This is a genomic window from Gordonia sp. 34D, assembly GCF_056682775.1.
The window spans coordinates 2,020,815-2,127,500 of record NZ_CM155293.1 but is presented as its reverse complement, the minus strand read 5'-3'; the positions used below and the strand labels follow the sequence as shown (position 1 = coordinate 2,127,500).

99 protein-coding genes, 2 rRNA genes and 1 pseudogene (1 of these 102 cut by a window edge) are annotated in these 106,686 nt (G+C 62.1%); 47 read left to right on the top strand and 55 right to left on the bottom strand.

From position 1 onward, the window contains the following. Together AC1L34_RS09880 and rrf are read left to right on the top strand one after the other, a co-directional pair. A 23S ribosomal RNA gene (locus AC1L34_RS09880) occupies nucleotides 1–2,498 on the top strand (it extends 640 nt beyond the left edge of the window). Between the two features lie 149 nt (nucleotides 2,499–2,647). After that, nucleotides 2,648–2,764, top strand: a 5S ribosomal RNA gene (gene rrf, locus AC1L34_RS09875). Between the two features lie 64 nt (nucleotides 2,765–2,828). On the opposite strand, the gene AC1L34_RS09870 is transcribed toward rrf, so the two are convergent. The 3 genes from AC1L34_RS09870 to AC1L34_RS09860 all read right to left on the bottom strand — a co-directional run bounded on the left by AC1L34_RS09870 (nucleotide 2,829) and on the right by AC1L34_RS09860 (nucleotide 6,296). Then, on the bottom strand, nucleotides 2,829–4,301 hold the full coding sequence (locus AC1L34_RS09870) for a class I adenylate-forming enzyme family protein (RefSeq protein WP_424322583.1): 1,473 nt from the start codon (nucleotides 4,299–4,301) through the stop codon (nucleotides 2,829–2,831). Then, nucleotides 4,298–5,425, bottom strand: a complete 1,128-nt coding sequence (locus AC1L34_RS09865) for a DUF5938 domain-containing protein (RefSeq protein ID WP_424322584.1) — start codon at nucleotides 5,423–5,425, stop codon at nucleotides 4,298–4,300. Before AC1L34_RS09865 ends, AC1L34_RS09870 begins: the two co-directional genes overlap by 4 nt. Nucleotides 5,426–5,501: 76 nt before the next feature. After that, the gene (locus tag AC1L34_RS09860; RefSeq protein ID WP_424293916.1) at nucleotides 5,502–6,296 is read right to left on the bottom strand and encodes an SDR family NAD(P)-dependent oxidoreductase; all 795 of its coding nucleotides are present in this window, start codon (nucleotides 6,294–6,296) and stop codon (nucleotides 5,502–5,504) included. A gap of 195 nt (nucleotides 6,297–6,491) precedes the next feature. Between AC1L34_RS09860 and AC1L34_RS09855 the strand changes: the two genes are divergently transcribed. Further along, complete coding sequence (locus AC1L34_RS09855; protein ID WP_424322585.1) at nucleotides 6,492–7,148, top strand: TetR/AcrR family transcriptional regulator; 657 nt, start codon at nucleotides 6,492–6,494, stop codon at nucleotides 7,146–7,148. A 57-nt stretch (nucleotides 7,149–7,205) separates the two neighbouring features. Next, nucleotides 7,206–7,928, top strand: a complete 723-nt coding sequence (locus AC1L34_RS09850; RefSeq protein WP_424293914.1) for a TetR/AcrR family transcriptional regulator — start codon at nucleotides 7,206–7,208, stop codon at nucleotides 7,926–7,928. Here the strand turns inward: AC1L34_RS09850 and AC1L34_RS09845 are convergent. After that, nucleotides 7,885–9,273 carry an amino acid permease gene (locus AC1L34_RS09845; RefSeq protein WP_424293913.1) on the bottom strand — a complete coding sequence of 463 codons (1,389 nt, stop codon included), beginning with the start codon at nucleotides 9,271–9,273 and terminating at the stop codon, nucleotides 7,885–7,887. The genes AC1L34_RS09850 and AC1L34_RS09845 overlap by 44 nt on opposite strands. A gap of 42 nt (nucleotides 9,274–9,315) precedes the next feature. Here AC1L34_RS09845 and AC1L34_RS09840 point away from each other — a divergent pair, with 42 nt between their 5' ends. The 5 genes from AC1L34_RS09840 to mfd all read left to right on the top strand — a co-directional run bounded on the left by AC1L34_RS09840 (nucleotide 9,316) and on the right by mfd (nucleotide 15,922). Next, the gene (locus AC1L34_RS09840; protein ID WP_424293912.1) at nucleotides 9,316–9,831 is read left to right on the top strand and encodes a GNAT family N-acetyltransferase; all 516 of its coding nucleotides are present in this window, start codon (nucleotides 9,316–9,318) and stop codon (nucleotides 9,829–9,831) included. 34 nt (nucleotides 9,832–9,865) lie between these two features. Next, entirely contained in the window at nucleotides 9,866–10,441 is a 576-nt protein-coding gene (locus AC1L34_RS09835; protein WP_424293911.1) for a hypothetical protein, read from the top strand. A 71-nt stretch (nucleotides 10,442–10,512) separates the two neighbouring features. Continuing rightward, nucleotides 10,513–11,043, top strand: a complete 531-nt coding sequence (locus AC1L34_RS09830; protein WP_424322588.1) for a copper chaperone PCu(A)C — start codon at nucleotides 10,513–10,515, stop codon at nucleotides 11,041–11,043. Continuing rightward, nucleotides 11,040–12,290: a Dyp-type peroxidase gene (locus AC1L34_RS09825; RefSeq protein ID WP_424324202.1), complete on the top strand. Its 1,251-nt coding sequence runs from the start codon at nucleotides 11,040–11,042 to the stop codon at nucleotides 12,288–12,290. The genes AC1L34_RS09830 and AC1L34_RS09825 overlap by 4 nt, the downstream gene beginning before the upstream one ends. Nucleotides 12,291–12,319: 29 nt before the next feature. Beyond that, complete coding sequence (gene mfd / locus AC1L34_RS09820; protein ID WP_424325616.1) at nucleotides 12,320–15,922, top strand: transcription-repair coupling factor; 3,603 nt, start codon at nucleotides 12,320–12,322, stop codon at nucleotides 15,920–15,922. Between the two features lie 6 nt (nucleotides 15,923–15,928). On the opposite strand, the gene AC1L34_RS09815 is transcribed toward mfd, so the two are convergent. Next, on the bottom strand, nucleotides 15,929–16,501 hold the full coding sequence (locus AC1L34_RS09815; RefSeq protein ID WP_424322591.1) for a TIGR03086 family metal-binding protein: 573 nt from the start codon (nucleotides 16,499–16,501) through the stop codon (nucleotides 15,929–15,931). Between the two features lie 261 nt (nucleotides 16,502–16,762). Next, nucleotides 16,763–17,239: an Hsp20/alpha crystallin family protein gene (locus AC1L34_RS09810; RefSeq protein ID WP_424295562.1), complete on the bottom strand. Its 477-nt coding sequence runs from the start codon at nucleotides 17,237–17,239 to the stop codon at nucleotides 16,763–16,765. Nucleotides 17,240–17,638: 399 nt separating this feature from the next. On the opposite strand from AC1L34_RS09810, the gene AC1L34_RS09805 reads away from it, so the two are divergent. Continuing rightward, the gene (locus AC1L34_RS09805; protein ID WP_424295561.1) at nucleotides 17,639–18,565 is read left to right on the top strand and encodes a helix-turn-helix domain-containing protein; all 927 of its coding nucleotides are present in this window, start codon (nucleotides 17,639–17,641) and stop codon (nucleotides 18,563–18,565) included. Here the strand turns inward: AC1L34_RS09805 and dapA are convergent. Beyond that, entirely contained in the window at nucleotides 18,551–19,468 is a 918-nt protein-coding gene (dapA, locus tag AC1L34_RS09800) for a 4-hydroxy-tetrahydrodipicolinate synthase (RefSeq protein WP_424295559.1), read from the bottom strand. The genes AC1L34_RS09805 and dapA overlap by 15 nt on opposite strands. 74 nt (nucleotides 19,469–19,542) lie before the next feature. Between dapA and AC1L34_RS09795 the strand changes: the two genes are divergently transcribed. Next, the gene (locus AC1L34_RS09795; RefSeq protein WP_424295558.1) at nucleotides 19,543–20,433 is read left to right on the top strand and encodes a LysR family transcriptional regulator; all 891 of its coding nucleotides are present in this window, start codon (nucleotides 19,543–19,545) and stop codon (nucleotides 20,431–20,433) included. Here the strand turns inward: AC1L34_RS09795 and acs are convergent. After that, a complete protein-coding gene (gene acs, locus AC1L34_RS09790) occupies nucleotides 20,430–22,379 on the bottom strand; it encodes an acetate--CoA ligase (protein ID WP_424325617.1) in 1,950 nt (649 codons plus the stop codon). The genes AC1L34_RS09795 and acs overlap by 4 nt on opposite strands. A 296-nt stretch (nucleotides 22,380–22,675) precedes the next feature. On the opposite strand from acs, the gene AC1L34_RS09785 reads away from it, so the two are divergent. Then, nucleotides 22,676–23,851 (top strand): nucleoside triphosphate pyrophosphohydrolase, encoded by a 1,176-nt coding sequence (locus AC1L34_RS09785; protein ID WP_424322596.1) that lies wholly within the window; start codon nucleotides 22,676–22,678, stop codon nucleotides 23,849–23,851. Nucleotides 23,852–23,892: 41 nt separating this feature from the next. Here AC1L34_RS09785 and AC1L34_RS09780 read toward each other — a convergent pair whose 3' ends face one another. Both AC1L34_RS09780 and AC1L34_RS09775 read right to left on the bottom strand, forming a co-directional pair. Next, the gene (locus tag AC1L34_RS09780; protein ID WP_424322597.1) at nucleotides 23,893–26,850 is read right to left on the bottom strand and encodes a DEAD/DEAH box helicase; all 2,958 of its coding nucleotides are present in this window, start codon (nucleotides 26,848–26,850) and stop codon (nucleotides 23,893–23,895) included. Further along, a complete protein-coding gene (locus AC1L34_RS09775; protein ID WP_424322598.1) occupies nucleotides 26,847–27,272 on the bottom strand; it encodes a (deoxy)nucleoside triphosphate pyrophosphohydrolase in 426 nt (141 codons plus the stop codon). Before AC1L34_RS09775 ends, AC1L34_RS09780 begins: the two co-directional genes overlap by 4 nt. Before the next feature lie 112 nt (nucleotides 27,273–27,384). On the opposite strand from AC1L34_RS09775, the gene AC1L34_RS09770 reads away from it, so the two are divergent. Beyond that, nucleotides 27,385–27,591 (top strand): hypothetical protein, encoded by a 207-nt coding sequence (locus AC1L34_RS09770; protein ID WP_424322599.1) that lies wholly within the window; start codon nucleotides 27,385–27,387, stop codon nucleotides 27,589–27,591. 48 nt (nucleotides 27,592–27,639) lie between these two features. On the opposite strand, the gene AC1L34_RS09765 is transcribed toward AC1L34_RS09770, so the two are convergent. Next, nucleotides 27,640–28,239 (bottom strand): hypothetical protein, encoded by a 600-nt coding sequence (locus tag AC1L34_RS09765; protein ID WP_424322600.1) that lies wholly within the window; start codon nucleotides 28,237–28,239, stop codon nucleotides 27,640–27,642. Nucleotides 28,240–28,271: 32 nt separating this feature from the next. Continuing rightward, nucleotides 28,272–29,543 carry a hypothetical protein gene (locus AC1L34_RS09760; RefSeq protein ID WP_424322601.1) on the bottom strand — a complete coding sequence of 424 codons (1,272 nt, stop codon included), beginning with the start codon at nucleotides 29,541–29,543 and terminating at the stop codon, nucleotides 28,272–28,274. 173 nt (nucleotides 29,544–29,716) lie between these two features. Here AC1L34_RS09760 and AC1L34_RS09755 point away from each other — a divergent pair, with 173 nt between their 5' ends. After that, complete coding sequence (locus AC1L34_RS09755) at nucleotides 29,717–31,336, top strand: HNH endonuclease signature motif containing protein (RefSeq protein ID WP_424322602.1); 1,620 nt, start codon at nucleotides 29,717–29,719, stop codon at nucleotides 31,334–31,336. 144 nt (nucleotides 31,337–31,480) lie between these two features. Here the strand turns inward: AC1L34_RS09755 and AC1L34_RS09750 are convergent, their stop codons facing one another. Further along, nucleotides 31,481–31,900, bottom strand: coding sequence for a TIGR02611 family protein (locus AC1L34_RS09750; RefSeq protein WP_424296801.1), 420 nt, complete (start codon nucleotides 31,898–31,900; stop codon nucleotides 31,481–31,483). Nucleotides 31,901–32,003: 103 nt separating this feature from the next. On the opposite strand from AC1L34_RS09750, the gene AC1L34_RS09745 reads away from it, so the two are divergent. Then, complete coding sequence (locus AC1L34_RS09745) at nucleotides 32,004–32,333, top strand: Dabb family protein (protein ID WP_424296803.1); 330 nt, start codon at nucleotides 32,004–32,006, stop codon at nucleotides 32,331–32,333. An 18-nt stretch (nucleotides 32,334–32,351) separates the two neighbouring features. On the opposite strand, the gene efeB is transcribed toward AC1L34_RS09745, so the two are convergent. The 3 genes from efeB to efeU form a co-directional block, all read right to left on the bottom strand. Further along, on the bottom strand, nucleotides 32,352–33,668 hold the full coding sequence (gene efeB, locus AC1L34_RS09740; protein ID WP_424296805.1) for an iron uptake transporter deferrochelatase/peroxidase subunit: 1,317 nt from the start codon (nucleotides 33,666–33,668) through the stop codon (nucleotides 32,352–32,354). A gap of 4 nt (nucleotides 33,669–33,672) precedes the next feature. Beyond that, complete coding sequence (gene efeO, locus AC1L34_RS09735; protein ID WP_424296807.1) at nucleotides 33,673–34,890, bottom strand: iron uptake system protein EfeO; 1,218 nt, start codon at nucleotides 34,888–34,890, stop codon at nucleotides 33,673–33,675. 83 nt (nucleotides 34,891–34,973) lie between these two features. Further along, nucleotides 34,974–35,879: an iron uptake transporter permease EfeU gene (efeU, locus tag AC1L34_RS09730; protein ID WP_480034729.1), complete on the bottom strand. Its 906-nt coding sequence runs from the start codon at nucleotides 35,877–35,879 to the stop codon at nucleotides 34,974–34,976. Nucleotides 35,880–36,159: 280 nt separating this feature from the next. On the opposite strand from efeU, the gene AC1L34_RS09725 reads away from it, so the two are divergent. From AC1L34_RS09725 to AC1L34_RS09705, 5 genes are all read left to right on the top strand, one after another. Then, on the top strand, nucleotides 36,160–36,867 hold the full coding sequence (locus AC1L34_RS09725; protein WP_424322605.1) for a lytic transglycosylase domain-containing protein: 708 nt from the start codon (nucleotides 36,160–36,162) through the stop codon (nucleotides 36,865–36,867). A gap of 75 nt (nucleotides 36,868–36,942) precedes the next feature. After that, nucleotides 36,943–38,226 carry a phosphopyruvate hydratase gene (gene eno, locus AC1L34_RS09720; protein ID WP_424294233.1) on the top strand — a complete coding sequence of 428 codons (1,284 nt, stop codon included), beginning with the start codon at nucleotides 36,943–36,945 and terminating at the stop codon, nucleotides 38,224–38,226. A gap of 187 nt (nucleotides 38,227–38,413) precedes the next feature. After that, on the top strand, nucleotides 38,414–38,926 hold the full coding sequence (locus AC1L34_RS09715) for an FtsB family cell division protein (RefSeq protein ID WP_480034728.1): 513 nt from the start codon (nucleotides 38,414–38,416) through the stop codon (nucleotides 38,924–38,926). A gap of 5 nt (nucleotides 38,927–38,931) precedes the next feature. After that, the gene (locus AC1L34_RS09710; RefSeq protein WP_480034727.1) at nucleotides 38,932–39,486 is read left to right on the top strand and encodes a DUF501 domain-containing protein; all 555 of its coding nucleotides are present in this window, start codon (nucleotides 38,932–38,934) and stop codon (nucleotides 39,484–39,486) included. After that, nucleotides 39,483–40,439 carry a Ppx/GppA phosphatase family protein gene (locus AC1L34_RS09705; protein WP_424322606.1) on the top strand — a complete coding sequence of 319 codons (957 nt, stop codon included), beginning with the start codon at nucleotides 39,483–39,485 and terminating at the stop codon, nucleotides 40,437–40,439. The genes AC1L34_RS09710 and AC1L34_RS09705 overlap by 4 nt, the downstream gene beginning before the upstream one ends. Nucleotides 40,440–40,453: 14 nt before the next feature. Here the strand turns inward: AC1L34_RS09705 and AC1L34_RS09700 are convergent, their stop codons facing one another. Then, the gene (locus AC1L34_RS09700) at nucleotides 40,454–40,954 is read right to left on the bottom strand and encodes a DUF4395 domain-containing protein (RefSeq protein WP_424294239.1); all 501 of its coding nucleotides are present in this window, start codon (nucleotides 40,952–40,954) and stop codon (nucleotides 40,454–40,456) included. 206 nt (nucleotides 40,955–41,160) lie between these two features. Between AC1L34_RS09700 and AC1L34_RS09695 the strand changes: the two genes are divergently transcribed. Beyond that, entirely contained in the window at nucleotides 41,161–42,162 is a 1,002-nt protein-coding gene (locus AC1L34_RS09695; protein WP_480034726.1) for an endonuclease domain-containing protein, read from the top strand. Here the strand turns inward: AC1L34_RS09695 and recQ are convergent. The 4 genes from recQ to AC1L34_RS09675 form a co-directional block, all read right to left on the bottom strand. Next, entirely contained in the window at nucleotides 42,083–43,915 is a 1,833-nt protein-coding gene (recQ, locus tag AC1L34_RS09690; RefSeq protein ID WP_424322608.1) for a DNA helicase RecQ, read from the bottom strand. The genes AC1L34_RS09695 and recQ overlap by 80 nt on opposite strands. Before the next feature lie 8 nt (nucleotides 43,916–43,923). Then, on the bottom strand, nucleotides 43,924–44,208 hold the full coding sequence (locus AC1L34_RS09685) for a hypothetical protein (protein WP_424322609.1): 285 nt from the start codon (nucleotides 44,206–44,208) through the stop codon (nucleotides 43,924–43,926). Between the two features lie 83 nt (nucleotides 44,209–44,291). Then, nucleotides 44,292–45,488: a fatty acid desaturase family protein gene (locus AC1L34_RS09680; RefSeq protein ID WP_480034725.1), complete on the bottom strand. Its 1,197-nt coding sequence runs from the start codon at nucleotides 45,486–45,488 to the stop codon at nucleotides 44,292–44,294. Nucleotides 45,489–45,493: 5 nt separating this feature from the next. Next, entirely contained in the window at nucleotides 45,494–46,570 is a 1,077-nt protein-coding gene (locus AC1L34_RS09675) for a ferredoxin reductase (RefSeq protein WP_424322611.1), read from the bottom strand. Between the two features lie 168 nt (nucleotides 46,571–46,738). Here AC1L34_RS09675 and AC1L34_RS09670 point away from each other — a divergent pair, with 168 nt between their 5' ends. Together AC1L34_RS09670 and AC1L34_RS09665 are read left to right on the top strand one after the other, a co-directional pair. Beyond that, nucleotides 46,739–47,431: a TetR family transcriptional regulator gene (locus AC1L34_RS09670; protein ID WP_424293430.1), complete on the top strand. Its 693-nt coding sequence runs from the start codon at nucleotides 46,739–46,741 to the stop codon at nucleotides 47,429–47,431. A gap of 106 nt (nucleotides 47,432–47,537) precedes the next feature. After that, on the top strand, nucleotides 47,538–49,040 hold the full coding sequence (locus AC1L34_RS09665) for a serine/threonine-protein kinase (RefSeq protein ID WP_424322612.1): 1,503 nt from the start codon (nucleotides 47,538–47,540) through the stop codon (nucleotides 49,038–49,040). On the opposite strand, the gene AC1L34_RS09660 is transcribed toward AC1L34_RS09665, so the two are convergent. Next, the gene (locus tag AC1L34_RS09660) at nucleotides 49,037–49,357 is read right to left on the bottom strand and encodes a hypothetical protein (protein ID WP_424322613.1); all 321 of its coding nucleotides are present in this window, start codon (nucleotides 49,355–49,357) and stop codon (nucleotides 49,037–49,039) included. The genes AC1L34_RS09665 and AC1L34_RS09660 overlap by 4 nt on opposite strands. Before the next feature lies 1 nt (nucleotide 49,358). Between AC1L34_RS09660 and AC1L34_RS09655 the strand changes: the two genes are divergently transcribed. Together AC1L34_RS09655 and AC1L34_RS09650 are read left to right on the top strand one after the other, a co-directional pair. Further along, complete coding sequence (locus AC1L34_RS09655; RefSeq protein WP_424322614.1) at nucleotides 49,359–49,985, top strand: serine hydrolase; 627 nt, start codon at nucleotides 49,359–49,361, stop codon at nucleotides 49,983–49,985. Nucleotides 49,986–50,080: 95 nt separating this feature from the next. After that, nucleotides 50,081–51,013 carry a serine hydrolase gene (locus AC1L34_RS09650; RefSeq protein WP_424293427.1) on the top strand — a complete coding sequence of 311 codons (933 nt, stop codon included), beginning with the start codon at nucleotides 50,081–50,083 and terminating at the stop codon, nucleotides 51,011–51,013. A gap of 6 nt (nucleotides 51,014–51,019) precedes the next feature. On the opposite strand, the gene AC1L34_RS09645 is transcribed toward AC1L34_RS09650, so the two are convergent. From AC1L34_RS09645 to AC1L34_RS09630, 4 genes are read right to left on the bottom strand one after another with little or no spacing between them, the layout of a single operon-like run. Continuing rightward, a complete protein-coding gene (locus AC1L34_RS09645) occupies nucleotides 51,020–52,390 on the bottom strand; it encodes a dipeptidase (protein ID WP_424322615.1) in 1,371 nt (456 codons plus the stop codon). Nucleotides 52,391–52,424: 34 nt separating this feature from the next. After that, nucleotides 52,425–53,216, bottom strand: coding sequence for a pirin family protein (locus AC1L34_RS09640; protein ID WP_424322616.1), 792 nt, complete (start codon nucleotides 53,214–53,216; stop codon nucleotides 52,425–52,427). Continuing rightward, nucleotides 53,213–53,665, bottom strand: coding sequence for a MarR family winged helix-turn-helix transcriptional regulator (locus tag AC1L34_RS09635; protein WP_424297192.1), 453 nt, complete (start codon nucleotides 53,663–53,665; stop codon nucleotides 53,213–53,215). Before AC1L34_RS09635 ends, AC1L34_RS09640 begins: the two co-directional genes overlap by 4 nt. Next, nucleotides 53,662–54,636 carry a pirin family protein gene (locus AC1L34_RS09630; RefSeq protein WP_424322617.1) on the bottom strand — a complete coding sequence of 325 codons (975 nt, stop codon included), beginning with the start codon at nucleotides 54,634–54,636 and terminating at the stop codon, nucleotides 53,662–53,664. Before AC1L34_RS09630 ends, AC1L34_RS09635 begins: the two co-directional genes overlap by 4 nt. A gap of 117 nt (nucleotides 54,637–54,753) precedes the next feature. Between AC1L34_RS09630 and AC1L34_RS09625 the strand changes: the two genes are divergently transcribed. The 3 genes from AC1L34_RS09625 to AC1L34_RS09615 are packed head-to-tail and all read left to right on the top strand — an operon-like array spanning nucleotide 54,754 to nucleotide 56,861. Further along, the gene (locus AC1L34_RS09625) at nucleotides 54,754–55,167 is read left to right on the top strand and encodes a hypothetical protein (protein WP_424297196.1); all 414 of its coding nucleotides are present in this window, start codon (nucleotides 54,754–54,756) and stop codon (nucleotides 55,165–55,167) included. Between the two features lie 53 nt (nucleotides 55,168–55,220). Next, nucleotides 55,221–55,997 carry an aquaporin Z gene (gene aqpZ / locus AC1L34_RS09620; RefSeq protein WP_424297197.1) on the top strand — a complete coding sequence of 259 codons (777 nt, stop codon included), beginning with the start codon at nucleotides 55,221–55,223 and terminating at the stop codon, nucleotides 55,995–55,997. Nucleotides 55,998–56,024: 27 nt separating this feature from the next. Then, complete coding sequence (locus AC1L34_RS09615; RefSeq protein ID WP_424322618.1) at nucleotides 56,025–56,861, top strand: alpha/beta hydrolase; 837 nt, start codon at nucleotides 56,025–56,027, stop codon at nucleotides 56,859–56,861. A gap of 5 nt (nucleotides 56,862–56,866) precedes the next feature. Here AC1L34_RS09615 and AC1L34_RS09610 read toward each other — a convergent pair whose 3' ends face one another. The 9 genes from AC1L34_RS09610 to AC1L34_RS09570 all read right to left on the bottom strand — a co-directional run bounded on the left by AC1L34_RS09610 (nucleotide 56,867) and on the right by AC1L34_RS09570 (nucleotide 67,144). Next, nucleotides 56,867–58,663, bottom strand: a complete 1,797-nt coding sequence (locus tag AC1L34_RS09610) for an acyl-CoA dehydrogenase (RefSeq protein ID WP_424322619.1) — start codon at nucleotides 58,661–58,663, stop codon at nucleotides 56,867–56,869. A 15-nt stretch (nucleotides 58,664–58,678) separates the two neighbouring features. Further along, nucleotides 58,679–59,533 (bottom strand): SDR family NAD(P)-dependent oxidoreductase, encoded by an 855-nt coding sequence (locus tag AC1L34_RS09605; protein WP_424322620.1) that lies wholly within the window; start codon nucleotides 59,531–59,533, stop codon nucleotides 58,679–58,681. Further along, nucleotides 59,533–59,694: a hypothetical protein gene (locus AC1L34_RS09600; protein WP_424297557.1), complete on the bottom strand. Its 162-nt coding sequence runs from the start codon at nucleotides 59,692–59,694 to the stop codon at nucleotides 59,533–59,535. Before AC1L34_RS09600 ends, AC1L34_RS09605 begins: the two co-directional genes overlap by 1 nt. A gap of 212 nt (nucleotides 59,695–59,906) precedes the next feature. Next, entirely contained in the window at nucleotides 59,907–61,445 is a 1,539-nt protein-coding gene (locus tag AC1L34_RS09595) for a protein kinase domain-containing protein (protein WP_424325482.1), read from the bottom strand. 12 nt (nucleotides 61,446–61,457) lie between these two features. Beyond that, a complete protein-coding gene (locus AC1L34_RS09590) occupies nucleotides 61,458–62,177 on the bottom strand; it encodes a hypothetical protein (protein WP_424297561.1) in 720 nt (239 codons plus the stop codon). A gap of 39 nt (nucleotides 62,178–62,216) precedes the next feature. Next, entirely contained in the window at nucleotides 62,217–62,837 is a 621-nt protein-coding gene (locus tag AC1L34_RS09585; protein ID WP_480034724.1) for a TetR family transcriptional regulator, read from the bottom strand. A 10-nt stretch (nucleotides 62,838–62,847) separates the two neighbouring features. After that, the gene (locus AC1L34_RS09580) at nucleotides 62,848–65,121 is read right to left on the bottom strand and encodes an MMPL family transporter (RefSeq protein WP_424325481.1); all 2,274 of its coding nucleotides are present in this window, start codon (nucleotides 65,119–65,121) and stop codon (nucleotides 62,848–62,850) included. Between the two features lie 166 nt (nucleotides 65,122–65,287). Then, a complete protein-coding gene (locus AC1L34_RS09575) occupies nucleotides 65,288–66,445 on the bottom strand; it encodes an acyl-CoA dehydrogenase family protein (protein ID WP_424293175.1) in 1,158 nt (385 codons plus the stop codon). Between the two features lie 57 nt (nucleotides 66,446–66,502). After that, the gene (locus AC1L34_RS09570) at nucleotides 66,503–67,144 is read right to left on the bottom strand and encodes a TetR-type transcription factor C-terminal domain-containing protein (protein WP_424293176.1); all 642 of its coding nucleotides are present in this window, start codon (nucleotides 67,142–67,144) and stop codon (nucleotides 66,503–66,505) included. Nucleotides 67,145–67,246: 102 nt separating this feature from the next. Between AC1L34_RS09570 and AC1L34_RS09565 the strand changes: the two genes are divergently transcribed. Further along, nucleotides 67,247–67,864 carry a phosphoribosylanthranilate isomerase gene (locus tag AC1L34_RS09565; protein ID WP_424293177.1) on the top strand — a complete coding sequence of 206 codons (618 nt, stop codon included), beginning with the start codon at nucleotides 67,247–67,249 and terminating at the stop codon, nucleotides 67,862–67,864. Here the strand turns inward: AC1L34_RS09565 and nagE are convergent. Next, on the bottom strand, nucleotides 67,861–69,915 hold the full coding sequence (nagE, locus tag AC1L34_RS09560; protein ID WP_424325480.1) for an N-acetylglucosamine-specific PTS transporter subunit IIBC: 2,055 nt from the start codon (nucleotides 69,913–69,915) through the stop codon (nucleotides 67,861–67,863). The two genes, AC1L34_RS09565 and nagE, sit on opposite strands and share 4 nt — an antisense overlap. 151 nt (nucleotides 69,916–70,066) lie before the next feature. Between nagE and AC1L34_RS09555 the strand changes: the two genes are divergently transcribed. After that, the gene (locus AC1L34_RS09555; protein WP_424322626.1) at nucleotides 70,067–71,473 is read left to right on the top strand and encodes a class II fumarate hydratase; all 1,407 of its coding nucleotides are present in this window, start codon (nucleotides 70,067–70,069) and stop codon (nucleotides 71,471–71,473) included. 173 nt (nucleotides 71,474–71,646) lie between these two features. Beyond that, complete coding sequence (locus tag AC1L34_RS09550; protein ID WP_424293180.1) at nucleotides 71,647–72,288, top strand: hypothetical protein; 642 nt, start codon at nucleotides 71,647–71,649, stop codon at nucleotides 72,286–72,288. A 7-nt stretch (nucleotides 72,289–72,295) separates the two neighbouring features. Here the strand turns inward: AC1L34_RS09550 and AC1L34_RS09545 are convergent, their stop codons facing one another. From AC1L34_RS09545 to AC1L34_RS09535, 3 genes are all read right to left on the bottom strand, one after another. Next, nucleotides 72,296–73,996, bottom strand: coding sequence for a fumarate hydratase (locus AC1L34_RS09545; RefSeq protein ID WP_424322627.1), 1,701 nt, complete (start codon nucleotides 73,994–73,996; stop codon nucleotides 72,296–72,298). 93 nt (nucleotides 73,997–74,089) lie between these two features. After that, the gene (locus tag AC1L34_RS09540; protein ID WP_424294492.1) at nucleotides 74,090–74,491 is read right to left on the bottom strand and encodes a hypothetical protein; all 402 of its coding nucleotides are present in this window, start codon (nucleotides 74,489–74,491) and stop codon (nucleotides 74,090–74,092) included. A 46-nt stretch (nucleotides 74,492–74,537) separates the two neighbouring features. Next, a complete protein-coding gene (locus AC1L34_RS09535) occupies nucleotides 74,538–75,059 on the bottom strand; it encodes a DUF2231 domain-containing protein (RefSeq protein WP_424294493.1) in 522 nt (173 codons plus the stop codon). A gap of 79 nt (nucleotides 75,060–75,138) precedes the next feature. Between AC1L34_RS09535 and AC1L34_RS09530 the strand changes: the two genes are divergently transcribed. Beyond that, entirely contained in the window at nucleotides 75,139–75,828 is a 690-nt protein-coding gene (locus AC1L34_RS09530; protein WP_424294494.1) for a helix-turn-helix transcriptional regulator, read from the top strand. A 19-nt stretch (nucleotides 75,829–75,847) separates the two neighbouring features. On the opposite strand, the gene AC1L34_RS09525 is transcribed toward AC1L34_RS09530, so the two are convergent. Both AC1L34_RS09525 and AC1L34_RS09520 read right to left on the bottom strand, forming a co-directional pair. Continuing rightward, nucleotides 75,848–76,699 (bottom strand): patatin-like phospholipase family protein, encoded by an 852-nt coding sequence (locus tag AC1L34_RS09525; protein WP_424294495.1) that lies wholly within the window; start codon nucleotides 76,697–76,699, stop codon nucleotides 75,848–75,850. Nucleotides 76,700–76,794: 95 nt separating this feature from the next. Beyond that, entirely contained in the window at nucleotides 76,795–77,325 is a 531-nt protein-coding gene (locus AC1L34_RS09520) for a methyltransferase type 12 (protein WP_424294496.1), read from the bottom strand. A 311-nt stretch (nucleotides 77,326–77,636) separates the two neighbouring features. On the opposite strand from AC1L34_RS09520, the gene AC1L34_RS09515 reads away from it, so the two are divergent. Continuing rightward, a complete protein-coding gene (locus AC1L34_RS09515) occupies nucleotides 77,637–78,905 on the top strand; it encodes a competence/damage-inducible protein A (RefSeq protein ID WP_480034723.1) in 1,269 nt (422 codons plus the stop codon). Here AC1L34_RS09515 and AC1L34_RS09510 read toward each other — a convergent pair. From AC1L34_RS09510 to AC1L34_RS09460, 11 genes are all read right to left on the bottom strand, one after another. Beyond that, entirely contained in the window at nucleotides 78,902–79,720 is an 819-nt protein-coding gene (locus tag AC1L34_RS09510) for a tyrosine-protein phosphatase (protein WP_424322634.1), read from the bottom strand. The genes AC1L34_RS09515 and AC1L34_RS09510 overlap by 4 nt on opposite strands. A 185-nt stretch (nucleotides 79,721–79,905) precedes the next feature. Then, on the bottom strand, nucleotides 79,906–80,205 hold the full coding sequence (locus tag AC1L34_RS09505) for a hypothetical protein (RefSeq protein ID WP_480034722.1): 300 nt from the start codon (nucleotides 80,203–80,205) through the stop codon (nucleotides 79,906–79,908). Between the two features lie 87 nt (nucleotides 80,206–80,292). Next, nucleotides 80,293–80,928 (bottom strand): Cap15 family cyclic dinucleotide receptor domain-containing protein, encoded by a 636-nt coding sequence (locus AC1L34_RS09500; protein ID WP_480034721.1) that lies wholly within the window; start codon nucleotides 80,926–80,928, stop codon nucleotides 80,293–80,295. After that, on the bottom strand, nucleotides 80,925–81,818 hold the full coding sequence (locus AC1L34_RS09495; protein ID WP_480034720.1) for a nucleotidyltransferase domain-containing protein: 894 nt from the start codon (nucleotides 81,816–81,818) through the stop codon (nucleotides 80,925–80,927). Before AC1L34_RS09495 ends, AC1L34_RS09500 begins: the two co-directional genes overlap by 4 nt. Beyond that, nucleotides 81,815–82,138: a M48 family metallopeptidase gene (locus AC1L34_RS09490; protein ID WP_480034719.1), complete on the bottom strand. Its 324-nt coding sequence runs from the start codon at nucleotides 82,136–82,138 to the stop codon at nucleotides 81,815–81,817. Before AC1L34_RS09490 ends, AC1L34_RS09495 begins: the two co-directional genes overlap by 4 nt. Continuing rightward, the gene (locus tag AC1L34_RS09485) at nucleotides 82,135–83,298 is read right to left on the bottom strand and encodes an AAA family ATPase (protein WP_480034718.1); all 1,164 of its coding nucleotides are present in this window, start codon (nucleotides 83,296–83,298) and stop codon (nucleotides 82,135–82,137) included. Before AC1L34_RS09485 ends, AC1L34_RS09490 begins: the two co-directional genes overlap by 4 nt. Then, nucleotides 83,288–84,055, bottom strand: a complete 768-nt coding sequence (locus AC1L34_RS09480) for a DUF6414 family protein (protein WP_480034717.1) — start codon at nucleotides 84,053–84,055, stop codon at nucleotides 83,288–83,290. The genes AC1L34_RS09485 and AC1L34_RS09480 overlap by 11 nt, the downstream gene beginning before the upstream one ends. Next, nucleotides 84,052–87,015, bottom strand: a complete 2,964-nt coding sequence (locus AC1L34_RS09475; protein ID WP_480034716.1) for a restriction endonuclease — start codon at nucleotides 87,013–87,015, stop codon at nucleotides 84,052–84,054. Before AC1L34_RS09475 ends, AC1L34_RS09480 begins: the two co-directional genes overlap by 4 nt. Further along, the gene (locus AC1L34_RS09470; RefSeq protein WP_480034715.1) at nucleotides 87,015–88,883 is read right to left on the bottom strand and encodes a site-specific DNA-methyltransferase; all 1,869 of its coding nucleotides are present in this window, start codon (nucleotides 88,881–88,883) and stop codon (nucleotides 87,015–87,017) included. The genes AC1L34_RS09475 and AC1L34_RS09470 overlap by 1 nt, the downstream gene beginning before the upstream one ends. 70 nt (nucleotides 88,884–88,953) lie before the next feature. After that, a complete protein-coding gene (locus AC1L34_RS09465) occupies nucleotides 88,954–91,818 on the bottom strand; it encodes an SNF2-related protein (protein WP_480034714.1) in 2,865 nt (954 codons plus the stop codon). A 327-nt stretch (nucleotides 91,819–92,145) separates the two neighbouring features. Continuing rightward, entirely contained in the window at nucleotides 92,146–93,081 is a 936-nt protein-coding gene (locus tag AC1L34_RS09460; protein ID WP_480034713.1) for a hypothetical protein, read from the bottom strand. A gap of 148 nt (nucleotides 93,082–93,229) precedes the next feature. Between AC1L34_RS09460 and AC1L34_RS09455 the strand changes: the two genes are divergently transcribed. The 4 genes from AC1L34_RS09455 to AC1L34_RS09440 all read left to right on the top strand — a co-directional run bounded on the left by AC1L34_RS09455 (nucleotide 93,230) and on the right by AC1L34_RS09440 (nucleotide 94,634). Continuing rightward, complete coding sequence (locus AC1L34_RS09455; RefSeq protein WP_005208774.1) at nucleotides 93,230–93,580, top strand: hypothetical protein; 351 nt, start codon at nucleotides 93,230–93,232, stop codon at nucleotides 93,578–93,580. Beyond that, nucleotides 93,577–93,807, top strand: a complete 231-nt coding sequence (locus AC1L34_RS09450) for a hypothetical protein (RefSeq protein ID WP_480034712.1) — start codon at nucleotides 93,577–93,579, stop codon at nucleotides 93,805–93,807. The genes AC1L34_RS09455 and AC1L34_RS09450 overlap by 4 nt, the downstream gene beginning before the upstream one ends. Nucleotides 93,808–93,909: 102 nt before the next feature. Then, on the top strand, nucleotides 93,910–94,440 hold the full coding sequence (locus tag AC1L34_RS09445; RefSeq protein WP_480034711.1) for a hypothetical protein: 531 nt from the start codon (nucleotides 93,910–93,912) through the stop codon (nucleotides 94,438–94,440). Then, nucleotides 94,437–94,634, top strand: coding sequence for a hypothetical protein (locus AC1L34_RS09440; protein WP_480034710.1), 198 nt, complete (start codon nucleotides 94,437–94,439; stop codon nucleotides 94,632–94,634). Before AC1L34_RS09445 ends, AC1L34_RS09440 begins: the two co-directional genes overlap by 4 nt. A 355-nt stretch (nucleotides 94,635–94,989) precedes the next feature. Here AC1L34_RS09440 and AC1L34_RS09435 read toward each other — a convergent pair whose 3' ends face one another. Beyond that, nucleotides 94,990–96,303, bottom strand: coding sequence for an ISL3 family transposase (locus tag AC1L34_RS09435; protein ID WP_480034709.1), 1,314 nt, complete (start codon nucleotides 96,301–96,303; stop codon nucleotides 94,990–94,992). A 212-nt stretch (nucleotides 96,304–96,515) separates the two neighbouring features. Here AC1L34_RS09435 and AC1L34_RS09430 point away from each other — a divergent pair, with 212 nt between their 5' ends. From AC1L34_RS09430 to AC1L34_RS09400, 7 genes are all read left to right on the top strand, one after another. Further along, nucleotides 96,516–98,627, top strand: a complete 2,112-nt coding sequence (locus tag AC1L34_RS09430; RefSeq protein ID WP_480034708.1) for a type IV secretion system DNA-binding domain-containing protein — start codon at nucleotides 96,516–96,518, stop codon at nucleotides 98,625–98,627. Next, entirely contained in the window at nucleotides 98,624–99,598 is a 975-nt protein-coding gene (locus AC1L34_RS09425) for a replication-relaxation family protein (RefSeq protein WP_480034707.1), read from the top strand. Before AC1L34_RS09430 ends, AC1L34_RS09425 begins: the two co-directional genes overlap by 4 nt. After that, nucleotides 99,595–100,620, top strand: a complete 1,026-nt coding sequence (locus tag AC1L34_RS09420; protein WP_480034706.1) for a DNA-methyltransferase — start codon at nucleotides 99,595–99,597, stop codon at nucleotides 100,618–100,620. The genes AC1L34_RS09425 and AC1L34_RS09420 overlap by 4 nt, the downstream gene beginning before the upstream one ends. Then, nucleotides 100,613–101,197 carry an antirestriction protein ArdA gene (locus tag AC1L34_RS09415; protein WP_480034705.1) on the top strand — a complete coding sequence of 195 codons (585 nt, stop codon included), beginning with the start codon at nucleotides 100,613–100,615 and terminating at the stop codon, nucleotides 101,195–101,197. Before AC1L34_RS09420 ends, AC1L34_RS09415 begins: the two co-directional genes overlap by 8 nt. 143 nt (nucleotides 101,198–101,340) lie before the next feature. After that, nucleotides 101,341–101,619: a DNA-binding protein gene (locus AC1L34_RS09410; protein ID WP_005208753.1), complete on the top strand. Its 279-nt coding sequence runs from the start codon at nucleotides 101,341–101,343 to the stop codon at nucleotides 101,617–101,619. A 185-nt stretch (nucleotides 101,620–101,804) separates the two neighbouring features. After that, nucleotides 101,805–102,215: a helix-turn-helix domain-containing protein gene (locus AC1L34_RS09405; RefSeq protein ID WP_480034704.1), complete on the top strand. Its 411-nt coding sequence runs from the start codon at nucleotides 101,805–101,807 to the stop codon at nucleotides 102,213–102,215. A gap of 31 nt (nucleotides 102,216–102,246) precedes the next feature. Beyond that, nucleotides 102,247–104,004 (top strand): recombinase family protein, encoded by a 1,758-nt coding sequence (locus AC1L34_RS09400; RefSeq protein ID WP_480034703.1) that lies wholly within the window; start codon nucleotides 102,247–102,249, stop codon nucleotides 104,002–104,004. A gap of 944 nt (nucleotides 104,005–104,948) precedes the next feature. Here AC1L34_RS09400 and AC1L34_RS09395 read toward each other — a convergent pair. After that, the gene (locus tag AC1L34_RS09395) at nucleotides 104,949–105,596 is read right to left on the bottom strand and encodes a hypothetical protein (protein WP_480034702.1); all 648 of its coding nucleotides are present in this window, start codon (nucleotides 105,594–105,596) and stop codon (nucleotides 104,949–104,951) included. A gap of 12 nt (nucleotides 105,597–105,608) precedes the next feature. Next, nucleotides 105,609–105,824: a hypothetical protein gene (locus AC1L34_RS09390; protein WP_480034701.1), complete on the bottom strand. Its 216-nt coding sequence runs from the start codon at nucleotides 105,822–105,824 to the stop codon at nucleotides 105,609–105,611. Between the two features lie 14 nt (nucleotides 105,825–105,838). On the opposite strand from AC1L34_RS09390, the gene AC1L34_RS09385 reads away from it, so the two are divergent. The 3 genes and pseudogenes from AC1L34_RS09385 to AC1L34_RS09375 all read left to right on the top strand — a co-directional run bounded on the left by AC1L34_RS09385 (nucleotide 105,839) and on the right by AC1L34_RS09375 (nucleotide 106,607). After that, nucleotides 105,839–106,051 carry a recombinase family protein gene (locus AC1L34_RS09385; protein ID WP_480034700.1) on the top strand — a complete coding sequence of 71 codons (213 nt, stop codon included), beginning with the start codon at nucleotides 105,839–105,841 and terminating at the stop codon, nucleotides 106,049–106,051. A 16-nt stretch (nucleotides 106,052–106,067) separates the two neighbouring features. Further along, nucleotides 106,068–106,262: pseudogene (locus tag AC1L34_RS09380) on the top strand (recombinase family protein); the annotation flags it as partial. A 6-nt stretch (nucleotides 106,263–106,268) separates the two neighbouring features. Then, nucleotides 106,269–106,607, top strand: a complete 339-nt coding sequence (locus AC1L34_RS09375) for a recombinase family protein (protein WP_480035328.1) — start codon at nucleotides 106,269–106,271, stop codon at nucleotides 106,605–106,607. Nucleotides 106,608–106,686: the final 79 nt, after the last annotated feature.

Below are 106,686 nucleotides of genomic sequence, written 5' to 3'. Positions count from 1 at the left end.
GTGTGGGGGTGATGGCGTGCCTTTTGAAGAATGAGCCTGCGAGTTAGTGCTCAGTGGCAAGGTTAACCCGTGTGGGGTAGCCGTAGCGAAAGCGAGTCTGAATAGGGCGTTTGAGTCGCTGGGTCTAGACCCGAAGCGGAGTGATCTACCCATGGCCAGGGTGAAGCAGAGGTAAGACTTTGTGGAGGCCCGAACCCACTTCAGTTGAAAATGGAGGGGATGAGTTGTGGGTAGGGGTGAAAGGCCAATCAAACTCCGTGATAGCTGGTTCTCCCCGAAATGCATTTAGGTGCAGCGTTGCGTGTTTCTTACTGGAGGTAGAGCTACTGGATGGCCGATGGGCCCTACTAGGTTACTGACGTCAGCCAAACTCCGAATGCCAGTAAGTGAGAGCGTGGCAGTGAGACTGCGGGGGATAAGCTTCGTAGTCGAGAGGGAAACAGCCCAGATCGCCGGCTAAGGCCCCTAAGCGTGTACTAAGTGGAAAAGGATGTGGGATCGCTGAGACAACCAGGAGGTTGGCTTAGAAGCAGCCACCCTTGAAAGAGTGCGTAATAGCTCACTGGTCAAGTGATTCTGCGCCGACAATTTAGCGGGGCTCAAGTACACCGCCGAAGCCGCGGCACTCACATATTACATCGGCTTGTTCCTGCGGGAGCTTGTCTAGTGGTGTGGGTGGGTAGGGGAGCGTCCTGCATCCATGGAAGCAGCGGAGTGATCTAGCTGTGGAGGGTGTGGGAGTGAGAATGCAGGCATGAGTAGCGAAAGACAAGTGAGAAACTTGTCCGCCGGATGACCAAGGGTTCCTGGGCCAGGTTAATCCGCCCAGGGTGAGTCGGGACCTAAGGCGAGGCCGACAGGCGTAGTCGATGGACAACGGGTTGATATTCCCGTACCCGTGTATCCGCGCCCAATGATGAATCATCTGTACTAACCATCCAAAAGTCTTCTTTGATTTCTTCGGATTTCTCTGGGGATGGCTGCATGGGACCTTGGGTGTAGTAGTCAAGCGATGGGGTGACGCAGGAAGGTAGCTGGGCCAACTGATGGAATAGTTGGTGTAAGCCTGTAGGGAAAGGCATAGGCAAATCCGTGTCTTATATATCCTGAGAGGTGATGCGTAGCCGTTGAGGCGAATTCAGTGATCCTATGCTGTCGAGAAAAGCCTCTAGTGAGTTGGTACACGGCCCGTACCCCAAACCGACACAGGTGGTCAGGTAGAGAATACTAAGGCGATCGAGTGAACTGTGGTTAAGGAACTCGGCAAATTACCCCCGTAACTTCGGGAGAAGGGGGACCACGATTGGTGAAGGACTTGACGTCTGGAGCTGGTGGTGGTCGCAGAGACCAGAGAGAAGCGACTGTTTACTAAAAACACAGGTCCGTGCGAAGTCGTAAGACGATGTATACGGACTGACGCCTGCCCGGTGCTGGAAGGTTAAGAGGACCGGTTAATCAACTTTGTTGGTGAAGCTGAGAATTTAAGCCCCAGTAAACGGCGGTGGTAACTATAACCATCCTAAGGTAGCGAAATTCCTTGTCGGGTAAGTTCCGACCTGCACGAATGGCGTAACGACTTCTCTGCTGTCTCAACCACAGGCTCGGCGAAATTGCAGTACGAGTAAAGATGCTCGTTACGCGCGGCAGGACGAAAAGACCCCGGGACCTTCACTATAGCTTGGTATTGGTGTTCGGTGCGGTTTGTGTAGGATAGGTGGGAGACTGTGAAGCTGGCACGCTAGTGTTGGTGGAGTCGTTGTTGAAATACCACTCTGATCGTATTGGGCTTCTAACCTCGGACCATGATCTGGTTCAGGGACAGTGCCTGGTGGGTAGTTTAACTGGGGCGGTTGCCTCCTAAAATGTAACGGAGGCGCCCAAAGGTTCCCTCAGCCTGGATGGCAATCAGGTGTTGAGTGTAAGTGCACAAGGGAGCTTGACTGTGAGACGTACATGTCGAGCAGGGACGAAAGTCGGGACTAGTGATCCGGCACCGGCAAGTGGAAGCGGTGTCGCTCAACGGATAAAAGGTACCCCGGGGATAACAGGCTGATCTTCCCCAAGAGTCCATATCGACGGGATGGTTTGGCACCTCGATGTCGGCTCGTCGCATCCTGGGGCTGGAGTAGGTCCCAAGGGTTGGGCTGTTCGCCCATTAAAGCGGCACGCGAGCTGGGTTTAGAACGTCGTGAGACAGTTCGGTCTCTATCCGCCGCGCGCGTCTAGAAACTTGAGGAAACCTGTCCCTAGTACGAGAGGACCGGGACGGACGAACCTCTGGTGTGCCAGTTGTTCCGCCAGGAGCACTGCTGGTTAGCTACGTTCGGAAGGGATAACCGCTGAAAGCATCTAAGCGGGAAGCCTGTTCCAAGATGAGGTTTCTCACCCACCTTCGGGTGGGGTAAGGCCCCCTACAGACTATGGGGTTGATAGGCCAGAACTGTAAGCACAGCAATGTGTTCAGGTGACTGGTACTAATCGGCCGAGGACTTACCAACAACACTCACCATTTTAAATGTGTGTGAGTCGAAAGTTGAAGACACACGTGATACGCGTATCCACTATGCACCTCTGAAACAACACACCAACCCGTGTGTAGACCGCGTGAGCGGTCAAAGCTGGGGTTGGTCGGACAGTTTCATAGAGTTACGGCGGCTATAGCGGTGGGGAAACGCCCGGTCCCATTCCGAACCCGGAAGCTAAGCCCACCTGCGCCGATGGTACTGCACTGTAATGGGTGTGGGAGAGTAGGTCACCGCCGAACACAATTTAAGCCAAGCCCCCGAACCAGCAATGGTTCGGGGGCTTGACTCATTTGCGGGTCTGTTTCAGGCCTTCCGTTTGCTCTTGTCTGAGCGTCTCAACGTTGGCTTATCGATCTTCCCAACCGGGTTCTTTGGGATTTCGTCGAGGAACAGTATTTCAACGGGCAACTTCACAGGCGCGAGATTGATGCGTAGATCCTCGAGGAGAGATTCCGCAGTTGATGAGCCTCCGGGTCGCAGTGAAACGTACGCGACGGGGACTTCTCCGAGGATCTCGTGGGGCCGGCCGATCACAGCGGCTTCAAAAACATCGTCGACCCGGTAAAGCTGTTCTTCTATCTCCTTCGGATAGATGTTTTCGCCGCCTCGAATCACCATGTCCTTGACGCGGTCAACGAGGCGCAAATAGCCGTCATCGTCGAATCGGCCAACATCACCGGTACGAAGCCAACCGTCGACGATTGTCTCAGCGGTAGCCTCCGGCCGATTCAGATAGCCAGCCATCACGACATCTCCAGCAATTAGCACCTCCCCGGTCTGCCCCACAGGGACATCAGTCATCGAAGCATCGACGATACGGATCCGTTGGCCAGGTAGCGGTGGTCCCACAGTCCCGGGCTTTCGGGGTCCGTCGAGGGGATTTATCGCGGATGCGGTGGTCGTCTCAGATAGCCCATAGCCTTCTACGATCGGCACGTGGAATCGCGATTCGAATCTTTCGATGAGTTCCGCAGGCATCGGAGCGGCGCCACAGATTCCAAACCGCAAAGAAGATGTATCAGGCACGACCTCCGCTGGTAACGCCGTCAGCATTGCGTAGATGGCTGGCACCGCAGAAAAGTACGTGGGTCGGTACTTTTCGACGGCGGGAAAGAATTCTTCCGTTCGAAAGCGACCGACGATGCTCGCACGACCACCAGCGCGCAAGGGACTGAGGGTGCCGAGCACTACGCCGTTGGCATGAAAGAGAGGCAGCACCAGCAGGCTGTGATCGTGTTCGGTGAAGGCGAAGTGCGTGACGAACGTAGAGGTCATGGCATCGATGTTGCCGTGGGTGATCATGACGCCCTTCGGCGTTCCCGTGGTGCCGGCGGTATAGATGAGGAGTGCAAGGTCTGCTGGCTGCACGACTACCGGCGTCGGTGCGGTGCCGTCAGCTTTCAGCAGGTCATCGCAGGCGACGGTGGTGATATCCGGGACTGGCTGGCCGGATTCGACGACGAGCACCCGGCAACCTGCGTCGTGGGCCTGAAAATCGATTTCGGGTGGTGCGAGAGCAGGGTTGATCGGCGTAACTGCGGCTCCAACTTGCCAGGCAGCGAAGATCGCTACGACGAGTTCGACTCTATTCGGCAGGAGTAGCCCCACCACATCACCAGACCCGACACCAGCCGCGTGCAGGCGGCTGGCGGCGGCGTCCACCGTCGTGGCGAAGGTGGAGTTGTTCAGTTCGAGCCTGTCGTCTGCGAGAGCTGGGGCATCGGGAGCGGCGTCGGCACGAGTGCGCGGTAGCGCGGGGATAGGCAGGCCACTCATGCGTGCACCGTCACGATCGGTGGCGCTATGAATCCGAAGGACCGCAGCACCCCTTCGAGTTCTCGGTGACCGAAGGCTTGGCAGGCCGAAGCGAGTCCGACCCGACGTGGGGCCTGTTGTAGAAGCGAGTAGGCGGCGTAGGCCTGCAGCAGACCTGTCTGCTGATAGTTGTTATTGCCGTGAATCACCACGTGCGCGCGACCGAGCGGTCCGGATGCGTGGACTGAATCGAGGGATTTGTTGATGCGCGCATTCTCTCGAGGCGGCATCGTGTTCATTACCTGCGCGGCTACCGCGTCGAGAGCGGCGTCGCGGTCTTCGGGAGTCATGTCTTTCGTGGCCTCGAGCGCATCGGCCACGATGACGGGAACACCGTTCATCAGCGCGGCGTTGAAGACGCCGCCCTGCGCCTTGCAGTTCGCGACTCGCGGATCATTCTTGAACCAGACCGGGTGCGACGTACCGCCCCAGGGGAGAGACTGCGCGAGTTCGTGCTGGCCCGGAACTACGAGCGGCACCAATCCTTGACCGGGATCGAAGGGTACGTACTGGTTTTGCTCCAAGTAGTACGCGGCGCCTCCGGCGGCGTTCACCAGAATGGTCCGAGTCGAGGCGATCGTCGGACTTCCACCCCAGAAGACGGCTATGTCGAGAGTGTCGACGCCGGGTGTCTCGAGCGCGATCTGTGCGGCGATCTCACCTGTCGTATACATCTGAGCAATGCCGGGAGCCAGGAGTAGGCCGGCGGCTGCGAAGTCGGAACTGAACTGCTCCTCGCAGTGAATGAGCCAGTCTTGTTCGCCGGTGGTGTCGGTGTAGTGCGCACCGGCGGCAAGGGCGGCCTGCACAACTGCGTCGCCGTGTTTAATGAACGGTCCGACGGTGTTGAGAACCACCGAGCTGCCGCGGAAGAGGTCGGTGAGCGCGTCGACCGAGTGCTCGACGGCGACGACCTCGTAGTCGGCGGTTTCGATACCGGGAACGTGGGAGGTCATCGATTCTTGAAGTCGGTCCTCGTCGCGCCCGGCGGCGGTGAACGAGATGTTGTAGTGGCGGAGGAATTCGCAGATGAGACGGCCGGTGTACCCGGATGCGCCGTAGACGATGACGTGCTTGCTACTCATGGGTTGCTCCTATGCAGAGTTTCGAGTGCATGGTTGCTGGTGTGTCTGGAAGGTGAAGGGATGCGCGTGGGGACTGTTACATGCCCATTCCGCCGTCGACGGGAAGGCCGACGCCGTTGACGAAGCGGGCGGCGTCGGAGGCGAGGAATGTCACGGCGTCGGCGATGTCGCGCACTTCGCCGAGGCGTCCACTGGGAGTGAGGCTGACGACGGTTTCGACAGCTTCTTCGGCAGATCCGAACAGGCCGAGTTCGGCCATGTCGGTGGCGAGGCCGGTGCCCATCTCAGTTGGTACGAGTCCGGGGTATACGCAGTTGACGCGAACCCCGTAGCCGAGCTTGCCCGCTTCCATCGCGGCGACCCTCGTCATGCGGTCGATAGCGGACTTGGTGGCGGAGTAGATGCCGATGCCGGGGAAAGCGATGGTGGCAGCGACGGAGGCGACGTTGATGATGACGCCGCCCTGGCCAGCGGCGCCGCCGGGTCGCATCGCGCGCAACCCGTGCTTGATACCGAGCGCAGTACCGAGCACATTGACATCCAGCTGGGCGCGAATTGCGGCGACCGAGATTTCGGTCATCAGTTCGCTGATCTCGACGCCAGCATTGTTGACGACGATGTCGAGCCCTCCGAGTTGGGTGCGCGCGCCGTCGATCGCGGCAGTCCAGCTGTCTTCGTCGGTGACATCCAGATGGACTGCACCGTGACCGTCGCCGAGGGACGCGGCAACAGTTGCTGCGGTGTCGGTTTGCAGATCGGCGATGACAACGGAGGCCCCCGCAGTCGCGAGTGCACGTGCCATCCCCTCCCCGAGGCCCTGCGCGCCTCCGGTCACAAGTGCGCGGTGGCCGGTCAGATCGAAAACACTCATGGAGTTCTCCTTCGGTGAGGGCTGATGCCCAGTTCCATTTCAAGTGGTGGGCATCACACTAGTCATTTCTGGACGATCGTCAAGAGAAAAGTTTGACAACTGTCAAGAAAGTTTGAGGTCGTTTGCGCTCGACGCGAGATCTGCGGGCTATGCTGGGGCGAATGGCCCCCGACACGACCGCAGAGGAGGTGCGCCGTGACGACCAACGTGGTTGATCCCCGGGGAGAATCAGTCGCGCCCGCAGCCCGCGGTGCTGCACGACGCGCCGACAAAGTCGCGACTAAGCGAGACGAACTCGCTAGAGCTGCGCTGTCTGCGCTGTCCGAACGCGGCTACGCGGCGACCGGGTTGCGAGAAATCGCGGCCAATTCGGAGTACAGCCACGGCGTTCTGCACTACTACTTCAGCGACAAACTCGACCTCATCACCCACTGCGTCAACCTCTACAAGCGTGAATGCATCGCCTCCTACGACGACGTGCTCGACGGTGCCGGTGATGCCGAATCGCTTCGTCTGCGATTTGCTCAGCGGTTGACTGCCACGATGGAAGCCGATCTCTCGACCCACAAGCTCTGGTACGACCTCCGGATGCAGGCGGTGTTTGAGGTCTCGCTTCGCGAGGACGTGCGAGCGATCGACGACGAATTAGAAGCAATGGTCTGGCGCATCGTCCGGGAGTACGCGGCACTGGCCGGGGGACAACCGCTCCTGGATTCTGCGGGTACCTATGCCAGCCTCGACGGGCTGTTTGAGCGCGCAGTGCGGCGTCGAAGCTCCGGTGACGTCGATGCCGCCAAGGAGTTGACCGAGCAGTTGTATGCGCTGGTCGGGGCACTCGTCGTCGTGAACTAGCCGACGGTTCGCGCTCGCGCTTCCCGGTCGGGGGCCAGCTAACACTACGATGGCGTCATGGCGATCAGCAGGCCCGCGGACGGCACGGAAGAAGTTCGGAAGGCACCGCGTGCACGAATGACGGGAGCGCAGCGTCGGCTGCAACTTATTGAAGTTGCCCGCGGGCTATTCGCCGAGCGCGGATACGAAGGCACCTCGATCGAGGAGATCGCGCAGCGTGCTGGCGTTTCGAAACCCATCGTTTACGAGCACTTCGGAGGGAAAGAAGGGCTGTACGCGGTCATCGTCGACCGCGAGATGGAAACCCTTCTGGAGATGGTGACGAGTTCACTCACGAAGAACCGGTCACTGTATCGCATCCAGCAGGTCGCGCTCGCTTTGCTGACCTACATGGAGGAGCGGACCGACGGTTTCCGGATCTTGGTTCGTGGCGAATCGGCGATCGTCGATGAAGACACCCGCTACTCGAGCCTGCTGAATGACGCGATCAGCCAGGTGGAGCACCTGCTCGCCAGTGATTTTGAACGTCGCGGCTTCGATCCGGGCCTCGCGCCGCTTTACGCCCAAGCTCTCGTTGGCATGGTTTCAGTGACGGCCCAATGGTGGCTTGACGTGCGAGAACCACCGAAGGAAGTGGTTGCTGCGCATTTGGTAAACCTGTGCTGGAACGGACTGACCCGGTTGGATCCGGACCCGATCCTGGTCGACGCCGAGTACAAAGAACCGACTCCGCCGACTATGCACCGGCGGGCTTCGGAGCCTTCCGACGACGGTCAATGACCGTCCCGATTACCCAGAGAACGACAACGAGTGCGCCTGTCGACAGGATCTGATTGCGGACCGAGTCGGTAGTGAGGCCTAGTACAACAATCGCGACGAGGGCGGCCAGCGTCAACCACGACAGGACCGGAAATCCCCACATTTTCATCGGTAGGTGGGTGCCTGCGGCGTCGGCGCGACGGCGCAGCACGATCTGCGCAGAGGTAATCGCCAGCCACGTCACCAACAGCGTGGAACCGACCATCGACAGGAGTCGCGTTAGGACGAGGTCGCCCCACAGGTAGACGGCGGGAACCACCAGGAATCCGACGACGATGCTGGCGAGCACGGCGGCGACCGGTACACCGTTGGTGGCAGTTTTGGATGCGACCTTGGGGGCCATGTTGCGCACCGACAGGGAGAACAACATGCGCGAGGCGCCGTAGAGGTTCACGTTCATCGACGACAGCAGTGCCACCACGATGATGACGCCCATGGTGGTCGCGACGGCGGGCAAGCCAACTTTGTCGAGGACTCCGACGAACGGTGATTCGAGCATTTGGGGGTCATCTGCGGGTAGGACCAGCAGGATAACGGCCACGGAGCCAACGTAAAAGACCAGGATTCGCCACACGATGGTGCGGATTGATTTCGACACGCTGGGCCCCGGATCGTGCGTCTCCGCAGCGGCGACCGCGATGATTTCGATGCCACCGAAGGCAAACGCAATAACCAGCAGTGCCGCGGTGAGACCGCCGAAACCATGAGGCAAGAACTCGCCGGCGTTGCTCAGTCCCGGCGACGGTTCAGCAGTCCACCCGAACAGATACGCGGCACCGAGAACCAGAAATAGGACGATGAAAACGATCTTGGTGAGTGATAGCCAGAATTCGAGTTCGCCGAAATTTGAGACGCCGGTGAGGTTGAGGATGGTGAAGACGATCATGAATGTCAGCGCCCACGCCCACACCGGTAAGACGCCGATAAGGCTGTTGAGCGTTTCGGCCGCGGCGAGCGACTCGGCGGCGACGACGAGCGTCATTTGGATCCACCACAGCCAACCCATCATGAATCCGGCACCGGGGCCCAATGACTTGCCGACGTAGTACGAGAACGCGCCCGGATTGGGGTCGGCGGCGGCGAGTTCGCCGAGCATTCGCATCACCGAAACGATGATGAGGCCGATGATCGCGTAGGCGAGGAGCGCCGCTGGACCGGCGAGCGCAATGCCTTGACCGGACCCGACGAACAGGCCGGCACCAATCGCTGAACCGAGGCTCATCATGATCAGATGCCGAGGCTTCAAGCCACCTTGGAGCCTGCCTTCATCGGCAACTTTGAGGGGCTCTCTCCCGGAACTGGCCACTGCACGAGCGTAGTCGTCTTGGCGATGCGGCAAAATCAGCCCATGCTGAGCATTCGTCCCGCTACCATCGCTGACCTGCCCGAGGTCGCTGAGATCTATCGGCATTACGTGATCAACTCGACGGCGACGTTCGATTTGGAACCGCTGTCGGTTGACGGTTGGGAACGCAAACTGCAGTCGATCGTCGACGGTGGAAGGCCCTTCTTAGTGCTGGTGGATGAGGCCGAAGGGGTCCGCGAGATTCTCGGCTATGCCTATCTGGGAGTGTTCCGTGGCCGAGCGGGCTGGGCGTTCACTGCCGAGGACAGCATCTACCTGCGCCCGGATGCTGGCGGTCGTGGGCTGGGCACGCGACTGCTGTCGGCGCTGCTGGACGCCGTCGATCCGTCAGTGACGCGCAACATCATGGCCATGGTGTCCGACGAAGTGCCCGAGTCGGTAGCGCTGCACCAGAATTTGGGGTTTGTGGAGGTTGGTCGGTCGGCGGGCGTAGGCCGCAAGTTCGACCGATGGGTCGGCTGCGTATACCTGCAGTTTGTGGTGCCGGTAACGAAATAGGGGCGCAACGACAGTCGGTAGTAGTCTGGAGGCCGTGTTGATTGCTCCGACGTCGGGTGGTGCGCAGGTCTCGTCGACCGCGCACGGCCTGCTGGCGGCAATCGTCTCCCTGGTCCTGGGTATCGCTGCACACTCGCTGGGTGGCGGTCACATCCCGTCGTCCACACAACTCGTTGTTCTGGTCGGTCTCGCGCTCTGCGTTGGACTGGTTCGCGCCGGGCAAGTTCGCTCGGTGGAACGCGCGCGGGTCGCAGGCCGGATCAAGGTCTCGGTGGTGGGCGTGTTGGCTGCGTTGACCGCTGGCCAGGCCGCCGCACACGTCGTCCTGAGTGTCATTGACGGCCATCACGGAACAGCCATGGTGCCCGGATCGCTGATGCTTACCTGGCACCTCTTGGCCGTGCCCGCCGCCGCGGGCGTCCTGTTCGTTGCGGAACGACTCAGCCGGGCTTGCGGTGACAATATCGCCCACCTGTGGCGACTCCTCAGCCTCGGAGTGTCGTCGCAGGTCGAAGCTGTTACCTCCCAGGTCGACCGGCAGGTTGCCACCCTTACACCCGCGCCGATGCGGGCCGCTGCGGGAGTCCGCGGACCACCCGTGCACGTCTGATTCCGTTTCCACACCCGGCTGTTGTTCTGACAGCCGGGACATCAGATGCATGCACGAAAGTTGATACAACCATGGCACAACGCCGCACTCTCATCCGTTCCCTGACCATGCTCGCCGCGGCAGCACTGACCTCGGTGACGCTCGTCGCCTGCGGCAGTAGCGATTCTTCGGGGACCGAAGCCGATTCGGTGACCATCACCGACCAGTGGGTCAAGGCCGCACCGTCCGGAATGACGGCTGCGTTCGGGACCCTGCACAATTCGTCCGACTCCGACATCCGGATCGTGTCCGCGCACACCGCGGCGGCCACGACCACCGAGATGCACGAGGTGGTCGATAACGGTTCCGGCGGCACCACGATGCGCCAGAAAGACGGCGGTTTTGTGATCCCGGCCAAGGGTTCCGTCACGTTGAAGCCGGGCGGCGAGCACCTCATGCTCATGGGTATCCCGGCGCCCATCACAACTGGTAAGTCCGTCGCTTTCAGCCTGCGGTATGCCGACGGTTCGACTACGACCTTCGACGCGCTGGCCCGCGACTTTGACGGCAACCAGGAGAACTACACGCCGGGCGAGCCGGAGCACTCCGGCTCGCATAAGTGACAACTGAGCCGACTGGGACACCCGAACCGAACGGGACGACTAGGCCAGCTGCAAGGCTGTCGCGCCGAACCCTGCTGACCGGCGGTGCCGGTTTGGCGGGGCTCGGCGTGGGTGCCGCTGCGGTGGGGTTGGGGCGAGGAGTCATCTCGCCCGACCCCGCCGCGGGAGTTGGCACCGTGCCGTTCTACGGCGAGCACCAGTCGGGGATCACCACGCATGCGCCCGCGCACGCGCAATATGTTGGACTCGATCTGGTGGATCCGTCCGATGTTTCGACCTTCGCGGGTGTCCTAGCCCTGTGGACGCAGGATGCAGCGCGATTGACGCAAGGTGAGCCGAGCTTGTCGGACACCGAACCGGAGTTGGCGCGGATACCGTCGAACCTAACGGTGACCGTTGGTGTTGGCGACCGAGCTTTCCGGGCCAAGCAGTTGGCGCCGCACCGGCCGTCGTGGCTGAAACCGTTGCCGCCGTTCAGTATCGACCGGTTGGACCCCCGGTGGGGTCAGACTGATCTGCTTTTGCAACTCTGCGCGGACGATCCGGTGACGCTGGCGCACGCTACGCGGATGCTGACCGCCTCGGTGCGGCGCAGTGCTCGCGTCCGCTGGGTGCAGCGCGGCTTCCGGAACAGCCCCGGCATGGCTACCGGGACCATGCGTAACTTGTTCGGCCAGGTTGATGGCACCGTACAACCGCCCTCCGACAGTTTCGACAAGCTGCTCTGGAACGACGGCCGCGAACAATCGTGGATGGCGGGCGGCACGAGCTTGGTCCTGCGTCGGATTGCGATGAACATGGATACGTGGGAGGGGATCGACCGCCGCGGACGGGAGTTGTCGACGGGCCGGACCCTCGACAATGGTGCGCCGCTGACCGGCAGTGACGAGTTCGACCAGCCGAACTTTGCGGCCACGCGCGGCGGGATCCCGGTGATACCGGCGTCGTCGCACATCGCGCGAGCGCATCGTCGAAGTGAAGCCGAGCAGTTCCTGCGGCGCGCCTACAACTACGATGATCCGCCGGAACCGGGGTCGTCGGATACGTCCAATAGCGGCCTGATTTTTGCCGCCTACCAGGCTGATCCGGTAACCCAGTATGTGCCGGTCCAGCAGCGCTTGGCCGACCACGACGACCTCAACGTGTGGACGACACCGATTGGTTCGGCCGTGTACGCGGTGTTGCCGGGTGCGACTGAATCACATCCGCTGGGCGCTACGCTCTGGAATGTCGCTGGCAATTCCTAGATGATTGGGGCGTTGCCTAGTATTTAGGGGTGTCCACGCCTGCGGTGTCGCGCCCATCCCTGTCCGGCCTTGTCCCCGTCGCGTTTCGTGACGCAGCTTTCGGGCTGCTTCGCGATCGTGCGGATCAGGCGCAATTGGCCATCACGGCACCGGATGCGGCTCGCCCTTTCGTCGTCGCGCAGTTGGCGAGCGGCGGGGACAGTGAGGCCGAGCGGCCGGTGCTGGTGGTGGCGGCCAACGGTCGTGAGGCTGACGATCTGACGGCAGAGCTCACGGAACTGTTGCCAACCGGCCCCCACGGGACGCCGGTGGTTGCTCAGTTCCCGTCGTGGGAAACCCTGCCGCACGAACGGCTTTCGCCGTCGGCCGATACCGTCGGGCAGCGTCTCGCGGTGCTGTCGCGGCTCGCCGATCCGACTGTCGCACCGTTGCGCGTCGTGATCGCGACGGTGCGGTCGCTGGTGCAGCCGATGGCGCCGGGGCTGGGTGCCATGCGTGCGATAACCCTCACCGAAGGCGCCGACATCGACTTCGACGGCCTCATCGAGCAACTCGTCGAGATGGCGTACGAGCGCGTCGACATGGTCGGTACTCGCGGTGAGTTCGCGGTCCGCGGCGGCATTCTCGACGTCTTCCCGACCACTGCCGACTATCCGGTGCGCGTGGAGTTTTGGGGCGACGAAGTCACCGACATTCGGGCGTTCTCGGTCGCCGACCAGCGCACCCAACCCGAGATCGACACTTCCGTCGTCCACCTTCATCCGTGCCGCGAACTAGTACTGACGCAGGCGGTCCGGGCACGCGCCGGCGAACTGGCGGAGACAACGGCCGACGAATCTTTGCGCGAGATGCTGACGAAGCTCGTCGAGGGAATCCCCGTCGACGGCATGGAGGCGCTGATCCCGGCGCTCGTCGACGGCCAGATGCAAATGCTCACCGAGGCGATGCCGGAGGGCACCCGCGTCCTGGTGCTCGACCCGGAGAAGGTTCGCACCCGCGCCGTCGACCTGGCGCGCACGGGTGCCGAGTTCTTGGAAGCATCGTGGAACGCGGCAGCGCTCGGTGCGATGGCCCCGGTCGCAGCGGGTGAACCATCGATCGACCTGTCGGCCAGTGCGTACCGTGGCGTCGACGAAGTGCAGGCCGCCACCCTCGCCGCAGGGCAGTCGTGGTGGACCATGAGCCCGCTGTCGACGGGGTCGGGGGACGAACTCGAACTTGACCTGCAACCCGGTCCGGCACCGCATGGCAATCCCGCGGAACTCGCCGACCTGATGACCGCGTTCCGCGCGCAGATTGCTTCTGGCGGTCGTGCGGCGTTGGTAGCAGCGGGTCGCGGCACTGCGGCACGCTTCGTTGATCGACTTGGCGAAGCCGAAGTGCCAGCCAAGCTCATGGAACCAGGCGAGGAACCGCCGAACGACGCCGTGGGCATCTATCACGGCACCCTGCGGCGCGGTCTCGTGTGCCCGTCGGCGGGGCTGGTGATTGCCAGTGAGGCTGACGTCACCGGTGCGCGCGTGGTCGGTGCCAAGGACGGTCGGCGGATGCCCGCCAAGCGACGCAATCAAGTCGATCCGTTGGCTTTGACGGCCGGCGATCTCGTCGTCCACGACCAGCACGGCATCGGCAAGTTCGTGGAGATGATCGAACGCGTGATTTCCGGGGCCCGCCGCGAATATCTCGTCATCGAGTACGCCCCCGGCAAGCGCGGCCAACCGGGGGACCGACTGTTTGTCCCCATGGATTCGCTCGACCAACTCTCGCGCTACGTCGGCGGCGAGCAGCCCGGCCTGAGCAAGCTCGGCGGTTCCGACTGGGCCAACACCAAGAAGAAGGCGCGCAAGGCGGTCCGCGAGATTGCCGGTGAACTGGTGCAGTTGTACGCCGCACGCCATGCCGCCCCCGGGTTCGCGTTCAGCCCGGACAGCCCGTGGCAGCGCGAAATGGAAGACGCCTTCGACTACACCGAAACCATCGATCAGATGACGGTGATCGGCGAAGTCAAGGCCGATATGGAACGACCCATCCCGATGGACCGCGTCGTCGTCGGTGACGTCGGCTACGGCAAAACGGAGATCGCCGTGCGCGCCGCGTTCAAAGCCGTGCAAGACGGCAAGCAGGTGGCGGTGCTGGTTCCGACGACCATCCTCGCTGGCCAGCACCTGCAAACGTTCACCGAACGCATGGATGGTTTCCCAGTGAAGGTGCGCGGACTGTCGCGCTTCACTACGCCCGCCGAGTCGAAAGAGATTCTGGCGCAGATGGCGTCCGGTGAGGTCGACATCGTGATCGGTACGCACCGACTGCTGCAGACCGGTGTCCGCTGGAAGGACCTGGGCCTCGTGATCGTCGACGAGGAGCAGCGTTTCGGCGTCGAACACAAGGAACACATCAAGGCGCTCCGAACCCATGTTGACGTGTTGACCATGTCGGCGACGCCGATCCCACGAACCCTGGAAATGTCGATGGCGGGCATCCGCGAGATGTCGACGATCCTGACTCCGCCGGAAGAACGCCACCCGGTCCTCACTTATGTCGGTGCCTACTCCGACAAGCAGGTGGCGGCCGCGATCCGTCGTGAACTGCTGCGCGACGGTCAGGTGTTCTATGTGCACAACAGGGTCTCGACCATCGACAAGACGGCCAAGCACATCGCGAACATGGTGCCCGAGGCGCGGGTTGTTGTCGCGCACGGGCAGATGGGCGAGGAACAACTCGAGCGCACCGTGCAGGGATTCTGGGATCGGGAGTACGACATCCTTGTCTGTACCACCATCATCGAAACCGGCCTCGACATTTCCAATGCCAACACGTTGATTCTCGATCGCGCCGAGAACTTCGGTTTGTCGCAGCTGCATCAGTTGCGTGGCCGCGTTGGTCGTAGTCGTGAACGAGGGTATGCGTACCTGCTGTACAGCCCGGACAAGCCCCTGACCGAAACGGCCTACGACCGTCTCGCGACGATCGCGCAAAACAACGAACTCGGTGCCGGTATGGCCGTGGCGCTGAAGGACTTGGAACTGCGCGGCGCAGGCAATGTGCTCGGTGCCGAGCAGTCCGGGCACGTGGCAGGCGTCGGATTCGATCTGTACGTGCGGTTGGTTGGTGAGGCCGTTGAGGCGTATCGCGCGGCGGCCGACGGCAAGACGATCGAAACTGAGGAGACCGGCGAGGTCCGCATTGACTTGCCCGTCGACGCGCACATTCCGGTGGAGTATGTGGAAGCCGATCGCCTGCGTTTGGAGGCGTACCGCAAGTTGGCGTCGGCCACCAGCGACGACGATGTTGACGAAGTGATGAGTGAACTCGTCGACCGCTATGGCGAGCCGCCCGTTGAAACGCAACGCCTGGCGGCGATCGCCCGGCTGCGGATCCGTTGCCGTGAACGCGGCGTCACCGAAGTAGGTGTGGCGGGGCAGTCGATCCGGATTTCGCCGATGCTTTTGCTCGACAGCCAGCAGGTTCGACTGTCGCGGATGTACTCGTCGGCGTCGTACCGTGCGGCCACGCAGGTCATCACGGTTCCGATCCCACGGACCGGTGGCGTCGGTTCGGCCCGTCTCCGCGATACCGAACTCATCGACTACATCGTGACGTTCCTGCAGACCATCGCGCCGCTGGAGACATAGCGCCGGTTACCCAACCGAAGTGAGTGGTGCCCGCCCGGACATCCCGGCCAGCCGATCCATCGCGGAAGCGTCGTCGGCCACTTTGACGGCCGGTGCAAAAATCTTGCCCTCGCCTTGGAAATCGGGGGTCAACATGTTCGGGGCGAAGGCGATCGATGCTTCGAGACCATCGCTGTCGGGTGCCCACGGCAGCCCTGCGGCTTGTGCCAAGTCCCAGCCGTGGACTTGGTACTCCCACAAAATCATCGACGCGGCCATGTCTCCGGGCATTGCCGATTCGCCGATGAACAGCGGATCGGCGAGCGCAGCTGGCAGGGCTTCGGCGAGGCGGGCACGGTTGCTACGGACTTGATCTGCGCCGCTCCCCACGACGGTGACGGCGTCGGGGTCGCTGCAGCGGTGATCGGCGCTGGTGTAGCCGTCGGTGAAGGCAGTGAGCCAGCCGACCACGTGGCTGCGGAGGGTCTGGAAGTCGAACTCGGTGCACGGTGTCGGGGCGGTCGGAGGGGTGTCGGCTGCGGCGTCGAGCAGATCTGCGAGTTGGTCGAGGAGGCGAAGGAGGGTTGCTGAAGTGTCCATGCTTCGACGTTATGCTCGTCGGCCCGGCTGGTATTGAAGATTCGCGACACGGCACGGCAGTCAGCATCGCGTGGCTCGATGAGTGGCAGCGCCCAAACGGACGCAACGCCTGGCGGCCTTCGGGGAGAAGGCCGCCAGGCGCTGCGAGACGGAAGGAACATACTCTGAATGAATTCGCTTGATTCGCACCTCCTCAATTCCGACATCGGTCAGTCAGGAAAGTGGCGGTTAGGCACGGTGACCGTGCCACGGCACCCCCAGTTACGAAGCCGTCGACTCTAACGAGTTCGTGTCCGAGTTGGGTCCCGTAGCGATTGCGCGCGGTTTGTCCGCTTGCTGGACGTCGATACGCCGCGGCCGGGCCTTCTCGGCGACCGGGATCGTGACGGTGAGTACACCGTTGTCGTACTGTGCACTGATGGCGGCGGTGTCGATGCCCTCGCCGAGTGTCACCTGTCGTCGATACGTGCCAGCGAAGCGCTCACTCGTGAGCCATTTGACGCTGTCGTCGGACGCGAGGGAGCGTTGTGCGGAGAGGGTAAGTACGCCGTTGTCAACGCTGACGTCGATCGATCCCGGGTCGACGCCCGGGAGGTCTGCGGTCAAGACGTATTGGTGATCGATTTTGAACAGATCCATGGGCATGAACCGCGGAGTTCGCGAAGTGCCACTCTGCTGACCGGCGAGAAGGCCGCGGGTGAGAGCGTCGAGATCATTGAATGGGTCGAATCCAAGCACAGCAACACACCTCCTAAATCCCTGTCCACCGACCCCGGCGGTCGGTGAATCCGATCACTGTGCGACACCGATATTAGCACTCTCGGTGGGAGAGTGCCAGATATCTGGCATCCCGATTCTCGGCGTGTCAGGTCCGCATGGGCGCGGCGTATTCCGCCGTCCCGAGTTCCTCCACCTCAACCGATTCGGGGTCTGGAAATTGAACGCGGTGCACGGTGTCGGGGCGGTCGGAGACGTGTCGGCTGCGGCGACGAGCAGATCGGCGAGTTGGTCGACGCTACGAGTAGATCTGCTGAAGTGTCCATGCTTTCGACGGTCCGAGGTGGCGGGCGGGACCGCGTGAAGATTCGCGACAGTTGGGGGCGCGTGGGGTGGGATTCTTGCGACTAACCTCAAGGCGTGCCGCAAAAGCCGGAATCATTTGTGGGGGCCGCAGACCACACACGCGGGATCTTGTCACCGGGCCGAATGCTGACGGTCGTCGACTTCCAGCGCTATCCCGCGCCGCCGGAATTAGAGGGACTGATTGAGTGGTTCTGGTCGGTGCGATGGGATCTGCCTGCAAACCGACGACATCGGCAGCCGGTGTTGGCGACGCCTGCGGTCAACGTCAGCGTCGGGGTGGCGCCGCCACCGGGCGACACTCCGCCACCCGGTCCGTACGGCCTCCAAACCCGGCTTAATGGTGTCACCACCGAGGTAACGGTTCGTGAGTTGACGGGCCGCGGCTGGAACTTCGCAGCCAAGACCACCACTGGCGGCTTCGGTGCGTGGGTCGACGACGTTCACGCGCTCAACGATGCGCACGTGCCGATTTCGACCGTGCTGGAACTTGACGATCGGGATCTCGCTGAGCGCGTGGCGAATATCGAGCCGGGTGCGAGACGCGCGGCACCGATCGCCGACGCGCTGGTGAGACTCCTGGAGATCCGACCGTCAGCTCGCGTGAACCGTGCCCGCGAGGTTGCCGCGATCGCGTCGGCTGCGGAGGGCGACCGGACGATTCGGACGGTCGATCAGCTTGCGCAACTCGGTGGAATCACCGCCCGGACGCTGCAGCGGATGTTTACCTCGTGTGCCGGGGTGTCGCCGACCTGGGTGATCCGCCGATTCCGGCTGATCGACGCGGCCGAGCGTGTCCGCGACGGCAGTTTGGCCGATTGGGCAGCCCTCGCCGCGGAACTCGGCTACTCCGACCAAGCCCACCTGACGAGAGACTTCACGGCGACGATCGGAATGTCGCCGGGTGCCTATTCAGCCGGGAACCGAGTGACACCTAACGCAACAGATCTGCCGTCACACGGCACCACGTCAGGCGTTGAGTAGCTGCCCGTCGGCGACCAATGCCGCCCGCACGACGCTGGTCTCGGCTTCGGTTGCAGGCAACAGTGGGGCACGCACAGAAGTGTGCGCGATGACGCCGGTCTCGTGCAGCGCCGCCTTTGCCGTGACGACGCCGGGAGCAGTGCGCATCAGTGCGGCGGTCAGGGGGCGGACGGCGTCGTTGATAGCGCGCGCGGCGGTGAGGTCGCTGGCGTCGATCGCGTTGATCAGTGCGCGGTTGCGGTCCGCACCCACCACACCCATCACGCTCACCACGCCAGCGGCGCCGGCGGCGAGGTATGGCAAGTTCAGTTCGTCGAGCCCGCAGTAGTACTGCAAACCGGTTTCGGCCAGCAACGACATCATCTCGAAGAGGTCGCCCTTCGCATCCTTGACCGCGAGAATACGGGGATGCTCTGACAATTCGACCAGGGTCTCGCGGGTGAGGGCGAGGCCGGTGCGGCCGGGAATGTCGTAGAGCATGACGGGCAGTTCGGTGGCGTCGGCGATTGCCGTGATGTGTGCGATCACGCCAGCTTGCGACGGCTTGGAGTAGTACGGAGTCACGACGAGCAGCGCGTCGGCGCCCGCAGCGGCGACCTCGCGAGCCGTCGCGACACTCTTCGCGGTGTGGTTGGTGCCGACACCGACGACCAACCTGGTGTCGGGGCCAGCGCTGGCCCGGACGAGTTCCAGCACGCGGAGGAGTTCGACGTTGTCGAGCGTCGGAGCTTCGCCGGTCGTGCCAGCGACGACGATGCCGTCGCAGCCGCCGTCGACCAGATGCTTGGCGACCGCGCTGATGCCAGCTTCGTCGAGGGAGCCGTCGGGGTTCATCGGCGTCGGCATGGCGACGAGGTTGGATCCGAAGGTGGCGCGCGCAGAAAGCATGGAACTCAAGGTCATGGTCTCTATGGTCACGTGTCCGAACCGTTCAGCACAAGCGAGGGGTTATCGTGAGTAATCGTTAGGAGTTCTTCATGATTGATGTGGCCGCGCTGCGTGCGCTGCGGGCGATCGCCGACCTTGGCACCATGGCGCGTGCCGCCGCTGAGCTTGGCTTTACGCCGTCGGCCATTTCGCAGCAGGTAAAACGACTGGAATCGCAGGTCGGAGTGCGTCTGGTGGCACCCGCTGGCCGTCGGGTGGTGCTGACACCGGCTGGGCATGCGCTGGTGGAGAACGCCGCGGAAGTGCTCAACGCGCTCGAGAAGTCGGTGGCCGCGGCGCGCTCGGTGGACGCTGGACTGCCGCGCGGTGTGGTGAGAATCGCAGCCTTTTCGACGGGCGTCCGCGGGCTTGTCGCCCCGGCGCTGAAGACTATTCGAAGCCAGTACCCCGATGTACGGGTGCAAGTGGTGGAGCTCGACCCGGTTCCCGCCGTCTACGCGGTGGAGTCGGGCAACGCGGAATTGGCGATGGTGCACGATGCCGACGGCGTGACCGTCGCCGTTCCAGCCGGACTGGAACGGGCGCATCTGCATACCGATATCGGTGACCTGGCGATCCCTGTCGACCATCCCCTCGCCAAGGTCGACCGGCCCATCCGACGGTCGGACCTCCACGACTGCGAGTGGGTTACCAGCCCGAGCGGCACCGTCTGCCATCGATGGTTCGAGCGGCTGTTTGCCGATTCCGAACACCAACCCGACGTGGTGCACTCCGTCGATGACTTCGGAACGCAGATGGCGTTGGTGGCGGCGGGCGACGTGGTCGCGCTGATTCCACGTCTGGCACGACCGCACGTTCCGGACGGCGTGGTGCTGCGGGAGTTGCACGACGCCCCGCGCCGCGAGGTGCATACGGTGTGGCGCCGCAGCGGCGAGGCTGATCCGGCGTTGCGGGCGGTCTTGGCCGCGCTCGCGCCTTAGCTGCCGGAGACTTCCTTGCGGATTCGGTCGACGACGGACGAGTCGGCGAGGGTCGTCGAATCGCCGGGCTCCCGGTTTTCGGCGATGTCGCGGAGTAGGCGTCGCATGATTTTGCCGGATCGGGTTTTGGGGAGTTCTTCGACAATCATGATCGACCGTGGGCTCGCGATGGCGCCGATCTCGGTGCGTACGTGCTTGCGGAGTTCGTCGACGATGTCCTGGCGGCCGCCACCGGAGCTTTCGCGCAGGATGACGAACGCTTCGATGGACTGTCCGGTGGTCGCATCGGCCGCACCCACCACCGCCGCCTCGGCAACCGCCTCGTGCGAGACGAGGGCGGATTCGATTTCGGTGGTCGAGAGGCGGTGGCCGGAGACATTCATGACGTCGTCGACGCGACCGATCACCCAAATGTCGCCGTCTTGGTCGCGTTTGGCGCCGTCGCCTGCGAAGTACACGCCGGGGAAGCGGTCCCAGTAGGTGCGTTGGAAACGGTCATCGTCGCCCCACAGGGTTCGGAGCATGGCGGGCCACGGCTTCTTGATGACGAGGTAACCACCCTCGCCGTTGCCGACGGGTTGGCCTTCTTCGTTGTAGACGTCGGCCTCGATACCGGGCAGAGCTCGCATGGCCGCACCGGGTTTGGTGTGTGTGACGCCGGGGAGCGGGCTGATCAGTATCTGCCCGTTCTCGGTTTGCCACCACGTGTCGACGACGGGAGTTTTGTTGCCGCCGATGTGTTCGCGGTACCACATCCATGCCTCGGGGTTAATGGGTTCGCCGACCGATCCGATGAGGCGCAGCGACGTGAGGTCGTACTTCGCGGGGATTTGGCGTCCCCATTTCATGAACGTGCGGATCGCCGTGGGGGCGCAGTACAGGATGGTGGCCTTGTACTTTTCGATGATTTCCCACCATCGTCCCTGGTGTGGGGTGTCGGGGGTGCCTTCGTACATGATCGACGTGGTCGCGTTGGCTAGCGGTCCGTACACGATGTACGAGTGGCCGGTGACCCAGCCGATGTCGGCGGCGGTCCAGTACACGTCGGTGTCGGGTTTGATGTCGAACACCGCCCAGTGCGTGTACGACGTGCCGACGAGGTAGCCGCCTGTCGTGTGGAGGATGCCTTTCGGTTTGCCGGTGGTTCCCGACGAGTACATGACGTACAGCGGATGTTCGGCGTCGAAGGCTTCGGGAGTGTGCTGCGCGGACTGACGGTCGACGACATCGGACCACCACAGGTCGCGACCTTCGGTCCAGTCGACGTCCTGGCCGGTGCGCTTGACGACCAATACTGTCCGCACTTCGGGGCACAGTGTCATGGCTTCGTCGACCACGGCCTTCAGTGCTGAGGGCTTGCCGCGCCGGAAGCCACCGTCGGCGGTGATGACGACTTGGACGCCACAGTCTTGGACACGATCGGCAATCGCGCGGGCCGAGAAGCCGCCGAAAATCACGGTGTGCGGTGCGCCGATACGTGCGCAGGCCAGCATCGCGAACACCGTTTCGGGGATCATCGGCATGTAGATGGCGATGCGGTCGCCGGTCTGAACACCTAGTTCGATGAGGGCGTTCGCGGCCTTGCTGACCTCGTCTTGGAGGTCTTGGTAGGTGATGGTTCGGGTGTCGCCGGCTTCGCCTTCGAAGTGGTAGGCGACGCGGCCGCCAAGGCCGTTCTCGACGTGGCGGTCGATGCAGTTGTAGGCGGCGTTGAGTTTGCCACCGACGAACCACTTGGAGTGTGGGGCCCGCGACCAGTCGAGGACCTCGGTGTAAGGCTCAGCCCAGGTGATGCGTTCGGCGGCCTCGCCCCAAAAGGCGAGGTTGTCGTCGGCGGCGCGCTGGTAGGCCTCCGCGGTCACGTTGGCATTGTCGGCAAAGGCGGGCGGCGGTGCAAAGGTGCGGGTTTCCTGGCTCAATGCCTGGATTGTTTGGTCTTGCGTCATGGCACGAATCTCCTCTGCACCTTAGAAAGAACTGGGCTCGGCGTCGTCTCGCGTGGGACGGCTGATTCCAAACCTATCGAGGCAGTTGGGGTGTCGGCTATGCATTGGCGAAACGGTGTCCGCGGGGGCATCGCGTCGTCGCGGACACCTTGCGGAAGCACCGACCCTAGTTACCGGCGAGTTACTTAGCGGCGAGTAATGCGCGACACGTTCAGTTCCCGCGCGTGCGACCGAGATCAAGCCGATCTACACGTTAATGTCGAGGTAGACACTGATTTGTCGGAGAGGGGACTTCCATGGCCGTGGTCTTGCTAGACGCGTCACGTCCCGACATGATTCCGGCCGGCGCGGTTGCCTTGCTTGCTGAGACGGTCGCGGTCACCGAGGAAGTGCATCCATCACTGCTGTGGCAGTTGCCGTCGTACGAGTTGGTTGGGCTCGTCGAGGACGACGGGTCAAAGACCCTGGTCAGCTCCAACCGCGACCATCCCGCGGTGCTCGAGCGGCTCAAGTGTGGTGAGTCTGTCATCGAGGGCAGCACCCTCCCCGGCGGCAAGCTGTTGCGCGCCGTCGAACTGATGGACCGACTGCGGCGCACCGGCCCTTGGGAACAATTGCAGACGCACGATTCGTTGCGGCAGTACCTCCTCGAAGAGGTTTACGAGCTTCTCGACTCAATCGATCACGGGACGGCCGACGAGCTGCGGTCGGAGCTCGGGGACCTGCTCCTTCAAGTGCTGTTCCACGCGCGGATCGCTGCCGATTCGGCGGTCGATTCGTTCGACATCGACGATGTTGCCCAAAGCTTTATCGACAAGGTCTCAAGTCGGACGCCCGGTGTTTTGAACGGCGAGCACGCGAATCTCGATCAGCAGATCGATGATTGGGATACCGCCAAAGCCGCCGAGCGCGCCAACACCAGCCTGCTCGACGGCATTGTCACCACACAGCCAGCCCTGGTGTTAGTGCAGAAGATCTTTGAACGGCTTGCCCGCGTCGACTTTCCGATCGCCGCGGTCAGTCCGTCGCTGTACCGAGTCGACATCCCATTCCGCAAGCACGCGGTCGGCAGCGTCGAAGACGACCTACGCCGCCGCGCGATCGTCCTGATGAACCAGGTTCGCGCCGCCGAAGAAGCCGCTGCCGAAGATGGGGTAGCGGTGCGCGACGCCAACACGTGGCGCAAGTACCTCGGGATGGCGTACGAGGAAGAAGTTGAGGAGGCGGAGGCCGAAGAGACTGCGGCCGACGAGACTGCGGCCGATGAGACTGCGGTTGAAGACGCGCCCGCCGTCGACAACGCCGCCTCCGAAGAGATCGACGACCTCGACAACCTCGGCGTCGAAGAACTCTTCAGCGAAGACCCCATCGCCCTCAACAAAAAGGGCAAGACCAAAAAAGCCAAGGACGTCAAGGTTCCTGAAGTGCCAGGGATGGTCGTGCGCGAAAAGTGGAGCGCTGAAGGGGAGTAGGGGTGGCGCCCCCCCATGAGCGGGGCTGCCGAAGGTGCGACCTATTCGCTGGTGCCGTTTGATCCAGTAACCAAATAACGGAAGAGGCTCGTATCCATCGGGGTCATTAGATCGAGTTTCATTGTCACGACATCAAGCATCTTGCCGGAACCACCGGGCATCTGTTCTTGGACGGGTTCGCGTGACTTCGCGAGTCCGAGGTATGTGAAGTCGAGGCCTTCTGCGTCATCCTTCTTGGCAAACAAGTGCAGCGGAAACTCGTTCTCAACGATTGACTGAACCTCGCTACTTTGAAGTGTTCGCCTGCTTCGAGTGAACCATTTGAGCGTTGAGGCATCGAGGAACTCGTCCTCGTATTGTGTGCTCTCGGAGACTTCGTCCGATTTGTGGTACGTGACAAATATGGGGCAACTCCGGGATGCGGCATCTACTTTGTAACCGTAGATAGTGCTGTATTCATTTGACTTCCAGTTGAGGAGTCGACACACGTCCTTTCTCGAGTACAATTTGCCGATCTGAAGCTCTCCGGTCCAGCCATTTTGATGGCGCGCAAGGTAGAGTCCTGTTTCAACAAGATCTTCTATGTGCGCGCGAAGCTTGTTAGACGAGGAAAGCATCAGTCCCATTCTGGGGGAGAAGGAGTACCCGGATGAGGCGACGATTATTGGGGCCTGATCTCCGTATTTCTCTCGTTCGGAAGCCGTGAAGAACTCAAGCGAGAGCACTCGCTCAACTGACTCAATGGTCGCGGCATCTGTTTCTAGTCCCTGCTCAGTGAGCAACTGGCCGAAGCGTTCCTTGCTGAGCGACCGGCCCGCCAAAAGTTCGTTAAGCAGCAGTAGTTCATGAGGTCTCTTGGCGGGCAGGAGTTCACCGGATACGAAGTTCAGTATCTGGGTGACTTCGTTAGGGGGTTCTTCTTCCTCGCGCTTTAGTTTTTGAAGGAGAGCCCAGTAGTTCTTTTTCTTTGTCGCGATGACAACGGGATCCACAGTTTCAAATCGTGCGAAGTCTATCAGTTTCGGGATCTTGCCCAGGCGTTGTTCAAGTTGAAGATAGGCTGCCTTGATGTTCTTCATGCTGTCGAGGGAGATGCTTGATAGGGACTGTAGGACCCGATCTCGCGAAATTTGATCGAAGTTGATACTGGATAGTCCAGAGATCACCCCTGCGTTGTCGGCATCGATCAACTTCCTTCGGATAACGTCCTTATTGAGTGAGCTGTCCCCAAGAAGGGCGATCGGTATCAGGTAATTGTTGGCGTAGTTCCCGATGAAGTCGATCACTCGGAGGTGATCTTTGTCGGGAGCCTTTCTTAGCCCGCGGCCCAGTTGCTGGGTAAAAACGATAGATGACTGAGTTTGGCGCAGCATGACAACCTGGTTTACTGCCGGGATGTCAATGCCTTCGTTGAAGATATCAACCGTCAGGATGTAGTCTAATTCTCCGCATTCGAGTTGTCGGACGACTTCACGCCGGGTCTCGGGTGAATCGGAACCCATCAGCGCGCGGGTTCTAAGGGGTGATCCGTGAACAACTCTTTGGTTGAGGAGCTGCGAGAGTTCGATAGCTTCGTTTCGCCTCGCGCAAAAGATTAGTCCGCGAGTCGCTTCGGTGTGCCCGTACCTGTGAAGCATCTGAACTAGATAATCCACGCGTTCTTCGGCGATCAGTTGCGACAGTTTGGAGGCGTCATCGATGGTGGTGCCGTCTGAATCGACGAAATCGGTAACACCATAGTAGTGAAACGGTGCGAGCATGTCTGCTTCGAGGGCCGCCTGCAACCGGATTTCGTAAGGCACATTGAAGTCGAACATTTCGAAGACGTTGAAACCGTCAGTTCGCTCCGGGGTAGCTGTTAGTCCCAGTAGGAACGCTGGTTCTATTCGATCGATAAGCCGCTTGTAACTATCAGCCCCAGCACGATGGACTTCGTCGATGAGGACGTAATCGAAGTGTGCGGAGTCCAACTTGGCTAGGTTCTCCGGTCGTGACAGCGACTGGATGGTCGCGAACACATATTTATGGTCCAGGTCTTTCTGCCGCCCAACGAACTTCCCAAATTCGTTGGCTGGAGCTTCAAGAACCTGTTGGTAGGCGGTGATTGCTGCGTCGAGAATCTGCTCTCGGTGGACCACGAAAAGCATGCGATTGGGGTTGAATGCGCGGACGTCCAGGGCGGAAAGGATCGTCTTACCGGTTCCTGTCGCTGATATCACCACGGCTCGGCGTTCGCCTGACCTGCGGACCTGGTCGATGGCTTCAAGCGCTTCGACCTGCATTGTGTTTGGCATGATTGAACTGCGGGAAAAGTCCGAGTCATACAGCGACCCGCTGTCGAGGGCATCTTCAGTGTGTGGATCCGATTGAAATTGGCTTTCTGACGACGGATGCCGTGTCAACTGGGCGTAGTGGTGTTCGTATTTGGCGACCCAGCTAGCAGTAAGCCGCGACGAACCGCTTACCTGCCTATCGATCGCATCACGAAGTTGGTCGACAATATCACCGCCAGGCAAAGCCGAGAAGCGAAGGTTCCACTCCTCGTTTGTCAGCAGAGCTGTGGAAGTGAGATTGGAACTACCGATGATGGCGGTCGTGGATTCATCTCGTTCAAACAAGTAGCCCTTTGCATGGAAACCGCGCTCAACATCAGGGTGGACCAGTACCTCAACGCCCTCCAGCGTGAGTAACTCGCGGAACGCCGCTGGCTCGTTGAAATTTAGATAGGTCGACGTGACGATGGTTCCCTCGCCGTTAAAGTCAACCAGGGCCTGTTTCAGAAGGGCTAACGCGCCCGTGGTTACGAATGCGACAGAGAATACGAATCGGTTCGAGCGATGTAGTTCATGCCGGATCGCTCGCAACATCGTGTTGTCGTCACAGTTGGAGATGAGTTGAGGATGAAAGACTTGCTCGGAAGGGGCGGACGCGTCAAGGAATCCGAATGTCGTATCGGCGCGTACTAGGCGATTTTCGGAAGTTTTTAGTTTTGGGTTCATTCGGCAAACGTGGCACGAAGCTTGTCAACGGCGGGAATATCTGCCGGCGCCCAATCCAACGTTCCAAGATCTGCCGCCGGCAGCCACGAGATCTCAGAGTGTTCAGTCAGTTGTGGATCGCCATCGATGAGGGTGCAGAAGTACGTGGTCAGGATGACTACACCGAAATCGTACTCGTGCTCGGTTGTTTCAAGGAGCTCACCGATCTCAGCGTTGACCAGTAACTCCTCAGCGAGTTCTCGTCGGAGTGCTGCCTGGGGGCTCTCTCCCGGCTCAATCTTGCCCCCGGGAAACTCCCACATGCCTGGTAGTGACATCAAGTTGCTCCGGCGGGCGGCCAGGATCTTGCCGTCTCGCACGAGGACCGCTCCAACAACATGGATTCGGCGCTTCGTAGCTGAAGTATTGCGTGTGTCTTCCATCGAATCGAACTCTACCCATTAGAGACCGTCGATGCCGAGGAGGGCGAAACCTAGACGGGGATTGTCAGCATCCTATGCTTTCCTCGAGTGTGAAGAGGAGAAGGAGGGCGGATTGCCGGTCTATCGCGTCCTGATCGCCGAGACTGTTGAGCGGGTTGCCTACATCGCAGTGTCTGACGAGTTTGATTCGGACGCTATGTCCGTCGAGCTTGGAGATTTCGCCGAGAACGTCGCCGTCGAGACCGGCATCGGCGAGCGGCATGTCAGTATCTCGCGAGCGCGAAACGACGTCGATGTGGATGCGGATTTTGAACAGTAAAGGTCCACGCGTCCCGACGATTCAACCTGACGGGACACCCTCAAGCGCTCAGTAAAATTGAATGGTTCCCTTGGAGAATGCCCAGAACGGTGTGTTGTACGAAGCACTCAGACGCTGGCCGGGCGCAATCTGGAATTGCTGGTCAGCGTTGCCGATCGCCCAGAGGTATCGGGTGTGGATGTGGATCGTGTGCACGCCGGGACCGAGTTCGATGACTTGGTCGCCCCAGTTTCGTCCAACCTCGATGCCGTCGATCACGATCAGCGGCCCGGTCAAGAAGAGGATCCAGGCCAGAGGGAAGAACCCCGTATGGATGCTCAGGAACGCGCCAGTGCCAAGTGGTGACGGCGCGTACTGGCCTGGCTGCGGAGGCCCCGGCTGCTGAAAGTGCGCGGGTTGCTGCTGCCTCTGCTGCGCCGGAGGGTGCGGCTGGTACTGCTGACCCGGTACCGGCTGGCCGTAGTGAGGCTGCTGCCCAGGGAACTGCTGTGGCACCTGCGGCTGCTGCCATTGAGCCGGTGCATGCGGCGCCTGCTGATACTGCGGGCCCTGCTGATACTGCGGCGCCTGCGGGGGCGGGGTTGCCCACTGCTGCTGAGGCTGGTGTGGCCCAGATGGGTGGGAACCTGGTTGCTGCGGGTACGTCACACGAAAAGACTACGCCCGGCACTATGACGCGATCATTCGGATAGTGGAGTAGCCGATGCCTCGGTAGCGGGAGGGTCTGCGGCTGGCCGTCGAAGCAACTCAACTGCGATCCCTAGAACAACCAGTCCGACAATGAGCCAGCCGATCGCGCTGAACGTGACTGGCCTCGACGCCATCAGCGCGAAGGTCCCCAGAATCGCGGCGATCCACCAGATCACCGCGCGGTAATGGTCGACGAATGCGCCGAACCGACCAGTGTCGCCGCCGTTCCGGTCGAGTGCCGACCGCAACGAACTGAATCCGGAATTCGCTACCGACCGAACAGCCACCGCCGGCCGGGCGGGTCCGCCGAACCACACCACTACGGCAATCAGGAGACCGAGAACGGCGATGGCTCGGATCGTGGACGTCATAGCAGCGGTGACCTCGCCAAACACGGCGTCGGCAACGGAGCTCGGCATGGGATCCGGGCTCACGGAGTACGTGAAAATGTTGCCGCCAACCCAAATTCCCAACGACAACAACACAAACACAATGACCACCCCGATCGACGCGAACAGCAAGGCTCGACGTCGGCGGTTCGCCACCAAAATCCCAGCAACCAATAGCGCCAGAGCTACCCACGGCAGCCAGAACCCAGCGATCACCGCCACCTGATACGTCGCGCGAGCTAGTGCGAGCGAATCAGCATGCGCGATGGTGATCGTCCGATTCTTCGGCTCGATCCGGTCGGCAAACGTCAATCCGCGCTGCACCAACCGCGTCTTCACGGCATCGAAGAGGGGCTCGAGTTGGACGCTCAAGGTGCCGTCCTTCGACAGGTCCAACACGGTTCCGGGTTGATCCTTGAGGACAGCTATCGCCTGCTGATGGCTGAGCCGCAGACTCGACTCCCACAACTGCGCAAACTGATCCGACGCCACCAGACGTTGAACAGTCGATGCCACGATTGACTGGATACCCGCCACCGCAGGACCGCGGAGGGCTGCGATGGCTGCCGTTGGTCGCGGAGGGAGATTCGCCGCAGCGAGCTCATCGAAGAGTTGGCCGACGGCTTGGTCGAAATTAACCTGCTTGTCAATCTCGTCAGTGATCTGTCCCGCGACGAAATCCTGGACGGCCGGATCCTCGGCCAAGGGAGCAAAGGTCGAGACAAAACTATCGCCGTCGACCAACTCAACCCGAGCCCAAGTTCCGATCGCGGCAATGGGGGCGAGAAGCAGCGCGATGGTGATCAGCAAGAAGCTGACGGCCATGCGAACGTACGAGGTGGGCCGAGGGGTGTCGGACGTCGAAGTATCCACCTATTGATGGTGTCACCAGCGGTGTCTCAGTATCGGGGATGCGAAAACTCGGCTTCCGAAATGTTTGTCGGCCGGGATCTTGGTGGACCAGTCAGGGTTGGCCTTCAAAAATTGTCAGACCCTCGGATTAACATCGAACGTAAGTTCGAGCTGATGATTCGAAGGGGAAGCCGATGACCACTCAAACCACTACCCGCCCACCCGCGTCCACGGTGAAGGTCGCCGACGATGAGATCGTTATCCGCATTTCTCGCCCGGCCCCGGCCGACGGTGGGGGTTCGGCGGCCGCCTCGGGTGTGGTGCGCGATAGCCGTGCGGATCGGTTGGCTTTTGCTGCGCGGGTGGATTCTTTTGCCGGGGTGGTGATGTGGCATCGCTACGCCGAGATCTACTCGCTGCTGCAAGAGCAGTGTGCCGTGGCCGAGGCGGATCCGGCTTCGGATGTGTTTGGTCGGGTTTACGATCCGCTGTGCAAGGTCGCGGCCTCGTACGCGGTGGCTGCCGGGGTGCGCCAGTGCACCGCTGAGCGGTTTGTGGAGCGCGCAGTGGCGTGTGCTGAGCGGATTCCGGCCGTGGGTGGTTTGCTGCGCGATGGGCTGATCCCGGATGCGTGGTTCGCTCGTGCTGTGGAGCAGACCTCGCTGGTCGACGATCTTGCTCTGCTTGCGCTGATTGATGCCGAGATCGCCTACCGGTTGCAGCATTTGGGTGGCCTGTCGGCGGCGCGGGTGGAGGCCGTGGTCGCTGCGGTGGTCGCCGAGCATGATCCCGATGCGGTCACCCTCACTCGTGAGCAGATCCGCGACTACAAGAAGGTGATGGTCAACCCGCTCACCGAAGGCATGTCGGAGTTGGTCATCACTGCTTCTGCCGAGGATGTGCGGTTGGCGAAAGAAACCCTGGATGCAGTGATTGCTGGGGTGTGCCCGAAAGATCCTCGCACCAAGCAGGTTCGTCGCTCCGATGCGGCAATGGCGCGGTTGAACGGCACCGCGTTCACCTGCCAGTGCGGCAGTGATGATTGCATCGCCGAACTTTCCCAAGAGCAGATCGATGCCCGGTGTGCTCGGGTGGTGCTGCACGTGGTGGTGCGGGAAGAAACCCTCGACGGCACCGCCGACACCCCGGCCGTCCTCGACGGATTCGGCCCGATCTCGGCCGAGCACGTTCGCGAAATCGCCGACCGCCCCGACACCGTCGCCCGTGATCTGGATTTGGGCGATCTGCTCGATCACCAGGCCCAGCCGGGCAACCAGTACCGCCCCACGGCCACGCTCGACACGGTTCTGCGTGCCCTGTTTGGGATCTGCACCTGGCCCGGCTGCACCGAACCGGCTTTTGCTACCGATCTGGACCATGTGTGCGAATACAACCACGACGATCCGGCCGCTGGCGGCCCGACGTGCTTGTGCAACCTCAACCCCAAGTGCCGTTTTCATCACGGGTTGAAGACCTGCGCCGAAGGCTGGATCGATGACCAGATCGTCGACGCCAACGGCGTCATCTGGACCGAAGTGACGACCCCGGAAGGATTCACTGTGCGTCAGCAAGCACTCAACACGTGGCTGCTGCCCGAGGTCGGGTTGATTCCTTGCCAGCACGCCCCGGTTGGGGCCGGCGTCGTTGGGGCGCCGCGCCCGGAATCCCGACACGCCGAGAACGGCCCTCGGCGCGCGCAGTCCCGCACCGAGGCCAAGCACGCCTACCGCATGGCCCGCCGGGCAGCGAACCGCCGAATCCGCGAGGAAGAGGAAGCTCGGGCGTTGGCCGAGGAAGGGGTGCCGCCGTTCTGATCGGACACGCCGAACAGGCGACACGCCGTGGTTAGCCCGAATCTCGGTGATTGTTGCGGGCTCCTCGATAAGGGGTGCGCATCGCTACGCTCCGCGGGCCCAACTCGGAGAGCGGAAAAGGAAGCGGGAGCGAGGCTCGTGAACTTAACCGGCGAGTGGGGAGCGTAGCCACGCCCAGTCGAGCCCGAACCAGCCGCCGAACAGGGCGAGGCCGCCCGTTAACCACAACGTCAAGAACACAATTGCGCACGTGCCGATCGCCAAGACCGCCTGCATCAGGCGGTTGCCATCGATGTAGTTCGAATAGAAACGGTTGAGGAGTCCCATGATCTTCTTGCGTAACCGCGCGGCCCACTCCAACTCCTGAGACAGGATAAGCAGGCCGAGAAAGACTGTGGCCCAACCGGGGCCCGGGTACGGAATCGTCAGCACGCCAACTGCAGTGACCAATGCTCCGACCACAATTGTCACGTAACGCAGTGCCCCGCCATACCGGTGATTGTGGCGGATGTGGTGGTACTTCGCACCAAGCGACTTAAAGTGATCGACTACTACGGACACCATCGGGACGCTATCACCGCAACACCGACTCGGCCCGGCCACATAATGTTGTGTCCATCTCGATCAATCGCACAACTAATCGCACGACAATTGGAGAATCCAACCCATGACCAGCGCACCCAACGTAACGAAGAGCGGAATCTGCCACCTGGTGGTCCTGAAGTTCGAGAACGGCGTGCGCGACGACGTCGTCGCACGACTGTCACCCGCTCTCGACGCACTCATCCCTCAACTCGACGGACTTATCTCGTACCGACACGGCGACGACCTTGGCATCAACAACGGCAACGCCGACTACGGTATCGCCGCCGTCTTCGAAACCGAAGAGCATTGGCGCGCCTACTCGGTGCTGCCCGCGCACCGCAAAGTGATCGACGAAATCATCGCACCCAACGTCAAAGAGCGGACCGCAGTCCAATTCGCGGTCACACCCTAGAACCGAGCCCGCGCAGAACTAACCTTCGAACAGGTGCTGGCCCCAGTACTCGCCGGGCTTCAAGCCCGGCGGCACGGCGAACACAGCGGAACCATTCGGAATCAAGTACTCGGTCATCGCGTCCTTGCGTGACAACTGATGCTGCATCGGCACAAACTGCTTGAACGTATCCCGATTGAAGGCGATGAAGAACAAGCCGGCGTCGAGATGCCCGAAGCCGTCTGAGCCATCGGTGAAGTTGTAGCCACGCCGCAAGATCTGCGCGCCGTTGTTGGCGTCGGGGTGAGCTAGGCGCACGTGCGCCGTGGCGGGAATGATTGGCGCACCATACGACGTGATCTGGAAATCCGGATCGTCGAACTCGCCTTCCTTGCCGAGCGGCGCACCGGAACCCTTCAACCGTCCGACGATGTTCTCCTGCTCCAGCAGATTGGCCCGATCCCACGGCTCGATGTCCATGCGAATCCGTCGTGCGACCAAGTAGGTTCCACCAGTCATCCACTGCGCGGCGGGAGGATTGTCGCTATCGGCAACCCATACCCACTTGTCGAGTGTGTCGGTGTCCTCGGCGCGAATGTTGGCGGTGCCGTCCTTGAACCCGAACATATTGCGCGGCGTGTCCTGCCCCCGCGTGGTGGCAGACGTACGACCGAACCCCAACTGCGACCAACGCACCGACACCACGCCGACGCCGATCCGCGCCAAGTTGCGGATTGCATGTACTGCGACCTGCGGGTCGTCGGCGCACGCCTGAATGCAGATGTCCCCGTACGACCGTCCCGGTTCGATCTTTTCCTTCGCGAAGATCGGCAAATCGGCCAGCGCCGCCGGTTTGCGATTGGCAATGCCGAACCGATCCTTGCGCGCCGGATCGACCATGCTGGGCCCAAAGAGTCCCGGACCGAAACCAATCGTCAACGTCAGGTGCGCGGGCTTCAGACCGAGCGCCTCGCCGGTGTCGGTGGGTGGGTGGTAATCACCCAACTCCAGCGCACCGCCGTCTTCGGTTTCTTCGCCGCGAGTGAAGCGTTCAGCCGCGACCGTCCACTTTTTCAGCATGTCGACGAGCGCTTCACGCGAATCGGTGATGACGTCGAACGCCGCAAAGTGCAGGCGGTCCTGCGCTTCGGTGACGATGCCTGCCTGGCGGTCGCCACGGAATCCGACGATCTGGTCGGATGACGCACCGCCGTCGCCCCGGCCCGATACGGTCGCGCCGAGCGCCGCACCGCCAGCAATTCCGGCGGCAATGCCGACACCCGCCGCGCCGAGCACCGTTCTGCGGGAAACGCCGGGCTTGGTGCTGATCTCAGTTGGTTCTTCGCTCACGGCCATTCACTCACTCCGCCATAACAATGCCGGGCACCTGCGAAAGGGTGGCCGACAGCGCATCAATCTTGTCCGACAGTTCCCTGCGCTGCTCCGGCGTCACGGTCGTGTACGACGCGTAGCCCTCGCCCTCACGGAACTGCTCGAGGAACGTTTTGACATCACCGAACTGGGCGGTGATCTTGTCCATCAGTCCCTTGTTGCGCGATGTGATGATCGGTGCCAACTCGGCGATCAGGGTTTCCGAACCCTCGATGTTGGCGGCGATATCCCACAGGTCGGTGTGGCTGTATCGATCTTCCTCGCCGCTGACCTTGGTCTTGGCGATCTCGTCGATCAGTGCCTGTGGGCCACGGATAAACATCTGGGTCTCGAACTCGAAGTTCGGTGCGGACACCTCGTCGCGCAACGTCTTCACGTCGGCAACGAGTTGGTCGGCAACCTTCGCGATGGCTTCTTTGGTGTCGGCAGTCTTGGCGTTGGCTGCGTCCGACGGCGCGATCTGCCCTTCGGCGTCACCGATCTCGGCGGGCTGCGGCGGGAACAGGAAACGCTCGATCCGGTGGAAACCGGTGAACGGTACAGCGCCGTTCTCCGTGTCGTCCCAGCGCATATCGATCTTGGGGTCGAGGTCAGGGAACGATTCGGCAACCGGCTCGACGCGCTCGAAGAAGGTGCGGACCAGGCCGAACTCGCTGCGGGCCTTCTCCAAGTCGCCGCTCTTGACTGCGGTCGTGAACGATTCAGCCTGTGAGACAAGGCCATTGAGCTGTCCGCGGACGTACTCGAGGTAGCGGGCCTTGGCGGCGTTCACATCGGCGGGTGCCTGCGACTTGGCCTTCGCCTCGCCGCTGACCTGGATGTCGTGGCGAATACCCGCGCCGACCATGCCCGGCTTGCATGCCACCGTGTAGGTTCCGGGCTCAGCAAATTCAACGCCCAACTTGCCGGTCATGCCCGGCGCAATGTTCTCGACCTCGGCTATGACCCGATTGTTGGGGCCGTACACGTAAAACTCGGTGACCTTCTTACCCGAGTTGGTGATCTCGAAGCTCACCTGACCGGTCTGCAGACTGGTGCTCGACAGGTCACACGCATCGTCGGTCGACGTCACGGCTACCGCACCGTCGCTGCTTGCCTTCGACTCGCACGCCGCCAGAGCCAGCGGCGTTGCGATCACGGCACCGAGAATGACGGTGTTCCGCAGAGCGGGGGAGAGCTTGCCCATGAGGGTCCTTTCACAGATTCGACGACGCAAGCGCGCCACGAAGATCAGGGGGAAGAGTAGGTCGGGGAATGTTGCAGGTAGTGCTAGGCCGGTTCTTTCACGGCGACGTCGACTGCCTTGGGTGCGGTAGGTGTTTTGCCGCGCATGTAGAACAGTCCGCCGACGATAACCAAGTACCCGACCCAGGCAATCACCTGCAGGACGGTCGGCTCGGGCCGGAAGTTGAAGATGCCCTGGCCAATGACGCCGTACCAGGCGGATTGGTCATACCAGGATGAGATGTCGAACGCCGTGTTGTGCAGGCCGGGTAGCCATCCGTACACCTGCAACGCACGAACGCCGTAGGCAAGGATGCCCGCAGCAACGACGATCAAGAAGTAGCCGGTGTAGGTGAAGAACGTCTGAAAATTGATGGCGATCGCGCCCTTGTAAAGGAGCCACGTCATGAGGACGGCCACCAGAATCCCGAGGAGCAAGCCGAGTAGCGGCCATGCTCCGCCCGACACACTCTCGGCGTAGCCGACCATCAGCAGCGCGGTCTCGAAGCCTTCGCGTCCAACGGCAAAGAACGAGAGGGCGAACACGGCCGCACCACCCACAGCGAGGGCACCTGTCAGCCCTTCCTTCAAGTGCCCGGACATTTGCATGGCTGCCTTGCGCATCCAAAGCACCATGAACGTCACGATTGCCACCGCCACAAACGAGGCGATGCCGGCCAGCAGTTCTGCGGCCAACGACGAAATGGTCGACGACCCGAACTGAATGATGAGGAATGTGCCAACGAGCAACGCCAACGCTGCCGCGACGCCCAGCCAAATCCACTTGAGCGCATCGCGGCGGTCGGACTTGACGGCGAACGCGATCAACACCATCACAACGATCCCGGCTTCGAGTCCCTCGCGAACACCGAGCAACCCGCTACCGACCATCTGGGTCACCACGGATGGTGCGCCTTCGGCGATGAACTCTTCTGCCAACAGCAGCGTCATCGGCGTTCCCTTCTTGCCTCTACGGTCTGGCGTTCCCCACGCGCCATTCAACCGAGTAAGGATAACCCCACTTGGGTGAGCCTTGCCTCATTAGATTCGTCACTCGGGTCTCAAAGATTCCCGAAAAGTACAAAGCGTCACATTGGGAACTTCCGCTGAGTTTTCGGAGTTGACCCAATGATGTGGCACGCTATAGCGCGGCCCAGACCAGCACGTTGGGCCAATGGAAATGGGGGAATGAGTGACGCGAGCATCTAGACGACGGTGGTTGGCCGCATCAATGGCGGTGGCAACGGTCATGACGCTCTCGTCGTGCAATGTGCGGCTCCCGTGGGACCGCCCCGACATTCCCGACGGGCTTCCGCCGGGCGTCGGCACCCAGCAGCCCTACATTGACGTGAACGCGCCCGGGCGAACCGCAGACAAAATGCGTGCCTGGGCCGAACCCATCTCGGAAGCCACGGCCATCCCGCTGACCTCCCTCGAGGCCTACGGCAACGCGGCAGAAATCCAACGACAGCAGCATCCCGAATGCGGTATCGGCTGGACCACTCTCGCCGGTATTGGTGCCGTGGAGACCAAACACGGCAGGCACGGCGGAGCTAGTGTCGCCCCCAACGGCGACGTGCGCCCCGTCATCCGCGGCCCCCAACTCGACGGCACCAACGGCAACCGCGAAATCTTGGACACCGACGGCGGCAAGCTCGACGGCGACAAAAAGTACGACCGCGCCATGGGGCCCTTCCAGTTCATCCCCGAGACGTGGCAGCGCTACGGCGTCGACGCCAACGGCGACGGGGTTGCGAGCCCCGACAACATCGACGACGCAGCGCTTTCCGCAGCCCGCTACCTGTGCGTGTACGCCAACGGCGACATGACCACACCGGCCGGTTGGGAGAAGGCAGTGCACGCTTACAACAACCACGACGCGTACGTCCTGGACGTCCGGAACTACGCGAACGCCTACTCCGTGAACATTCGTTACTGATCTGCGTTTATCCTGGACCCGTACTCGTCGACGGGGAGTTTCCGTCGACCCGACGAACCGAATTGGGGCAGACAAGTGGCAATCATCGAGCAGGTAGGCGCACGCGAGATCCTCGACTCCCGCGGCAACCCGACCGTCGAGGTCGAGGTTGTTCTGGATGACGGGACGTTCTCACGGGCGGCGGTGCCATCGGGTGCCTCGACCGGCGAGCACGAAGCCGTCGAACTGCGTGACGGTGGGGACCGCTACCTGGGTAAGGGTGTCAAGAAGGCAGTTGAGGCTGTGCTTGGCGACATCGCGCCCGAGGTGATCGGCATTGAGGCCGACGACCAGCGTGTTCTCGACCAGACGCTGGTCGACCTTGACGGCACCCCCGACAAGTCGCGTCTTGGGGCCAACGCACTTCTGGGTGTTTCGCTCGCCGTCGCTAAGGCTGCCGCAGAGTCGGCTGGACTGCCGCTGTTCCGCTATGTTGGCGGACCCAACGCGCACATCCTGCCCGTCCCGATGATGAACATCATCAACGGTGGCGCGCACGCCGACAATGGCATCGACTTCCAGGAGTTCATGATCGCGCCGACCGGTGCGGCCACGTTCACCGAGTCGCTCCGCTGGGGTGCCGAGGTGTACCACTCGCTGAAGTCGGTCCTGCACAAGCAGGGCATGAGCACTGCGCTCGGCGACGAGGGTGGCTTCGCCCCCGACCTGCCGAACACCGAGGCCGCACTCAGCGTTATCGCCGAAGCCGTGGAAAAGGCTGGCTACAAGTTCGGAACCGACATTGTCGTGGCCCTCGACTCGGCATCGACCGAGTTCTACCGCGACGGTGCGTACCAGTTCCAGGGCCGCCCGCACTCGGCCGAAGAAATGATCGCCTTCTACGAGAAGCTCGTCACCGACTTCCCGATCGTCTCCATCGAAGACGGCCTCGGCGAAGACGACTGGGCTGGTTGGGCCAACCTCACCGAAGCAATCGGCGACAAGGTGCAGCTCGTCGGTGACGACCTGTTTGTCACCAACCCCGAGCGCCTGGAAGAGGGCATCTCGAAGGGCATCGCGAACGCGCTCCTGGTGAAGGTCAACCAGATCGGCACGCTCACCGAAACGCTCGACGCCGTCGCCCTGGCCCACAACAACGGCTACAAGACGATGATGAGCCACCGTTCGGGCGAAACCGAAGACACCACCATTGCTGACCTGGCTGTCGCTTGCGGTTCGGGCCAGATCAAGACCGGTGCCCCGGCCCGCAGCGAGCGCGTTGCCAAGTACAACCAGCTCCTCCGCATCGAAGAGGGCCTCGGCGACGCGGCGCGCTACGCCGGTGACCTGGCGTTCCCGCGTTTCTCGTTCGGTGCGTGATTAGCTAGAAGACATGGTAGGTAGCGAGAGCGGGAGCGAGCGGCGACGCTCCGGAACCCGGGGACGCTCCGAGCGCGGACGCACGTCGTCCCGCCGGTCGCGTCCTGCGGGACGGAGTTCCCGCTCTCGTACTACCGAACCGGCAACTGTTGAGGCCGTCGGGCCAGATTCGCCGTCGGTGACACCGGTGGCGGAAACCGCGTCGGCTCGCTCGCATGCGGGCGGCCGCAAACGTCGTCCGTCAGACGATGCCAAACGGGTTCCGCAGCACAATGAGTCCGCCGACCTGCACGCACCGCTGTCCCGGTTGGCGATGTTTGCCCATCGTCGCGGAGTCAGTGTGACCGCCGTCGGCATTGCTTTGGGCCTCGGTATTTTTCTGATGCTGACTCTTGCCGTGCCAGCGCGAACCTATCTGGCACAGCGCAACGAGTTCAATGATTTGCGTGCCTCGAACGTGCAACTCGAACGCGAGACGGCCGAGTACGAGGCGAAGCTCGCCCAACAAAACGACCCTGCCTACATTGAGGCGCAGGCGCGCGAACGGCTGCAGATGGTGCCGAAAGGCGAGAAGCCGATCGTGATCATCGACCCCAGCCGCAAGCAGCAAGAAGCACAGCAGGCCGCGGAGCGCGAACGCGCTGCGACGCCGTGGTACCAAAATCTGATGGATGCGGTAGCAACACCGCCGAAGGGTTAATTTCCTTGCCTGACAAGAACACTGCACCCGCTACTGCAGATCTGGAAGCGATCGCCAAGCAGTTGGGGCGCGAGCCCCGCGGCGTCCTGGAGATAAGCTACCGCACCCCCGACGGGCAACCCGCCGTCGTGAAGACTTCGCCGCGACTGCCCGACGGCACCCCCTTCCCGACGCTGTACTACCTCACCGATCAGAGGCTCACCGGTGCGTGCAGCAGGCTTGAGTCCGGGGGCGTGATGCGTGAGATGAGCGTCCGTCTCCTCGAAGACACCGAGTTGGCTGCCGGCTACCGAGCGGCCTACGACAGTTACCTCGCCGAGCGTGACGCCATCGAATCGCTCGGCACCGACTTCGCCGGTGGTGGCATGCCCGACCGGGTCAAATGCTTGCACGTGCTCGTCGCGCACTCGCTCGCCAAGGGTCCGGGTGTGAATCCGCTCGGCGACGAGGCCGTCGCGTTGCTGGCCGATGTCGAGAAGCTACGCGGCATCGCAGTGCCCGGCGACTGGCCGTTGACCGCTGACGAAGACGGCAAGGTGTCGTCAGGTACTGCCGAATGACGCGGGTTGCCGCCGTCGACTGCGGGACCAATTCGATCCGCCTCCTCATCGCCGACATCGACGATGCTGGCGTGCTAACCGATGTAGAACGCGACATGATTGTCGTGCGACTTGGGCAAGGCGTCGATGCGACCGGTCAGTTCGCCGATGAGGCGATTGAGCGTGTCCGCGTGGCGTTGGCCGGATATGTGGAAAGGATGTTGGCTGCGGGCGTCGAGCGTGTCCGCATGGTGGCGACGTCGGCGTCCCGTGACGCCAGCAACCGTGACGAGTTCTTTGCGATGACCGCCGACCTGCTGGGCCGCGTTCAGCCCGGTGCCGTTGCCGAAGTGATTTCCGGCGACGAAGAGGCACGACTGTCGTTCCGCGGTGCCGTTGGTGGTCTCGATCCGGCCGACGGTCCGTTTGTCGTCACTGACTTGGGTGGCGGTAGCACCGAGGTGGTCGTGGGGTCGGTAGTGGGCGGTGAAGCGGTGGTTGCCGGCGCCTATTCGGTCAACATTGGTTGCGTGCGTCTGACCGAGCGGGCGTTGCCCTCTGATCCGCCGACAGTCGACGAACGACTCCGCGCCGAGGAGATTGCGGCCAAAGCGCTGCAGGCGGCGTTCGTCGCCGTTGACGTTTCCGCCGCCCGCACCTGGGTGGGTGTGGCTGGGACGTTGACCACTTTCGTGGCCGTTCATCAGGGCCTGGAAGAGTACGACCCCGACGTCATCCACCACTCCAGCATTCCGCTCGCCGACCTACATGTGTTGTGCGGCAAGATCTTTGCGATGACACGTGACGAGCGGATGCAGTTGGGCTCCATGCACCCCGGTCGCGCCGACGTGATTGGTGGCGGTGCCATCGTGACGCGCGAACTCGCCCGACAGTTTGCTGACCGTGCAGGTATCACCGAAATGGTGGTGTCCGAGCACGACATCCTCGACGGCATCGCCCTCGCGCTGGGCTGAGGGGCAGCTAGGGCCTAGCGCCCAAAGTTGTTGCAGGATTCGCAGACGCTCGCGGGAATGATGCCTGCGCGCTGCAGGAGGCCGAAGCCGATGCAACCCAGGCACAGGCCGAAGGCGAATTCGAGGAAGGCCGCGGCGATCAGCGCCCCGACCACGATCTGCGCGGCCAGGCCGAGGCCGAACAGCGACAGCACGAGCGCGGTCCCGGAGAAGGCGAGGCCGATCGTTTGTGCGAAGCGCTTCGGCGGGCCAGGAACGATCTTTTCCTTCTTCCACACCTGCGGCACAATCACGTGCACGGCGAGGCGGCCAAACGGTGAGTACCGAGGTCCGCCGGCGACACGCAACGCGAAGCCGAGGGCCAAGATCGCGTACAGCCATGGCTGGTTGACCACGATCGATGCCACGGCCAGCGCAATTACTAGGCCAGCGGTGGACCGAGCGGCGTAGTCGTTCACCGGATTCGGGAAATCCAAGACCCCACGATGCCACGTCGACGCCTGCTCGAGCTTGATCGACGAGTCGGCCTGGGTGAACACATCAGCTTGAGCCGACGGCACGGTGTTGGTCACGGGAACTCCCATTCGTGAAGATGACGCTTCACGATAAGCCCAGGTTTTCCGCCCGCCTAGGGTTTCAATCACAGTGATTGGAATGCGGCAGTCGGGAATTGCGCGGCGTGTCGCGGAACCAGATCGATCTCGCGTGCGTCCAAAGAAGCATGAAAGATCCAGGGATTTATCGACGGTCGCACCTTCACGCGAGCGGCTTCGACGACAAGACGATCGACCGGATGATTGCAGCGGGCGACCTGACACGGCTTCGCAGCGGGTGGTTGGCCGCGAAGAATCATGACCTGACCGCGGCTGCGGCGGTCTCGGACGGAGGCGTCCTCACTTGCGTGGATGCGCTGAGGTTCCACGAACTATGGGTCCCGGTCGGCCGCCGAAAGTTACACCTGCGGCGAAGTCGGAGCCTTTCCGGAAAGCATCCCGCCTGTCGGCCAATGAAGTCCGGCACGATCCGCCAGCGGCTGACTGTCGCCACCAAACCGGTCGACTCAGTCCCATCAGCGTTGCTCTGTGCGACTGGCTGTCTCAACCGCGAGGAGTGGATTGCGGTCTGCGATTCGTACATGAACTCCCATGGGCTTGGAGTTGAGGACTTGCGGGCAGAACTCGGAAGTGTTGGCCCCACCGTGACTGATTGGCTTTATCTGACGGACCCGCGATCGCAGTCGGGGACCGAGAGCATCTCGCGCGTTCGTCTGAGGTCCGAGGGCTTCGATGTGGTGGTTCAGCCGCAAATCGAAGGGGTTGGTCGTGCCGACCTGCGAATCGGCCTACTGATCATTGAGTGCGACAGCATGCAGTATCACGCGACGAAAGAAGCCTACGAGCGTGATCACAAGCGCGACCGCAAGGCGTTGGTCAATGGATGGCTCACTATGCGCCTCACCTACGATGACATTCTCTTTGGCTGGGAAGAGGTCCTCGCCGACATCCGAAACATCACCAACCGTGACCGCCACCGCCCGCGGACTCCAAGAAAGCGGGAGCTAGTCGAAAAATCTGTTCGTTATTCGGCCTCCGAGGGAAAAAATAGCCCTCGGAGGGCTGATAACCAACAGAAAATCCTGGCTTCTACGCCGATTCGAAGCCCGCGAGGATCTCCAGGACTTGGTCGCCATACTTTTCGAGCTTGTTTTGACCGATGCCGGTAATGCCGAGAAGTTCGTCGCGGTTTGCGGGCTTCACGGCGGCGATCTCCTCGAGCGACTTGTTGCCGAGGACGGTATAGGCGGGGAGGCCAGCCTCTTTGGCGACGGCCGCACGCCAGCGGCGCAGAACCTCGAAGAGGCTGCGGTCACCTTCGGAGAGGTCGGCAGCGGGCGCGGCGGCGCGCGAAGCCTTGCGGGCTCGGGCCGGAGCCTTCACTTCCTCGCGCAACATCACCGTGGTCTCGCCGCGGAGCACCGGGCCAGCCTTCTCCGTGAGCCGGAGAACGCCGTAGTCGCCCTGTGGCGCAATGATTCCCAACGCCACCAGTTGTCGGACCGCGCCGCTCCAGCCGACGGCATCCAATTCCGTACCGATCCCGTAGGTACTGAGGGAGTCGTGGCCCAACTGTTTGATGCGAGTAGTTTCGGCACCACGCAAGATATCGATCAGGTGCCCGGCACCGTAGGCGGCATGGTTGAACTCGCGATCCAGGCGGACCATCGTCGACAGCAGCTTCTGCGCCGCAACGGTGCCGTCCCAGGTTTTCGGCGGATTCAAACAGGTGTCGCAGTTTCCGCACGGTTCGATCTGCTGGTCGAAGTACCCGAGCAACTGCTGACGCCGGCAGGTCGGGGTCTCACACAATGCGAGCATCGCGTCGAGCAACTGCGACTGCACGCGCCGATGCGCGGCGTCCCCCTCGGACTGGTCGATCATCCGACGCTGATTGACCACATCGGCCAACCCGTACGCCATCCACGCAATTGACGGCAGCCCGTCACGACCGGCACGGCCGGTCTCCTGGTAGTAGCCCTCGATGCTTTTAGGGAGATCCATGTGCGCCACGAACCGGACATCAGGTTTATCGATTCCCATACCGAACGCGATCGTCGCCACCACCACGATCCCGTCCTCACGGAGGAACCTATGCAGAGTGTCGTCGCGGACGCGGCGGTCGAGCCCCGCGTGATACGGATAGGCGTTAATCCCGTTGCGGCGCAAAAACTCGGCGATCTTCTCGACACTCTTGCGGCTCAACGCATAGACGATGCCGGTCGCTGGTTCGCCATCCACAACGCCCTCGGTGCGGATAAAGTCGAGGAGCTGATCGTTCGCCTTGGCCTTCGGATCAATCCGGTAGGTGATGTTGGGGCGATCGAAACTCGACACGAAGTGCCGCGCATTACCCAGGTGCAGGCGAGAAGTGATCTCCTCGTGTGTCCGACGCGTCGCGGTTGCAGTGAGGGCGATCCGCGGCACGTCGGGCCAGATCTCGGCGAGCTCACCGAGCGCCAGATAGTCGGGTCGGAAGTCGTGCCCCCACTGCGAGACACAGTGAGCTTCGTCGATCGCAATCAACGACAATTTGCCGCGCGAGAGAAACTCACGGGTCCCGCGCTGGCTGAGGCGTTCGGGTGCCACGTAGATGAGATCGAGTTCGCCTGCGAGGTAAGCGCGTTCCGTCTCGGCCCGTTCGTCGAACGTCTGCGTCGAATTCAGGAACGACGCGCGAACGCCCAATTGCTTTAACGCGCCAACTTGGTCGGACATGAGGGCAATTAGCGGCGATACGACCACCGCGCAACCGTCCCGCACCAGCGCCGGAACCTGGTAGCAGAGGCTCTTGCCGCCGCCCGTTGGCATCAGGACGACGGCGTCGCCGCCCGCGACGACGTGGGAAACTATGTGGTCTTGGTCGCCGCGGAACGCGGAGTAGCCGAAGACGTCCCGGAGGACTTCATACTGGTCGGGCACGGTTGCGATCAGTTGTCCTCGTCGGCGGCGTCATCGTCGAGGTCGGAGTCGTAGCCGTTGAGGGAATCGAGTTCTTCCTCGTGGTTTTTCGGCTTTGGTGGTTGTTCGGTGTCGATACTTGCCGCGCGGGCCGCCTCACGCATCTCAAAACCGTCGGTGACGAGCTCGCCGATTTCACGAGCCACGTCGGCGACAGCCGCAGTAATGATCGACGTGATGTTGCCGACCCGGTGAGCGGCGCTCTCGACGACCTCTTGGACCAAGTCTTTGTTGCGTTCAACGCGCCCGACCATCGCTACATCCCTTCGGTGACATCGAACCTATTTGCCACCCATGGTAGGCGGTGCCCCTGACATTCAAGGGCACCGCCTACGGCCTAGGCAGCGTCGATTGCCTTCGACCGTTCGATGTTGACGACAATGTCGTTATCGTCGCGGGTCATGGAGTTGGGCAGCGACAGCTTCGCAATCTTGAGCCACGTGGATCCGAGTTGCTGACGCAAGGGGCCACTGTTGTACGGCAGGCCGTAGCGTTCGCAGATCTCGCGCACCTCGCCGGCCATTTCCGGATACCGGTTGGCGGGAACATCGGGGAACAGGTGGTGTTCAATCTGGTGCGACAGGTTGCCGCTCAAGATATGGAACAGATCGCTGCCGGTGATGTTGGCGCTACCGAGCATCTGCCGCACATACCACTGGCCCTTTGTCTCATTCTGGCACTCCTCGGCAGTGAAAGTCTGTGTGCCGGAGGGGAAGTGGCCGCAGAAGATGATGGAGTAGGTCCACACATTGCGGATCAGGTTGGCGCCGACGTTGCCGATGAGAGTGCTGACGAAGAACGGTCCGGTGAGGGCAGGCCACACAATGTAGTCCTTGGCGACCTGCTTGCTCGCCTTACGCCACATGCCCTTGACGAGGCTCTTCACGTCACGCCACTTCCGCTTGCCCGCGATGACGTTCTCGGCTTCGAGATCATGGAGCATCACGCCCCACTCGAAAAGCAGCATCAACGCGGTCGCATAGCCCAGGTTGCCGAGGTAGTACGGGTTCCACTTCTGGTCGCGTGCCATGCGGAGAATGCCGTAGCCCACGTCGCGGTCTTCGCCGAGGATGTTCGTGTACGTGTGGTGCATGTAGTTGTGACTGTGCTTCCACTGATCACCGGGGCACACGGTGTCCCAGTCGAATTCGCGGGAATTGTAGGTGTCCTCGCGCATCCAGTCGTACTGGCCGTGCATCACATTGTGGCCGATTTCCATGTTGTCGAGGATCTTCGACAGGCCCAGCGAAGCGACTCCGGCGAGCCACACGGGCGGAAGGAATGGAACGTACATGGCCGCACGACCGGCGAACTCGAGCGTCCGCTGAGCACGAATGATGCCGTACAGGTACTCGCGATCGGACTCGCCGAGGGTTGCGACGGTCCGTGCACGCAGGTCGTCGAGGTCGCGGCCGAGTTGTTCAACCTGCTCATAGGAGAGGTTCACCTCGGTAGGCACTGCCTCGGTAGGCGCGGCTGGAGTCGACTGGAAGGGAAGCTTGCGGGCGGGACGATTGGGAAGGGAGATAGCCATGATTCTTAGACCTCGATTTCGACGTCGCCGACTGGGGCGTTAACGCAGATTTGGATGTGCTGGTCGGGTTCGGAGCTGAGTTCTCCGGTCAAGATGTTGCGGGTGCAGCCGCTGGTGCGAACCTTGGTGCACGAGAAGCAGATGCCCATGCGGCAGCCGTATTCGGGCTTTAGGCCGGCACCTTCTGCCTGCTCCAGGATGGTCCGACCGTCGTTGGGGACTGACGCATCGGATTTGGTGAAGGCGACCTCGCCGGTGATTGGCTGGTTCGGGTCGATGACCGGGGTGGTGTCGATCGTGAATGCTTCGGAGAACAGTCGTTCGGTGAGTCCGCGATCGGCGGCGTACTCGCCGACGGCCTTCATCAGTCCGGTGGGGCCGCACAGGAAGACCTGCGCGCCATCGACATCGGCGATTCCATCCAGATGGGCAGGCTCGAAGTGTTCGGCGTCAACGGTGCGGGTGTACCGGAGCACGACGTCGAGGTTGCCCACCGTGCGCGCCAGCGTGTCGAGCTCGGCGCGGTAGGGCACATCGGCAGGGGTCCGGGCGTAGTGCACAAACGTGATGGGACGGTCGTATCCTTCGGCGACGAGCGTTCTCAGCATTGAGAGGACAGGTGTAATCCCGCTGCCGCCGCTCACCAGGACGGTGCGTGCGGGGCGATCGGTCGGCAGGGTGAACTCGCCGCGAGCGGTGCTCAGTCCCAGCACCATGCCGGGGCTTGCGTTCTCGCGGAGGTAGCGAGAGACGAAGCCGCGCGAGTGGGCGGTGACGGTGAGTTCGATCTCCGATGTTGCGCCTGCGGCGTTTGCCGGGGAAAAGAACCGGCGGTGCCGAACGCCGTCAACAATGACGCTGACCTCGATATATTGTCCGGCAACATGGCCGGACCACTGGCGTGTCGGACGCAGCGTCAAGGTTACGGAGCGGTCGGTCTGGAGGCGGACGTCAACGATCTTGGCACGCATGTCACGCCAGGTGATCATGGGATCGATCAGTTCGAGGTAGCGGTCGACGGGGTACGGCGTTGCGGTCGCTTCGACGATGGTTTTTCCGAGGCGGCTAAGGATGCTGGCCATCGGGGAACTCCTTCGGTTGCGTTCTGTCATTCAGTGAACGACTGTACACAAATAAGAATGACATACGGGCGCTGTGCGATGTCAAGAGTCGTCCGGTGTGTTCGCGGTCACGGATGTGTGGTGTGCCGCGCGGCGCTACGACGACCGCGACCACATAGACTCGGTTACGTGGCCTCTTCCCCCGATTCACCAGGCAGGACAGTGCGCAAGTCGCGCACCAAGTCCGCGCGCACCGAATCTGGTGGTAGTCGTGCCGAAAAGAAGGAACAGACGCGGCAGGCGCTGCTCGACACCACGATCGACTTGGTGGACGATCGTTCATTCGGATCCATCAGCTTGCGCGAAGTGGCGCGCGGCGCTGGCATTGTGCCGACTGCGTTCTATCGGCACTTCGCGTCGATGGAAGACCTCGGTGTCACGCTCGTCGAAGACGCGATGCGACTGCTACGCGGGGCATTGCGCGAAGCTCGTCGGGACCTGGCCAGCCGCGGTATGCCGACCGCACGCGATTCGCTGTCTGCGCTGCTCAAAAAGGTCCATGCCAGCGAGTCGCAGTACCGCTTCCTGATTCGCGAGCAGCACGGTGGCGTCGCCGAAGTGCGTCGCGCCATCGGAACGGAACTGCGTCTGTTTTCCCGCGAATTGGCGATCGACCTGGCGAGGGTCCCGTCGCTGCGGGAATGGGGGTCCGACGATCTCGAGGTTGCTGCGGACCTGATTGTGACAATCATGATGACGACGGTCGCCGAACTGCTCGACGGCGATGGCCGCGAACAGACCGAGCGCGTGCTAGTTGAGCGCGCGGAGAAGCAGCTGGTCATGGTCTTCCTCGGAATGGATCGCTGGAAGCCTGCGCATTAGTGCTGGGGGTATTCCCGCTGGTGGTTCAATCGGTCGGCCGACGTCGGCCTTTCTGATATTCAGTGCTGCGCGCAAAGTGTCGGACCTATGAGGGAAGATTGTCCGCATGGTGGAGCAAGGTTCGCGAGTTGGAACGCAGTTCGGTCCTTATCGGCTTGATGCCTTGCTGGGGCGCGGCGGTATGGGCGAGGTTTACCGCGCATTCGACACCGTCCGCGAACGCGAGGTTGCGCTAAAGGTGCTCCACGAGCGTTTCGCTGGAGACACTGCCTACGAGGAACGCTTCCGGCGAGAGGCGCAGGCGGTCGCGAAACTCGGTGAGCCGCACATCATTCCGATCCACGACTACGGCGAGATCGATGGCGTCCTGTACCTCGACATGCGATTGGTCGAGGGCGAAGATCTTCGTGCCCGGATCCGTCGTAGCGGGCCGATGCCATCGGGTGAGGCAGTCGCAGTAATCACCCAGGTGGCGTCGGCGCTCGATGCGGCGCATGCGGTCGGCTTGGTACACCGCGACGTGAAGCCCGAAAATATCCTGGTCACCAACGCTGACTTTGCCTACCTCGTCGATTTCGGTATTGCCCACCAGGAAACTGATACCCGGTTGACGCAGGCCGGAACCGCCATCGGTTCGCTGGCGTACATGGCGCCGGAACAATTGGACGGCGTGCCGACGAGCGCCACTTCCGACGTGTACTCACTGGCCGCCGTGCTCTTTGAATTGCTGACCGGACAACCGCCATTCCCCGGAGCGTCCGTCAGTCAGATAGTGCGCGCGACGGTTATGAACGACGTCCCGTCTCCAAGAAAGTTCACATCGTCGGTTACCCCGCAGCTTGACGCGGTGGTTGTGCGCGGACTCGCGAAAGACCCCGCCGGGAGGTTCGTGACAGCCGGTGAGTTAGCCACCGCCGCCAATGCTGCATTGCAGGGCCATTGGCCAGGCGGTGACGCCGCACCGACGTCCACGATTCAAACCGGTGCCGCCTACAACCCGACGGTCTTTGGTGAGCGGCCTTCGATGGACCCGTTGACCAGCCCGGGATTCTCTGGGCCGCATGGTGTTTCGGGACCGGAGTATGTTTCAGGACCGCAATACGCCTCCGGACCACAATATCCATCCGCGCCTCAGCAGGCGGTTGGCGTTCCGCCGCAGTACTACACGGGACCGCAGGGGTACCCGCAGCAGGAAGAAGAGGGCAACGCACTCCAGTGGGTCCTTGGTGCCGTGATCGGCCTCCTAGTCTTGGCGCTGATCGGGATGGCAATCTACTGGTTCGGATTCCGCGACTCAAAGACGCCCGATCAAGCCGGATCGTCGTCCACAACCACCCTCACCACGACCGTTCCGCCTGTAGTGGCACCAACTCCGCCCCCCGGGACCATGAATTGCAGCGGTGAAGTCGGAGTTGCATCAGGGGTTACGAGCTGCGAATTTGCCTACAACGTCCGTGCGTCATACCTGGCTGCCGGACCGAAGGGGGAGGCGCGAACGATTTCGGCGTCGAGTCCGGTCACCGGGATGAGTTACACCATGTCGTGCAATCCGGAAACTGGCGTCGTGGTGTGTCGAGGCGGCAACAACGCCGTGGTCGTGATCTTCTAAAAGCAGTTTGCCGGGCTCGAAACTAGCGGGGGTAATTCTTCAGTGAAGCGGACAATGGTGCGGTCTGCCGTGGCCTTGGCAACGGCAATCGCATGCGGCGGATCGGTCGTGGCGTGCGGATCGTCGGACGCGGAGAAGACGGTGACAACCGTAGTGGTGACGGAGACTTCGGGTACGCCGCAGGCGGGGCCCTCGTCGAGCACGGCAACGACGGGTACCCCGGCCTCGCGGTCGTCGTTGACGAAGAGCTTCGATGCGATGAGCAAGACATTGTCGTCGCCTGTTGGCTTGGCTTTGGTGCCGGTCGGCGGGGGCACTGTGCAGACGTTTGGGGATCTGACTCCGCAGGTCGCATGGTCGACGAGCAAAGTGCCGCTGGCGCTGGCCGCGGAGCGCAAGTCAGGTCCGAGTGACGCTGAAGCGAATGCCATCCAAAACTCCGACAATGCCGCCGCCGAAACGCTGTGGGCCTCGCTCGGAACACCCGAGCAGGCTGCCGCTGCAGTCACCAAGGTGCTGCGGGAAGGCGGCGACAAGAATACGACGGTGCCGTCCCAGCGGCTCAGGCCCGAGTTCTCAATTTTTGGGCAGACGGTTTGGGCCCTCGCCGATGCTGCGACGTTCTCAGCCAATCTGCCGTGCCTGCCCGATTCCAAGCATGTCGTCGAGTTAATGGGCAATGTTGCCGGTAACCAGCAGTGGGGTCTTAAAGCCATCGAGAGCCGGCAGACAGCGGTGAAGGGTGGATGGGGCCCCAGTGTTTCTGGCGGTTACATCGTTCGGCAGATCGGGATCCTCACGCTTCGCGATGGCCGACAGGTGGGCGTTGCAATGCAGGCGCCAACCACTGCGGGATCGATGGAACCGGGAACGGCGGCATTGAGCACTGTCGGACGGTGGCTCGGACGGCATCTCGCGGCGTTGCCCGGCGGCCGCTGCGCGTAGGTTCGCCGCCCCGGTAACGACTAAGCATCAAGCCTCGCTTGCCCCTGGCAACTCCGCTAGCGTTACTGGAGTTACTAAAGTTGCAAAAGGGGTTAGTGTTGCGCGTTCGGGGAGTGATGGTGGCGGTGTGCGCTGCCGCAGCATTGGCAATGACCGGTATCGGGGCAGGTGTCGCGCAGGCAGCACCGCCCCCGCTGCCCAACGTTTTGCCCAACGTATTGCCCAAGATCCCGGGCCTCCCGACGCCTCCGCCACCAGTCGACCTTGGCAAGAGCTTCAACAAGCTCACCAAGCAGATCAATAAGTCGATACCCGGCAGGGTCGGGGTCGCGATCACCGCCACCGGTACCGGCGAACCCGTCTTCTTTGGCACCGTGAAGAATGCTCGCGCATGGTCGACGCTGAAGGCGCCCGTCGCAGTTGCTGCCGAACGCGCCCATGTTGCTGGTCTGACCCCACTGGAAACCAAGGCGATCCGTGATTCGGACAACGAATCCGCCGAGGCCATCTGGGGCTCCCTCGGAAGCACCCAGCAGGCAATCGACGCGGCGACGGCAGTGCTGCGCGACGGCGGCGACTACCGCACCGTGATCTCCTCAGAATTGAGCAGACCTAAGAGCTATCCCGGTGCCACCCCGTGGGCCACTACCGATCAGTCCGTGTTCGCCGCGAACATGCCATGCCTAGCCGGTGCCGAAAATGTCCTCAAATTCATGAGTTCGGTCGGCCCCAACCAAAAATGGGGTGTCGCAAAGCAGCGCAAGGGCGTTCGCTCGGCCGTCAAAGGCGGCTGGGGACCGGTCTCCGACGCCACCGGCAAGTATGTCGTCCGCCAACTCGGTGTCATCACTACCAACCGCGGTCAGGTCGGCGTCAGCCTCGTCGCACTTCCCGCCAGTGGCACTTTTGAAGACGGGACCGCCATGCTGACTCGCGTCGGCGACTGGGTGCAGCGAAACTTGCAGCACCTGCCTTCGGGGCATTGCGCGCCAACAGTTCCCGCGCCGCCAGCTCCGGGCCCGCAGTAACCGCAGCTAGCGGAACGTCGACAGCAGGATTGCCTCCGTGAGGGCGGTCCGACGGATCTCACCGGGGTCGACGCTCTCGTTCGGTGCGTGGATCGCGGACAGTGGTTCTTCGACGCCGAGAAGTGCGATCTCTGCGTGCGGAATCGTCTCGGCGAGCACGGTGCACAGCGGAATTGAACCGCCCTGTCCCGCAAACTGCACCGGTAGGTCGCTATTTGCCGACGACTCGCTATATGCGGACGACATGGCCGCGATCAACTGCTGATATGCGGGCCCCGATGTGTCAGCGGAGAATGGTGCGCCGAATGCATCGGGTTCAAACTCCACCTTGACGCCCCACGGGATGTGCTTGCGAAGGTGGGTAACCAACAGTTCGTACGCCGCGTGGGGGTCGGTGCCGGGCGGAACCCGCAGGTTCAGCATGGCCGCGGCAGTCGGCATGATGGCCGCCGCGCATTCGGCAGTGCTCGGGGCATCCATACCAATGACGGTGACCGCCGGACGGGCCCAAGCCATGTCGGCGGGCGTCCCGCTGCCAAGGATTTCGGCACCATCGACCGCGCCGACTGTTTCGCGGAACTGCTCGGTCGTGAAATCGAAACCGGTCCACTTCTGGTCAGCCTGCAGGCCGTCGATGGTGGTGTCGCCCTGGCTGTCGCGGAGCGATGCCAGGCCCGCGATGAGCGCGGCCATCGCGTCGGGCGCGGGGCCGCCCGCCCCGCCGGAATGGATCCCGTTGGTGAGCGCGGTGACCGAGACTTTCACGTTCACTACGCCGCGCAGGCTGGTCGTTAGGGTGGGTATGCCGACGGCGAGGTTGCCGGTATCGCCAATCAGAATCAAGTCGGCATCAAAGAGTTCCGGGCGAGTCCGGACCAGATCATCAAGGCCCTCACCGCCCGCTTCCTCGGATCCTTCGATGATGATGCGGACGTTGCAGGCCAGTTCGTCACCGATCGCGCGAAGTGCCGTCAAGTGGGCAACAAGGTTGCCCTTGCAGTCGGCACTGCCGCGCCCGTACCAGCGTCCGTCGCGGTCGACGAGCTCGAAAGGCGGCGAGTCCCAGAGAGATTCGTCGCCGGCGGGCTGAACGTCGTGGTGGCTGTAAAGGCCGACGGTCTTGCTGCCCGCAGGCCCGGCCCGGTGGCCGACGATCGCGGGTGAACCGTCGACCGTCACGATTACCTCGGTGTCGAAGCCGAGGGCGGCGAACGCCTGGGCAACCCAATCGGCACTTGTCCGACTGTCAGCGGCACGCGTCGGGTCGTCGTGGATGGACGGGTAGGAGACAAGCTCGGCGAGATCTGCGCGAGCTTGAACCATCAGATCGTCGATGCGGTTGGCGAGAATTTCCGGAGTCAGCGCTACTGGTCCCATGCCTTCCACTCTGGCACGGACGCGCCGGGCGTGCTCAGTGAGCGCGGTCGAAACTCGCGTACATCTCCCAGTAGACGATTTCGGCGTCGTCGGTGGCGGTCACCGTCAGTGGTCCGGAGTCGGTGAACCGAATGGCGTCTCCTTCGGCCAGCGGTTGGGCAACGAGGTCGTCGCCCGCGGTGCTCCCGCCGCTGCCGCTGCCGCTGTTGTTGCCGCTGACACTGACGCTTCCACGGACGGTGAACAGGTGCCCGAATGGCGCACCCGGAAGCGTGATGGTCTGACCCGTTCGGGGGCGTGCGATGTGGAGGGTCGCGAAGCGGTTCTCGATGTGCAGTGCATCGGAGTCGGCGTGCTCGGGACGCCCCGACGCCACAACTACCGGTTCTCCGCTGGCGAGGGCGACATTGAAGTCGCGCGTGCTGTGCGCAGGTTCCAGTTCGTCGGTGTGCGGCGGAACCCACATTTGCACGACGCGGACAGACTCACGTGAGGCGCGGGCGGCCGCATTGCGTTCGGTATGCGTGATGCCTTTACCGGCCGTCATGGCACCCAGCGAACCGGTGCCGATGGTCTCGGTGTTGCCGTGTGAATCTTTATGCCACACAGCACCTTCTACCACCCAGGTGAGGATTTCCATGTTCTGGTGGGCGTGATTGTCCAGGCCTTCGCCAGGGCCGATGACGTCATCGTTGTGCATGGCGAGAACGCCGTGTGCGTTGGCGAAAATGTCGAAGTTTCCGGTGCCTGGGAACGACTGCCGCGATGTGAGCCACTCGTTCTCCCAGAAGTGGCGGTCGGCGGCGGGAATCAAGGTCGCGGTCATGGGTTCTCGCTGTTGTTGAGGTTGTCGGCCAGACGTCGCATGATGTTGGCCAGTACGGTCGCGTCGTCATCGTCGGCGACGGCGCTATAGAACAGTTCGTCGATATCGGCCGAATGCCCTGCGGCGGCGGCCTCGAATGCGGTGTTGCCCTCATCGGTGAGGACGGCGTAGCTACCGCGACGGTCCTCGGTGGCGTTCTCGCGTCGCACCCAACCCCGTCGACACAGGGTGTCGATTTGATAGGTGAGGCGCGACGCGGAAAACACCATGCGGCGGCCGAGTTCGTTCATCCGCAAACTCCGGTCCGGGGACTCATGCAACAGCAGGAGTACCTGATAATCGGACAGGCACATGTCCGCAGCCTTTAGGCGGCGATCGAGTTCAGTTTGCAGACGCACCGCGTTCTCGATGAACAAGCGCCAGGCGGTCTGCTGGGCAGACTGGCTCACCGCTTGACGCGGTGGGGGCGGAGCGCGTTCGGCGGAACCACGCCGAGGCGACCAGCCTGGAAATCTTCCATCGCTTCGACGACCTGTTGGCGGGTGTTCATGACGAACGGGCCGTGCTGGAAGACGGGTTCGCGAATGGGCTGTCCGCCGAGGAGCAGGATCTCCATTGCCGGACGGTGGGAATCTTGGCCGCTGTCGGCAGCGACGGTGATGGCATCGCCAGCACCGAGGACGGCGAGCTGTCCCTGCTGGATGGGGCGCTTTTCGGCACCGATGGTCCCGCGACCCGACAGCAGGTAGACGAGGCTATTGAAGTCGGCGCGCCACGGCACCGACAGTTCGGCCCCGGGAGAGATGGTGGCGTGGGCAAAAACGATCGGGGTGTGCGTGGCACCGGGGCCGGTGTGGCCGTCGATGTCGCCCGCGATGATGCGGACCAGCGCGCCGCCGTCGTCCGACGACAGCAATTCCGACTGGCCGCCCTCAAGGTTCTGGTACTTGGGGCTGATGAACTTGTCCGAGGCCGGCAGGTTGACCCACAGCTGAATGCCGTGGAAGGTGCCGCCCGATTCGACGAGTTCGGCAGGCGGGGTCTCGATGTGCAGAATGCCAGCGCCAGCGGTCATCCACTGGGTGGCTCCGTTGGTGATGAGTCCGCCGCCGCCATGGGAGTCTTGGTGTTGGAACAGGCCGTCGATGATGTAGGTGACGGTCTCGAAGCCGCGGTGCGGGTGCCAGTCGGTGCCGAGGGGCTCGCCGGGTTCGTATTCGACCTCGCCCATCTGGTCCATGTGGACAAAGGGGTCGAGCAGCTTTTGGGGCACGCCAGCGAAGGCGCGGACGACGGGGAAGCCTTCGCCCTCATAGCCGCGGGGCCCGGTGGTGAGGCTGATGACCGGACGCTGCGTGGAGCCTTCGCCGGGTCGGTTGATGCGGGGAAGGGTGAGAGTGTCGGCAGTTACAGCGGGCATGAGGTGACCTCCTAGTCGGATTACACTTTAGTTCAGATCTGAACTAATTCATAGGCCACAACGCAATGCCGTGCCCTTCTATTCCATCTGTGTGTGGAACAGGTCATACTCAGATGCATGGCCATAAATCCGATTGTTGACCGACCCGCCCGCGGCGGTGAGCGTCAACGCCTCCGCAAACTAGCGCAGGCCGCGCTGAATGCGGACCAGACCGTCGACCAAGTCGAAGATCTACTCACGGCAGTCGGACCCGTCCTCGGTGCGCTAGAAGGCACACTCGAAGGCCTTGATACCACCATCGATCGGCTAAACACCTCACTCGACGACCTCGGCAGCACAATCGCCAAAGTCGACACCACGATCGATCGACTCGCACAGGTTGTCGTGCGACTCGAGAAGGTCGTCGGCCGCGTCGAAACCATCGTCGGCGTCGCCGAGCAGGCCTTCAAGCCGCTCGGAATGCTCGAAAGTGCTGGCCACGAAGTAGAGAAGATCGGTCGCGGGATCGCATCCCGCTTCGGTTTGGGTTGAAGGGTGCGTCCTTCTCGTAGGGTTGTCCTGAGATGGCGAACGAGGAGGATCATATGACCACGCCCGTATCAACGCCGGCCAAATGGCTGGCGGAACTTTTTGGCACTTTTTGGCTCGTCTTCGGTGGCGCTGGCACGGCTGTTTTCGCGGCGAAGCAGGTCGCTGACGCAACGAGTAAGCACGGCCAAGCACTAGAGATCCAAGTCGGTGTCGGCTTTCTGGGCGTCGCACTTGCCTTCGGTCTCACTGTCGTGACCATGGCTTACGCTGTCGGACACATTTCTGGCGGCCACTTCAACCCGGCGGTCACCCTTGGTGCGGCCGTCGGCGGGCGCCTCCCGTGGCGCGACGTCCCCGGCTACTGGGTATCGCAGTTGATCGGCGGACTCCTCGGTGGCCTCGCCATCTTCACCATCGCCAACGGCAAGCCCGGTTGGGAGGCCACAGGCAACATGGCTGCCAATGGCTACGGTGCGCATTCACCAGGCGGGTACACCCTCGTTGCGGTGGCTGTTGCCGAGATCATCCTGACTGCGTTCTTTATCGTCGTGATCCTGGGGGCCACTGACGGTCGTGCGCCGAAGGGCTTCGGTCCGTTGGCAATCGGCCTGTCGTTGACGCTCATTCACCTGATTTCGATTCCGATCTCAAATACTTCGGTGAACCCGGCGCGCTCGATGGGCGTCGCGTTCTTCAATGGTGACGGTGCGCCCGCACAGTTGTGGGCATTCTTCCTCTTCCCGCTTATTGGCGGCGCCATCGGCGGCGTCCTGTACCCACTGCTGTTCCAGAACGGAAAGCTCCGCTTCGGCACCAATGTCTCCGCGTAATTCCAGTGCGTACCGCAGAATGAAGTGGTGAACTCGCAAACTCATTCCGTGACCGGCACGCACAACAACAAGATCGTCTACGACGTCCATCGGCCCGATTCTGATCCGGTGGGCGTCGTTGTTATTTCACACGGACTCGGCGAGCACGCCGCTCGATATCTGCACGTCGCGGAGACGCTGACGGATCTTGGCTATGCGGTGGTGATTCCCGACCACGCCGGGCATGGGCGATCGGGGGGCAAGCGGTTGGGAGTCAAAGACTTCAACGACTTCACCACTGATCTGAGTACGGTGATCAGTCGCGCTGGCCGCTTCGGCGGGCCGACCTTCCTGCTTGGGCACAGCATGGGTGGGGCCATTGCCCTCAAGTACGCACTCGACTATCCCGATGCGCTCGACGGGCTTGTGCTGTCCGGGCCAGCCTTGATGGTGGGCGACGACCTTCCGCCGGTCATGGTGAAGCTGGCCCCGGTGCTCGGAAAGCTGGTGCCGTGGCTCCCGTCAACCGGCCTACCGGCCTCAGCGGTGAGCCGTGATCCCGCCGTGGTCGCCGAGTACGAAGCCGACCCGCTGGTGTGGCACGGCAAGATTCCGGCGGGCCTTGGCGGCGCGCTCATCGGCACCATGGCCACTTTCCCGGAGCGACTGCCGAACCTGAAGATGCCCACGCTGGTGTTGCACGGCGGTGCCGACACCCTCGCAAACCCCGAAGGGTCGCGGATGGTGGGGCGACTCGCAGGCGGCGACGATGTGACCGTCAAAATTTACGACGGCCTCTACCACGAGATCTTCAACGAACCCGAACAGGACGAAGTTCTGCGCGATGTGACGACCTGGCTGGAAGCCCACCGCACCCGAAAGTAGTCGCGCTACAACCAGGCCGGATCGGTGTCCAGGGTGGTGCGGTCGAGGGCGGCGAGCAGGTCGAACTGCACGCCGGTCTTGGGGAGTTCGTAGGTGAAGAAGTATTTGGTCGCCGCACGCTTACCCGCGTAGAAGTCGGCAGCGAACTTATCGTCTGGGCCGCTGGCAGCGAGGAACTGGTCTAGCCACAGCCACGCGACGACGATGTGACCCGTGGCTTCCAAGTAGGCGGTCGCGTTGGCGAGGGCTAGGGCGGCATCGCCCGGGGCCCAGACGGCCGCCGTCACCTCGCCGAGGCGAGTCAGGCTCGCGGCCAACTGGTCGGCATACCTGGCCGCTTCCTCGCCTGCCTCACGCGCCCGGGTGATGGTTTCGGTGATGGTTTCAGCCAGGACGCCGAAACCCTTCCCGCCGTCCATGACGACCTTGCGGCCCAGCAGGTCGAGCCCGTGAATGCCGTGGGCACCCTCGTGGATCGGGTTGAGCCGGTTGTCCCGGTAAAACTGCTCGACGTCGAACTCGGTGGTGTATCCGTACCCGCCGTGCACTTGGATGGCGAGGCTGTTGGCCTCCAGGCACCACTGGCTGGGCCAACTTTTGGCGATCGGTGTAAGTACCTCAAGCAGGGTGCGTGCTCGCGTGCGAGCGGCATCCTCCGATGCCGTCTGCTCTTCATCGAGCAGACGTGCGCAATACAGGCAGAGTGCGAGAGCGCCCTCGGCATAAGCTTTCTGGGCCAGCATCATTCGCATCACATCGGGGTGATCGATGATCGGCACCGGAGGCACGTCGGGACCCTTGGCATCGACCGGACGACCCTGCGTCCGCACCTTCGCGTACTCCAGAGACTTTTGGAAACCCGCGTAACCGAGAGCCGTGGCAAGGAAACCGACGCCGATCCGGGCCTCGTTCATCATGTTGAACATGTAGAACAGGCCACGGTGCAATTCACCGACCGGATAGCCGATCGCGCCTTGCCCGGCGCCCTCCACGGCAAAGGTGCCGTCGCCGAAATTGAGCAGCGTATTGGTGGTCCCGCGGTTACCCATCTTGTGGTTCAGGCCGACGAGGGCAACGTCGTTGCGGGTGCCATCCGGCAAGAACTTTGGCACCACAAACAGGGAGATGCCCTTTACTCCGGGGCCGCCGCCCGGTGCCTTCGCCAAAACGAGGTGGACGATGTTCTCTGTCAGTTCGTGATCGCCACCGGAAATCCACATTTTGGTGCCGGTGATCCGGAAGGTGCCGTCATCGGCGGGGACTGCCTTGGTAGTGATGTCGGCGAGCGAGGATCCAGCCTGCGGCTCGGACAGGCACATGGTGCCGAAGTATCGGCCCTCGAGCATGGGGAGCACCCAGGTCTCAATCTGCTCGGGCGTTCCGTACTTGGCGAGCAAGTTGGCATTGCCGACAGTCAGGAACGCATACGACGTCGTCGCCGCATTGGCCGCCTGGAAAATGGTGGTCGATGCGCGCGAGACGACATTCGGCAACTGCATGCCACCGAGTTCCTCGTCGAACGAGGCCGCGATCAGCCCGGCTTTGCTGAATTCGGTGAGGGCGGTCCCAATCTCCGGCAGCATCACCACCTTGCCGTTGGAGTCCATCTCGGGCTGCGACTGATCGGACTTCTTGTTGTGCGGCGCGAAGAGTTTGGTCGCCATGTCTTCGGATAGGTCGAGCAGACCGTCGAATGTTTCGCGGGAGTGTTCGGCAAAGCGTTCACGCTGGGGCAGTTCGAGTGTGTCGAGCCATTCGTACAGCATGAAGTCGACATCCCGGCGGGACAGATGTTCGGTCATACACCGAAGATTACGTCAGATGCCCAACTGGTTCGTGAGTTGACCTGCCAGGCGGGGAGAGAACGCTGACACCGCACGTAGCACCAGCGCATATCGTGGGTAGATCTCAGCGGGTCGTGTATCGACCGCACGCACCAGCCACGCGGCCGCCTCGTCGCTGCTGAGGGCAGGTGAATCGTGGTAGTCGGCGGTCGGAGCAATCATCGGGGTGCGAACGAGGGGGAAACCCGCATTGGTGACGACCACGCCCGTCCCGTTGCACTCGGCATCCAACGACCGACCAAACGAGGCGAGCGCCGATTTGGACGCCAGGTAAGCGCCGAACTTCGGCATCGCGCCAGCGCTGACACCCCATGTCACCACGTTGACGATGTGTCCGCGACGGGCATCGATCATGGCGGGCAACAGGCCCAAAATCAGAGCGACGGGCCCGAAGTAGTTCAAGGCCATAGTGCGCTGGTAGTCGTGCAATCGGTCTGCGGAGTCGAGCGTCGACCGACGGATCGATCGGCCAGCGTTGTTAATTAGCACGTCGGGAACACCGAACTGTTCGATAATCTCCGCAGCCAGGCGTGAGGCATCCTCAGTGTCCGACAGGTCTGCGGTCACCGGAATGGCTGTGCCGCCGTCAACGATGATCGAATCGCAAGTGGCCTCAAGTGCTTCCATGTGCCGCGCGACAGCCACGATCTTGGCCCCGCGGGCGGCAAACGCTCGCGCGGTGGCCTCACCAATTCCTGACGACGCTCCGGTGATAACAATGGTCTTCCCGGTGAGATCGCGGCGCGCTCCGCCGAGAATGTGCCGAATCTCGGTGACAGTGTGCGGCGGGTTCAGCAGGGTGTTGGCGACAGCCGACAGAACCGACATCACTTGTACTTTTTGATCACCGAAAGTGCCTCGTCGGCGTCAACATTCTTGGCGACGAGTTTGCCGTTCTTCACTTTCCGCACGCTATACAGGTTCGGCTTCTTGGCGTTGGCCACATGGAGCCCGGCCTTCTTGGCCTTCTTGTTGAGATCTTCCAGCACGACAGGATCGTAACGCGTCAAGATGAACAGCGCCGACCCATCCGGCCCAGCTACGCCGCTTTTGCTCATATCTGCAGGTCGCAGAGACTACTTCGCTGTGATCTGAACGCGCACTTCTTATTTCGTGGCGGCGAACATCGCCGGTGAGTTTTTCCATGGCCCGCTGGTACCGACGGTCCGTCCCCGGCAAGTCAACGAACTAGGTGCCCGCCTCAGCAGATCTCGACGCCGACCGGGGTCGAATTGTCGAGGCGGCGGGCGTAGGCGTCGCCGCCGACTCGGGCTTTGATCGCGCACGTATCGGACGCCGACGAGCCCAAATAGTAGACGGCGTAAATCGGGTTGCCGTTCAACTCCTGCCGCAGCGAAGAACACGACTGATCGGTCCGCAAGTACGACGCCCCCGGATACTGGGCAAGCGCAGAGGCGATCTCGGTCGCATAGTTGCCCGGAGTCGTCGCGTTATAGACAAAAGTCGCCGTGCTGCCGTCGCATGGCGGAGTGCTGATCGGCGTCGACAACCCCAGATCGCCCGAACCCCGCTGCGGTGCCTGAGCAGTAGTTGGCTGGTCGGTCGACTGTTGGCCAGGCACGGTTTGGGCGGCCGGCGGCTGTTGCGTCACCGTCACGGTTCCGGGTACCTGCGAGGGTCGTTGCTGTGCTGCCGACAAGGTCCGGGTGCTGTGGTCGGCAGCATTGGCCGGCACCCCCGCGTCGTCGTTGTTGCCCACCGCCATCCAAGCGACACCCCCGGCAGCCAACAGCGCGACGGCGGCAACCGCAGCGGCAATGAGCCACAGCTTTGGACCATTCTTTGCTTGCGGTTGGACTGGATACGAGGGCAGTGAGGGATACGCGAGCTGTGAGGGATTGGGGGGCTGGACGGGCGTGACCATCGTCGGACCATGTACGGCGTTGGCCGTCGCCGGAGGAAGTGCCCCGCGGCCGTTTAGGGCATCCCCGGCCGCCACCGCCAGGGCGCCAGCCGACGGGAACCGCGCCGCCGGGTTCTTCGCCATTCCCGTCGCGATGACCGCATCCATCGCGGTACCCGTTGCCGGGACCGGGCGCGACAGGTGCCCGGCGATAATCTGTTCGATACTCGTCGACGGGAACGGCTGCGTCCCGGTGAGGCATTCGTACAGGACACACGCCAGTGCGTAGACATCGCTCTGGGGACCGGGCGGCGTGTCCGTCCCGAAGCGCTCAGGTGCCATATAGGCAAACGATCCGATCGCCAAACCCGTCGACGTGAGGCGCGTTTGGCCCGCAGACTGCGCCAACCCGAAGTCGGCGAGGTAGGCGAAATCCCGTGAATCGAGCAGAATATTCTCGGGCTTCACGTCCCGGTGCAAAAGCCCGGTTGCATGCGCGGTGTCGAGAGCGCCAGCCACCTGCTCGACGATCGCGACGGCTCGCGCGGGCTCCAGCGGACCGTCCTTAATGACCGACCGGAGGTCCCGGCCGCGCACAATCCGCATATCGAGAAACAACTGACCGTCTAGTTCGCCGAAGTCGTGGATCGGAATGATATGCGGATCGTTCAGCTTCGCAACGGTCCGCGACTCCCGCATAAACCGGGCGCGGAAGTCGGCGTCGTCGGATAAGGCTTGCGGCAACAACTTCAACGCCACCGTGCGGTCCTTATCGGTGTCGACAGCTTCGTACACGTCGCCCATTCCGCCGCGACCTAGCAAACGCACCAGCCGGTAGCGACCCAGTGTGGAACCGACGCGGTCGGAAGAAGTCATCGGAATCGGTCCTTAAGGGTTCGGCGGCGAGCTATCCGGTGCTGGTGGTCCATTGAGTGCCGCCCGCAACCTATGCTCCAGTTCGGCCGCACCCGCGACGGGCAACTCAATCAAACCGTCAAGCTCCCGTCGCGCACGAGCATAAGCCTGCTGTCGTTCCTGCGGGCTCGCCGCATCGTCACTGGCAAGGTTGAGGAGCCGTTGCGCCCGGGCTAGCCGCTCCTGTTCGGCCTGGTCGAAATCGCCGCGCTTGCGGCGCCGAGCTTCCTTCTCGGCCACCTCGAGCGCCGAAACGTAGGCATGCACCGCATCGCGGTAGTGCTCCACTGCGGACGGCGACGCTTCGTCGTCGTGGGATGGTCGCAGCAGTTCGGCACGACTGCGCGCTCGGTGAAAGTCAGCGGTGAGCGGTTCGCGCATGTCAATCAGCATCGGGTAGTCGAGCAGCGTCGAAAGGTTGGTCTCGTAGGCAAACCAGCGGTCGTCGACCTTCCGATGCTCAGCGACAGCGCGCTGATACTCCCGTTTCACCGACTCAGTGTCTATGCGGCCCTTACTTTGTGCCTTGGCGACGGCGACCTTCGCTTCTTGCTTGATCCGGTACTTTTCCAAGCTGCGTTGAGCGCGTCGCTCGTTCCACGCGCTGACACCGCGGGCGACACCGCCGATCGTGCCGCCGAAAACAAAGATCAGCCACCAGTACTGCCCGATCGCACCCATCACGCCGCCCATACGTTCAGACTACGACTGGTCGCTCCCGAAGTCCGACCGCTACAGGGGGAACCCTTCCTCCATCAGGTCGATTGCCGCCAGGTAGGCCGCAAGCGGAAGCATGTGTTCGGTGGCACTTTCGGCGAGATGGAACATCACTCCCGATAGCGCCGCGACAAAGATCCGCAGCTTGGGGTCGTCGGGGCTAGACCCCAAATAGGCGGCGATGAAGTCGAGACCCTCCGCGATCGCGCGGTCCGATTCGGTCTGAAAAGTAGCTCGCAGCGCGGGCTCGGTCCGCAAGATTGCGAACCGCTCAGGATTCGACGCCCACGGGTCACTTTGGGTGATGGTCCACATTTCCGACAGCATTTGACGGACGAGCCCAAATTGGTCGAGCCCCGGCGGCATGTTTTCTAGGACCCGCTTGCGGTCGGCATCGAGATCGTCGTCGATGACGACGTGTTCTTTCGATTGGAAGTATCGAAAGAACGTGGTGTGTGAGACGTTCGCGCGTGCGGCGATCTGTGCGACGGTCGTCGACTCGTAGCCTTGCTTCGCGAACAGTTCCAGCGCTGCCGCGCGGATGTCGGCCCGGGTTTGGGCCTTCTGTCGTTCGCGGAAACCGGGCCGCGGCCCCGGGGAGGTTCCCGAGGCCGCGGCATGGCGATTGTCAGTCATTGCGTTGGGCCTAACGGGCACCACTCGGGGCGGGTGCGGCGTCATTGCCCCCGGCGTCGCCACGGTCGACGTCGACCGGTACCTCGATCCCCGGCAGGAGTCCGTTGTTGCGGACCTTTTCGCCTTCGATATCGAAGTTGATGACCAGCTTGTCGAGCCAGCGCGGCAGACCCCAGGCGCGTTCGCCCAGCAGCGACAGGATGCCCGGCACAATCACCATGCGAACCAGGAAGGCGTCAAAGAAGACGGCAATGGCGAGCGCAAAGCCCATCATCTTGGCCGTGGTGTCCGGTGCCAACATAAACGCGGCAAACACGCTGATCATGATGATCGCGGCCGAGGTGACGACGCGGGCACCGTAGCGGTAACCAGCGACGATCGCGTCCTTCGCGCTCATCCCGTGCATGAACTCCTCGCGCATGCGAGTCACCAAGAACACTTGATAGTCCATGGCTAGGCCGAACACCACGCCGATAAGGAAGATCGGTAGGAAGGCCAGCAACGGCTTGGTGTGGTCGATCAGGCCGAAGGCCCCATCGGTGAAGATGGCTGTGGTGAGACCGAACGTGGCGAGCATCGAGAAGATGAATCCCAGCGTGCCGATCAACGGAACCCACAGCGACCGGAACACGCCAATCATGATCAGGAAGGCCAAGCCAACCACGACGATCAGGTACGGAATCAGCGCGCTGTCGAGCTTCGCGGACAGGTCCGACATGATCGCTGTCTGGCCGCCGACGTGAATGACCGCGCCTTTGGCGGCAATGGCATCAGACGTACCGCGAATTGCTTCGACGAGGTCGTGGGTTTGCGATGACGACGGTGAACTGGTCGGAGTCACGATGATCATGGCCGAGTCGGCATTGGCGTTCGGATTCTTGGCGTCGGCCCCGTTGCCCATCCACGCCAGTGTCTCGGGGGCGGCGACCCCGGGCAGCGCCTTGATCTTCTGCACCGCGGTGTTCGCGGCTGCGTCGATGGTGCCGTGATCGGCATGCATCACGACCACAAGCGGTCCGGCGACACCTTCACCGAAGCCTTGCGCAATGAGCTTCTGTCCGGCGACTTGGTCGTCGGTGACCGTGTCCATGCCGATCTGCATGCCCGAGATCGGGATGGCCGCTGCGATCAAAATGGCGAGTCCGCCGAGAACAAACGGGATGGGACGCTTCACGAGGGTGCGGCCGAACTTCACGCCCAACGTGTCAACATCGGCGGATGGCTCGGCGTGCTTGATCCACGGGATGCGGGGAGAGAAAGCGAACCGGCCGAAGGCACCCAGGAGTGCCGGGATAAAGGTCAACGCGGCGAGGACTGCAATCAGGATCGCAATTGCGGCACCGAGACCCATCTGGGTAATGATCGGGATCCCGATCACCGTCAGTGCGACGACGGCAATGATCACGGTGAGGCCCGCGAAGACGACTGCGGAGCCTGCTGTGCCTGCGGCTCGACCTGCGGCGTCGGCCGGGTCACCGCCGCGCGCGGCTTCGGATCGATAGCGCGACACAATGAAGAGGGCGTAGTCGATCGAGACGGCGATACCGAGCATCGTGATGATGGCGGTGGCTGCCTGGTTGATCGACAAGACTTCTGCCGACAGCGTTACCAGCATCATCGTGAGGCCGACGCCGACAATGCCGGTGACCAGCGGAATAAACGCGGCAATGAGTGCACCGAAGGCCACGATCATAATGACGAACGCGATTGCAAAGCCGAGGAGTTCGGCGGTACCGCCCTGTTCCTGAGCTTGCATCACGCCGCTGGTGGCCTCGACCTGCAGACCGTTGGATCGGTGTGCGGCCAGAACGTCGAGCAACTGCTGCTTCTGCTCGGTTGTGACGTCCATCAGATTGATCTTCTGGTGGACAGTGATGAGGCCAACCTTGCCGTTGTCGCCAACGACGGCGCTAGCCATCTCAGGGCGGGCCGCGGCGATCGCTAGTGGGTCCATCACCGACTCGGGGACCACCTCGTCGAGCGTCTTGAGGTCAGCGACCAGGCTCTGAATTTCCTGGGAGTGGTTGGCGAGCCCGTCTTTTGCCTCCATCACGACGATGGTCGACGGTTCTGACTGCTGTTGGTTCTGCGCCGGGAAGTTCGATTCCAGCAGCGACATGGCAGCGCCGCCATCGGTTCCGGGGAGGTCGAAGTCTTGCGCGAACTTCGGTTGCAGTGCGCCGACGGCGGTCGCGGCTATCGCGAGCGCGGCGACCCACGCGGCGAGAACCCACCACTTTTTGCGGAAAGAGAATCGTCCGAGGCGGAACAGAATCGATGACATGCTAACAATTGTTAGTCAGTAACACTTTTGCCGCAACCCGAGCGGGCTGTGGTTGCCGTCACAATCGTGTCGCTAAGCGGACAAAGCGCTTCAGCCGTACTTTGGGCCCGGTATGTGGGCCCAAAGTACGGCTGAAGAGTACGGCTGAAGATCTAGCTACGGGCTGCTACAGACCCATGTCCTTGGCGATGATCGAACGCATGACCTCGCTGGTGCCGCCGTAAATACGGTTCACGCGGTTGTCGGCGTAGAGGCGAGCGATCGGGTACTCGTTCATGTAGCCGTACCCGCCGTGCAACTGCAGGCAGCGGTCGATGACGTCGGCTGCGGCCTCGGTGCAGAACAGTTTGGCCGAGGCCGCGTCGGCGCCGGACAACTCGTGATTGTCGTATGCCTCCAGTGCGCGGTCGGCGACGGCCTGCATCGCGTCGACCTTTGCCTTGCAGGCGGCGAGCTCGAACTTGGTGTTCTGGAACGCCGCGACCGGCTGGCCAAAGACCTGGCGGTCCTGGGTGTAGGCCTTGGCGAACTGCACTGCGGCGGCACCCTGCGCGTAGGCGCTGATTGCGATCGACAGTCGCTCGCGAGGCAGGTGCTGACCGAGGTAGTAGAAGCCCTTGTTCTCTTCGCCAAGGAGGTCTTCGACCGGAACCTTGACGTCGGTGAACGAAAGCTCTGCGGTGTCGGAGGTGCGCAGGCCAAGCTTGTCGAGCTTGCGGCCAACCTCATAGCCTTCGGACTTGGTATCGACCACGAGCAAGGAGATGCCGAAGCGACGGTCGGTCTCGCTCGGTGCCGAAGTGCGGGCGCAAACAATCACGCGATCGGCGTTAACGCCGCCGGTGATAAAGGTCTTGGAGCCATTGAGTACGTAGTGGCTGCCGTCTTCGGAAAGCTTCGCGGTGGTGCGCATGCCTGCCAGGTCCGAGCCGGTGCCCGGCTCGGTCATTGCGATCGCAAACATCATCTCGCCCGTTGCCATGCCAGGCAGCCAGCGGCCCTTCTGCTCCTCATTGGCGTGCTTGAGGATGTAGTGGAGGCACAGCGGAATGTGTGCGGCTGAGCCGCCGAGAGTAACGCCCGCGCGTGCCATTTCCTCGGTGACGACAGCCTCAAACTTGTACGAGTCGATGCCTGCGCCGCCGAACTCTTCGGGGATCTCGATGCCGAAGACGCCGAGCTCGCCGACCTTCAAGTAGAAGTCGCGGGGGACGATGCCCTGCTCAAGCCACTCGTCGTAGACCGGAACGATCTCGGATTCGATGAAGGCGCGAATGGTTTCGCGGAATGCTTCATGGTCTTCGTTGTAAATCTCGCGGCGCATCGCGCCACCTCCTCGATAGCTGGTGATTCTTTACAGGTTTGGGTGAAACGTGTGGTGTTAGTTGCTGACGCCAACCACTCGCAGGGCGGCATCGCCGTAGAACTCTCCGACCTGCGCGGCTGTCCAAGTGCCGTCGTCGCGGAACCAGCGGGCAATGTCGATACCGCTGCCGATAATGGCGACGGCGGCCATCCGGGCGTGGGGCGTGTGGAAGGTCTTGTTGGCGATGCCTGCGGCGAGGATCTGGTTGAACACGCTGTCGATGGCCTCGCGTAGCGCGACGATCTCGTCTCGGTGCTCGGGTTCCAGGGCGGCGAACTCGTAGTTCACCACGCGCGCCGTCACGTGCTCCTGTGCGTGATAGCGCGCGAACTCGGCGGTCGCCGCCCGCAGCTGCTCCGCGGGTTCAGTTGAGCTCGCGGCCGCTTCGCTGACTGCGCCAAGGATGGTCTCGTGGCCGAGTTTGGAAATTCGGTAGAGGAGTTCTTCCTTCGACTTGTAGTGCATGTACACCGCTGAGGGGCTCATGCCCGCAGCCGTGGCGATGTTGCGCGTACTGGTGCCGTGGAAGCCGAGTTCGGAGAACGCCGCCATTGCGCCGTCAAGCAATCGGCGACGCGTGCGTTCGGACTTGCTGGCCTGATCGGGAGGAGCGACGTTGGCGTCGGTGGGTTCCGGGGAATCGGTAGGTTCTGGCACGCGGTCCTCCTTTCAAAATTAATCAAGCGCTCGCTTAATTTGGGAACGGTATCACGACTCGCGTGCTCCGCCGCAAATCGTCCGGTTACTAAGATCGGGAACATGTACGTGAAGGTGTGCGGTTTGAAGACGATCGACGCGGTTGATGCGGCGATCGATGCCGGGGCAGACGCGATCGGCGTGGTGATGAACGACACGAGCCCCCGAGCGCTCTACGAAGACGAGGCGAGCCTGATTGTTGAGGCGGCGCGAGAGAGCGGCGGGCTAGGCCTGGACATCGTCTTGGTCGTCAACGACAAACCCGCTGCTGAAGCGGCAAAACTAGCTGTTGACCTGGGCTTTGACGTTCTGCAATTGCACGGTGAATACACCGCGGGCGACATTGCCGTCGCATCGAAGATTGTCGACCGGGTCTGGCGTGCGACGTCCCTGGCCCACGACCCGGACGCGGCCGTCGGAGCCTTCGGCGAAGAACGACTGCTGCTGGATGCACCCCGCCCGGGATCCGGTGAACGATGGGACCTCAGCGCCCTCGCCGACCGCAAACTGGTGGGGGAATGGCTTCTCGCCGGCGGGCTGAACCCCGACAATGTGGCCGACGCCATCGCCCAGGCACACCCGTGGGGCGTCGACGTCTCGAGCGGTGTGGAGTCGGCACCCGGCGTCAAAGACCTCGACGCCGTGCGCAACTTCGTTCTCGCCGCGAAGAACGCGGGCTAAGTCAGCTCGAGGGTCGCCGTTTTGTCGTTCATGATGACGACCGGCGTAACCGTCGAATAGCCTGCGGCCTCGATCTTGGCGAGGTCGACGGTCAGCAGCAGCTGTCCGGCAGTTACCGTGTCGCCGCTGGCTACGGCCGGGGCAAAGCCGTCGCCCTTCATTTTCACGGTGTCGAGACCAACGTGAATGAGGACCTCGGTGCCGTCATCGAGTCGCAAACCGATGGCGTGACCGGTCGGGAACACCGTGACAACGGTTGCATCTGCCGGCGCCACCACCTCGCCCGACGTCGGCAGAATGGCCGCGCCCGGACCCATCATGCCGCTCGCGAAAGTCTGGTCCGGGACCTCCGACAATGCGATGGCGTAACCCTTCACGGGACGCTCCAACGTCACCACCTTGCCAGTCGGCTTCGTAAGGACGGTGCCGGGTGCTTCGTCGGCCCGCTCGGCTTGGCTGATCGCGGCGTCCGCCTCGTCAATCGCCTGCTCCGCCGCTGCGACGGCCGCAGGATCGACCTCCCCGGACATGATCTTTTCCATCGCATCCTTGACGAATTGCACGTTGAGACCGTAGATCACCTGGACGGACTTACCGCCGGGCTTGATGGTCCCTGCGGCACCTGCCCGCTTGAGTGCGGCTTCGTCAATGATCGACGGGTCCGCGATCTCCATCCGAAGGCGCGTCGCGCAGTTGTCGAGTTCGGTGATGTTCGACCGGCCACCCAAAGCGTCGATGAATTTGCCCGCGGTTCCAACGAAACCGGTGGACGATCCAGCATCCTCGGACTCGTCGATCGGATCATCGTCTTCGCGGCCGGGCGTCTTGAGTTGGAAACGCAAAATGACCCAGCGGAACACAAAGAAGTAGACGAAGAACCAGAAGATTCCCATCACGATGATGATCCACGGGTTCTCGGCCATCGGGTTGGTCCAGTTCAGGACCAAGTCGACGAAGCCGCCGGAGAACCCGAAGCCCATCCGGACCGGCAGCAACTGGGCGACAGCCATCGAAATGCCCATGAACACCGCGTGGATGACGAACAAGAATGGTGCCAAGAACATGAATGCAAATTCCAGCGGTTCGGTGACGCCGACGAAAAACGACGACACCGCGCCCGACAGCAGGATGCCGTAGGCGATCTTTTTTCGGGTGGTCTTGGCCGTCACATACATGGCGAGCGCGGCACCCGGCAGGCCGAACATCATGATCGGGAAGAAGCCCGTCATGTACTGGCCGGTGACGCCGAAGGTGCCGTCGCCCGACAGGAAGTTGTTGAGGTCGTTGATGCCTGCGACGTCGAACCAGAACACCGAGTTCAGCGCGTGATGCAAGCCGAACGGAATCAGGAGGCGGTTGAAGAAGCCGTAAAGGCCGGTACCGACAGCACCGAGGCCGACGATGTGTTCACCGAACCACACCAGTCCGGTGTAGAGGAGTGGCCAGATGAACAGCAGAATCAACGCGACGATCAGCGATACGCCAGCGGTCACAATCGCGACCGAGCGGCGTCCCGAGAAAAACGACAGCGCGTCGGGCAACTTGACGTCTTTGAAGCGGTTGTAGCAAAGGGCGCCGATGATGCCGCACAGGATGCCGATGAACGCATTCTGGAACGAGCCGATGGCGAACGCCGCGTTGACATCGGGGGTCTGGACCATGAGTTGGCCGTTCTCAGTCACCAGGTGCTGGCCATCGGTGAACTTCGTAACGTCGGTGGCCGGTTCCGAGGTGTAGCCGCGGCTGAGCAACGTCATGACCGATGACGGTGCCAGGAGGCTGGTAACCACGAGCCATGACACCAGCCCTGCGAGCGCCGACGTGCCGTCGGACTTCTTGGCCATACCGATCGACACACCGACGGCAAACAGCAGTGCCATATTGTCGAGAATTGCTAGCCCAGCGGTCTGCAAAAACGATGTGACGACGTTGGTTTCGTTGTCGTTAATGCCGATGATCCAGTTGGCAATACCGACCAGGATGGCGGCCACGGGCAAAACCGCGACCGGCAACATGATCGATTTACCGAGGTTCTGTAAGAACTTCATCATGGCCTGGTGTCCATTCCGTCGGTGTCGGGCGCGTCTCGATTTGGACCTTATATGGCGGCATGCCCGGGCTGAGGCAGTTCGAGATCAGCGCTCTCCAGGGTTGCGGCGAACGAGGCGGAACACGAACGCCGTCGGTGGGGTTGAACAAGACATGGCTGAAAATATGGGTGAGTACCGAATCGAACACGACACGATGGGTGAGGTGCGAGTTCCCGCGGCCGCGCTGTGGCAGGCGCAGACGCAGCGGGCGGTCGAAAACTTCCCGATCAGTTTCCGTCCCCTTGAGTCGGCGCAGATCCGTGCGCTGGGTCTGCTGAAAGCAGCGACGGCACAGGTGAACCGGGATCTCGGCCTGCTCGATGGCACCAAAGCCGAGGCCATCATTGCGGCCGCCACCGAGATCGCCGACGGTCGCCACGACGACCAGTTCCCGATCGATGTTTTCCAGACCGGGTCGGGCACGTCGTCGAACATGAACGCCAACGAGGTTATCGCGTCGATCGCGAACGCCAACGGGGTTGCCGTGCACCCCAACGACGACGTCAACATGTCGCAGAGCTCGAACGACACCTTCCCGACCGCCACCCACCTCGCCGCGACCGAAGCCGTCGAACACGATCTGATTCCGGCATTGACGCATTTGCAGGCCACCCTTGCGACGAAGTCCGACGAGTGGCGCAGCGTGGTGAAGTCCGGCCGTACTCACCTGATGGATGCAGTACCGGTGACACTCGGTCAGGAGTTCGGGGGTTACGCCCGCCAGGTGGAGGCTGGCGTGGAGCGGCTTGAGGCGTCGCTGCCGCGCGTGGGTGAACTTCCCATCGGTGGGACCGCTGTCGGCACCGGACTCAACGCCCCCGACCGGTTCGGTTCGCTCGTCGTCGCCGAACTGGTGAAGCTCACCGAGCTAGATCACCTGTCGTTGGCTCGCGACAACTTTGAAGCACAGGCCGCCCGTGACGGCCTCGTCGAACTTTCCGGGCAATTGAAGACCGTCGCGGTGTCGCTGACGAAGATCGCAAACGATGTCCGTTGGATGGGGTCGGGGCCGCTGACGGGCTTGGGGGAGATCTCTCTGCCGGACCTGCAGCCGGGCAGCTCGATCATGCCGGGCAAGGTGAATCCCGTTCTCCCCGAAGCAGTTACGCAGGTGGCGGCGCAGGTGATCGGCAATGATGCCGCCATCACTTGGGGCGGGGGTAATGGTGCCTTCGAGCTGAACGTGTACATCCCGGTGATGGCGCGCAACGTCCTGGAGTCAGTGAAACTGCTGGCGAACGTCTCGCGGCTATTCGCTGATCGTTGCATCAGCGGCCTCGTCGCGCACGAGGACCGGTTGAAGACGCTCGCCGAGTCGTCGCCGTCGATCGTGACCCCGTTGAACTCAGCTATCGGCTACGAAGAAGCTGCCGCTGTCGCGAAGGAAGCGCTTCGGGAAGGTAAGACGATCCGTCAGACCGTCATCGACCGCGGTCTTATCGGCGACAAACTGTCCCTCGAAGAACTCGACCGTCGCCTCGATGTCCTCAAGATGGCGAACCTCGACCGCCAACGCTAAACCCGCTACTCCAAGCCCGGCGCACCGACTAGTGGTCGCCGGGCGGTTTTCGCGCCGCATCGGTGACGAAAAAGGGCAAAAAGGACCGGATTGGAGGTTGAGGCGGGAGTATGGGCGCGTAGCTCGGGCGGTTGACGGGCCGGTCGGGGGCTCGGTGAAGGTGAGGGCAGGCGATGACGGATACCACGAGCAGGCGGTTGATTTTGCCGTCGGATCGCGTGCGCACCGTCGCCGAGGTCGCCGGTCTCGGTGCGTGGGAGAGGACGGAAGAGCCAGACGCGGACAGCGGGCATGGGCGTGGTTGGTTCGTCGCCGGGATTGGCACCTTGGCGGCGACCCTGGCAGCGGTCTTCGCACTCACGTCGACGGCCGACTCGTCGCACAGCGACCTTGCCTGGATGTTCATCTTGATCGCCATCGCGCTGGCGATCCTCGGCGTGCTCATCGGTTTCGTTCTGATCATCGTGGGCTTCGATCATCTGCGCCGAGGCCCGCTGCTCTTCTATCAGTACCGCCTCGGCTTCGTCCTCGAACGCACCAAGGGGCGCGTGGGTGCCTATCGATATGACGAGACAATTGCCGACCTCATCGTCTACGAGAATGCGGCCGACGACCCGCAGTCGCAATGGGATGAGCGGGAAGTGCTGCTGACGATGCCCGACGGTTCGAGCGGCGTCATCCTACTGACACGGGACGCGGAATTTGCCACCCAGATCGCGACGCGATGCCGACCAAATGTCGGCTCAACGCCACGGCCCCGTCGACTAAATGTCGACGAGGCCGTGGCGATTGAACAAGCCCATATTTGGGAGTGAGCAGCGTTTAGCGTTCGCGAGAACGAATGCGGATGCCGCTAAGCGGAACCGTCACCGAGCCACCGGGATCGGTGAAGAAGTCATTGCCCTTGTCGTCGACGACGATGAAGGCGGGGAAGTTCTCGACCTCGATCTTCCACACGGCTTCCATGCCGAGTTCGGGGTACTCGATGATTTCCTGACTCTTGATGCAGTCCAGGGCCAGTCGTGCGGCCGGACCGCCGATGGATCCCAGGTAGAAACCGCCGTGGGATTCGCATGCGGTGGTGACCTGCTTGGAGCGGTTGCCCTTGGCGAGCATCACCATGGATCCGCCCGCAGCCTGGAACTTGTCGACGTAGCTGTCCATGCGGCCCGCGGTGGTGGGGCCGAATGAGCCGGACGCCATGCCCTCGGGGGTCTTGGCTGGTCCGGCGTAGTACACCGGGTGGTTCTTCAGGTAGTCGGGCATCGGCTCGCCAGCGTCAAGGCGCTCCTCGATCTTGGCGTGAGCGATGTCGCGTGCCACCACCAGTGGGCCCGTCAACGACAGTCGGGTCTTGACCGGGTGCTTGCTGAGTTCAGCGAGAATCTCGTCCATCGGCTGGTTGAGATCAATCTCAACCACTTCGCCGCCGGCAATGTCCTCGGCGACGCCTGCGTCGGGCATGTACTGCGCCGGGTCGGTTTCAAGCTGTTCGAGGAAGACGCCGTCGGCGGTGATCTTGCCGAGTGCCTGTCGGTCGGCCGAGCACGACACCGCGATCGCCACCGGCAGCGATGCGCCGTGACGGGGGAGACGGACCACGCGGACGTCGTGGCAGAAGTACTTGCCGCCGAACTGTGCGCCGATACCGAACGACTGCGTCAGCTTGAAGACTTCCTCTTCCAGTTCCGGGTCGCGGAAGGCGTGGCCGGTCATGTCGCCCTCGGTGGGCAGGTTGTCCAGGTAATGCGCCGAGGCGTACTTGGCGGTCTTGAGTGCAAACTCGGCCGACGTACCGCCCACGACCACCGCGAGGTGATACGGCGGGCAGGCTGCGGTGCCGAGGGAACGGATCTTCTCGTCCAGGTACTCGAGGAGTCGCTTCGGGTTCAGGATGGCCTTGGTTTCCTGGAACAGGAACGACTTGTTGGCGCTGCCGCCACCCTTGGCCATGAACAGGAACTTGTACTCGGGGCCCTTGGGGCCTTGCTCGGTTGCGTAGATCTCGATCTGCGCAGGCAGGTTGGTGCCGGTGTTGCGCTCCTCGTACATGGTGATCGGCGCGTTCTGCGAGTACCGCAGGTTGAGCTTCGTGTACGCGTCGTAGACGCCACGCGAAATCCATTCGCCGTCTTCGACGCCGGTTAGGACGCCCTCGCTCTTCTTCCCCATGACGATGGCGGTACCGGTGTCCTGGCACATGGGGAGGACGCCACCAGCGGAGATGTTGACGTTCTTGAGGAGGTCGAGGGCCACGAAGCGGTCGTTGCCCGACGCTTCGGGATCGTCGATGATCTTGCGCAGTTGCTTCAGGTGCGCGGGCCGCAGGTAGTGGCTGATGTCGTGCATCGCTTCTGCGGTCAGTTTCTGAAGCGCCTCGGGCGCCACCTTCAGGAATGTCTGGCCGTCAACTTCGATGGTCGAGACGCCTTCGGTGGTGATGAGGCGGTAGGGCGTGTCGTCCGCGCCGATCGGAAGAAGATCGGAGTAGCGGAACTCGGGGGCTGAGGCTGATTCACTCACGACTGCCATCGTATCGCTCGAACAAAACGCGCTTGCCTGCCGCCGGGGTACCGGGCGGTAGGCAAGCGCGCAGGTGGGGCGTTCTTGCGTGGGCTAAATCCCAATCGCGGTCAGCAGCACGGTGACTACGGTTGCGATGGCGAACAGTCCGTGCGCTCCGACGACGGGCAGCGGAAAGCTGGTTTCGGGGGCCTGAGCGTTGTCAGCGTTGCCTGCGCGGACGGGGAGCCAGCGGGTCACCATCAGCAGTCCGGTCAGCGCGAGCAAGACCAAGAGGCCGAGGGAAATCCACGCGAGGGCGTCAACGTCGGCGATCAGGTAGACGATCCAGAGCACCAGACCGACGACAGCCACGGCAAAGTGCGCGAAGACGACGGGTGCCGGGAGGCGCGTTCGGTTCTCGGGCTTGATGCCACCCCCGGTGACCCACTTGGCTAACAAGACGAAGCCGCCAGCCGCGGTGATGATCCAGAGGATGAGGGCTGCGATGTTCATGAGTTCTCCTTCGTTTTGGACTGGTGAATCTTTTTGGGCCGGTGAGCTAATCGCTCGATGTGCGGGTGTATCCGGTGGCTTGGGTGGCCTCGTCGGCGACGCGAACCCCATAGAGGTAGGCGAGCTTTCCACCCAGGGCTCCACCGATAGTCAGGACTGCGGCGCAGATGATGCTCAGCGTGAGTGGCCCGTAGGCGACGGCGTTGTCGAGGGACCCGACCAAGCGCCACCAGAAGCTGATGCCGAATCCGACGGTCACGGTGAGCATGAGGCTCATGTGCCAGATTGCGGTTCGGAACGCCGGGGTATCGGTGGGGATCGCGAGGAGGTCGAGGAAGCCAATGGTGGCGGCGGCCAGGGCGCCGAGAAGGCCGATGCCGATGAGCCACAGCGCGCCGCGATTGAGGAATGCCGGGTCGTCGACGATGTGCGATGCAATGTCAAAAACGATGCTTGTTACCCATGCCCCGATGGGAATTGTCACCAGAATCGGGTGGTACGGGTGACCGTAGGGGCCCGCCAGGGCGGCGCTTACTGGCTGTTTTGCCTGGTAGTTCAGGTCTGTCATGATGCCCACCTCTAAAAGTAATCAATGTTGTCGTTAGACGTGACATTACGCCAACGGAAGTTAGTTTTACAATGGGGGCATGCCACTGTTCTCCCGGATGCGAAGTGCTCGCCCGTCTGTAGACGAGATTGCTGCGGTGTCGGCCCTCGACGAGCCGACCCGCCGCCGGATCTACGATTTTGTGTGCCCCAAACGGGACGCAGTAAGCCGAGACGACGTGAGCAACGAACTGGGGATCCCACGGCAGACGGCCGCGTTTCATTTGGAGAAACTTGCCGATGCTGGATTGCTCGACGTCGAGTTTGCTCGCCGGACCGGCCGTTCGGGCCCCGGCGCTGGCCGGCCGTCGAAGCTGTATCGGCGGGCGAACAGCGAGGTCGTCGTCCAACTACCGGAGCGCGCTTACGACATCGCGGGTAGCTTGCTGGCACAAGCCGTCGAGGAGTCCGATCGCACCGGCGAATCGCCGCGCGCGTGTCTGGCGAGGAATGCCCAACAGCGGGGGCGCGAGCTTGATCTGCCCGAAGGTGCCTCGGATGAGGAACTGATGGTGGCCCTGGCTGAGTGGGGCTACGAGCCGCGGATTGAGGGCGACGACATCGTCCTGGTGAACTGCCCATTCCATGCGTTGGCGCAGCAGCACACCGGCCTGGTGTGCGGGATGAATTTGGATCTACTGTCCGGGGCGCTCGACGGTAGTTCGGAGCGGGCGCGACTGGAACCCCACGATGGCTACTGTTGCGTCCGGATCAAGCGGTCGAGGAAGTAGCTGCCTCCCGAAGGGGCGGTCAATGAATGTGCATGTCGATGTGGTTGGCGGGCTCATTGCGTCGGCCGGCGTCGATGTCTAGGAACGCTGACGCAGTGGAGTATCCGCGGCGAATGAGTTCATCGGCGCGCGAAAAGTCCATGGCGCCGACGTCGAGCGGGCATGGCGGCGGGACCACTACGAGGTTCGCCTGGCCGGTGTATTCGCGGATGTCGCGGACCAGGCGCTTGTGGACCAGCAGTGTCATCGTGTGAATCAAGGTGCTGGCAACGCCGGTTGGCGGCTTGTTGGCTGCACACGGATAGCCGCACGGCAGCACATAGATGGTGTCCGCTTTGCGGGTCATGGCGCTCGAGATAGCGGCGTTGTCGGCGACTCCGCCGTCGATCAACAGGCGGCCGTCGCGGTCGACCGGCGGCAAGAGGCCGGGGATAGCGGCGCTCGCGAGGATCGCTTCGATCGTGGGTCCAGAGTCAATGTCGACCTCATTGCCGGTAAGGAGGTCGGTGGCTACCACGGTTAACGGGATACGGGCATCTTCAATGCGGTCGAAGTTGAGGTGCTTCTCGTTGAGGGCGCGCAGGCCGTGGTCGCCAAAGATGGCGTTTTCGTGGCCGATGAGGGCGCCGACGATGTGTTTGGGATTCGGTGGAAACAATTGCCAGGTGTGCAGGCCGCGCCAGATGTCGCCGAGTTCGTCGACCACGTCGGGGCGGAATCCGCGGCCAGCTAGAAATGCGGCGTTCAGTGCACCGACCGAAGTACCGACCAACAGGTCAGGTTCTATGCTGCGCTCTGCGAGCGCACGAAGCATCCCGACCTGGATAGCGCCCAGGTTGGCTCCGCCAGACAAAACGAATGCTGTCGTCATTGCCGATACCTCCTACGCTTTCCACATTAGGACGCGGTACCGACAGCCTGCAGACGTCCGCGAAGGTGAGGTCAGCGCCAGGCGTGAAGGTGAGGTCAGCGACGCGCGGGAAGTCCGACGTCGACGCGGTGGTGCTCGAGGTCGTGGATGGCGTAGACGGCGAGCGTTTCGACCGTGAAGACTAGGTTGTCGCTGCGCAGTCCCTGTCGTTCCCAGTTGTCGTCGCCGACAAGGCGGTAGAGTTCGGCGAATCCGGCTGCTGCCGCACCCAGCTGGTCACCGACGGTTCGCGGAACCTGGGAGCCGTAGTCGGAGTCGACGGCTGTCGCATCCTGATTCCAGTCGTTGAAGCACACGGGCTGTGAATGCAGCATCGCATCGAGACGCTCGGTCATCACGGCGATCATGTCGCGGACATGGCACGCGTATTCCAGCGGAGACCAAGTCTGCGAGTCGGGGCGCGCGGTCACGTTCGGTTGAGACAAAACTGTGGACCAGCCGTCCACCGACGCGAGGATGCGGTTGGAGATGTCTGCACGCTCAACAGTGTGCGGATCGAATCCACATTCTGGGCAGGACGAGGTAATCACCCACGCCCAGTCCTTGGTCTCGGGTTCGATCGTCATTCCGCCAGCGTAATAGGCCGCACCCAGGTGTGGTAGTTCCGTAGTCCAAAGGCACGAATCGTGCGTCGTCGTGCATGAAATGGACATCGGCTGGGATAACGGCGGAGTCACTGTCGGTTGAACGGTTGACTGGGATGAGTATAGGACGAACCCGGATTACGGCAAAGGTCGTAAATTAGTCACGCCAGTCAGGGTCGGAACTCGAGCGGCAGCGCTGGCGGTTCGTTTGAAGGGGCTACAGGTGTTTGGGGTCCGATGGCTTCCTGTCACCTGTCGCACGCGGTCCGGCGGGACGTCGTAGCCTCGAAAGGGTGAGCACACGCGCGGGAATTGTCGTCACCGGAACTGAAGTGTTGTCCGGTCGGATCACCGACCGCAATGGGCCCTGGGTGTCAGCCAAGTTGCTGGAACTCGGTGTTGATGTGTTGCATCTGCTGGTGTGCGGCGACCGTCCAGCTGACCTGCATGCCCAGTTGCAGTTTCTCGTCGATCAGGGTGCCGACCTGATCGTGACGACCGGTGGGCTGGGGCCCACGGCGGACGACCTGACCGTGCCGGTCGTCGCCGCGCACACCGGCCGACCGCTGCATACCGACTGGGCGATCCGGGAAGAGATTGAGAACGTAATCCGCGGGTGGGGCAAGTACCGCGATGGCGACCTGCCCGCTCCGGTTGTTGCCGCCATCGACAAGCAGGCATTGATTCCTGAAGGAGCACAAGCGATCTCGCCGACGGGTACGGCACCCGGCGTAGCGATTCCAGCGACCCGGGAGTTCCCGGCAGTGCTCATCCTTCCGGGGCCGCCGCACGAACTACAGTCCATGTGGTCGGCCGCGATGGGGTCGGCGCCGATCGCCGCGGCGATCGCGGGCCGGGACCACTATCGCCAGGAGACGATCCTTGCTTTCGGGTTGTCGGAAGCCGACCTCGCGGTGTCGCTGCGGGACGCGGAATCCTCCGTCGAAGGCTTTGACCACCTCGAAATCACCACCTGCATGCGCGGTGGCGAACTCGAGATAGTCACTCGCTTCCAGGCCGACTCCGGCGCGGCCTATCAATCACTCGAGGACCTCATTCTGGCCCGGCACGGTGACCGCGTGTACTCGACCGACGGATCGACCGTCGACGACCTCCTCGCGCGTGCCTTGTCAGGGCGCACCATCGGGACTGCCGAATCATGCACCGGGGGAATGGTTGCCGAACGGCTCACGGAACGACCCGGATCATCGTCGTACATGCTCGGCGGCGTGGTGTCGTATGCGAATGAGGTCAAGTCGGGAGTGCTTGGCGTGCCCGCCGATCTGATCGCTGAACTCGGTGCGGTCAGTGAACCGGTCGCGGTTGCCATGGCCGAAGGAGTGCGGCGCGTCCTGGGCTGCGATGTCTCGGTGTCGACCACCGGAATCGCCGGGCCGGGCGGCGGCAGTCCGGCTAAGCCCGTCGGCACCGTGTGTTTCGGTATCGCCGTGGCTGGCAAGGACACCATCACCGTGACCCGCAGATTCCCCGGCGATCGCGACACCGTCCGTCGGCTGGCGACCGCCACAGCCCTGCACCTCGTGCTCGGTGCCCTGGGCTAACTGAGCAGTCGTGCCCGCAGCGCGGTAATCGTCGCCTGATCGATCCGCAGCCCGTAGCGGATGTACCGGTCCATGGTTCCGTAAAGGCGCTTCACTTGGTCGTAGGCGGCGGTCAGCCACGACAGTTCGACGGCCTTCTCGCGCCCGAGGTAGGCGTTCGACTTCATGAAGTCGGCCTCGATGCTCGCACGCGGAACGCCCAGGATGCTCAGCAGAATCGCGGCACCCCAACCGGTGCGGTCTTTCCCGGCAGAGCAATGGAAAACAGTGCCGCCATCGTTACGAGCGACAGCCTTCACGAGGTCACCGAAGGCGAAGTCCGACCCCCGGTACGACACCATGAACGGATACCCGACGCTCTGTCCCAGGTTCGACGAGCCGCTGGTGTAGTAGTCAATCAGCGCGCGTCCGAGCGTGATTGGGACAAACTCGTGGAACCAGATGCCGTGGTTGATGCCGACCACGTCGGCGACCTGGTATCGCATACCCGGTGGAATTTGGTCCGGCGCTTCCTGGCGTTCGGAAGCATTGCGGAGGTCGACGTCGAGTGTGATACCCGCGTCGGTCAACTTCTGTTGGTCGGACGCCGTCAGCGAACTCAACTTGTTCGACCGGAAGACCAGGCCCGACCGAACGGTCTTGCCGTCGACCGTTTGGTAACCGCCGATGTCGCGGAAGTTCGACGCCGCATCAAGGCGGACTGTGGCCGCCTCGGCCGCTCCGCTGCCGATCGTCGGCGCGAACCCCAGCATCGTGACAGCGGCAATTCCTACGACCATCGCGTGGCGAAGGCGAGACAGGCGAAGTGAGCGCATTGTTTCTCCTGGTGAGGGGGAGTGATGGCTCAGGCTACTGCGATTTTGCGAAGAATCGGCCGGGTTGGCACAGGATGCGCGAAGTCGTGACCAGGCCCGAGGTCGGCAGGAATGTACTGGTGCACACACTGGGACGGTACTCAGGCATACGGGAAGCACCGTCTCTCCTCGAGAGATGCCTTGCCTTACGAGACCGTGGACCGGTTGCACTTCCGCCCCGGCCCACCGGACGCCGACTCGTTGGCAGAATCGATGACGCTGACCGGAAGGCAATTGTCACTGCGTACGTCGCAGGCGGTGTAAGCCTCGCCCAGCTTGCCGAACGCTACGGAGTCAGCGACTACTCGATTCGCATGATCCTGCGCAAGGCGGGTGTTCCGCCGCAACGCCGCAAGGTGACGGCCGAGCAGACGGCGCGGGTTCATGAGTTGTCGAATCGAGGTCTGAAACCAGAGGCGATTGCGGCCGAGGTTGGGATGGGACATGCAAGCGTACGACTTATCATCGCAGAATGCTCTGGTTAACAGGGAGAAATATCCATCTCAAACGCAAGCGAAGGCAATACTCGGCCTCTAGCTATCGGAACCACTAGAGGAAAAAATCTCGGAAGCTTCCGTGTAGTCGTCCGCAATCTTTGAACTGCGTCGTACGAAGAGCAGCTCGCCACGACTGTCCCTATCTGTCCAGTAGCGACCCTCAAGACGCTTGGCAGGCGTTCCTGAAATATCGAGCACCGTAGATCCATGATGCATCCGACTGCGATGATCCACGCTTGCCCGTGGGCGGTTCAGGTAGAGGTAGTCGAGCACGGCAGTCCCGTCGGGTTGAGACACCGCGGCCAACGACGAACTCGATTTTGATTCGTCGGTTAGAAGCTTGACGGAAACGAGCGTCGCAGTCTGCCGCACCACAAGGTAGGCAGCCTTAGGCGCGGGACGTTCCCCGGTTTCCGGATTTACCCAGAAGGACGTCAGGGTTCCTTCCCATGTTCCGCGAACGCTGCGTGGCACTCCGGGTATTAGCTGCACCCACGGAATGCGCCACAGCCACAGATCCCAACATGTAAGCAGTAAGGTGGCGGCGAGAACGCCCACAGAGAAGAATCGAAGCCAGCCGATGTCAACCCTACCGCTCGTGATCCAAGTCCCGATCGAGAAAGTACAAAGCACCACGACTGCAACGAATCGAACCAGGATAGTGCGATTCACGACTGAAATCCTAAGTAATTCCATCCCGCCAGCGAAAATGCCCGACCATCTTCCCGGGTCCACTTTTGTGCCGAATGAAACAAGTACTTGCACTCGTTGACCTCAAGCCAGCGTTCAGCATCGACGGATGGCTCCGCGCCATCCAGGTCGTTGTAGAGGTGCACCAAGATTCCTCGCACCACGTCAGTCCACGTACCCCGCATAAGTATGTTGTCGGGGACATTGTACACGAGGCATTCGACAAAGAATGATGGCACCTCACGGTGCACTCCAGCGTCAACCATCACGTTCTCAAGGCGTTTCATGATCCTCACAGCCCTCTTGTATCTTAGGTTAGTGCGAGTGTTTTTATTGTTGCCATTCTCCTTCTGTTGGGCTGGGAAATTCTTGATCGACGATCCATCGGCCTTGAATACCTTAGCGCCATCTCGGTGGCCGCCAGACTTAAAATAGTAGCGATAGTCGAAACATGGAACAACATCTGCGTCGACACGTGCGCGGTTTGAATCGATAGTGAATGCCGTCGATCCCGAAGAGTCAACCTGGTCCGGAAACTTGGCTTCAAGAGCGGACTTCAGCTCCGAACGAAGCTTCGACGGGGTCCAGGGGCCAGTGTAAGGCGATCCTCCCTCCGGTTTGGAGTCGGGCTCCTCTTCCTCCCAATACATGACATCAGTGCATTGGACCGCAATGTCGACATCACTATCTGCACGTACGTTTGTGTTATTGGCGTACGAGCCCTTTGCATAGACCTTGAGCGAGCAGCCTTCGAATCCTGGATGGTCGCTTACCGCCTCGCGGATCATTCGCTCCGTACGGTCCTGTTTTTCCTGCTCTGTCGTACTGGACGGCCCAATCCACCCAGCAAGCTTGTCTTCGAGCGCTGTCATACCCATTCCTTCGCGCTAAGCGGTGCCGCATTCAACTGGTCGCGCCAACCGCGCCAGTCGGGGAGGTGTTTATCCATCAATTTAGTAAACCGTTCTCCGTGGGTTCGTTCGAAGTAGTGCGTCATCTCGTGAACGACGATGTATTCCAGACAGTCGGGGTGCTTCTTGGCGAGTTCGGCGTTGAACCAGATATGTCGGGTCTCGCGGTTGCAGGAGCCCCATTTGGTCTTCATGCGGCGGATCGTCCACTTCGGCACGGTCACGTCGAGCGCCTGCTCCCACTTCGCAATGAGTTCAGGAATCGTCACGTTGCCACTCACGCCGTCTCCCCCGTATCTAGCTTGGTGTTCGCTGGCACGGCATCGCTCAGTACCGCGCGCACCAGCACGAGGGAGATGACTTCGTCGACCAGCTTGCCGAGCTTGCGAATGTTGCCAGACCTATCGGCCAACGGATGCAACAGAGCCTTGAGTTCGCTCGGCTTGATCCGCTCTTTCTCGTCCGCTGCGAGGTTGTCGTAGCGGTCGTCTACGAGCCGGTCGATGACTTGGCGGATCTCGTCCTTCGAGAGCGGCTTGAAGTGAACCAAGGAGTCGAACCGGGAGTAGAGCGCATCTCCGAGTGCCTTGCGGATCTCGTCCTCGGTGCCGTAGTTCGACGTGCAGATGATCAGCGTAGGGCCAACTTCGACGTTGTAATTCTTGTCCTCGAAGATGCCGCCATCGAAGAGCTGGTAGAAGGCGCTGTGGAAGACCGCGTTTGCTTTGTCGAACTCGTCGATCAAGATGACGCCGGACTCGCGGTCGAGTAGATCGCGCGCGAAGGATGCCTCGGAGTGCGTTCCGCCGAACAGGTACGACGCGAACTTGTCGTTGTGGAACATGGAGAACTGCTTGCGGAGGAGCGTGCCGCCGAGCAACCCGTTGACGAACTGTGCGGTCTCGGTCTTACCCACGCCGGACGGGCCGTAAAACATGAGGACGACGGGCTTCGTGCGTCGCATCGTGGTGAGCGGGTACAGCGCCGCGAGCAGTGCGTCCTTGACGGCTGCTTGCCCGACCAGACGACCGGCAAAACCATCGCGAAAGCTGATCAGAGTATCCAGTGTCACCACCGGATACTCGTAGCGCTTCACGTCGGCGGCGAATGCACGTTCAAGTTGCGCATGAACATTGGCCGGCGGGTTGTGTAGATGGAGGTGCCGGGGGTTGATCGATCGGACGAGGCCGGCGAAGTTCGTGATGACGTGCTCGTTCAGGCTGGCGTAATCACTCGATTCAGCCACTACGCACTCCGGCCTTGACACAGCCTCCTCGGAAGGTGGGATCTCGTGCCCCTCGACGACAACGGTATGCCGTCGGTTGGCTTCGTCACGCTCGTAAACGATGTCGAGAAGGCTCGTGCACTCCTTCTTCGTCAGTTGGTCTTCGAACCACGACAGCGGACCGTAGTAGATGGTGACCATTGCGTCACCCGGCATGCTCAACTCCCGCGAGAATCACGTCGTAAACGGTCAAAAATTTCCCGTTCTGCGTGCCCGCGCCATCGACGAGTTCGGCCGCCGTCACGGTGGATTCGCCTCCGCCGCCCGACATCTCGGCTTCCATTCCAAGCGCGTGCTCGGAGGTCTTGCCAACGAGAATGCCGTGGAACACCAGGTTCATGCGGCCGATGTCGGTGAGACCGTAGTTGTTCCGGAATGCTTTGATGTTGAATCGCAGCACGCGCTTGGTGCCATCGGCTCCTTCGCCGAGTAGCTCGTAGTACCCCTTGGCCCCTACGAGCACTTCGTCCATTCGAGCCAGGTCAACCGGGATCTCGTCCATCTTCAACATGACCATGTATGGCGTAAACATCTTCATGTACGCCATCGAATCCTTGGGGGCGGTTACCCGAAGATCTCGCAGCTGAGCCACCCGACGGTCCTCACTTGCCTTAGCGAGATAGTCGGTGAGGATCGTATTTGACAGCGTCTTGCTGAGGATGCTCTTGCCAGCAGCAGATGCCCCAGCCCCGGTGCTGAGTTCGCCAGACGCGCCGAGAAATGGCAGCCAGCTCAGCTTCGCGACGAGACCAGCCTCAACCTTCGCGTGCACGTCCTTGGTGCGCTCCTTGACATCTTCGCTCGTCGCAGCCGTCTTGCCGCCAGCAGAGATGTCCAGATAGTCCGAGGCCGACTCCTCGTCGAAATAGACGATCTTGATCATCGACTCCTGAGGCGTGTCGCGCTTCGTCATATCCTCCACGCTCCCGGCACGGAGACCGCGTAGTCGCCGACGCCGATGGCGGCGAAGTGCTTGGTGGCTGCCTTGATCTTGGCGTTCTCGGTCGGGCGGCGCTTGACCTCGTCGTCGGTGCTCTTGGTCTCGCGGATCATGTAGATCCGGTCCTGGCCGGCCTCGTGCTTGATGATCGCCCAGTCCGGGTTGTAGGGGCCGACTGGAGTGTCGATCTTGAACTTGGACGGCAATTTCATGAACAATTTGACGTCGTCGCGCCCGTCGAGGAGCTCGGCGAATTGGCGTTCCGGTTCGGAGTCATAGACGACGTAGTCGAAGTCCGACTTCTCCGGATTCTGCAGCTTGTACATCTGGTCGAGGAAGCGGTCTTTCTCTTCCTGCCCATCCTTCTGGAGTTCGCGCAGCTCGTAGACGTAGCCGCCGATCTTCTCGTACTGGATACCCTCGGTGACGATCTCGGCGAGCACGGACTGCAGGCGGCCCTTGACCATCTGGATGAAGTCGTTGGGGTTGCCGATGAATTCGGGCAGGCGTCCGCTGTCGAGCAGGATGTCGATGATCGTCTTGCGAGTCAGCGAGGTGGCTTCCTGCAGTTCGGTGATGATGTCAGGCAGGTCGTAGGCACCCTGGAGCGACGCCGACCGCTGCCCTGTCTCGGTGGCCTTGGTGCCGCCGCGGAGGATCTTCACGCCGGCTCGGGTGACCTGGATACGAAGCGGCTGAATCGGCGGCGCCTCCTTGATCGCCTTTACCGTTGCTTCGATCAGACGCTCGCGGTCAACGGCGATGCGGTAGGTCGTGCGCCGCGAGATGGTGCGCCAGAACTCCTCGAACTCGGGGTTGGCGAACAGCTCCTTGTTGAGCTCGCGTGCTTTGCGCTTGGACTGCGGCTTGACGTAGCGCTCGATACTGGAGCGTCCGATGTACTCGATGATGACGTCTTCGTAGGGCCAGTAGAAGTCCGGGACGTGCTGCTTGAGGTCGAAACCGAGCTGTGTCGGCTGGTACGCGGCGGTGATCGTGCCGTCCTTGATCATCCCCGAGGACTCCAACGCCTCGTAAAGCATCTTGGAACGTTCGTAGCCGAAGTACTCCGGGCCGTCGGGCTCGATGTGCTCTTCGTACAGCGGGATCTTGGAGAACTCCTGCGGTCGAACGCGGCCGATCTCGACGCCGGACTTCTCGTACTCGGTCTGCAGCTTCTTGGCGAACGCCTGGTAAGACTCGTTGGCGATGACCGTGAGCTGAGCAATGCTGCGGTCAGCGACACGCTCACCCGTCTGGTCAACTGGAAGACGTAGACCGCGACCGATGGTCTGCCGGCGTTCGACTTCGGCACCCATCTCGCGCAGAGTGCAGATCTGGAAGACGTTCGGGTTGTCCCAGCCCTCGCGCAGTGCGGAGTGGCTGAAGATGAAGCGGACGGGTTCGGCCTCGTCGAGCAGCCGTGCCTTGTCGCGCATGATCAAGTCGTAGGCATCATCATCGGCTTTGGTAGCCCCGGAGGTGTCCTGGAACTTGTCGGCCGCCCCCTTCTTGCCCTTGAGGACGGAGAAATAGCCGCGACGCAGGTCCGCCGGATCTTGCGGGACCAGTTCTTGCCACTGGGTCGACTTGGCTCGCTCCTCGCGGAACAACTCGTCGAACCACTGGACGAACTGACCATTGGCATCAATGTTGTTGACACCATCACCGAGGAAGTTCTCGACCTTGTCGATGAAGAACAGGCTCAGCACCTTGATGTTCTTGCTGGCCAGCATAGTCTGCTTGCGGAGGTGTTCCCTGATGGTTTCGCGAATCATCTCGCGGTATATCGAGTCGGAGTTGCCGCCGATCTCCTCGCCCTGCTGGAGCATGCCGTGCTTGTTGAGGTCCACATACTGGGGCTCGATGGACAGTTCGGTGATCCACCAGCCTTCGTAGGCAGGGTTGTTGGTCAGGTTGGATAGTTCCTGATCCTGCTTGACCTTGATAATCCGACGAGGCGTTGAGCCGTCAGCGGCGCGGACGGCCAGTTCAAGCTTGGCCTCCCATGGGTCGCGCTTGACCTCGATCACCTTGATGTAAGGCGCTGCGTCGGTGCCCTGTTGAGCAACTTCGGCGACGACGATCTGCTTGACCAGCCCGTGATCGTGGGCATCGACCGGATCGAGTCGGTAGACGACGTTGCGCTGTTTGCGGTGTGTGGCCGAGAAGCGAAGCGTGGCGATGGGATCGAGCTCGCTGATCGAGGATTGCGACAGCTTGGATTCCATGTTCTGCGGCTCGTCCATGATGACCACTGGATGAGTGGCCTTCAGGTAGTCGATCGGGCGCAGGCCGTTCAGTTTGTCGCGGGTCTGGTGAATGATGCGGGAGCTGGCGTCGCCTCGGATCGAGTCGATGGTCATGACCATGATCTGCACATTGGTACTGGTGGCGAAGCCCTGTACTTCCTCGGCGGACTTGCCAGAGTAGACCGAGTAGTCGAAGGGATGCGCCGGGTACAGCTCGCGGAAGTGCTGGTGCATCAGCTTGATACTGGTGGTGACGCCTTCCTTGATCGCGACGCTCGGTACGAGGATGACGAACTTGGTGAAGCTGTATGCCTTCGCCAGCTCGAAGATCGTCCGCAGGTAGACGTAGGTCTTGCCGGTTCCGGTCTCCATCTCGATATCGAAGTCGAGGGAGTTGCCGGCTAGTTCTTGGAGGACTTCCAGCCCGTTCTTGTCCTGGACGGCTTGCAGGTTGTGCAGGATCGTCGAGCCGTCGAGTACGAGGTTGTTGCCGACTGCCCCGATCTCTTGCGTTAGGTCGAGGTCGAGCGCTGACTGGTTGGTCGCACCCTCGATTGGCGCGCTTCCGCGCAGCTTGGTGACGAGTTCGTCAGCATCCTTCGGCTGGCCGTCGAAAAGCCGCACCAACGACCCGATCGCGTCGAGCTGGTACTGCTGCTTGGCGTCAAACTTGAATTCCATCAGGCAGTCCAGAGCTCCACGCCCTTGCTCTTGCAGAGCTGGGCAAGGTTGGTCTTCAGCTCGTCATCACCCTGGAAGGCGTCTTCAAGGATCACGAAGCGCGCAGGCTCCTGGTCGATTACTTCGCGCAGTTGGTCGAGCTTTGGTTTCGTGTGCTCGTCGAGGTAGGCCAGCAGTAGGCCGTCACCAACGGACCGCACGTGCAGACCTGCCACGTCCAGTTCCGATGACTTCTCGGTAAGCGAGTAGCCCTGCTTCAGGAGAAGCTCGGTCAGGAGGGCGTCCGGAGTGGCGTAGTCTGCGGCGCTATCGCGCAGTTCGAGCAGGTGCTGAGTCAGCGCATCACGCTCGACGTCGCTGGAAGCTCGCCACTTCGAGAAATTCGTATCGGCCAGCGTGTACGCGCGATAGCCAACGTCCAGAGCGGTTGCTCGGTCGTTGAGCGTCTCCGCCAAATGCTGCGCCAACGCGTCGCCTGCAGCATCAATACGACGCCGTGTAATCGCCGAGATGGTCATGTAGCCCTGCTGGTGCGCTTCGGACTTCTCGGGAGTCGGTTCGGGGAGCTGTACGACGACGAATCGACGATTGCCACCGTCCTCTGCATTGGCGGCGAGCACTGCCTGGGCCGTCGTTCCGGAACCCGCAAAAAAGTCCAGCACGAGATCGTTGGGTCCGGTCGCGAGCGTGAGCATACGACGAATCAGCCTGGTTGGCTTGGGGTTATCAAACAGACCACCAAGGCCGAGTTCCTTTATCTCGTTACTAGCCTCATGGTTATGACCCACTTCCTCATATCCCCAGATCGTCACCGGAGTTACTCCGTCCTTGACCTCCGAGAGGAAGCTCTTGCGTGACGGCGTTTGCCGCCCGTCAGCTCCAAACCAGATCTCGCCTCCTTCGTCCATGCGCCGCATCGACTCATCGTTAAAGCGGCGATAGGTGCCAACTGGCGGAGCCCAGGTCACCCCGTTGGCGAAGGTGTAGCCGCCCGTATTCGAGCCACTCTTCGCGTGTAGAGGGGTCGCCTTCCAGCGACCTTTCTCGTGCCCGTCGGGGTTGGAGTAAGCCTTGAGCTGCGATGCCTCACGCGGAAGTAGGTTTAGCGACATCCCGTCCTTCTTCCGGGCGTAGCACAGGACATGGTCGTGGTTATCAGAGAACCAGCGAGCGTCGTTCGCACGCGTGTACTTCTTTTGCCAGACAACGTTCGCGACGAAGTTAGCTTCACCGAAGACCTCATCGGCTGCCTTTCGGAGGTGTGCAACCTCGGCATCGTCGATCGTAATGAATACGACGCCGTCATCGGTCAGCAAGTTACGAGCAAGCTTGAGGCGCGGGTACATCATGTTCAGCCAGTTGGAGTGATAGCGCCCTTCCGACTCACTGTTGGTCGAGAGCTTCTTGCCCTCTTCATTGACCTGCTTGGTCCACTCGAGGTAGGTCTCCAGACCCTCCCGGTAGTTATCCGGGTACACGAAGTCTTTGCCTGTGTTGTACGGCGGATCAATAAAGATCATCTTTATCTTGCCGTGGTAGTGCTTCTGCAGGATCTTGAGCACTTCGAGGTTGTCGCCCTCGATGAAGACGTTCTTGGTGGTGTCCCACTCCTTGCTATTCGCCTTGTCGGGGCGCAGTGTGGCGGTCGTGGGTTCCTGAGCGGCGCGTAGGGCGCGCTTCTTGCCCGGCCAGAACAGGCCGAAGCGTTCGTTGCTGTCAGCGGCATCGCCAGCGAGGAGTTCGGTGAGCTTGGCGACATCAACCTTGCCATCTGCGATGGCTTCGGGCACCAGTTCCTGTAGCTTCTGCGCCAGCTCAGTCTGCAGGTCGGGCGTCTTGCTAGGGATCTCGTAGATATCGTCAGTCATTCAGTTTATCCTCATTATTATCGATTGCTTCAATTTTACTATTTATCACCGCTTTTGATAAGCGTTGCGTTTATGTGGTCACTCTCCAGCGGATAGCGAACAGGTCTTCTATTTCTTGCTTACCTTGAAGCGACTGCTCGATGAGGTCGAGATACTTGTCGGTTTCCTCGCGCAGCTTGATCCGGTCACTGCGGGCGCGATCATCCTCGTCTTCGGCCTTCTGCGACCACCGGCGTGCTTCCTTTTTGTGGCGCAACTGCTCCATCGGGTCGTCGGTCACCCGCGCAGCCTTGCGACTTTCCTTCTCCTTCTGGCGGTACTGACGGATCAGCGCCTCGGACTCGGCCTTGCGGTCGAGGGAGTTGCGGTACAGGATCTCCTCCTGCTGGTCGTAGTAGCGGGCGTTGCGCGCCTGGACTTCCTTCTCGAACTGCTCGCGCTGAGCGTCGAGGTGCGGCGTGAACGGCGACTCGTCGATCATGCCAAGGGGGTCTGACACGTTCGTGCACGCCAGGTCCATGAGGTCGGAGACGTACTCGTGGTCAAGCCACTGGCCGTCATCAGTGAGGATGCCTGCGAAAGAATAGGCCTCGGAGATGTCCTCGTCGCCGGCCTGCACGCGGAAGGTGACGACCTTGCTGACGAGCTGACCGCTCTTGCCGGCAAGGGCCTTGACCGCCGTACTGGCTCGCTCCGATCCGGAGATGCTGAACGTCAGCTCGCGCGGTGGCGTGGCGGTGGTCTTGGACTGGTCCATGACATAGCCCGCCAATGGGCTGGCGAAGCGGTACTGGTGCGCGTGCGCTTGCGGTTGCGACTTGAAGTGGTAACGACCAGTCTGCGCGCCAGACACAGGCGCAGTGTGGAGATCGAACACCCGCCCGTCACCCTCAAAGGTGGCGTCGTCGGCTAGCTGGTACCTCGTGACTGCGAGGAGGAGTCGCTCGAACTTGTTGAGCACCTCACCCGACTGGGCGTCGTAGGACTTGAGGCGGTCCTGGACGTTGGGGTCAAGGTTGTCGAACACCTTGGCCTTGGCGGTAGCCATCTCCTTGGAGATCTCGCCATGGAACTGCTTCTCGAGCTCATTGAAGGCGAAGTCGATGTCCTCTGCTGTCCGGCACCGGTTCAGAATGTCAGAAATGCGCTTCTCGAAGTCGAGGCCGTCTTCGATGGTGCCGAGCACCTCGTCACTCGCCCCGAACACACCCTGGAACAGGTGGAATTTTTCGTCCAGCAACTCAAGAATGCGCTGCTCGGCGAGGTTGCCCTTGTTGGAGAAGTTCACGACGACCACGTTGTGCTTTTGGCCGAAGCGGTGGGCGCGGCCGATGCGCTGCTCGACGCGCTGGGGGTTCCAAGGCAAGTCGTAGTTGACGACCATGGAGCAAAACTGCAGGTTGATGCCTTCCGAGGCTGCCTCGGTGGCGATCATGACGGTGCCCTCGTCACGGAAGTAGTCCACGAGTGCCTTACGTCTGTCTGCGGCGAGTACACCGGTGATGACGTCGCTGCCTCGGTTCTTCTTCAGCCACTCCTGGTAGATCTCGGTCGACCGAGGGGAGTCGTTCTGCCCGTTGAAGAGAACCAGGCCGTCACCGCGGCCGGCCTCTGTCAATGAGCGGGCGATGTACTCCTGTGTGACCGTGGAGTCGGTGAAGATGATCGCCTTCTCTGGCGCGCCAAGCTCTCGTAGTCGATCGAAGCCGAGGTCGAGGGCGTGGTTGAGCTGAACTGCCTTCTCGTTCACGGTGATCGACCGTGCAAGTGCGGCGTACTCCCTGAGCTCACGGACTTCGTCGCGCATGAGTGCGATGTCGTCCTGCGAACTGCGTCCTGAATCCTGGCGAGCCGGTTGGTCGTCGAACTCATTAGACTCTTCGTCTGTGAGGTCGGCATCGATGAGGAGACTGTCCGTGCGCGGTTGAGACCCGCCAGCGGCGATCTCGGCTTCCAGCCGATTGGCGATTCGCTCCAGCGTGCTCGCGATGGCGTAGGTGGATGACCCGAGGCGCTTCCGGATGATCAGTGCACTCAGGTGTCGCGTGGACTTCGAGAAGGCATAGAGCTCGTCGCGTTGGAGGTAGTCGTTGACGAGTTCGTAGAGTCGCTGCTCGTCAGCTGAGGGTTCGAAGCCAACAGTGATCGGCAGTCGCTCGGTGAAACGGATGTACTTGTCCGCGTCGCGGCGAAGCGTGCGCTTGCTGATCTGCGCAACACGATCACCGAGGTCATCGAATGCAGCCGTCTCGCGATTCTTGATGTAGCGCTCACGGAATGCGTCCAGCGAGTGAAAATACTCGGGGTCGAAAACTGAAACGAGGCCGTAGAGCTCTTCGAGCTTGTTCTGTAGTGGCGTTGCGGTAAGCAGAACAGTCTTACGGGCACTTTCAACGATGTTTGCGACAGCGCTGGCAACCTTGGCTCGACCATTCCAGAAGCTGCGCAGACGGTGTGCTTCGTCAGCGACAACCAAGTCCCACGCACGAATCAACGAAGCCTCGTGTCGTTGGGCGAATTCGTAGGAGCAGATCAGGACCTCGGGATTGCTTCCCGCGTTCAGGAGGCGGTCTTTGGTCTTGGCGTCGAGTAGCGAGGACGGAATGAGGAATTTCTCGTACAGCTCCTGCTGCCACTGCTGTCGCAGGCTCGATGGTGCAACGATCAGGATGTTGCGCTTGCGCTCGGCCCAGTACTGGCTGATGACGATGCCAGCTTCGATGGTCTTACCGAGACCAACCTCGTCGGCAAGGATGACGCCCTTGAGGAACGGTGTCTGGAGGGCGAACAGCGCGGCATCGATCTGGTGCGGCTTCGGCTCGACCTGCGCGTCAAACAGGAGGCCGGCGAGCTTGCCAACGTGGTCGCTGGCGTAGCTGCGCTGAAGCTCGTGCGCGTAGTACTTGGCCTGGTAGTCCGTGAAGCCATCGATCATCCGGCGACCCCCGACGTGACTACGGTCTTGCCACTGGTAGCCGCCCATAGCGTGTTGCCCATGGTGTCCTCCGAGCGCATGTGCGGGAGGACTCCGCGACGCGCTCCCGAGACTTGGTGCCGCACTCTACCCGCAAGTCCAGCCGCCCAGCGGTAGGGCGAGCCCACGGCGTGTTGGCACGCCTCCACGAACTCGTGAACCAGTGCAGGGGATTTCAATAATGTACATAAATTGCCGACCATTATTGATTCAATTATATCAAATTCATGATGATTTAAGAATCTCCCATGAGTTGATACGCTCAAGTTGCCGTTGACGCTGACGACGTCACCAATTCCATGCAATTCCGCTGAACAGTCCGCCGTACTGGTCGTGGGTCTGCAATTGCGCGGCCTTCGATTCCGTGAGGTCGATCCGTTTACCCGCATTCGGCTCACCAGGGCGTTCGAAGAATGTCAGGCGTTCGTAGCTCCAGGCCTGGTGCGGCGTCGGCCCTCGGAACTCGACCTCGATCGTGGCGGTGAGGGTGCGCTCGTGGAACGCTCGCGACTCTTCGACTATCGCCTCGGGCTGGCCGTAGTCATCGTCTGGAACCAGCCGGAACCGCAGGTCGTAGGTTCGCCCCCGCTTCATGGGGCCGTTGTGCCAGAACTGGTGACTGAAGCTCTGTCCCGTGCGGACGGTTTTCACTGCGAAGTCGCCCTCGGGGATGGGGCGGCCTGGATAGGAGCTGCTGATCGCGATGTAGTCGGCTTCGTCGAACAGTGCCATGAAGCGGTAGTGCTCGCGGGTCTCCTGCCACTGTCGATCGACGACCAGCGTCGAGACGTGAACGGACTCCTGGATGATTCCGTTGTGCATCTCCGGTATTCGGGCCGAAACCGGCGACTGCGTGTACCAGCCAGTCAGTAGCTGGACGCGCAGGTGTTCGATCGCTGCATCCTCCCGATCGGCGACGGTGTCGACCTTGCGGTTGATCGTGCGGCCGTAGCGTTCGCGTCGCTGCCGGAGCACGGGTAGATCGACGTAGTCAGGCGCGAGACCGTACGCGGCGAGCAGTGTGGCCGGCTCGGGACCTCGCAGCGACTGAATCGCCGAGACGAACCGGTCGCGCAGGTTGTCGAACGGCTCCTCACACCCCCCGAGCACGTGACGGAGCGTGCCCGCGTTGACGATCCGCTTGGCGGTGAACCCAGGCCCCTTGCGCATGAACAGCAGGTCGTCGGTGAGATCTGCAGCATCGTGCTGACGCGCATCGTCCACTCGCCACCTCCTGAAGTGAGCGTACTGGTGCGCAGACCCTCGTTCCGATTCCTTTCCGATTCTCTCGATGTCCCGCGCCTCGTTGCGACGGTGTTCGTGTCAGTGCAACAGCCTGGCGAACTCCGATTCACCGAAGGGGGCTCGTGCCATGTCGGCCATCGAGCGCTACACACAGCAGTCCATCGTTCCACCCCCGTCCGCGCCTGGCGGTCGACTCTCGCGTCAGACGGCGCGGGAGTTGGCTGCGATCGACCAGTCGACCGAGCTCCGTTCGGCCGCGATCGCCGCCGCCGGCGAGGTTCAGCAGGCGAAGGTCGAAGCCATCGCCCGTACTGGCGCCTGCGCCATGCAGCAGGCAGCCCTGGTCGCGCAGGTGCAGCAGCAGCTCGCTCTGGCCGTGCCGGCCGCGTCCGGTGACCTGGACTTCATCAAGACGATGGCGGTCATCGGCATGGGTCAGGCGGTCGCAGATACCGCCCGGGAGGTGAACCGTCGATGAGCGTCGTCGCGGTCCTTGCGGTCCTCGCGCTGACTGTGTTCATCGTGCTGCTGATCGGGGCGCGTCATGTCTTCGTACAGATCGAGGCCGATCGACGGGCGGAGATCGCGCGAACACGTCGGGCGCAGCGGCAGGCCGAGGCGCGTATCAACCGGATGGCCGCGTCGGCGATTCACCAGATGATCGACACGGCGCACCGTAACCGCATCGATCCACCGCCGCAATAGATCGGAAGGTCTGGCCGAGCGCGTGCCTGCGCTCGGCCAGACCGAACGGCCACAACACTTCTCAACCTCTTCACGCCGATGAACACGTCAAGGAGTCACGTCATGACCACCTCTCACCCTACGGCGTCAGATCTGCGCGCCAGCCGCGCCGAGTTGACCCGCTTCGTCCGCGAACAGGCCGACCTCACGATTCGAGAGTTCGGCTTCGGCTGGGTCGGCGTCGCGGCTGCACCGAGCACCTATCAACAGCTGCGCGGCGCATTCGCCCACTCGCAGGAGACGGGTGATCCGCTACCGGTGAGCAGCCTGTTCTGTGAGTCGACGATCTACGAGTCTCCGGAGGACAACATCCGGTTCCGCTACTACCACGACGTGCACCACGTGCGCCTGGGGCTGAGCTTCAACCTCGACGATGAGCTGGAGCTCGCCCAGTGGCACCTCAACGAGTTGACCCTGGCCGGGTTCGGCAAGGGCAGTCTGCCGTACGAGCTGCTGACCGCGGATCTGGTGGGTCAGATCTTCCTCATGGGCGTCATCGGGCGGTTTCCGTTCGACCAGAGCCGCTTTGTCGCGACCTGTCACGAGGCTGGGCTGGTATCGGGTCTGCTCGCCGAGATTCGGCGATTGCCGTGAGTGGCGGCGACCCTGGCCGTATCGGCGGTCGATTCCTGGAGGCGTGCGTCGGCGTACTCCTGGCGGCGATAGCCCTCTACGCCGCGATCAGCATCCTGCGGGCGATCTGGCTGTACCTGTGCATCGTCGTTCTGGTCGTCGGCGTCGGAGCACTCCTGTGGTGGCGGATCTCATCGAAGTACCGCGGCTGGTGATTCCCCGTGGCAACTATTCCGGTCGACGTTGTGGAATGGTCAACAATGGCAATTTGCTATTGCAATTCGCGTCAGTTGGGTTCATAGTCTGCCGCACGACTCGCATTTCTATTTCGAAACGCAATACGAAAGTCGGTCCATCACGTAATTCGGGAAGGAGGTAGATCCATGTCAACAACACATCACGACGACGAGAGCGTGAGTAAGAATGCGCCCTATCGAGCGGATCGGAGGGCTGCGGAACGGGCGGATATCAAACGCGCCCGGCGCAGCCGACGGATCATCGTCCATTCCGAACAACGCGAGCAGCCCGACGTGCGCAAGATTGCGCGAGCGATCATCGGCTCTTCGGATTTCAGAGTGCGTTGATCCGTTCTTCGAACTGACCTGAATGTAGAAGTGACCGCAAGATGTAGTGCTCGAGGTTGCGGAATCCTTGGGCGATGCCGCGGAGGTGTTCAAGGCGGCCATTGACGGCTTCGACGGGTCCGTTGGAGACGCCGGTGTCGAAGTAGGCCAGGATTTCGGCTCGGCGGGCCCAGAGACTACGACCCAACTGCGCCAGTTCAGCCAACGCGGAGGGCACGCCCTGGTGGATTCGTTTGAGCGTTTTGTACATAAGCTTCTTTCCCTCACGACGCTCGCGATGCTCGTAGGCCGCTATCAATTGTTGATAGACCTGATGGGTCACCTCGACCGCTACGTGGTCATCATGGCTGGTCAACGACTCAAAGAGGCGAATCTTCTGCTTGTCAGTGAGCAGGGTGGTTCGGGTGTGCAGGATCCGCCGGATCCGATAGAGCGGATCGCTTTTGCGTCCGCGGTGACCGCAGGTCAGTTGCTGGATCCGTTGCCGGCACAAGTCCAGTTTCGCTCCGGCTAGGTGCACCACATGAAACGGATCCATCACCACCCGAGCCTTCGGGAGCTGTTCGGACGTGGCGGTTTTGTAGCCGGTGAACCCATCCATCGCAACAATCTGGATGCGGTCCTGGAAGGCCTGATCACGGGCGGCGATCCAGGCCTTGACCGACTTCTTCTCCCGGCCAGCGATCATGTCCAGCAGGCGTGCCGGGCCTGTTCCGTCGATCACCGGTGTCAGATCTATCAACACCGTCACGAAGCTTGGGTCCCCTTGTCCGCGAACGTGTTTCCACTTGTGCTCGTCGATCCCGAGGTATCGGACGTTGGCGAGGTGGGTGCTGCCGTAGGCCAGGTCTCGGCAGGCTTGCAGGGCAATCCTGTTGACCACTTTCCAGGCGAGGGAGAGATTCTTGGCGACCGCGGCAACGCTCATCTTGTCGGTCGCGATGCGTTGCAGGATCCACCGTGTGGTCCTGGCGGTGACCACTGCCCGCGGGGCGGCGATGTGCTCGATGTTGGCCCGAAAGATTGTTCGCCGGCACTCGCTGGTGCTGCACAGGTAGCGCGGCACGGCGATGTGCAGTCGCACTGGGTACCCGGCGGTGGGAATGTCGGTGAGGACTCGGTCGGCGTGATCGCGTAGTTGACCTGCAATGTTGCAATCGGGACAGTGCGGATCGGGGTCGAGAACTCGAGCAAAGATGTGGGTGTCGTTGTGGCGGTCGACGGCGGCGTCGGTGATCGTGAGGCCGAGTTCGACGGTTCGGCAGATCGTGTCGGCAACATCGCAAGTATGCTCGCTCATTGGGTCCTGATTGGTGTGTGTGGCTGTTGAGGAACTTCCATTTCACACCACAGGGCCCGCCTACATCTTGTGGTCAGCCCGCCACGTCACAAAGCGCCCCTACGCACTCTTAGATTCGAAGAGCCCGATCATCGCCATGGCAATGGCCGATGCCGAGCGTGAGGCTCAAGCTCAGGCCGAGCGACAGGCGCGCGACCATGCGGAGGACTCCGATGAGTAGCTGCGGATCGTTCACCTGGACGAAGCTGGAGCTGCCTATTCCACTACCGGTTGAGGCTGCGCGTGCGGCCGTCGGTGCGCTCGCCGGCCTGGCCGGTCAACCCCGTCTGGTTCTGGAGGCTCGCGGCGAGGCCGGCGGGGTCCACTGGTTTCTCGGGGCCGAGCCTGCCGTCGCGGGACGGGCGGTACGAGCGATGTCGACGTACCTGGTTGGGCTGCGCGCTACCGCTGGACGTCGCCCCGTCGATTCGACGGCTGCGGCGGCGGTGCGCCTGCCGGGGCATCGTCGGCTGCCGTTGGCGGTCGGGTCGACCGAACAGGTCGCCCGCGGTGTCCTTGCCGCACTCTCCGGCGCCCATCGAGGGGAGCTGGTGCGGCTACAGGTGATCCTGGGACCACGTCATCGTCCACGCCTGATCTCCGATGTTGCGAGCCAACAGCGGACACGGGTCGGTACCAAGTTCGGCGAGCATCGGTTCTCGTGTGAGCTGCGGATCGGCGCACGATCTCGTGACCGCGCTCGGGCGCAGCGACTGATCGGGAACGTGGCCGCGCCGCTACGTGGACTGGAAGCCCCGGGTGTGGCGCTCCGCCTGAAGCGATCGTCGTTGCGGGCACTCGACGAGATGCGCGACCCGCTGCTGTGGCCGAGTGAACTGGGCGTCACGGAGCTGACGGCGCTGCTCGGGTGGCCGATCGGCCCGAAGGACATAGACCTACCGGGCGTGCCCTCACCCCACCCACGCCAGCTTCCGGTTGCCGCGCCGGTTCCGCGTGCAGGTCGGATTCTGGGCGACTCAACCCTCGACGGCGACCGGCCAGTCGGCCAGGGTGTGGAGGAGGCCAAGCGGGTCATGCACGTGATCGGCCCCATGGGCACCGGTAAGTCGACGATGTTGGTGAACCTGGCGCTGGCGGACGCGACCGCCGGGCGGTCGGTGGTGCTCATCGACGGCAAGGGCGATGCATGTACGGACTTCCTCGAGCGCGTCGACCCGAAGCGGCACGACGACATCGTGGTGTTCGACCCAACCGACAGCTGTCCCGTTGGGATGTCGGTCTTCGTCGATAACCAACCAGAACGGTCGGCCGACGTGATCTTCGGCGTCTTCAAGAGCCTCTACGGAGACCAGCTCGGTCCGCGCAGTAGCGACCTGCTGCATGCCGCCCTGTTGACGCTCGCCCGGGTGGGCGGATGCTCGCTGTCGATGCTGCCGATGATCTTGTCGAATGCAGTGGTACGACGACCGCTGGTGGCGAAGGTCGCCAGCGCCGATCCGCTGGGGCTCGGGGCATTCTGGGCGCACTTCGAAGCACTGTCGGATGCCGAGCGCACGCACGTCATCGCGCCACTGCGTAACAAGCTCGATCCGATCCTGACGTTGCGGCCATCGTTGCGGGCGATGTTCGGACAGTCGCGCCCGCAGTTCTCGCTGCGCGACCTGTTCGTGGAACCAGACAAGCGCCCGATCGTGGTCATCTCACTGGGAAGCGCAGAGCTGGGCCCGGAGGGTGCCCGGTTGATGGGATCGATTCTGTTGGCGCTGATCTGGCAGGCGGCGCAGGAACGCACCCGGTTGCCGCAATCGCAGCGCCACCCGGTGATGCTGTATCTCGACGAGTTTCAGGAGATCGTTCGGCTCGGTGATCTCGCCGATGCGCTCGGGCGGGCTCGCGGTCTCGGGGTGGCGTTCGCGGCGCTGGCGCACCAATCGCTGACACAACTCAGCCCGTCGATGCGGCAGGCGGTCATGGCGCACGCCCGCAGTCGCGTCTGCTTCCAGCTCAGCCCGCAGGACGCGAAGGACATCGCCGCCACCACCAACGGTGTGCTCACGCCGCGCGACCTCCAAGAACTTCCCGCCTTCGTAGCACAGGCATCGCTGTTGGTCGGCGGGGACCGCATGCCGTGGTGCACGATCCGCACTCGCCAGTTGCCCCCAAAGATCCAGTCGGCCGCACAGGTCCGGGCGATGTCACGGGCTCGCTATGGCCGTCCGCTCCGAGACGTCGAAGCCGAACTACTCGCCATCGGCGGCTGGAATGGCAAGGCCACGGCGGACGAGTCGTTTGGGCGTAGTCGCCGGCCAGGAGGTGGCAAATGAGTGCCGTACGACCGACCGCTCCCGGCGGATACACCCCGGGCGCAGGGCTACCGCTCGGCGTACCGGCCGCTTCCGGTGACGACATGGTGAGTGCGCAGGTCGGCGATGAGTTCCCCGGTTCTAGGGAGCCGAATACTTCGACCTCTTCGTCGTCCGAAGCTCCTCCGCGCGGCGCGGGTCGCCGGGTGGGGGCTCGCCAATTGGCGCGGTTGACCGATCAACTCTCGGACCGCGATCGCGATGTCCTCCGGCTGGTGGCCGACCACCGGTACCTGACTACCCATCAAGTGCAGCGCTTCTGCTTCGTCGACCATGAAGCGGCAGCGACCGGGGCGCGGGTCGCTCGGCGGGTGCTCGCCCGGCTCCAGCGCGATGGGCTGATCCGCTCACTCGATCGACGGGTCGGCGGCCTGGGATCGGGTAGCGGGGTAACCGTGTGGCGACTGAGCGCGAGTGGGCTCCGCATCGTCTACGGCGACGACAAGCGGCGTCGCTCAGGTGAGCCCTCGGAGCGCTTCCTGCGCCACTGTCTGGCCATCGCCGATGTCCATGTCCTACTGGATCAGCACCGCCGCATCGAGGCCATCGAGAATGTCGTCGTGGAGGTCGAACCGGCCTCCTGGCGCAAGTATCTCGGTCCGAGCGGTGAGCCGCGCTGGTTGCAGCCCGACCTGTACACGGAGATCACGACAGCCGACTTTGTCGACCGGACCTTCATCGAGGTCGACCTGGGCACCGAGTCGCTGCCGACGTTGATCCGTAAGTGTCAGCAGTACGAGGACTACCGCCGCAGCGGAATCGAACAAGACCGCCGTGGCAGCTTCCCGCTGGTGGTCTGGCTTCTGACCACCGCCGAGCGTGCCGCGAAGCTCGAAGCCGCCGTCCACCGCAGCCACAGCCTGACGGCGGCGATGTTTCGCTACGCCACGCCGAACACGTTGGCGCAGGTGCTGGCCGGAGGTACGGCATGAGCCTGCCTCGCAACCAGATCCTCATCGGCGACGCACTCGACCGCCTGCGGGAGCTGCCGGATGCGTCGGTCGACTGCGTGGTGACCAGCCCGCCCTACTTTCGGCTGCGCAACTACGACCACGACAACCAGCTCGGGCTCGAAGCACATGTCGACGAATGGGTCGCTGGGCTTCACACGCTGCTCGTCGAGGTGCGGCGGGTGCTCGTGCCGACCGGGACGGTCTGGCTGAACCTGGGGGACAGCTACAGCACCAAACCGGCCGAGGGGGCCGGCCGCAAGAGTCTGCTGCTCGGGCCGGAGCGTCTGGCGCTGCAGCTGGTCTCCGACGGCTGGCTGGTGCGCAACAAGATCGTGTGGGCCAAGACGAACACGATCCCGACCAGCGTTGCGGACCGACTCGCCACCAAGCACGAGTTCATCTACGTACTCGCCCGTTCGCCGACCTACTTCTTCGACCTCGATGCCATCCGTGAGCCGCACGTCAGCCGCCCACCGAAACGCAGGGCGTCGACGAGGCCGGCATCGCGGAAGCCGGCTCGGCCAGCCTGGCTGGGGCCGAACAGCGACGGTGACCGGGGACTGACCGCACTACACGCCGCTGGGCTACTCGGCCATCCGCTCGGGAAGAATCCCGGCGATGTCTGGCGGTTGGCCGTCAGCGGCTACCGTGGCCCGCATTTCGCGACCTTCCCGGTCAGCCTGGCGCGGCGGATGGTCGAGGCCGGCTGCCCCGAACAACGCTGCAGCCAGTGCCGAGCGGCGTACAAGCGCCCGGTGCGGCGACTCGGCGCGGTCGCGACCCGCCTGGCCCTACGAGCGATGTGCGACTGCGACGCGGCAAGCGAGCCAGGTCTGGTGCTCGACCCGTTCATCGGCTCCGGTACCACCGCCATCGCCGCCGAAACACTCGGCCGCGACTGGCTCGGTATCGAGCTCAACCCTGACTATGTCGCGCTGGCCATCGACCGCATCGACGGCGAGCGTGTCACCCGTATACGAAAGGAGGTGATCCATGAATGAGAAAGATCAACAACCACAGCAGCCCGAGCGCGAGCAGCAGCCAACCTTGCAGCCGCGCATCTGGGTCGGCAGTCTGGCCGACTACAACGCCGGGCGCCTGCACGGCGATTGGCTCGATGCCGCCGTCACCGACGAGGAGCTGCGCGACGCCGTTCAGCACATCCTGGCCAGCAGCCACGAGCCGGACGCCGAGGAGTACGGCATCTTCGACTACGACGAGTTCGACCCGTTCCAGGTCGGCGAGTACGAGCAGCTCGACGTGGTGGCCCGGGTGGCGCGCGGTATCGCCGAGCACGGTGCGGCGTTCGCGGCCTACGCGCAACTGCACGATGCTGATCCCGACATGCTCGATTCGTTCACCGACTCCTATGGCGGCGAATACGACTCGCCGGAGGACTGGGCGCGCGACGTGCTGCACAACGGGCTTGAAACCGAGATCGACCGGGCAGTGCCAGATGCGCTCCGCGGCTATGTGTCGATCAACTATGCAGGCTTCGCCCGCGACGCCGAACTGTCAGGTGACGTGCACTTCGAACGCTCACCCGACGGCCATATCTACGTCTTCACCATCCCGTAGATGGGAGGGCCCTTCGTCGGGGGCCTGCGGCCGAAATCGTGAAGGCATCCCGCCTTCACCGGTCGCAACACCCCGAGGAAGTGGCCGAACGACTCCCGCGCGGAACCGTTCGGACAAACACCCTCAGGAAGGAGGAGACGGTCATGAAGACCCTTGCCGTCCGACTGGACGACGAACTGCACGCTCGCATCGGCATGCTGTCGAAGCTCAGCGGTATGACGGTCACGGACACCATCCGCACCGCCATCGAGAAGCACCTCGACACCCTGGCCAACGATCCCGCGATCACCGCCAAGGCCGAGGAACTTCGCGCCGAGATCGAGAAGGATGCCGAACTGCAGCGACAGGCCCTCTCGGCCCTGTTCGGCTCGTCCACAACGCAAGCGCCGAAGACCACCCGTGGTCGCGGCACCAAGGGATAGCCCACCGGGCCGTCCGTCCTCGGCGGGAGCCAGCCCCGAGATCCGCAAGGACTCGCTGGCTCCCGCCAATTCGACACCAACTAAACAAGAGAAGCCTCTCCTTTATTCGATGTGGAATGAACAATCATCATTCCCATTTCGAAACAATTTCTATAAAATAGAAAATGAATGGGAGGAATTAAATAATGACAAGCAACGCTATTCAATCGGCTGCCGATAATTCTCTCGGCAGCCTCGTTCACGATGCGCGACTAAATGCAGGCTTCACGTTCCGCGCACTCTCGGAGGCTTCCGGCGTCGCACAGGGGCAGATATCCAAGCTGGAGAAAGGTCAGGTACTGAAGGTCAATCCGGCGCACATTGCGGCACTCGCCGAACCGCTCGGGCTATCGCTGTACAGCATGTACGCCGCCGCCGGCTACAAAACGCCCGCATCGCTGTCGCAGCTCGGCGACGACCTCGAAGAGAAGATCCGCCAGCTGCCACCGGACGCGGTCGCCCGCCTGGAGCGCTACGTCGAACGCCTGCTGGACACGACCACGACCGAACTTGCACCGGCATCCGTGTACGACATCGATCCGGCGACCAGCAGCTAGCCCAGCTCGGGCAGAAAGGAGGAAAAGGGACATGACAAACCACACCACGACCGGTCCGCAGATCGCCGTCTCGTACCTGCGCGTCTCGACCACGAGACAGATGGACACCGGCGCTGACGTCGACGCCGAAGGCAACTCGATCGCCACCCAGCGTGAGGCCAACCACGCCAAGGCCGCTCGGATGGGCGCCCTGATCGAGAAGGAGTTCGTCGAGCCGGGCGCATCGGCGCAGACCATCGACAAGCGGCCGGTCTTCAAGCAATTACTCGCCTACCTCGGCGAACATCCGGATGTCTCGCTGGTGATCATCTACATGCGCTCGCGCGCCTTCCGCAACCTCGGCGACGCGGTCATCACCAAACGACGGCTCGAAGCGATGGGCGTCAAACTGGTCTCCGCCAAGGAAGACTTCGGCGAGGGCATCATGGCCGACGCCATGGAAGCAGTCACCGACATCATCAACGAGGTCCAGGTGCGGATGTCCGGAGAGGACATCAAGGTCAAGATGCGGCACAAGGCGCAGATGGGCGGCACCAACGGCCGCGCTCCGGTTGGCTACCGCAACGTGCGCATCGAACACGACGGGCGGCAGGTCAACGGCATCGCCGTCGACGAGGAACGTGCACCGCTGATCAAGCAAGCCTTCGAAATGTATGCCACCGGCGACTACTCCATCGACCGCCTCCAAGAAACCATGGCCGACCTCGGGCTCCGGGCTCGCCCGCAGGGACGCGGCGGCGCAAAGGAACTGTCACGATCACACCTGCACCGGATGCTGAGCGACCCGTACTACATCGGCATCGTCCGCTACAAGGGCGAAACCTTCCCGGGTCGACACCAGCCGATCATCCCCGCCGACCTGTTCGAGCGCGTCCAGAAGGTCATCGAAGACCGCTCCGCCCGAGGACAACGTGACCGCGTGCTCTACCACTACCTCAAGGGCCTGCTGTACTGCGAGCGCTGCCGCGTCAACGGTCGCATCTCGAGACTGGTCTACACCGAGGCGAAAGGCAACGGCGGCAACTACGCCTACTACCTGTGTCTGGCCCGCCAACGCGGTGAATGCGATCTCCCGCATCTGCCGGTGCTCGACGTTGAGTGGTACGTCCTCGACCACTACGCCAAGCTCGGACTGCCACCGGAGTTCCTGGACTACATTCGCGAGGCCATCGACGTATCGATGGCCGATGCACAGGCTCGTGTCCGTGACCTGTACACCGCCTACCGCAAGAAGCTCGACAAGCTCGCCCAGCAGGAGGAGCGACTGATCGATCTCGCCTCGGACGGTGAGCTCGCGGCCGACAAGATCCGCGCACGGCTGCGCAAGATCCAGGTCGAACGCACCCGCGCGCAGCAGGGCCTCGACGACACCGGCGACCAACTCGAACTCGGTGCCCGCAAGCTCCAGCAATACCTCGACCTGCTCGACGACCCGCAGTCGCTCTACCTGCGCGCGCCCGAGGATGGACGACGCGACCTCAACACCGCCAGCTTCAGCAAGCTCTGGCTCGACGACGGCGGTGTCGTCACCGACGAACTCACACCAGCCATCCATGAGCTGCGCGACGCAGCACATGCGTTCACACGCTGGCAAGGCGCCGACACGGAGGCCAGTGACGTCGAAGCACTGCACGTCTCTGACGTGCTGAAAAACCAAAAACTCCCCGGAGATTCCGGGGAGTTTGGATTGAACCATCGGTTCCGGCTCGCCGACATGTTCCGTGTCGGTTCGAGTAAGAACGTTTTGGTGCCCCCAGTCGGATTCGAACCGACACTTTGCAGATTCTAAGTCCGTAAACGTCGCCGAACTGGGTCGCAATGAGACCAATAGAAGTAGCTGGACCTATGGCTTCTACAACTTGAGACCAATAGAGACCAACCCCTGTTGTGAGGATCTCGTGAGGTTTAAGGCGGGCGCGAGGAGAGCGCCGGGTCGTGAACCGGAATGATCCAGGAATGATCCGGACTGATCAAGAGAATTATTGGTAGTCACTATGTCAACCCTGTCCGGCATGATGACTACCCACCAAGGCGTAGTGGCTACCCCGGCCAGACAGGGTGCGGTGTCGAACACGGAGAGCCACAGGGCGGTGTACAGCTTTTAACAGTGGCTGCCGCGCGACCGTTGCGCTGGGTCGCGTGCCACTCTCTTAGCCTGAGCCGGACAGCTCAGTGCCAGGCAGTCCATTCTGGGTTTCGTCTCTTCACATAGACGGGTAGAGACCAAACTCGTTCGTGGTCAGTCAGCCTTTGCCTAACTTAGTCAGCGTTCCGATATGAACTTCAGGGTGTCGATCTCCTTCTTATGCTGCTCACGCGTCGCTCGGCAGTGAGAATGTCGAGTTGTTGGGAAATCTTCGTAAGCAGATTATCGAGCCTGGTGAATTGCCTGTCATCCATGGTCTCGTCCAATCTTTTGTGAGCGCTGAACTGTTCCCGTTCGAAATGCTCTCGATGGGACGGCTTGAGTATTGCAGGGGTTGTGTCTGATAAACGCAACATTATCGACAAATGGACTAAACCTTACGAGCTAGCCTCGTTTTATGGGGGTGATGTCCGGGCCTCGATGTCGCCCAATCGAGTCCAATGCCTTGACAGGTATGGCGTCAGGCGCGTCAGCATCGCGTGTGCTCCCTGCGCGAACTCTTCATGAAGCATCGGTGCTCGACGGCCGCCAACGATCGCAGTCGTCAGTAGCCGCCGTTGTACTGAAACTAAGGCCTGCCGAACCTCCTAGTACCCGAGCGCTTTCCGCACCAGCAGCGCCTGCTGAAGGTTCGGTTCGGCAGGCGTGCCATCGAGAGTGATGTACCGTCCGCCAGCAGCACGGGGAACTACTCTCACCGAATCGCCGAGCACCTCGAGGTCGAGAGGAACCTCCGGTGCCAGGTAGGTGTCCCAGCCCACGTAGATCTCGTCCGGCATCCCTTTGATCCCCTGCTGCTTCCCAAACTCGCGGGGGCCGACTTTCAGCCATGTCGGCTGCCATGCTCCGACGATGGCGGCCATGTACTGATGGATTGTCTCGCGTATTTGAGGCGAGTCGTCGTCGGGCAGGTCGAGTTCGATGATGATCCGGTAGCTCCGGCCGTCGTAGGCCTGCACCCGTACAAAGAGCTCCATACCGCGAAAGATCATCATTCTCCACGCAGTTCCTCGACGGCTGGTGGTCTCGATCGCCGCCGCAAGGGACGCCGGATCGTTCGGATTTACGGGAATCTTGTTTAGTTCGTGAGTGACTGGGTCCTCTACGTCACCAAGCCGAATCCATCGACCAGAAGGAAACTGCGGCAGGCCGGTCAACATCGCGTGGGCTCGCTGCGCGAACTGCTCGTACGTCATCGGCGCACCTAGCCGACCACCAAGAATATCAAGCTTCATTTCGTCCTCATTCTACTGATTCGGCTTCTCCAAACGAACGCGAAAGCGGTCGCCGTAGTTGGCAGCCTCAATCGCAGCCTGCACATCGCGTAACTGCCGTTCATCCGAGACGACCCACTCCACTTCAGCATCGTGCTCGACGGCCGCATCGTATTGGCGATCCATCTGGTCGACCATTTGCAAATACGGCGGCACCGCAGGCCAGAGCGTTTCGCCGATCCGCGACACAACAGGAGGACACGATGAACTTGGCGGCGTATATCCGTGTGAGCACTGCGCGACAGAAGGACGCCTACGGTCCTGACTTGCAGCGCGAAGACATTCGCAAGTGGGCCAAGGCCAACGGACACCGGATCATCGCGTGGTGCGAGGACTCCATCTCGGGCACCAGCGAGCTCGGGCACCAGCGAGCTCCGCGACCGCGAAGGCTGGCTCGCCGCCGAGCTCGCAGTTAAGAGCGGGCAGGCTCGTGGGGTAGTCGTGCCGCGACTAGATCGGCTCGCCCGCGACGTCATGATCCAAGAGTTGCTGCTGCGGGACCTTCACCAGTTTGGCGGCGTGGTGTTGTCCACTCGCGAGGGCGAGAACGAACTACTGACCGGGGAGACCCGCGACCCAAGCCGCAAGCTGATCCGCACCATCCTCGGGGCCGTCGCCGAGTACGACCGCGAGATGATCGCCTACCGGCTCGAAGACGCCCGGAAGGCCAAGGCTGCGAAGGGTGGCTACGCCCACGGCGGACTGCCCTACGGATACGAGAGCAAGGACGGCGCATTGGTCCCAATCGTTGCCGAACAACACGCCTTGGCACGGATGCAAGCACTCTCGGCCGACGGTGCCAGCACTCGCGAGATCGCCCGCGTGCTCACCCAAGAGGGTCACCCCACCAAACGTGGTGGACAGTGGTCCGGCCCGACCGTCGCACGGATTCTCAAGCGCACCAACGCTTCCCACGACACCACGAAGAAAGAAGTCGCAGGACTGCGAGAAGTTCTTAGCGGGATTGGGTAGGCATCGGTCGCGGCAGAACGGGGGAGGAACTCTCAAGCCCGCGACGGTGAAGCACGCTTGGGGAGCGTTCCGTCGGGTG

Bases quoted from the DNA above. Each gene is read 5' to 3' on its own strand.
- AC1L34_RS09870 (WP_424322583.1), bottom strand. From the start codon at position 4,301: ATGAGTGGCCTGCCTATCCCCGCGCTACCGCGCACTCGTGCCGACGCC.
- AC1L34_RS09865 (WP_424322584.1), bottom strand. From the start codon at position 5,425: ATGAGTAGCAAGCACGTCATCGTCTACGGCGCATCCGGGTACACCGGC.
- AC1L34_RS09860 (WP_424293916.1), bottom strand. From the start codon at position 6,296: ATGAGTGTTTTCGATCTGACCGGCCACCGCGCACTTGTGACCGGAGGC.
- AC1L34_RS09850 (WP_424293914.1), top strand. From the start codon at position 7,206: ATGGCGATCAGCAGGCCCGCGGACGGCACGGAAGAAGTTCGGAAGGCA.
- AC1L34_RS09840 (WP_424293912.1), top strand. From the start codon at position 9,316: ATGCTGAGCATTCGTCCCGCTACCATCGCTGACCTGCCCGAGGTCGCT.
- AC1L34_RS09830 (WP_424322588.1), top strand. From the start codon at position 10,513: ATGGCACAACGCCGCACTCTCATCCGTTCCCTGACCATGCTCGCCGCG.
- AC1L34_RS09815 (WP_424322591.1), bottom strand. From the start codon at position 16,501: ATGGACACTTCAGCAACCCTCCTTCGCCTCCTCGACCAACTCGCAGAT.
- dapA (WP_424295559.1), bottom strand. From the start codon at position 19,468: ATGACCTTGAGTTCCATGCTTTCTGCGCGCGCCACCTTCGGATCCAAC.
- AC1L34_RS09795 (WP_424295558.1), top strand. From the start codon at position 19,543: ATGATTGATGTGGCCGCGCTGCGTGCGCTGCGGGCGATCGCCGACCTT.
- acs (WP_424325617.1), bottom strand. From the start codon at position 22,379: ATGACGCAAGACCAAACAATCCAGGCATTGAGCCAGGAAACCCGCACC.
- AC1L34_RS09785 (WP_424322596.1), top strand. From the start codon at position 22,676: ATGGCCGTGGTCTTGCTAGACGCGTCACGTCCCGACATGATTCCGGCC.
- AC1L34_RS09780 (WP_424322597.1), bottom strand. From the start codon at position 26,850: ATGAACCCAAAACTAAAAACTTCCGAAAATCGCCTAGTACGCGCCGAT.
- AC1L34_RS09775 (WP_424322598.1), bottom strand. From the start codon at position 27,272: ATGGAAGACACACGCAATACTTCAGCTACGAAGCGCCGAATCCATGTT.
- AC1L34_RS09755 (WP_424322602.1), top strand. From the start codon at position 29,717: ATGACCACTCAAACCACTACCCGCCCACCCGCGTCCACGGTGAAGGTC.
- AC1L34_RS09750 (WP_424296801.1), bottom strand. From the start codon at position 31,900: ATGGTGTCCGTAGTAGTCGATCACTTTAAGTCGCTTGGTGCGAAGTAC.
- AC1L34_RS09745 (WP_424296803.1), top strand. From the start codon at position 32,004: ATGACCAGCGCACCCAACGTAACGAAGAGCGGAATCTGCCACCTGGTG.
- efeB (WP_424296805.1), bottom strand. From the start codon at position 33,668: ATGGCCGTGAGCGAAGAACCAACTGAGATCAGCACCAAGCCCGGCGTT.
- efeO (WP_424296807.1), bottom strand. From the start codon at position 34,890: ATGGGCAAGCTCTCCCCCGCTCTGCGGAACACCGTCATTCTCGGTGCC.
- efeU (WP_480034729.1), bottom strand. From the start codon at position 35,879: ATGACGCTGCTGTTGGCAGAAGAGTTCATCGCCGAAGGCGCACCATCC.
- AC1L34_RS09725 (WP_424322605.1), top strand. From the start codon at position 36,160: ATGGCGGTGGCAACGGTCATGACGCTCTCGTCGTGCAATGTGCGGCTC.
- AC1L34_RS09705 (WP_424322606.1), top strand. From the start codon at position 39,483: ATGACGCGGGTTGCCGCCGTCGACTGCGGGACCAATTCGATCCGCCTC.
- AC1L34_RS09695 (WP_480034726.1), top strand. From the start codon at position 41,161: ATGAAAGATCCAGGGATTTATCGACGGTCGCACCTTCACGCGAGCGGC.
- AC1L34_RS09685 (WP_424322609.1), bottom strand. From the start codon at position 44,208: ATGGTCGGGCGCGTTGAACGCAACAAAGACTTGGTCCAAGAGGTCGTC.
- AC1L34_RS09680 (WP_480034725.1), bottom strand. From the start codon at position 45,488: ATGGCTATCTCCCTTCCCAATCGTCCCGCCCGCAAGCTTCCCTTCCAG.
- AC1L34_RS09675 (WP_424322611.1), bottom strand. From the start codon at position 46,570: ATGGCCAGCATCCTTAGCCGCCTCGGAAAAACCATCGTCGAAGCGACC.
- AC1L34_RS09665 (WP_424322612.1), top strand. From the start codon at position 47,538: ATGGTGGAGCAAGGTTCGCGAGTTGGAACGCAGTTCGGTCCTTATCGG.
- AC1L34_RS09645 (WP_424322615.1), bottom strand. From the start codon at position 52,390: ATGGGACCAGTAGCGCTGACTCCGGAAATTCTCGCCAACCGCATCGAC.
- AC1L34_RS09640 (WP_424322616.1), bottom strand. From the start codon at position 53,216: ATGACCGCGACCTTGATTCCCGCCGCCGACCGCCACTTCTGGGAGAAC.
- AC1L34_RS09630 (WP_424322617.1), bottom strand. From the start codon at position 54,636: ATGCCCGCTGTAACTGCCGACACTCTCACCCTTCCCCGCATCAACCGA.
- AC1L34_RS09625 (WP_424297196.1), top strand. From the start codon at position 54,754: ATGGCCATAAATCCGATTGTTGACCGACCCGCCCGCGGCGGTGAGCGT.
- aqpZ (WP_424297197.1), top strand. From the start codon at position 55,221: ATGACCACGCCCGTATCAACGCCGGCCAAATGGCTGGCGGAACTTTTT.
- AC1L34_RS09610 (WP_424322619.1), bottom strand. From the start codon at position 58,663: ATGACCGAACATCTGTCCCGCCGGGATGTCGACTTCATGCTGTACGAA.
- AC1L34_RS09605 (WP_424322620.1), bottom strand. From the start codon at position 59,533: ATGTCGGTTCTGTCGGCTGTCGCCAACACCCTGCTGAACCCGCCGCAC.
- AC1L34_RS09595 (WP_424325482.1), bottom strand. From the start codon at position 61,445: ATGACTTCTTCCGACCGCGTCGGTTCCACACTGGGTCGCTACCGGCTG.
- AC1L34_RS09590 (WP_424297561.1), bottom strand. From the start codon at position 62,177: ATGGGCGGCGTGATGGGTGCGATCGGGCAGTACTGGTGGCTGATCTTT.
- AC1L34_RS09585 (WP_480034724.1), bottom strand. From the start codon at position 62,837: ATGACTGACAATCGCCATGCCGCGGCCTCGGGAACCTCCCCGGGGCCG.
- AC1L34_RS09580 (WP_424325481.1), bottom strand. From the start codon at position 65,121: ATGTCATCGATTCTGTTCCGCCTCGGACGATTCTCTTTCCGCAAAAAG.
- AC1L34_RS09575 (WP_424293175.1), bottom strand. From the start codon at position 66,445: ATGCGCCGCGAGATTTACAACGAAGACCATGAAGCATTCCGCGAAACC.
- AC1L34_RS09565 (WP_424293177.1), top strand. From the start codon at position 67,247: ATGTACGTGAAGGTGTGCGGTTTGAAGACGATCGACGCGGTTGATGCG.
- nagE (WP_424325480.1), bottom strand. From the start codon at position 69,915: ATGATGAAGTTCTTACAGAACCTCGGTAAATCGATCATGTTGCCGGTC.
- AC1L34_RS09555 (WP_424322626.1), top strand. From the start codon at position 70,067: ATGGCTGAAAATATGGGTGAGTACCGAATCGAACACGACACGATGGGT.
- AC1L34_RS09550 (WP_424293180.1), top strand. From the start codon at position 71,647: ATGACGGATACCACGAGCAGGCGGTTGATTTTGCCGTCGGATCGCGTG.
- AC1L34_RS09540 (WP_424294492.1), bottom strand. From the start codon at position 74,491: ATGAACATCGCAGCCCTCATCCTCTGGATCATCACCGCGGCTGGCGGC.
- AC1L34_RS09535 (WP_424294493.1), bottom strand. From the start codon at position 75,059: ATGACAGACCTGAACTACCAGGCAAAACAGCCAGTAAGCGCCGCCCTG.
- AC1L34_RS09530 (WP_424294494.1), top strand. From the start codon at position 75,139: ATGCCACTGTTCTCCCGGATGCGAAGTGCTCGCCCGTCTGTAGACGAG.
- AC1L34_RS09525 (WP_424294495.1), bottom strand. From the start codon at position 76,699: ATGACGACAGCATTCGTTTTGTCTGGCGGAGCCAACCTGGGCGCTATC.
- AC1L34_RS09520 (WP_424294496.1), bottom strand. From the start codon at position 77,325: ATGACGATCGAACCCGAGACCAAGGACTGGGCGTGGGTGATTACCTCG.
- AC1L34_RS09510 (WP_424322634.1), bottom strand. From the start codon at position 79,720: ATGCGCTCACTTCGCCTGTCTCGCCTTCGCCACGCGATGGTCGTAGGA.
- AC1L34_RS09505 (WP_480034722.1), bottom strand. From the start codon at position 80,205: ATGTCCCATCCCAACCTCGGCCGCAATCGCCTCTGGTTTCAGACCTCG.
- AC1L34_RS09495 (WP_480034720.1), bottom strand. From the start codon at position 81,818: ATGACAGCGCTCGAAGACAAGCTTGCTGGGTGGATTGGGCCGTCCAGT.
- AC1L34_RS09485 (WP_480034718.1), bottom strand. From the start codon at position 83,298: ATGCCGGGTGACGCAATGGTCACCATCTACTACGGTCCGCTGTCGTGG.
- AC1L34_RS09480 (WP_480034717.1), bottom strand. From the start codon at position 84,055: ATGACGAAGCGCGACACGCCTCAGGAGTCGATGATCAAGATCGTCTAT.
- AC1L34_RS09475 (WP_480034716.1), bottom strand. From the start codon at position 87,015: ATGGAATTCAAGTTTGACGCCAAGCAGCAGTACCAGCTCGACGCGATC.
- AC1L34_RS09470 (WP_480034715.1), bottom strand. From the start codon at position 88,883: ATGACTGACGATATCTACGAGATCCCTAGCAAGACGCCCGACCTGCAG.
- AC1L34_RS09465 (WP_480034714.1), bottom strand. From the start codon at position 91,818: ATGATCGATGGCTTCACGGACTACCAGGCCAAGTACTACGCGCACGAG.
- AC1L34_RS09455 (WP_005208774.1), top strand. From the start codon at position 93,230: ATGTCGGCCATCGAGCGCTACACACAGCAGTCCATCGTTCCACCCCCG.
- AC1L34_RS09450 (WP_480034712.1), top strand. From the start codon at position 93,577: ATGAGCGTCGTCGCGGTCCTTGCGGTCCTCGCGCTGACTGTGTTCATC.
- AC1L34_RS09445 (WP_480034711.1), top strand. From the start codon at position 93,910: ATGACCACCTCTCACCCTACGGCGTCAGATCTGCGCGCCAGCCGCGCC.
- AC1L34_RS09435 (WP_480034709.1), bottom strand. From the start codon at position 96,303: ATGAGCGAGCATACTTGCGATGTTGCCGACACGATCTGCCGAACCGTC.
- AC1L34_RS09430 (WP_480034708.1), top strand. From the start codon at position 96,516: ATGAGTAGCTGCGGATCGTTCACCTGGACGAAGCTGGAGCTGCCTATT.
- AC1L34_RS09425 (WP_480034707.1), top strand. From the start codon at position 98,624: ATGAGTGCCGTACGACCGACCGCTCCCGGCGGATACACCCCGGGCGCA.
- AC1L34_RS09420 (WP_480034706.1), top strand. From the start codon at position 99,595: ATGAGCCTGCCTCGCAACCAGATCCTCATCGGCGACGCACTCGACCGC.
- AC1L34_RS09415 (WP_480034705.1), top strand. From the start codon at position 100,613: ATGAATGAGAAAGATCAACAACCACAGCAGCCCGAGCGCGAGCAGCAG.
- AC1L34_RS09410 (WP_005208753.1), top strand. From the start codon at position 101,341: ATGAAGACCCTTGCCGTCCGACTGGACGACGAACTGCACGCTCGCATC.
- AC1L34_RS09405 (WP_480034704.1), top strand. From the start codon at position 101,805: ATGACAAGCAACGCTATTCAATCGGCTGCCGATAATTCTCTCGGCAGC.
- AC1L34_RS09400 (WP_480034703.1), top strand. From the start codon at position 102,247: ATGACAAACCACACCACGACCGGTCCGCAGATCGCCGTCTCGTACCTG.
- AC1L34_RS09395 (WP_480034702.1), bottom strand. From the start codon at position 105,596: ATGAAGCTTGATATTCTTGGTGGTCGGCTAGGTGCGCCGATGACGTAC.
- AC1L34_RS09385 (WP_480034700.1), top strand. From the start codon at position 105,839: ATGAACTTGGCGGCGTATATCCGTGTGAGCACTGCGCGACAGAAGGAC.
- AC1L34_RS09375 (WP_480035328.1), top strand. From the start codon at position 106,269: ATGATCGCCTACCGGCTCGAAGACGCCCGGAAGGCCAAGGCTGCGAAG.